Origin of the sequence: Pseudomonas sp. PGPPP1, assembly GCF_002255865.1 — a bacterium.
Taxonomy (GTDB): domain Bacteria; phylum Pseudomonadota; class Gammaproteobacteria; order Pseudomonadales; family Pseudomonadaceae; genus Aquipseudomonas; species Aquipseudomonas cremoris.
Genome location: NZ_NKIG01000001.1, coordinates 632,577 through 745,032 on the forward strand (window position 1 = coordinate 632,577; position 112,456 = coordinate 745,032).

111 protein-coding genes, 1 tRNA gene and 3 pseudogenes (2 of these 115 only partly in view) are annotated in these 112,456 nt (G+C 60.1%); 44 read left to right on the forward strand and 71 right to left on the reverse strand.

Translation table 11 applies throughout. The features are described from left to right. The 3 genes and pseudogenes from CFE47_RS02865 to CFE47_RS31655 form a co-directional block, all read right to left on the reverse strand. On the reverse strand, positions 1–75 hold the start of the coding sequence (locus CFE47_RS02865; protein ID WP_286835411.1) for an SOS response-associated peptidase family protein. Its footprint begins 618 nt before the window's first position; 75 of the gene's 693 nt are visible here — the first part of the coding sequence; it begins with the start codon at positions 73–75; its stop codon lies off the left edge, out of view. A 526-nt stretch (positions 76–601) separates the two neighbouring features. Next, positions 602–936: pseudogene (locus CFE47_RS02875) on the reverse strand (site-specific integrase); the annotation flags it as partial. Then, positions 936–1,091: pseudogene (locus tag CFE47_RS31655) on the reverse strand (phosphoadenosine phosphosulfate reductase domain-containing protein); the annotation flags it as partial. The pseudogenes CFE47_RS02875 and CFE47_RS31655, both read right to left, overlap by 1 nt. A 72-nt stretch (positions 1,092–1,163) precedes the next feature. Here CFE47_RS31655 and CFE47_RS02880 point away from each other — a divergent pair. Then, a complete protein-coding gene (locus CFE47_RS02880; protein ID WP_286835412.1) occupies positions 1,164–1,433 on the forward strand; it encodes a hypothetical protein in 270 nt (89 codons plus the stop codon). A gap of 356 nt (positions 1,434–1,789) precedes the next feature. On the opposite strand, the gene CFE47_RS02885 is transcribed toward CFE47_RS02880, so the two are convergent. Further along, positions 1,790–2,083, reverse strand: coding sequence for a hypothetical protein (locus CFE47_RS02885; RefSeq protein ID WP_286835413.1), 294 nt, complete (start codon positions 2,081–2,083; stop codon positions 1,790–1,792). Between the two features lie 336 nt (positions 2,084–2,419). Then, positions 2,420–3,337, reverse strand: coding sequence for a LysR family transcriptional regulator (locus tag CFE47_RS02890; RefSeq protein WP_286835414.1), 918 nt, complete (start codon positions 3,335–3,337; stop codon positions 2,420–2,422). A gap of 157 nt (positions 3,338–3,494) precedes the next feature. Between CFE47_RS02890 and CFE47_RS02895 the strand changes: the two genes are divergently transcribed. After that, positions 3,495–4,526 (forward strand): alcohol dehydrogenase catalytic domain-containing protein, encoded by a 1,032-nt coding sequence (locus tag CFE47_RS02895; protein ID WP_286835415.1) that lies wholly within the window; start codon positions 3,495–3,497, stop codon positions 4,524–4,526. Between the two features lie 368 nt (positions 4,527–4,894). Here the strand turns inward: CFE47_RS02895 and CFE47_RS02900 are convergent. Continuing rightward, positions 4,895–4,981, reverse strand: a tRNA-Leu gene (locus CFE47_RS02900). A gap of 225 nt (positions 4,982–5,206) precedes the next feature. Here CFE47_RS02900 and CFE47_RS02905 point away from each other — a divergent pair. Further along, positions 5,207–5,671, forward strand: a complete 465-nt coding sequence (locus CFE47_RS02905; protein ID WP_286835416.1) for a hypothetical protein — start codon at positions 5,207–5,209, stop codon at positions 5,669–5,671. Positions 5,672–5,708: 37 nt separating this feature from the next. Here the strand turns inward: CFE47_RS02905 and deoC are convergent, their stop codons facing one another. Further along, on the reverse strand, positions 5,709–6,389 hold the full coding sequence (gene deoC, locus CFE47_RS02910) for a deoxyribose-phosphate aldolase (protein ID WP_286835417.1): 681 nt from the start codon (positions 6,387–6,389) through the stop codon (positions 5,709–5,711). Between the two features lie 142 nt (positions 6,390–6,531). On the opposite strand from deoC, the gene deoR reads away from it, so the two are divergent. The 8 genes from deoR (at position 6,532) to CFE47_RS02950 (ending at position 15,273) form a co-directional block, all read left to right on the forward strand. Next, the gene (gene deoR, locus CFE47_RS02915; RefSeq protein WP_286835418.1) at positions 6,532–7,290 is read left to right on the forward strand and encodes a DNA-binding transcriptional repressor DeoR; all 759 of its coding nucleotides are present in this window, start codon (positions 6,532–6,534) and stop codon (positions 7,288–7,290) included. Positions 7,291–7,444: 154 nt separating this feature from the next. After that, the gene (locus CFE47_RS02920; RefSeq protein WP_185705935.1) at positions 7,445–8,419 is read left to right on the forward strand and encodes a substrate-binding domain-containing protein; all 975 of its coding nucleotides are present in this window, start codon (positions 7,445–7,447) and stop codon (positions 8,417–8,419) included. Between the two features lie 45 nt (positions 8,420–8,464). Next, positions 8,465–9,481: a galactitol-1-phosphate 5-dehydrogenase gene (locus CFE47_RS02925; RefSeq protein WP_286835419.1), complete on the forward strand. Its 1,017-nt coding sequence runs from the start codon at positions 8,465–8,467 to the stop codon at positions 9,479–9,481. Positions 9,482–9,581: 100 nt separating this feature from the next. Next, positions 9,582–11,102 (forward strand): FGGY-family carbohydrate kinase, encoded by a 1,521-nt coding sequence (locus tag CFE47_RS02930; protein ID WP_286835420.1) that lies wholly within the window; start codon positions 9,582–9,584, stop codon positions 11,100–11,102. After that, positions 11,099–12,073 (forward strand): sugar-binding transcriptional regulator, encoded by a 975-nt coding sequence (locus CFE47_RS02935; RefSeq protein WP_286835421.1) that lies wholly within the window; start codon positions 11,099–11,101, stop codon positions 12,071–12,073. The genes CFE47_RS02930 and CFE47_RS02935 overlap by 4 nt, the downstream gene beginning before the upstream one ends. Next, a complete protein-coding gene (locus tag CFE47_RS02940; RefSeq protein ID WP_286835422.1) occupies positions 12,066–13,553 on the forward strand; it encodes a sugar ABC transporter ATP-binding protein in 1,488 nt (495 codons plus the stop codon). The genes CFE47_RS02935 and CFE47_RS02940 overlap by 8 nt, the downstream gene beginning before the upstream one ends. Before the next feature lie 4 nt (positions 13,554–13,557). Then, complete coding sequence (locus CFE47_RS02945) at positions 13,558–14,586, forward strand: ABC transporter permease (protein ID WP_185705944.1); 1,029 nt, start codon at positions 13,558–13,560, stop codon at positions 14,584–14,586. 12 nt (positions 14,587–14,598) lie between these two features. After that, complete coding sequence (locus CFE47_RS02950) at positions 14,599–15,273, forward strand: HAD-IA family hydrolase (protein ID WP_286835423.1); 675 nt, start codon at positions 14,599–14,601, stop codon at positions 15,271–15,273. Between the two features lie 75 nt (positions 15,274–15,348). Here CFE47_RS02950 and CFE47_RS02955 read toward each other — a convergent pair whose 3' ends face one another. Together CFE47_RS02955 and CFE47_RS02960 are read right to left on the reverse strand one after the other, a co-directional pair. Continuing rightward, a complete protein-coding gene (locus tag CFE47_RS02955; protein WP_286835424.1) occupies positions 15,349–15,630 on the reverse strand; it encodes a hypothetical protein in 282 nt (93 codons plus the stop codon). A 110-nt stretch (positions 15,631–15,740) separates the two neighbouring features. Beyond that, positions 15,741–16,268: a DinB family protein gene (locus tag CFE47_RS02960; RefSeq protein WP_286835691.1), complete on the reverse strand. Its 528-nt coding sequence runs from the start codon at positions 16,266–16,268 to the stop codon at positions 15,741–15,743. A 124-nt stretch (positions 16,269–16,392) separates the two neighbouring features. Here CFE47_RS02960 and CFE47_RS02965 point away from each other — a divergent pair, with 124 nt between their 5' ends. Then, positions 16,393–17,079 (forward strand): tellurite resistance TerB family protein, encoded by a 687-nt coding sequence (locus CFE47_RS02965; RefSeq protein WP_286835425.1) that lies wholly within the window; start codon positions 16,393–16,395, stop codon positions 17,077–17,079. Here CFE47_RS02965 and CFE47_RS02970 read toward each other — a convergent pair. The 7 genes from CFE47_RS02970 to CFE47_RS03000 all read right to left on the reverse strand — a co-directional run bounded on the left by CFE47_RS02970 (position 17,076) and on the right by CFE47_RS03000 (position 24,678). Continuing rightward, positions 17,076–17,897, reverse strand: coding sequence for a PA4824 family protein (locus tag CFE47_RS02970; protein ID WP_286835426.1), 822 nt, complete (start codon positions 17,895–17,897; stop codon positions 17,076–17,078). The two genes, CFE47_RS02965 and CFE47_RS02970, sit on opposite strands and share 4 nt — an antisense overlap. 18 nt (positions 17,898–17,915) lie before the next feature. Beyond that, positions 17,916–18,263: a DUF2493 domain-containing protein gene (locus CFE47_RS02975; RefSeq protein WP_286835427.1), complete on the reverse strand. Its 348-nt coding sequence runs from the start codon at positions 18,261–18,263 to the stop codon at positions 17,916–17,918. Positions 18,264–18,326: 63 nt separating this feature from the next. Beyond that, entirely contained in the window at positions 18,327–21,044 is a 2,718-nt protein-coding gene (gene mgtA, locus CFE47_RS02980) for a magnesium-translocating P-type ATPase (RefSeq protein ID WP_286835428.1), read from the reverse strand. Positions 21,045–21,267: 223 nt separating this feature from the next. Next, a complete protein-coding gene (locus tag CFE47_RS02985; RefSeq protein ID WP_286835429.1) occupies positions 21,268–21,561 on the reverse strand; it encodes a hypothetical protein in 294 nt (97 codons plus the stop codon). Positions 21,562–21,879: 318 nt separating this feature from the next. Then, entirely contained in the window at positions 21,880–22,491 is a 612-nt protein-coding gene (locus CFE47_RS02990) for a LysE family transporter (protein WP_286835430.1), read from the reverse strand. A 74-nt stretch (positions 22,492–22,565) separates the two neighbouring features. Further along, complete coding sequence (locus tag CFE47_RS02995; RefSeq protein WP_286835431.1) at positions 22,566–23,357, reverse strand: helix-turn-helix transcriptional regulator; 792 nt, start codon at positions 23,355–23,357, stop codon at positions 22,566–22,568. 37 nt (positions 23,358–23,394) lie between these two features. After that, entirely contained in the window at positions 23,395–24,678 is a 1,284-nt protein-coding gene (locus CFE47_RS03000; RefSeq protein ID WP_286835432.1) for an arsenic transporter, read from the reverse strand. 139 nt (positions 24,679–24,817) lie between these two features. On the opposite strand from CFE47_RS03000, the gene CFE47_RS03005 reads away from it, so the two are divergent. From CFE47_RS03005 to CFE47_RS03015, 3 genes are all read left to right on the forward strand, one after another. Continuing rightward, complete coding sequence (locus CFE47_RS03005; RefSeq protein ID WP_043205333.1) at positions 24,818–25,033, forward strand: hypothetical protein; 216 nt, start codon at positions 24,818–24,820, stop codon at positions 25,031–25,033. A 71-nt stretch (positions 25,034–25,104) separates the two neighbouring features. Next, on the forward strand, positions 25,105–25,800 hold the full coding sequence (locus tag CFE47_RS03010; RefSeq protein WP_286835433.1) for an AzlC family ABC transporter permease: 696 nt from the start codon (positions 25,105–25,107) through the stop codon (positions 25,798–25,800). Further along, a complete protein-coding gene (locus CFE47_RS03015) occupies positions 25,797–26,111 on the forward strand; it encodes an AzlD domain-containing protein (protein ID WP_185705970.1) in 315 nt (104 codons plus the stop codon). The genes CFE47_RS03010 and CFE47_RS03015 overlap by 4 nt, the downstream gene beginning before the upstream one ends. 158 nt (positions 26,112–26,269) lie before the next feature. On the opposite strand, the gene CFE47_RS03020 is transcribed toward CFE47_RS03015, so the two are convergent. After that, positions 26,270–26,485 carry a hypothetical protein gene (locus CFE47_RS03020; protein WP_286835434.1) on the reverse strand — a complete coding sequence of 72 codons (216 nt, stop codon included), beginning with the start codon at positions 26,483–26,485 and terminating at the stop codon, positions 26,270–26,272. 164 nt (positions 26,486–26,649) lie between these two features. Here CFE47_RS03020 and CFE47_RS03025 point away from each other — a divergent pair, with 164 nt between their 5' ends. Then, positions 26,650–27,003 carry a hypothetical protein gene (locus tag CFE47_RS03025; RefSeq protein ID WP_286835435.1) on the forward strand — a complete coding sequence of 118 codons (354 nt, stop codon included), beginning with the start codon at positions 26,650–26,652 and terminating at the stop codon, positions 27,001–27,003. Between the two features lie 144 nt (positions 27,004–27,147). On the opposite strand, the gene CFE47_RS03030 is transcribed toward CFE47_RS03025, so the two are convergent. The 8 genes from CFE47_RS03030 to CFE47_RS03065 form a co-directional block, all read right to left on the reverse strand. Further along, positions 27,148–27,852 carry a YoaK family protein gene (locus CFE47_RS03030; RefSeq protein ID WP_286835436.1) on the reverse strand — a complete coding sequence of 235 codons (705 nt, stop codon included), beginning with the start codon at positions 27,850–27,852 and terminating at the stop codon, positions 27,148–27,150. 69 nt (positions 27,853–27,921) lie between these two features. Further along, positions 27,922–29,544: an ABC-F family ATP-binding cassette domain-containing protein gene (locus CFE47_RS03035; protein ID WP_286835437.1), complete on the reverse strand. Its 1,623-nt coding sequence runs from the start codon at positions 29,542–29,544 to the stop codon at positions 27,922–27,924. Between the two features lie 124 nt (positions 29,545–29,668). After that, positions 29,669–30,706, reverse strand: a complete 1,038-nt coding sequence (locus CFE47_RS03040; RefSeq protein WP_286835438.1) for a DNA topoisomerase IB — start codon at positions 30,704–30,706, stop codon at positions 29,669–29,671. 63 nt (positions 30,707–30,769) lie between these two features. Further along, entirely contained in the window at positions 30,770–31,849 is a 1,080-nt protein-coding gene (gene modC, locus CFE47_RS03045; RefSeq protein ID WP_286835439.1) for a molybdenum ABC transporter ATP-binding protein, read from the reverse strand. 5 nt (positions 31,850–31,854) lie between these two features. After that, positions 31,855–32,535, reverse strand: a complete 681-nt coding sequence (modB, locus tag CFE47_RS03050) for a molybdate ABC transporter permease subunit (RefSeq protein ID WP_286835440.1) — start codon at positions 32,533–32,535, stop codon at positions 31,855–31,857. Beyond that, a complete protein-coding gene (gene modA, locus CFE47_RS03055; protein WP_185705981.1) occupies positions 32,536–33,288 on the reverse strand; it encodes a molybdate ABC transporter substrate-binding protein in 753 nt (250 codons plus the stop codon). Positions 33,289–33,400: 112 nt separating this feature from the next. After that, on the reverse strand, positions 33,401–34,465 hold the full coding sequence (locus tag CFE47_RS03060; RefSeq protein ID WP_286835441.1) for an NAD(P)H-dependent flavin oxidoreductase: 1,065 nt from the start codon (positions 34,463–34,465) through the stop codon (positions 33,401–33,403). A gap of 108 nt (positions 34,466–34,573) precedes the next feature. Next, positions 34,574–35,452, reverse strand: coding sequence for an alpha/beta fold hydrolase (locus CFE47_RS03065; protein ID WP_286835442.1), 879 nt, complete (start codon positions 35,450–35,452; stop codon positions 34,574–34,576). 177 nt (positions 35,453–35,629) lie between these two features. Here CFE47_RS03065 and CFE47_RS03070 point away from each other — a divergent pair, with 177 nt between their 5' ends. After that, positions 35,630–36,223, forward strand: coding sequence for a CGNR zinc finger domain-containing protein (locus tag CFE47_RS03070; RefSeq protein WP_286835443.1), 594 nt, complete (start codon positions 35,630–35,632; stop codon positions 36,221–36,223). Between the two features lie 66 nt (positions 36,224–36,289). Here the strand turns inward: CFE47_RS03070 and ada are convergent, their stop codons facing one another. From ada to CFE47_RS03090, 4 genes are all read right to left on the reverse strand, one after another. After that, positions 36,290–37,342 carry a bifunctional DNA-binding transcriptional regulator/O6-methylguanine-DNA methyltransferase Ada gene (gene ada, locus CFE47_RS03075; RefSeq protein ID WP_286835444.1) on the reverse strand — a complete coding sequence of 351 codons (1,053 nt, stop codon included), beginning with the start codon at positions 37,340–37,342 and terminating at the stop codon, positions 36,290–36,292. Positions 37,343–37,417: 75 nt separating this feature from the next. Next, positions 37,418–38,083 carry a DNA oxidative demethylase AlkB gene (gene alkB / locus CFE47_RS03080; protein ID WP_286835445.1) on the reverse strand — a complete coding sequence of 222 codons (666 nt, stop codon included), beginning with the start codon at positions 38,081–38,083 and terminating at the stop codon, positions 37,418–37,420. Between the two features lie 4 nt (positions 38,084–38,087). Continuing rightward, positions 38,088–38,255 carry a hypothetical protein gene (locus CFE47_RS03085; protein ID WP_185705993.1) on the reverse strand — a complete coding sequence of 56 codons (168 nt, stop codon included), beginning with the start codon at positions 38,253–38,255 and terminating at the stop codon, positions 38,088–38,090. A 20-nt stretch (positions 38,256–38,275) separates the two neighbouring features. Continuing rightward, positions 38,276–38,578, reverse strand: a complete 303-nt coding sequence (locus tag CFE47_RS03090; protein WP_135290423.1) for a DUF1883 domain-containing protein — start codon at positions 38,576–38,578, stop codon at positions 38,276–38,278. A gap of 211 nt (positions 38,579–38,789) precedes the next feature. Here CFE47_RS03090 and CFE47_RS03095 point away from each other — a divergent pair, with 211 nt between their 5' ends. Then, positions 38,790–39,140 (forward strand): hypothetical protein, encoded by a 351-nt coding sequence (locus CFE47_RS03095; RefSeq protein ID WP_185705995.1) that lies wholly within the window; start codon positions 38,790–38,792, stop codon positions 39,138–39,140. Positions 39,141–39,162: 22 nt separating this feature from the next. Further along, the gene (locus CFE47_RS03100; protein ID WP_286835446.1) at positions 39,163–39,393 is read left to right on the forward strand and encodes a hypothetical protein; all 231 of its coding nucleotides are present in this window, start codon (positions 39,163–39,165) and stop codon (positions 39,391–39,393) included. A 7-nt stretch (positions 39,394–39,400) separates the two neighbouring features. Here CFE47_RS03100 and CFE47_RS03105 read toward each other — a convergent pair whose 3' ends face one another. Beyond that, the gene (locus tag CFE47_RS03105) at positions 39,401–39,682 is read right to left on the reverse strand and encodes a hypothetical protein (RefSeq protein ID WP_286835447.1); all 282 of its coding nucleotides are present in this window, start codon (positions 39,680–39,682) and stop codon (positions 39,401–39,403) included. 144 nt (positions 39,683–39,826) lie between these two features. Continuing rightward, complete coding sequence (locus CFE47_RS03110; RefSeq protein ID WP_012724166.1) at positions 39,827–40,012, reverse strand: hypothetical protein; 186 nt, start codon at positions 40,010–40,012, stop codon at positions 39,827–39,829. A 309-nt stretch (positions 40,013–40,321) separates the two neighbouring features. On the opposite strand from CFE47_RS03110, the gene galU reads away from it, so the two are divergent. Both galU and gorA read left to right on the forward strand, forming a co-directional pair. Further along, complete coding sequence (gene galU, locus CFE47_RS03115) at positions 40,322–41,161, forward strand: UTP--glucose-1-phosphate uridylyltransferase GalU (RefSeq protein ID WP_003212579.1); 840 nt, start codon at positions 40,322–40,324, stop codon at positions 41,159–41,161. A gap of 106 nt (positions 41,162–41,267) precedes the next feature. Beyond that, positions 41,268–42,626, forward strand: a complete 1,359-nt coding sequence (gene gorA / locus CFE47_RS03120) for a glutathione-disulfide reductase (protein ID WP_286835448.1) — start codon at positions 41,268–41,270, stop codon at positions 42,624–42,626. On the opposite strand, the gene CFE47_RS03125 is transcribed toward gorA, so the two are convergent. Next, positions 42,627–43,634: a DNA-binding protein gene (locus tag CFE47_RS03125; RefSeq protein ID WP_286835449.1), complete on the reverse strand. Its 1,008-nt coding sequence runs from the start codon at positions 43,632–43,634 to the stop codon at positions 42,627–42,629. It abuts the gene before it with no gap. A gap of 171 nt (positions 43,635–43,805) precedes the next feature. On the opposite strand from CFE47_RS03125, the gene CFE47_RS03130 reads away from it, so the two are divergent. From CFE47_RS03130 to ahpF, 3 genes are all read left to right on the forward strand, one after another. Next, a complete protein-coding gene (locus CFE47_RS03130; protein ID WP_286835450.1) occupies positions 43,806–44,732 on the forward strand; it encodes a site-specific integrase in 927 nt (308 codons plus the stop codon). Between the two features lie 143 nt (positions 44,733–44,875). Beyond that, on the forward strand, positions 44,876–45,439 hold the full coding sequence (ahpC, locus tag CFE47_RS03135; RefSeq protein WP_003173835.1) for an alkyl hydroperoxide reductase subunit C: 564 nt from the start codon (positions 44,876–44,878) through the stop codon (positions 45,437–45,439). 122 nt (positions 45,440–45,561) lie between these two features. Beyond that, positions 45,562–47,127 carry an alkyl hydroperoxide reductase subunit F gene (gene ahpF / locus CFE47_RS03140; RefSeq protein WP_185706007.1) on the forward strand — a complete coding sequence of 522 codons (1,566 nt, stop codon included), beginning with the start codon at positions 45,562–45,564 and terminating at the stop codon, positions 47,125–47,127. Between the two features lie 62 nt (positions 47,128–47,189). Here ahpF and gloA read toward each other — a convergent pair whose 3' ends face one another. Continuing rightward, positions 47,190–47,711: a lactoylglutathione lyase gene (gene gloA / locus CFE47_RS03145; RefSeq protein WP_012724171.1), complete on the reverse strand. Its 522-nt coding sequence runs from the start codon at positions 47,709–47,711 to the stop codon at positions 47,190–47,192. A 198-nt stretch (positions 47,712–47,909) separates the two neighbouring features. Between gloA and CFE47_RS03150 the strand changes: the two genes are divergently transcribed. Next, positions 47,910–48,446 (forward strand): DUF4946 domain-containing protein, encoded by a 537-nt coding sequence (locus tag CFE47_RS03150; RefSeq protein ID WP_286835451.1) that lies wholly within the window; start codon positions 47,910–47,912, stop codon positions 48,444–48,446. A 111-nt stretch (positions 48,447–48,557) separates the two neighbouring features. Here CFE47_RS03150 and CFE47_RS03155 read toward each other — a convergent pair whose 3' ends face one another. The 3 genes from CFE47_RS03155 to CFE47_RS03165 all read right to left on the reverse strand — a co-directional run bounded on the left by CFE47_RS03155 (position 48,558) and on the right by CFE47_RS03165 (position 51,678). Further along, positions 48,558–48,923, reverse strand: coding sequence for a histone-like nucleoid-structuring protein, MvaT/MvaU family (locus CFE47_RS03155; protein ID WP_286835452.1), 366 nt, complete (start codon positions 48,921–48,923; stop codon positions 48,558–48,560). A 198-nt stretch (positions 48,924–49,121) separates the two neighbouring features. Then, complete coding sequence (locus CFE47_RS03160; RefSeq protein ID WP_286835453.1) at positions 49,122–50,663, reverse strand: EAL domain-containing protein; 1,542 nt, start codon at positions 50,661–50,663, stop codon at positions 49,122–49,124. 136 nt (positions 50,664–50,799) lie between these two features. Then, entirely contained in the window at positions 50,800–51,678 is an 879-nt protein-coding gene (locus CFE47_RS03165; protein ID WP_286835454.1) for a LysR family transcriptional regulator, read from the reverse strand. A gap of 77 nt (positions 51,679–51,755) precedes the next feature. On the opposite strand from CFE47_RS03165, the gene CFE47_RS03170 reads away from it, so the two are divergent. Beyond that, positions 51,756–52,679, forward strand: a complete 924-nt coding sequence (locus tag CFE47_RS03170) for a DMT family transporter (RefSeq protein ID WP_286835455.1) — start codon at positions 51,756–51,758, stop codon at positions 52,677–52,679. 245 nt (positions 52,680–52,924) lie between these two features. After that, positions 52,925–54,001: a 4-hydroxyphenylpyruvate dioxygenase gene (gene hppD / locus CFE47_RS03175; RefSeq protein WP_185706021.1), complete on the forward strand. Its 1,077-nt coding sequence runs from the start codon at positions 52,925–52,927 to the stop codon at positions 53,999–54,001. Positions 54,002–54,056: 55 nt separating this feature from the next. Here hppD and rarD read toward each other — a convergent pair whose 3' ends face one another. Next, on the reverse strand, positions 54,057–54,938 hold the full coding sequence (gene rarD / locus CFE47_RS03180) for an EamA family transporter RarD (RefSeq protein ID WP_185706023.1): 882 nt from the start codon (positions 54,936–54,938) through the stop codon (positions 54,057–54,059). 289 nt (positions 54,939–55,227) lie between these two features. On the opposite strand from rarD, the gene CFE47_RS03185 reads away from it, so the two are divergent. Together CFE47_RS03185 and CFE47_RS03190 are read left to right on the forward strand one after the other, a co-directional pair. Continuing rightward, a complete protein-coding gene (locus CFE47_RS03185) occupies positions 55,228–55,956 on the forward strand; it encodes a dermonecrotic toxin domain-containing protein (RefSeq protein WP_286835456.1) in 729 nt (242 codons plus the stop codon). Further along, the gene (locus CFE47_RS03190; protein WP_286835457.1) at positions 55,899–56,594 is read left to right on the forward strand and encodes a hypothetical protein; all 696 of its coding nucleotides are present in this window, start codon (positions 55,899–55,901) and stop codon (positions 56,592–56,594) included. Before CFE47_RS03185 ends, CFE47_RS03190 begins: the two co-directional genes overlap by 58 nt. Positions 56,595–56,638: 44 nt before the next feature. On the opposite strand, the gene CFE47_RS03195 is transcribed toward CFE47_RS03190, so the two are convergent. Together CFE47_RS03195 and CFE47_RS03200 are read right to left on the reverse strand one after the other, a co-directional pair. Continuing rightward, entirely contained in the window at positions 56,639–57,649 is a 1,011-nt protein-coding gene (locus CFE47_RS03195; protein ID WP_286835458.1) for an aldo/keto reductase, read from the reverse strand. Between the two features lie 81 nt (positions 57,650–57,730). Then, on the reverse strand, positions 57,731–58,633 hold the full coding sequence (locus CFE47_RS03200) for a LysR family transcriptional regulator (RefSeq protein ID WP_286835459.1): 903 nt from the start codon (positions 58,631–58,633) through the stop codon (positions 57,731–57,733). Positions 58,634–58,735: 102 nt separating this feature from the next. Here CFE47_RS03200 and CFE47_RS03205 point away from each other — a divergent pair, with 102 nt between their 5' ends. Next, a complete protein-coding gene (locus CFE47_RS03205) occupies positions 58,736–59,440 on the forward strand; it encodes an SDR family oxidoreductase (protein WP_286835460.1) in 705 nt (234 codons plus the stop codon). A 95-nt stretch (positions 59,441–59,535) separates the two neighbouring features. On the opposite strand, the gene CFE47_RS03210 is transcribed toward CFE47_RS03205, so the two are convergent. Next, positions 59,536–60,846, reverse strand: a complete 1,311-nt coding sequence (locus CFE47_RS03210; RefSeq protein ID WP_286835461.1) for an MFS transporter — start codon at positions 60,844–60,846, stop codon at positions 59,536–59,538. Positions 60,847–61,004: 158 nt separating this feature from the next. Here CFE47_RS03210 and CFE47_RS03215 point away from each other — a divergent pair, with 158 nt between their 5' ends. From CFE47_RS03215 to CFE47_RS03225, 3 genes are all read left to right on the forward strand, one after another. Beyond that, a complete protein-coding gene (locus CFE47_RS03215; RefSeq protein ID WP_286835462.1) occupies positions 61,005–62,111 on the forward strand; it encodes a sugar diacid recognition domain-containing protein in 1,107 nt (368 codons plus the stop codon). Between the two features lie 91 nt (positions 62,112–62,202). Continuing rightward, the gene (locus tag CFE47_RS03220; RefSeq protein WP_286835463.1) at positions 62,203–63,348 is read left to right on the forward strand and encodes a glycerate kinase; all 1,146 of its coding nucleotides are present in this window, start codon (positions 62,203–62,205) and stop codon (positions 63,346–63,348) included. 49 nt (positions 63,349–63,397) lie between these two features. Beyond that, the gene (locus tag CFE47_RS03225) at positions 63,398–63,910 is read left to right on the forward strand and encodes a GNAT family N-acetyltransferase (protein ID WP_185706037.1); all 513 of its coding nucleotides are present in this window, start codon (positions 63,398–63,400) and stop codon (positions 63,908–63,910) included. On the opposite strand, the gene CFE47_RS03230 is transcribed toward CFE47_RS03225, so the two are convergent. From CFE47_RS03230 to ccoN, 3 genes are all read right to left on the reverse strand, one after another. Then, complete coding sequence (locus CFE47_RS03230; protein ID WP_286835464.1) at positions 63,907–64,599, reverse strand: aspartate/glutamate racemase family protein; 693 nt, start codon at positions 64,597–64,599, stop codon at positions 63,907–63,909. The genes CFE47_RS03225 and CFE47_RS03230 overlap by 4 nt on opposite strands. Before the next feature lie 90 nt (positions 64,600–64,689). After that, positions 64,690–64,899 carry a cbb3-type cytochrome c oxidase subunit 3 gene (locus CFE47_RS03235; RefSeq protein WP_286835465.1) on the reverse strand — a complete coding sequence of 70 codons (210 nt, stop codon included), beginning with the start codon at positions 64,897–64,899 and terminating at the stop codon, positions 64,690–64,692. A 1-nt stretch (position 64,900) separates the two neighbouring features. Then, positions 64,901–66,328 carry a cytochrome-c oxidase, cbb3-type subunit I gene (gene ccoN / locus CFE47_RS03240; RefSeq protein ID WP_286835466.1) on the reverse strand — a complete coding sequence of 476 codons (1,428 nt, stop codon included), beginning with the start codon at positions 66,326–66,328 and terminating at the stop codon, positions 64,901–64,903. A 293-nt stretch (positions 66,329–66,621) separates the two neighbouring features. Between ccoN and CFE47_RS03245 the strand changes: the two genes are divergently transcribed. Next, positions 66,622–67,116 carry a hypothetical protein gene (locus tag CFE47_RS03245; protein WP_286835467.1) on the forward strand — a complete coding sequence of 165 codons (495 nt, stop codon included), beginning with the start codon at positions 66,622–66,624 and terminating at the stop codon, positions 67,114–67,116. 187 nt (positions 67,117–67,303) lie between these two features. On the opposite strand, the gene CFE47_RS03250 is transcribed toward CFE47_RS03245, so the two are convergent. Next, on the reverse strand, positions 67,304–69,496 hold the full coding sequence (locus CFE47_RS03250; RefSeq protein WP_286835468.1) for a tetratricopeptide repeat protein: 2,193 nt from the start codon (positions 69,494–69,496) through the stop codon (positions 67,304–67,306). Positions 69,497–69,670: 174 nt separating this feature from the next. Between CFE47_RS03250 and CFE47_RS03255 the strand changes: the two genes are divergently transcribed. Then, on the forward strand, positions 69,671–70,342 hold the full coding sequence (locus CFE47_RS03255; RefSeq protein WP_286835469.1) for a DUF3313 domain-containing protein: 672 nt from the start codon (positions 69,671–69,673) through the stop codon (positions 70,340–70,342). On the opposite strand, the gene CFE47_RS03260 is transcribed toward CFE47_RS03255, so the two are convergent. From CFE47_RS03260 to CFE47_RS03340, 17 genes and pseudogenes are all read right to left on the reverse strand, one after another. Further along, a complete protein-coding gene (locus CFE47_RS03260; RefSeq protein WP_286835470.1) occupies positions 70,339–71,325 on the reverse strand; it encodes a DUF3829 domain-containing protein in 987 nt (328 codons plus the stop codon). The genes CFE47_RS03255 and CFE47_RS03260 overlap by 4 nt on opposite strands. Then, positions 71,322–72,848 carry a J domain-containing protein gene (locus CFE47_RS03265; protein WP_286835471.1) on the reverse strand — a complete coding sequence of 509 codons (1,527 nt, stop codon included), beginning with the start codon at positions 72,846–72,848 and terminating at the stop codon, positions 71,322–71,324. Before CFE47_RS03265 ends, CFE47_RS03260 begins: the two co-directional genes overlap by 4 nt. Positions 72,849–72,891: 43 nt before the next feature. Then, positions 72,892–75,384, reverse strand: a complete 2,493-nt coding sequence (locus CFE47_RS03270; RefSeq protein ID WP_286835472.1) for a spermidine synthase — start codon at positions 75,382–75,384, stop codon at positions 72,892–72,894. Positions 75,385–75,523: 139 nt separating this feature from the next. Next, the gene (locus CFE47_RS03275; protein WP_286835473.1) at positions 75,524–77,110 is read right to left on the reverse strand and encodes an arylsulfatase; all 1,587 of its coding nucleotides are present in this window, start codon (positions 77,108–77,110) and stop codon (positions 75,524–75,526) included. A 75-nt stretch (positions 77,111–77,185) separates the two neighbouring features. Further along, positions 77,186–78,187 (reverse strand): HAD family hydrolase, encoded by a 1,002-nt coding sequence (locus tag CFE47_RS03280; protein ID WP_286835474.1) that lies wholly within the window; start codon positions 78,185–78,187, stop codon positions 77,186–77,188. Beyond that, a complete protein-coding gene (locus CFE47_RS03285) occupies positions 78,184–79,209 on the reverse strand; it encodes a hypothetical protein (protein ID WP_286835475.1) in 1,026 nt (341 codons plus the stop codon). The genes CFE47_RS03280 and CFE47_RS03285 overlap by 4 nt, the downstream gene beginning before the upstream one ends. Beyond that, positions 79,206–80,660, reverse strand: a complete 1,455-nt coding sequence (locus tag CFE47_RS03290; protein WP_286835476.1) for a VWA domain-containing protein — start codon at positions 80,658–80,660, stop codon at positions 79,206–79,208. The genes CFE47_RS03285 and CFE47_RS03290 overlap by 4 nt, the downstream gene beginning before the upstream one ends. Then, a complete protein-coding gene (locus CFE47_RS03295) occupies positions 80,647–81,618 on the reverse strand; it encodes a vWA domain-containing protein (RefSeq protein ID WP_286835477.1) in 972 nt (323 codons plus the stop codon). The genes CFE47_RS03290 and CFE47_RS03295 overlap by 14 nt, the downstream gene beginning before the upstream one ends. Then, positions 81,618–82,076 (reverse strand): annotated as a pseudogene (locus CFE47_RS03300) (DUF4381 domain-containing protein); the annotation flags it as partial. The gene CFE47_RS03295 and the pseudogene CFE47_RS03300, both read right to left, overlap by 1 nt. Next, positions 82,073–82,996: a DUF58 domain-containing protein gene (locus CFE47_RS03305; protein ID WP_286835478.1), complete on the reverse strand. Its 924-nt coding sequence runs from the start codon at positions 82,994–82,996 to the stop codon at positions 82,073–82,075. The gene CFE47_RS03305 and the pseudogene CFE47_RS03300, both read right to left, overlap by 4 nt. Beyond that, a complete protein-coding gene (locus tag CFE47_RS03310; RefSeq protein ID WP_286835479.1) occupies positions 82,993–83,967 on the reverse strand; it encodes an AAA family ATPase in 975 nt (324 codons plus the stop codon). Before CFE47_RS03310 ends, CFE47_RS03305 begins: the two co-directional genes overlap by 4 nt. A 24-nt stretch (positions 83,968–83,991) precedes the next feature. Next, positions 83,992–84,528, reverse strand: a complete 537-nt coding sequence (locus CFE47_RS03315; protein ID WP_286835480.1) for a hypothetical protein — start codon at positions 84,526–84,528, stop codon at positions 83,992–83,994. Next, positions 84,525–85,265 (reverse strand): DUF2092 domain-containing protein, encoded by a 741-nt coding sequence (locus tag CFE47_RS03320; RefSeq protein ID WP_286835481.1) that lies wholly within the window; start codon positions 85,263–85,265, stop codon positions 84,525–84,527. The genes CFE47_RS03315 and CFE47_RS03320 overlap by 4 nt, the downstream gene beginning before the upstream one ends. Positions 85,266–85,277: 12 nt before the next feature. Then, the gene (locus CFE47_RS03325; protein ID WP_286835482.1) at positions 85,278–86,324 is read right to left on the reverse strand and encodes a transporter family protein; all 1,047 of its coding nucleotides are present in this window, start codon (positions 86,322–86,324) and stop codon (positions 85,278–85,280) included. An 80-nt stretch (positions 86,325–86,404) separates the two neighbouring features. Beyond that, positions 86,405–87,805 carry a DUF1254 domain-containing protein gene (locus tag CFE47_RS03330; RefSeq protein WP_286835483.1) on the reverse strand — a complete coding sequence of 467 codons (1,401 nt, stop codon included), beginning with the start codon at positions 87,803–87,805 and terminating at the stop codon, positions 86,405–86,407. Between the two features lie 63 nt (positions 87,806–87,868). Next, on the reverse strand, positions 87,869–88,633 hold the full coding sequence (locus tag CFE47_RS03335; RefSeq protein WP_286835692.1) for a hypothetical protein: 765 nt from the start codon (positions 88,631–88,633) through the stop codon (positions 87,869–87,871). A 218-nt stretch (positions 88,634–88,851) separates the two neighbouring features. Further along, positions 88,852–89,217 (reverse strand): response regulator, encoded by a 366-nt coding sequence (locus tag CFE47_RS03340; RefSeq protein WP_286835484.1) that lies wholly within the window; start codon positions 89,215–89,217, stop codon positions 88,852–88,854. Positions 89,218–89,456: 239 nt separating this feature from the next. On the opposite strand from CFE47_RS03340, the gene CFE47_RS03345 reads away from it, so the two are divergent. The 5 genes from CFE47_RS03345 (at position 89,457) to CFE47_RS03365 (ending at position 96,030) form a co-directional block, all read left to right on the forward strand. Beyond that, positions 89,457–92,954, forward strand: coding sequence for a response regulator (locus CFE47_RS03345; protein WP_286835485.1), 3,498 nt, complete (start codon positions 89,457–89,459; stop codon positions 92,952–92,954). Beyond that, a complete protein-coding gene (locus CFE47_RS03350) occupies positions 92,955–93,785 on the forward strand; it encodes a CheR family methyltransferase (protein ID WP_012724198.1) in 831 nt (276 codons plus the stop codon). Next, the gene (locus tag CFE47_RS03355; RefSeq protein WP_286835486.1) at positions 93,782–94,387 is read left to right on the forward strand and encodes a chemotaxis protein CheB; all 606 of its coding nucleotides are present in this window, start codon (positions 93,782–93,784) and stop codon (positions 94,385–94,387) included. Before CFE47_RS03350 ends, CFE47_RS03355 begins: the two co-directional genes overlap by 4 nt. Next, positions 94,381–95,574 (forward strand): hybrid sensor histidine kinase/response regulator, encoded by a 1,194-nt coding sequence (locus CFE47_RS03360; RefSeq protein ID WP_286835487.1) that lies wholly within the window; start codon positions 94,381–94,383, stop codon positions 95,572–95,574. Before CFE47_RS03355 ends, CFE47_RS03360 begins: the two co-directional genes overlap by 7 nt. 78 nt (positions 95,575–95,652) lie before the next feature. Next, positions 95,653–96,030, forward strand: coding sequence for a response regulator (locus CFE47_RS03365; RefSeq protein ID WP_003217591.1), 378 nt, complete (start codon positions 95,653–95,655; stop codon positions 96,028–96,030). Between the two features lie 155 nt (positions 96,031–96,185). On the opposite strand, the gene CFE47_RS03370 is transcribed toward CFE47_RS03365, so the two are convergent. From CFE47_RS03370 to CFE47_RS03390, 5 genes are all read right to left on the reverse strand, one after another. Further along, entirely contained in the window at positions 96,186–97,337 is a 1,152-nt protein-coding gene (locus CFE47_RS03370; protein WP_502695428.1) for a DDE-type integrase/transposase/recombinase, read from the reverse strand. A gap of 99 nt (positions 97,338–97,436) precedes the next feature. Continuing rightward, complete coding sequence (locus tag CFE47_RS03375; RefSeq protein ID WP_286835489.1) at positions 97,437–99,110, reverse strand: ATP-binding protein; 1,674 nt, start codon at positions 99,108–99,110, stop codon at positions 97,437–97,439. Next, entirely contained in the window at positions 99,110–100,609 is a 1,500-nt protein-coding gene (locus CFE47_RS03380; protein ID WP_286835490.1) for an ATPase domain-containing protein, read from the reverse strand. The genes CFE47_RS03375 and CFE47_RS03380 overlap by 1 nt, the downstream gene beginning before the upstream one ends. 152 nt (positions 100,610–100,761) lie before the next feature. Further along, on the reverse strand, positions 100,762–101,820 hold the full coding sequence (locus CFE47_RS03385) for a HEAT repeat domain-containing protein (RefSeq protein WP_286835491.1): 1,059 nt from the start codon (positions 101,818–101,820) through the stop codon (positions 100,762–100,764). A 65-nt stretch (positions 101,821–101,885) separates the two neighbouring features. Then, a complete protein-coding gene (locus CFE47_RS03390) occupies positions 101,886–102,776 on the reverse strand; it encodes a bestrophin family protein (RefSeq protein ID WP_286835492.1) in 891 nt (296 codons plus the stop codon). A 202-nt stretch (positions 102,777–102,978) separates the two neighbouring features. Here CFE47_RS03390 and CFE47_RS03395 point away from each other — a divergent pair, with 202 nt between their 5' ends. From CFE47_RS03395 to CFE47_RS03410, 4 genes are read left to right on the forward strand one after another with little or no spacing between them, the layout of a single operon-like run. After that, the gene (locus CFE47_RS03395) at positions 102,979–103,746 is read left to right on the forward strand and encodes an SDR family NAD(P)-dependent oxidoreductase (protein ID WP_286835493.1); all 768 of its coding nucleotides are present in this window, start codon (positions 102,979–102,981) and stop codon (positions 103,744–103,746) included. A gap of 12 nt (positions 103,747–103,758) precedes the next feature. Continuing rightward, a complete protein-coding gene (locus CFE47_RS03400) occupies positions 103,759–104,943 on the forward strand; it encodes an acetyl-CoA C-acyltransferase (RefSeq protein WP_286835494.1) in 1,185 nt (394 codons plus the stop codon). A 12-nt stretch (positions 104,944–104,955) separates the two neighbouring features. After that, positions 104,956–106,083, forward strand: a complete 1,128-nt coding sequence (locus CFE47_RS03405; protein WP_286835495.1) for an acyl-CoA dehydrogenase — start codon at positions 104,956–104,958, stop codon at positions 106,081–106,083. Positions 106,084–106,094: 11 nt separating this feature from the next. After that, the gene (locus tag CFE47_RS03410; RefSeq protein ID WP_286835496.1) at positions 106,095–106,868 is read left to right on the forward strand and encodes an enoyl-CoA hydratase; all 774 of its coding nucleotides are present in this window, start codon (positions 106,095–106,097) and stop codon (positions 106,866–106,868) included. 74 nt (positions 106,869–106,942) lie between these two features. Here CFE47_RS03410 and CFE47_RS03415 read toward each other — a convergent pair whose 3' ends face one another. From CFE47_RS03415 to CFE47_RS03435, 5 genes are all read right to left on the reverse strand, one after another. Then, positions 106,943–108,094, reverse strand: a complete 1,152-nt coding sequence (locus CFE47_RS03415; RefSeq protein ID WP_286835497.1) for an acyl-CoA dehydrogenase family protein — start codon at positions 108,092–108,094, stop codon at positions 106,943–106,945. A 3-nt stretch (positions 108,095–108,097) separates the two neighbouring features. Then, positions 108,098–109,201, reverse strand: coding sequence for an enoyl-CoA hydratase/isomerase family protein (locus CFE47_RS03420; protein ID WP_286835498.1), 1,104 nt, complete (start codon positions 109,199–109,201; stop codon positions 108,098–108,100). Between the two features lie 117 nt (positions 109,202–109,318). After that, a complete protein-coding gene (locus CFE47_RS03425) occupies positions 109,319–110,029 on the reverse strand; it encodes an HPP family protein (protein WP_286835499.1) in 711 nt (236 codons plus the stop codon). Between the two features lie 203 nt (positions 110,030–110,232). Beyond that, the gene (locus CFE47_RS03430; protein WP_286835500.1) at positions 110,233–111,855 is read right to left on the reverse strand and encodes an ArnT family glycosyltransferase; all 1,623 of its coding nucleotides are present in this window, start codon (positions 111,853–111,855) and stop codon (positions 110,233–110,235) included. Positions 111,856–111,858: 3 nt separating this feature from the next. Continuing rightward, positions 111,859–112,456: the end of a UDP-glucose dehydrogenase family protein gene (locus CFE47_RS03435; RefSeq protein ID WP_286835501.1), read on the reverse strand. Its footprint extends 794 nt past the window's final position; the window shows 598 of its 1,392 coding nt (coding positions 795–1,392); the start codon falls outside the window, past its right edge; its stop codon occupies positions 111,859–111,861.

Here is a 112,456-nt window from a genome sequence, read left to right on the forward strand (position 1 = left end):
GACCAGCGCATTCGGCATGCTCAGCGCTGCAACGAAATCGTGGATGCCTCGATATTGCGAAAGTCTTCCGCACATGGCCAAGCCCTCTGTTTGCGTATGAGCTTAGACAATCGTGGTCGGCTGACGCCTCCTATCGCAGGTAGTAAAAGGCCCGCTCGATGGCGGGCGTCACGTGAATACGGTGAGCGGCGGCTACCCCGCCAAGTACAAATCTCCACGATGAGCGATATGCACCTTGTTGCCATCTGGATCACGCAGGTACGCACCGTAGTAACCGTCACCATAGTGAGAGCGTCGGCCTGGCTCACCTTCATCACACCCACCCGCAAGAAGCCCAGCTTGGCAGTCGATGTTCTTTGGAAGATTTGTGTAGGTCGGCATGACGCCGGAGCTGGGCATTGCGGAACAAGCTTGGAAATGGCGGAGCGGAAAAGATAAAAGCCTACATGAAGTTCATCATGCAAGCCCTTGATATCTGTGGTGCCCGAACCCGGAATCGAACCGGGACGCCCTTACGAGCGGGGATTTTAAGTCCGATCAATAGCTTAGAGTTGTTTTCGGTCCGCAATAGTTCTGCGATGACTCGTTTGGAGGCCTTTGTTTACAAGGGGGCTATTTTAATTGCGGAACGGAATTTTACTTGGTTGGGAGCACTTTCAGCCCCCTTACGGCGCCGGATGTACTGCTCTGTCATGCCGACAGTTGTGTGGCCCAACTGGTCACGCGCGTCACGAATACTCCCTGTCGACTCCTCTTTGTCCGTTGCAGCTTTTGCGCGCAGGTCGCGCATTTGGTTCCGGCCTTTAGCCCGGCCGCGTCAAATCTCCCCCTCAGCATGCTTGCTGTCATCGGCTGGCCGTTGTCCATTACGACGAGTCTGGTTGACCGAATCTTGTGCCCCTTTTTCCTTTCCATGATCCGGCCGATTACGACCTTTCCCGAGCAAACTCCAGGGTGGCTGGGTGCTCCTTCCCAGTATTAGCGAAGGTGACGACCAGATCGCTCAGGTCCTCGTTGTTGTCCTACACTTGGCGCAGCATGTAAGCGCTGGTGCGGCCGCCGGAAAAGCTGACGACCGTCGTCCCGGACAATTTGTAGGGAGACTTAGGGGATCCTTGCCGGCTGGCGTGATTCGTTGATATGGGGTAATACGGATAACTGGCATGGAGCCAATTCAAGGAGCGAAGATGTTTGCGAAAATAGTTGTGGGGGTACTGATCGGTTTTGTCGCAGGTTTCGTTGATTCTAAAGGACCATTTTTGGCAAAGAGAGCTGAGACTATTTTGCAGGTGCTTATTTTCCTGATTGGTCTAGCCTTCCTCGCTTCGTCCTTTGCGGGTGGCGTGATGTACGGCGTGATGGCAATTGCCGAGATCGGTCTTGGCTTCTGCGCATACGGAATAGTATTTAGGCCGACAAGCGTGTACTCCTAAGCCGTTTCAGGCAGGCGCTGCCCTCCGTGACCGGTGTTGGCAATTTGGTTTGTGTTGGGGTGTTGCGGGTGACCGGCAATATCGATTTAATCATCGCCGAGGTTAGAAAACTCTTAAGTTCCGAATAGCTGGCAACCGTTCAAAACAATATGAATCACCCTGGGTTTCATAGATATCCGTGGTATCCGTTTTGGGATGACAGAACTCACTCATGAACTGCCGCTTCGGGTTGATTGCGGTCAGCCTCGAGAGGCAACAACCGGCCAGGAGCAGCCTCTCACAAGCGACCGTTTTCGACCCAAAGTAGACATCCGTGACGAGTAGCTTTCAGCTCGAAGTAGCCACCCGCACGGTAGTTACGTAAGTTTTTCAATCGAAATCGAGTTGGCTTTAATCGTTATATCTCCAAAATCGCCTTCAAGGAATAGAACATTATCAACGATGTTTATCCCTTCAAGCTCTCCGAGTTCGCTAGAGTTTTTAACGTTCAGAGCACCTAGTTTGATAGTTAGCTCAGTGCCGTCCGCGTTCCATGCCATCAGCTTTTTTCTGGTTCCGTCATCCAGTCTGACAACCATCTCGAAATAGCGATGGGCTTGGTCCACTGTGATCGATGAGACACTGCTTTCTTCAAGTGCGCGAACATCCATGATGAAGCTTCTTTTGTTTAAACCCGCATCCTACTACAAGCCACTATTGGCAAATGCATGCGTCTGAAGTGAAGGTCCGCTTTTGGCCGATTGCTGCCTGTCTCGAAGAGCTGCAGCCGGCCAGAAGCGGACGGATTGCAAGCAGAGAAAAGGGGACTGATATAATTTCTGAGAAATAAATCAGTCCCCTTTTCCCTAAGACCGCGGACGCGTCCGAGACGCTTGGCCAACGATCAGCCGCAGACAGCTGCAATGGCAAGTCGCTGACGATGCTGGTCGTCAAATTGTGCCAGGCGGTGTTACCGCGGGCCCGCCGGCTCCTAGGCGCAAGGTCGTCTAATTGCCGGACCGCCTATCAGTCAGCATATTGATCAACGCCCTGAGGCCGGATGGTACATGGCGATTCGCCGAGTAATAGAGGCACAGCCCCAGATACGCGGGACACCACTCTTCCAGAACTCGTTTGAGTCGGCCCTCCTTGAGCGCATGTGCTGCAAGATGGTCGGGCACGAAGGCGATCCCTATTCCCTCGATTGCTGCCTCCACCATCAACGATTGATCAGTCAACGTGAGAGGGCCGGGAGCGTTGATCCTTTCGACAGCGCCATGGCGCTCAAACTCCCATCTGTAGATTGCACCACTTTCAAACCGGAAGCGGATGCAATGATGGTCATACAGATCTTGCGGCACTACTGGATATCCGCGTTGCTCGAAGTACTCGGGCGACGCCACTACCGCAAAGCGGACCTCTCCCATAACTGGGATGGCCACCATATCTTTGGGTACTGCTTCCGCTAATCGGATACCCGCATCAAAACCATCGGCAACGATATCGCTCAGCTTGCCATCACTGAATATATCGAGATGGACGCGAGGATTCTCGCGCAAAAAGCGCGCAAGCACTGGCCACAGTACCAACCGGATGGCACCCTCACTGGCATTGATTCGCACCGTTCCGCTGGGAGCGTGGTCATTGCCCTCCAGCTCCCGAACGGCTTCTTCAACTGAGGCCATTGCCGGTCTTAGTTTTATGGCCAGGCGCTCTCCCGCCTCGGTCAAGGAGACGCTTCGAGTCGTCCGGTTGAAAAGGCGGACGTTTAACCGTTGTTCGAGAGCCTTGATCGAGTGACTGATCGCCGAGGGCGTCATGTCGAGATCGATTGCGGCGCTGCGGAAACTTCGGTGGGCTGCGACCGCTAAGAATGCGGCAAAGGCCGACAGGTCATTGCCCTTGGATTGGTGAATTACTTTCATCATTGAATCAAGTATTGACCAGATTGTCGCGACAGTCAACGACCCATAGACTCGAATGAAGCTGCAGCATCGTGGGTCCAAAAGGGCCGGTGTAGCTCTCAGAGCATCTCGTTCGCAGCCCTAACAGTAATGACCACCTGATCGAAAGGAACATGCGATGAAGATGAAGGCAGTTGTGATGACCGGCGCGAACAAACCTTGGGAGGTTCATGAGGTTCCCATGCCCAAGGCAGAGCCAGGGCTGGTCCTGGTGAAAGTTCACGCCTCCGGCATGTGCTACACGGACGTGTGGGCAACTCAGGGGGCTGGCGGTGACATTTATCCTCAGACTCCGGGTCACGAAGTGGTTGGTGAAATCGTCGAAGTCGGTGCGGGTGTCCACACGCGCAAGGTTGGAGACCGAGTCGGTACCACCTGGGTACAGTCCTCGTGCGGTCGATGCCCTTACTGCCGCCAGAACCGCCCGTTGACCGGCCAGACTGCCATGAACTGCGTTTCGCCCAGAACGACCGGCTTCGCGTCGCAGGGCGGGCACGCAGAGTACATCGCAATTTCTGCGGAAGGCACCGTATTGTTGCCCGATGGGCTGTCCTACACGGACGCCGCGCCCATGATGTGCGCGGGCTATACCACCTGGAGCGGCCTGCGAGACGCGGAGCCGAAACCGGGTGACAGGGTCGCTGTGCTGGGGATCGGCGGGTTGGGCCACGTCGCCTTGCAGTTCTCAAAGGCATGCGGATTCGAGACCATCGCGATCACGCATTCTCCAGACAAGCACAAGCTTGCGACCGACTTGGGTGCCGACCATGTCGTCACCAATGCCGAGGAGCTATTGGCAGTCGGTGGTGCCGACGTGCTGCTGATCACCACCAACGACTTCGAAACCGCCGAAAAGGCGCTCGCGGGAGTCAATCCTGACGGTCGCATCGTCCTTTGCGGGCTCGACTTCAGCAAGCCGTTCTCGATTCCGTCCGATGGCAAGCCATTCCATATGATGCGCCAACGGGTGGTTGGCTCCACGCATGGGGGACAGCACTACCTCGCCGAAATTCTCGAATTGGCCGCGAAGGGTAAGGTCAAGCCTATAGTCGAAACCTTCTCTCTTGACCAAGCAACGGAGGCTTATGAACGCCTGTCCTCCGGGAAGATGCGATTCCGTGGTGTGTTCCTGCCTCACGGCGGAAATTGATTCCCAGAGCGGTTCCGGCGACCGCGCGGTCGCCGGCTTCGACTCCAACACATGTAGATGCCTGTTTGCGACTGACAAATATCGGCTTCCGCTTCCAGAGCGATGCATCGCATCTTGGGCGGGTGCGTGAATAGGTATAGCTGTTCTAGAAACCTCGGTACCTCAAAGCGAGCCCACTGATCCGTGTGGGGCGGTCTGCTAATGGCCGAACGTGGCCATACGATTCGTCTCACGAGTCGCGGGGTATTGGTGGTTTTTGTTCGGTTGGCAGAACGCCAGATAGGGGAGTTGCGGAACAGATCCAGAAATTGCGAAACACAAAAGATAAGGGCCTGCATGAAGTTCATCATGCAAGCCCTTGATATCTGTGGTGCCCGAACCCGGAATCGAACCGGGACGCCCTTACGAGCGGGGGATTTTAAGTCCCATGCGTCTACCAGTTTCGCCATTCGGGCGGTAGCGCGTTGTTGCAGGGTTGGGAATATATAGGCCCAGACGCTTCGGTGCAAGGCCGAAGGGCAGCTTTCTTGTACAAACATGCAGGCGAAAAAGCTCGATAGATCAGTGATCTACGTAGGCTTTTAGAGAAAGGGCTGAGGCTTGCGACTGCGCGGGAACAAGATTCATAAATGACAGTCATAGCGATATGCCATCCCGGCAGTCTGGAAAGGAATCAGTTGATGCTCAGTGTTCGCAAGCGTTCTTGGATGATTGCTGCAAGCGTCGTGGGGTTGTTGGCCGGTACGGCTCAGGCGAGAGAGACGGTGCAGTGGGGGGATTTTAGTCCGTCAGGCAGTGACAGGCTGACTGGCGCCTCGCTGGAGGCGGGGAACCTGTACGTATTGAAGACCACCAGTATCACGGTGAATGATATCGACGGGTTGAAGTCCAGCCAGAAGCGAAACGACAGCGAACTGCAAAGCCTGAAGAGCCAATTGGACGCTCAAGACCGAGCCTTCGATGAGCTCAAGCGCAATAACGGTTCCAGCTCCAGCGCCAGCGACAGTCAGCTATCAGACCTCAAGCGCACGGTAGCCGACCAGAAAAGCACCATTGAACGCCAGAAGAGCGATATAGACGATTTGAAGCGCAGCCTGGACGATCTTAAACGCAGCGTTGATAGCCTGAGCAGCAAGGTGAAGTAAACCGTGCGGGAGCGAGCGTGCTCGCTCCACGCCAGCCCTAGTAGGCACCCGCCACCGCAGCAGCACCGCTGACAATTGCAATCCCGGAACTGCTGCCCAACCGTGTGGCGCCGGCCTCAATCATCGCCAGGGCAGTCGCTACGTCCCGAACGCCGCCAGAGGCTTTCACGCCGATCACCGGGCCGACCACTTCACGCATCAAGCGCACATCGGCCAGGGTTGCGCCGCCATGGCCGAAGCCCGTTGAAGTCTTGACGAAGGCGACGTTCAACTCCCGACAAATCACGCAGGCCTGGGTCTTCTGTTCATCATTGAGCAGGCCGGTCTCGAGGATCACTTTCAGCGGCACCGCGCCGCAGGCTTTGAGGACTTGGGCGATGTCGTTGCGGACCAAGTCCAGTAAGCCGTCCTTTAGCCACCCGATGTTCAGCACCATGTCGATTTCCCGCGCGCCGGCCTGGATCGCCAATTGAGCTTCATGGGCCTTGGCAGCGCTGAGGCCTGCGCCCAGGGGGAAGCCGACCACGGCGCACACCAACGATGGCGCTCCCGCCAGGCACTCGACCGCCAGCGGTACATTGGCGCTGTTCACACAGACCGACTTGAAGCCATACGTACGGGCCTCATCGCACAATTGGCGAATGCTTGCCTGGGAGGCATCGGCCGCCAAAAGCGTGTGGTCGATATAGGCGGCGAGGGACGAGGTGTCTTGGGGCATGGCAGAAGTCCTGTGGGAGAGGGTGCTGGCAAAAGCCGGTTTGTGTTAAGTTGGATGCATTAAATGTGAAATAAATAACATTGTAAATGGATTTTGTGAGCCGTTCTGTCACTCGGCCGCATTCAATCAGGGTGAAAGCGCAGTGGATTCAAAGAAAACCGAACGATTCAAAGCCATGCACCGAGCCTTGCAAGGCGAGGCGGCGGTGCATCTGCGGGACATGGCAGCGTTGCTTGGGGTGTCGGAAATGACCCTGCGCCGCGACCTGGTGAACAACGCCCAAGGCCTGCGCCTGCTGGGCGGGCATGTCACCCGCAGCGGCGCACCAGAGCCGGACTATCAAGTGGCTGAGCAAGACCTGCGCAACATCGCCGAGAAGCGCCTGATCGGCCAGCGTGCTGCCAGCCTGGTGCGTCCCGGCGATACGATCTTCATCGATTGTGGGACCACCACGCCGTTTATTGTCGATGCACTGCCCGACGATCTGGAGTTCACCGCGCTGTGCAATTCCCTCAACGTGCTGCTCAAACTCCAGCAAAAGCCGCTGTGCACGGTGATTCTGTGTGGCGGCATGCTCGACCGTCGCAACCTCGTGTTCGAAAGTCGCGCCGAGGTTGGGATTATCGATGGCATCCGCGTCGCCTGGGCGTTTATCTCCGCCGCAGGGGTCAGCGCAGCCCATGGCGTGACCTGCTACAACCTCAACGAAGTGGACGTGAAACAGCGCGTCATGGCGCGAGCGCAGACCTGCGTGCTGGTGGCCGACCACAGCAAATTCGAGCAGGTACGCGCCGCGCATTTTGCCGAGCTGGCGGATTTCCAGCGGGTGATTAGTGATCCAGCCCTGTCCAAGGCCCAGCAGCAAATGATCGAGGAGGGCGGCGCTGTACTGATCTTGTGATTTTTATATCGTATGTTTGGATTCTAACAAAATAGCCTTGACACCCTCGGGAACAAGGCATAGTTTTTCAAATGTGATCGCGGTTCACATTTGTGAGCACGGCCTCCCTGAAGGTCGCGCCCGAATCCAGACAACAATAAAAATAGGAATCACCATGCTACAGATAGCCCGTAAACCTGTTCATGTGCTGTCCCTTGCTCTGGCTGTCGCGGCCTCGGTTCTGGCACTGAACGCCCAGGCCAAGGACCTGAAGATCGGTTTCAGCCAGGTCACCCTCCAATCCCCCTTCTATGTGCAGCTGCGTGACGGCGCCAAGGCCGCTGCGGCCAAGGACGGCGACGAGCTGATTTTCCTTGATGCCAATGGCGACATCAGCAAGCAGAACAACGATATCCAGGACCTGCTGACCCGCAAGGTTGACGTGCTGATCATCAATGCCGTGAACCCGGATGCGGTCGGCGCCTCCCTCGATGCCGCCAAGCGCGCCAAGGTCCCGGTGATTGCCGTGGACCGTGCCATCAATGCCCCGGTGGCGGCGACCATCGGCCGTAACAACGCCAAGATGGGCGAGTTGTCCGGCCAGGCGCTGGTGGCAGCGCTCAAGCAAAAAGGCGTGGTCACCGGCAAGATCATCGAGATCCAGGGCGACGCCGGCGGCACCGTGATGCAAGAGCGGCGCAAAGGCTTCCACACGGCGCTGGCCGGTACCGACTTCAAGATCATCGAAGGCCCCTACAGCGAATACATGCGCGCCAATGCGGTAACGGCGATGCAGGACCTGCTGCAAGCCCACCCCGACCTCAAGGCCGTGATCGCCCACAACGACGACATGGCCATGGGCGCCCTCCAAGTGCTTAACGAAAGTGGCAAGAAAAACGTACTGGTTGCCGGTGTGGATGGGCTGTCCGAAGCCATCAACGCTATCCAGAACGGTGACCAGTATGTTGCCACGGCCCTCAACGACCCGCGCTACCTGGGCGAAGTCGCGATTGAAGCGGCGCGCGGCCTGGTGAGCGGCAAGACCATCCCGGCGTTTGTCGATGCCGGCACCAAGGTCGTGACCAAGGCCGATGCGGCTGAGATCAAGCACGACGCCACCTTCGGCGAATACCGTCCCGGCGCGCTCTGATACGCGCTGAACACTTGCATTGCCTATCCAACAGGGGATTTCACTGTGAAAGCTGCCGTCATGTACAAACCGGGTGATATCCGGGTCGAAGATGTTCCAAAGCCTGCTGTAAAACCTGGCCATGCGTTGGTACGCGTTGCCGCGTGCGGGGTGTGCGGTTCGGATATTCCACGGATGCTGAGCAAGGGCGCCCACGTGATGCCGTTGATCTGTGGCCATGAGTTCGCCGGGTTCATCGAAGAGATCGGCAGCGGCGTCGAAGGTTATTCCATTGGTGAACTGGTCACCGTGCCGCCGATGATCCCGGATGTCACCAGCGACCAATACGCCCGTGGTTTTCCGTCGCGCTCCGAGCAATACGACTACTTTGGCAGCCGCCGCGATGGCGCCTACGCCGAGTTCGTCAATGTGCCGCTGAGCAACTTGATCAAGGTGCCTGCGGGCATGGACCCGATTGCCGCGTCGCTGGTGGACCCTGCGGCGATTGCCCTGCACGCCATCTGGAAGGCCGAGTTCAAGGCCGGGCAGAGCGGGGCGGTGGTGGGCTGTGGGCCGATTGGCCTGTTTGTGATCCAGTGGCTGCGCATCATGGGCGCCAAGGACATCGTGGCCATCGACATCGCCGAAGAAAAACTCGCCATGGCGCGCCAGGCCGGTGCTACCCACACGTTGCTCAGCGGCGCCTCCGATGCCGACTTGCCGCGCTGCCAACTGGTGATTGAAGCGGCGGGCCACCCAAGCTCGATCAGCCAGGCCGTGCAGTTGACCAAGGCCGGTGGGCATGTGGTGTTTATCGGCATCCCGACCGGCGAAGTGCCGATCAGCACCGCCACGTTCTCGCACTTCCTGCGTCAGGAAATCTCCCTGCACGGCGCTTGGAACTCGTTCTCCGCGCCGTTCCCGGGAGATGAATGGACGGCCTCCATCGACAAACTGGCCTCGGGTGAATTGCAGTGGAAATTCATGATCACCCACGACCTGCCGCTGGATGAATTGCCATCGATGTTCCAGCGTTACGCGGACCGCAGTGAAGTGGCCGCCAAGGTCATTTTCCGTCCGTGATCCAAAGCCTTAGGCTGTGATTCGCCCAGCCCTGCAATGCACGCCGTTGCAGGGCTAAAAACAAAAAGCGTCGGCAACCCAAGACGCAGGAGGACTACCGATGACCTTGTTGTTGGGACTGGATTTCGGAACAGGTGGAGTGCGGGCGGGGTTATACGACCTGCACAGCCACAAACTGGTGCAGGTAGCCGAGGCGCCCTACACCACGCAATACCCGCAGTTGGGCTGGGCCGAGCAAGCGCCTGCCGACTGGTGGTCGGCACTGGGCAAGGCGTGCCGGCAACTGATGAGTCAGGCCGGGCACCCGCCCGTGGCTGCCGTGAGTGTTGCAACCACGGCCTCCACGGTGGTGGCGGCCCAGGCAGACGGCCAACCCCTGACCCCGGCGTTGTTATGGATGGACTGCCGCGCCGCTGTCGAGTCGGCGCGTACTGCGCATATCAGCCACCCGATGATGAACCAGGGCGGCGACGCAGTGGAGTGGTTGGTGCCCAAGGCCATGTGGCTGGCCGAGCACGAGCCAGAGGTGTATCGCCGCGCCGCACGTATTTGTGAGGCGGTGGATTGGATCAACTTCCAGCTCACCGGCCGCTGGGTGGCGTCCCAGCTCAACGCCAGCTGCAAATGGAACTACGACACCCTGCAACAACGTTTCCCTGTCGAGTTGTATGCCGAGCTTGGCATCCCGGAATTGGCGGAAAAACTGCCGCCGGACGTGATCAAGGTGGGCGGGCGCATCGGGCCGCTGACTGCCGAGGCTGCCAGTCACCTGGGCCTGAGCCGCGACACGCTGGTGGCGCAGGGCGGCATCGACGCCCACATGGCGATGCTCAGCGCCGGCACCACGGGCGCTGGAGAATTACTGTTTATCGGCGGTACCTCGGTGGTGCAGCTGATGCACACCCCCAAGCGTATCGACGTGCCGGGCATCTGGGGGCCTTACCCCGATGCATTGCTCGACGGCCAGTGGTTGATGGAGGGCGGGCAGGTCTCGGCCGGTTCGATCCTCAACTGGCTGGCGCAGAAGATGTTTGGCCTGGACGATGCCGGCCACCAGCAACTGATTCGCAAGGCCGCTGCGCTGCAACCGGGTTCCACCGGCTTGTTGGTGCTGGATTACTGGATGGGCAACCGCACACCGTATCGCTCGCCGGATATGCGCGGTGCAATCATGGGCCTGTCGCTCAACCATGACCGCCACGACCTCTACCGCGCCTCGGTGGAAGCTATTGCACTGGGCTCGGCGAATATCTTTCATACCTGGCGCAGTGAAGGCATCGAGATCACCCGCGTGGTCGCTGCCGGCGGGTTCCAGAAAAACCCACTGTGGTTGCAGGCCACCGTTGACGCCACCGGCGTCCCCTTTGAAATGGTGCCCCACGACAACCTCACCCTGATCGGCACCGCCGCCGCTGCCGCCTGTGCCCTTGGCGAGTTCAGCGATTTGCAACAGGCCGCCACCGACTTCACCACGGTCGGCCGCCTGATCGAACCCGACCCCTACGCCCACGAGCAATACATCGAGCTGCTCGGCCGTTACCGCGCCGCCACCGACAGTGTTGCGCCTATCAGTTGCAAGCCGCCGGCGAACCGTGTGCTCGGCGTAAGGCCAGCAGCATGAGCGCCGAATCGCTGTCACCCAAGCTCACCGGGGACGCCCAGCGAGACGACCTGATGGTGCAGGTTGCCAAGCTGTACTTCGACCTGGAAAAGACCCAAAGCGAAATCTCCAAGGAAACCGGCCTGACCCGCTGGCAAGTCAGCCGTTTACTGCGCGAGGCGCGCGATTGCGGGGTGGTGCGCATCGATATCGTCGCCCATTCTGCCCGCGTGCCCGCGCTGGAAGTTGCCCTGCAACGCCGTTTCGGCCTGCGTGAAGCGCTGGTGCTGGACGTCGAAGACGAAGACGCCCTTAACGTAGTGACCCAAGCCGCAGCGCGCTACTTGTGCAACCTGCAACCGATGCCTGCGCTGATCGGTGTGTCCTGGGGCCGTACCTTGACCAAGATGGCCCAATGGCTGACGCCGCGTTGGAACGAAGGGGTCAATGTGGTGCTGCTCAATGGCGCGATCAATACGCGCTCGACCGGCGAACCCAACCATAACGTTGCTGAACGTTTTGCCCAGGCGGCCCGTGGCCAGGCTACCTTGCTGCCGGTACCGGCCATTTTGGGGCACGCCCATACGCGTGAGGCGCTGGAGCAAGATCCGGTGATCGCCCAGGTCATGCAGCTTGGGGAACAGGCGCCAGTCGCATGTTTCAGCCTGGGAGAGCTGTCTGATCATTCGGTGCTGATGGAGTCCGGCTATATCGACCGTCCCCTGCTGGCCGAGCTTGAACGTCTCGGCGCAGTGGGCGACATCATGGGCCGATTTATCGGCATGGACGGCGAGCCGGTGCTGCCGGAGCTGGATGCGCGCACCCTCGGCCTGCGCCTGTCGGCCCTGCGTGAAAAGCCCTGGTCGATTGCCGTGTGCGTCGGCACCCACAAGCACCGCATCGTGCACGCCAGCGTCAAGGCCGGTTACGTGAATGTGCTGGCCACCGACGCGGCGACCGCCCGCTACTTGCTGGAGCAGGATCATGAATGAGTTGGCCCTGGAGATTCGCCACGTCAGCAAGCGCTTTCCGCCGAATGTGATTGCACTCACCGACGCCTCACTCGATGTACGGCCCGGCGAAGTGCATTGCCTGCTGGGCGCCAATGGCGCTGGCAAAAGTACGCTGTTGAAAATCGTCGCCGGTGCCCATCGCCCGGATGGCGGTGACATGTCGATTGCCGGCAATCCGGTGGAGTTGAAGAACCCGCAACAGGCGCGCCAGGCTGGGATCGCCATGATCTACCAGGAGCTGGACCTGATCCCGCAGATGACCGTCGAAGAGAACCTGATGCTCGGCTATGCACCACGGCGTTTCGGCATGATCGACCGGCGCAAGCGCAGCGCCATGGCCAAGGCTGCCTTGTTGCGCGTGGGCGCAAATTTCGCCAGTACCGACCGCGTTGGCAGCCTGTCGATTGCCAACCAACAATTGGCGGCGATTGCCCGTGCGTTGACTTGCGAGGCCAAGGTGGTGGTGATGGATGAGCCCTCCGCCGCGTTGAATGAAACCGAGCTCAAGCAGGTGTTCCAAGTGATTCGCGAGATCACCGCTGCAGGCGTTGCGGTGTTGTATGTGAGCCACCGGCTCAATGAAATTCGCGAGATCGGCGACCGCGTCACCGTGCTGCGCGCCGGGCGCACCTTGCAAACCCACGAACTGGCGCAGATCGATGACCAGGCGTTGATCGCGGCGGTGGTTGGCGAGCACCGCGATTTGCTGGAACGCAGCCCGCGCCAAGCGCCGCGCGATGAATTGGCCTTGAATGTGCGCCGCCTGCAAGGCGCCCAAGGCCTGGACGTGCGTGATTTACAAGTGCGCCAGGGGGAAATTGTCGGCCTGGCCGGGCTCAACGGCGCAGGCCGTAGCACCTTGCTCAAGGCGTTGTTCGGCGTGGGGCGCAACGACAGCGATGTGGAGTTGTTCGGCGAACCCTATCGCCCGCTGACCTCACGCCAGGCGATCCGCCAGGGCGTCGGCCTGGTCCCGGAAAACCGCAAGACCGAAGGCCTGCTGCTGGACGCGCCGATTTATCGCAATGCGTGCCTGGTGCATGCGCGGCACCTGCGCTGGTTCTCTCATCGCCAGGCCAAGGACCGCGCTGGCCCGGTGCTGCAACGCCTGCAAACCAAGCTCGACAACCTGGAGCAACCGGTGCGCCAACTCTCGGGCGGCAACCAGCAGAAAGTGGTGATGGCCAAGTGGGTGATCGACGGTGCGCGCTTGTTGTTGCTCGACGAGCCCAGCCGTGGCCTCGATGTGGGCGCCAAGGCTGACCTTTATGCCCTGGCGCGTAGCCTGGCGCAGGAAGGCGCGGGCGTGCTGGTGGCCAGCAGTGAGCTGGATGAGTTGTACGTCAATTGTGACCGCATCTGGGTCATGCACGAGGGGCGCAACGCCGTGTGTTTCGACCCATTGAGTGCCAGTCGCGACCAGATCGACCAGGCCATCCTTATTGGTAAAAGAGTGTAGAGCCATGACTATCGCCAGTAACCCGACACCCGTGTTCGACAAGCCCGTCGCCCTTGCCGCCAGCCGCCGCAGCGCGGTACTGGAATGGGTGATGCGCTACAACTTCGTGTTTATCTTCCTGTTCGCCGTCGTCGTGGCGACGTTCCTGTCGGATGACTTCCTGACCTTTGGCAATATTGCCAACCTGTTCCAGCAAGGGGCCATCGTCGGGATTGTCGCCATCGGCATGACCTTTGTGATTCTCACCGCCAACATCGATCTGTCGGTCGGCAGCCTGTGCGCGTTCGGCGGCATCCTGGTAGCCGTGTTGTTGCAGAACCAGGTCAGCGGCTGGCTGGCAGTACCGGCCACCTTGCTGGTGGGGTTGGCGATTGGCACGCTGATGGGCAGCCTCACGGTGTTCGGCAAGGTGCCGAGTTTTATCATCACCCTCGCTGGGTTGGTGTCGTTGCGTGGGGCGACGTTCCTCGCCTCCGACGGCGCACCGATTGGTGGTTTGCCCGCGAGCTTTACCGGTTTCGGTTCGTCGATGATCGATATCCTGCCGAGTGCCGGCATTGCGTTCCCGGTGCTGGGGCTGATCTTTATCCTGATCACCGTGGTTGCCTGGCTCGTGCTGCGCTACACCGTGTTTGGCGAGTACGTGCTGGCCACCGGCGGCAACCTGGAGGCCGCCCGCTTGTCCGGTGTACCGGTCCGTGCGGTGACCATCGGGGTGTTTGCGATCTGCGGCGGGCTGGCGGCGTTTGCCGGGCTGTTGATGACCTCGCGCTTGCACGTTGGCCAACCCACCGCTGCCCAAGGCCTTGAACTGGACGCGATTGCTGCCGTGGTACTCGGTGGCACCAGCCTGTTCGGCGGGCGCGGCAGCGTAGTGGGCACCGCAGTGGCGGTGATGCTGCTGCAAGTACTGCGCAATATCTTCAATTTGCTGGGGCTGGGTTCGTTTTATCAGATGGCAATTACCGGCGTGATCATCGTGTTGGCGATTTTGCTCAACCGTTTGATCGATCATTACGCTGGCCGTACCTGAGGATAAAAGCGGATGAATGCACCACAGATCAAGGCCGTGATCTTCGATATGGATGGCCTGTTGCTGGACACCGAGGGCGTTTATACCGAGGTCACTCAAATCATCTCCGACCGTTATGGGGGGCGGGCGTTTGACTGGCAGTTCAAGCAGAACACCATTGGCCTGGGCGCGTATGACCTGGCGAGCTACATCGTGGGCGCGCTGGAATTGCCGATCAGCCCCGAGACGTTTCTGGAGCTGCGTACGCCGCTGATGAACGAGCGTTTTCCCCACGCCAGCGCCATGGCCGGTGCGCAACGGTTGGTACGGCACCTCTCGGCCAAGGGGGTGCCGATTGCGGTCGGCACCAGTTCTTCACGGCATTACTTTGACTTGAAGATAAGCCGCCACCGCGAGTGGTTTGCCCTGTTTGACGCGATTGTCACGGCGGATGACCCGCAGGTAGGCGCAGCCAAGCCAGCGCCGGATATTTTCCTGGTGGCGGCTGAGCGTTTGGGTATCGCCCCGGTGGACTGCCTGGTGTTTGAAGATTCACCGTTCGGTATTACGGCGGCGAAGGCGGCGGGGATGTTTGCGGTGGCTGTTCCTGATCCGGCGATGCCGGATGAGAAGTTCCGGCATGCAGACCGTCGCTTGCCGAGCCTCGAAGCCTTCGAGCCGCAAGCCTGGGGCTTGCCTAGATATTAAAAACTCAGCAAATCCAATGTGGGAGCGAGCAAGCCCGCTCCCACACAAGCCCGCTGTCACTGGAATTGGGGGTCTTCAGACAAACGGCTGCCCACTGAACCCACGCGGCAAGCGCTGCAACCCTGGCAGGTCGGTGAGTCGTTGCGTCCAGGCGCTGCGCCAATCGACGGCGGTAGGGGTCTTGGTTTTGCGGTTGGCTCGGCGGGCGGCATTACGCTGTACGCGGCGCGCTTCCTTGTAGGCATCGGTGTTGCGGCAGGTGCGGCACTTGACCCGGTTCAGCTCGGTGCTGGAGGGGAGGTTGGTGCCGTGGTGACCACAGGCCAAGTGGCCGGCGACCTTGAAGTGAATGACCATCTGAGCATCTCCTTCTTATGGGGGAGGGCGGAACGGTTTTTTCCGACACCTCACGGTTTGTGACCCCATCGGCTCAGCCGCGTTCGCTTTTGTTCGTTGCCCTGTTGCGTTCAGTCGATAAGCGCCAACAGGTCAGTGTCACCCACATCCACCCCCGCCTGGGTCAGCAGGGTTGTCGCCTGGCCGCGGTGGTGGGTCTGGTGGTTGAAGAAATGCACCAGCAGGCTGAAAAACGGCTTGTCCGCCGCCATGCCGCGCATGTTGTGGTAGTGCAAGCGGTGATCCAGGTCGGCCTCCTGCACAGTCGGCACCCAAGTGAGGATCAGTTGATCCAGCCAGGCGCGGCGGGCGCTGAGTTCACGGATGTCGCCAAAGGCCAGTCGCTTCAAGTCAGTCGGGGTGGCGATGGCATCCAGCGGCACCAGCGCCGAATACCCTGCAGGGTGCAGAGCAAAGCGCTTGAGCCAGACGGTATCGCCTAACGCCAGATGATTCAGGGTGCCGAGGATCGAGCCGAAAAACGCGTTACGGTCCATGCCTAGCTCTGCATCGCTCAGCGTGCCAGCCGCGTCGTAGAGCTTGCGGTTCATCCATTGGTTGTAGCTCGCCATCAGGGCGATATGCTCGATCCGATTCACCTGGTCCTTCCTCGAAGACGCGATGCCTCCATGATAGGCCGTGCCCGCCCGGCGGTCATGGTGTTCCGGCAGGCGCGGGCTATGGTTGTTAGACGCCAACATTGCGCCCTCGGAGGGTGACACCATGAACACCAGTGATCTACTCGAACAACTGCTGCGCACCGGGCAACCGGGCGGTGCGGCCTCAGGTGGTGGCCTGGGCGGGCTGCTTGGCGGTTTATTGAAAGGCACCAGCAATGCCCCGGCCGGTGGTGGTCTGGGCGGTTTGTTAGGTGGGCTAGGCGGTTTGCTGGGCGGTGGGGCGGCGGCACGCCCTGCGCAAGGGCGTTCCGGCGGTATGAATTACGCGGCGCTGGCCTCCTTGGGAATGATGGCCTTTCAGGCGTATCAAGCCTGGCAAAGCCAACAGGCAACCCAGCCGCAGGGCGCCTTCCAGACCGCCGACCAGCTCGACGGCCCGGAAGCCGAGGCCCATAGCCACGCGGTGTTGCGCGCGTTGATCGCCGCCGCCAAGGCGGATGGGCGCATCGATGAAAAAGAACAGCAAATGATCTCGGACGAGTTGACCAAGCACACTGACGACCCGCAGTTGCAACAGTGGCTCGACGCCGAAGTCGCCAGGCCATTGAATGCTGCGGATTTTGCCGAGTACGCCCACGACCCGGCCCTGGCGTCGGAGATTTACCTGGCCAGCGTCCTGTTGGTCGACGATCAACAGGACGCGGAACGCAACTACCTGGATGAACTGGCAGCGCAATTGCAAATCGACCCGCAGCTGCAACTGCACCTGGAGCAACAGGCCAAGGGCTAGAACCGCAGAGTGGCGCCCGTGGTCAGCCATTGCTTGCGATCTCCACTCAGGCTCTGCCCGACCACTAGGTCCACGTCGACAAATTTACCGACATGCAAACGCGGCCCGGCCTGCCAAGCCTGGTCGCCACCTTCCTGGCCGTAGCGTTCACCGATCAGCGTGAGCGCATCGATCAGTTGGTATTCGAACCCCGTGCCCCAGGTCAGGCGATGATTCTGCTCACCGCCGTTGTAGGCGTGGGTCCAGCCGCCATTGAAGTTCAGGCGCAGCGCCTCAACGGGTTGCCAGGTCAGTGGCACGTTGAAGTCGGCGCCATCAAACGCATGCTCGCGGTCCAGCGCAAAGTGGCTCGTAGCGGAAAGCGCCAGTTGCAATCCAAAGTCTTGCTGCGACCACACCTGCGCTTTGATTTGCGGGCTGACCTGGGTCTCGGCATCCCCGGCATTGCTGGCGCGGGACAGCGCCGCACTCCACTGCACCGACGGCAATGCGCTAAAGGTGCAGGCCGGGTTCAGGGTTTGGCTGTTGATGTTGCCTTGGTGCCGGTTGGCGGTATACCAGGCGTCGACATTGCACTCTCCTGGATCGTTGACCGCACCATCGTCCACGACATAAGCGCCGCCGGCGGCGTACGCCTTGGACAGCAACGCCGTGACCAATACAAGCGCCAGGGTCAGCCCGATGAAAATCAGGTTGCGCCGCAGCGCTCGACGTTTTGCCGGTGGTAGCAGCAACAGGGTGTGGTGTGCGCCGCGATAGTGACGCGCACGGTATTTGGCAAACCCATCTATAGGTTTCTGGGTATGTTTTTTGTGCATGATGCACCTCGCTTGAATTCAGCTTTCTACGGTCAGCACGGAAATGCCGCTGGCTTTGGCCTGACACACCAGCTCCGAAGTGTCGTCACCACCCGGCAGGGCGATGACCACGTCAGGGCGGCTGTCGGTCAGCATGAAATGGTTGCGCTGGCGTTCGGCTTGCTTGCCGTGGCGTTGCCAGTTCGGCGGGTAGCGCACCACATCAATGCCCAGTTCCCGTGCCCAGTCCTCGACATCGCTGCCCAGGAACTGGTTGCCGCCATGGATCAATACCTGCACCGGGCGCAGGCGGTGGTAAGCGTCCAGCACTTGGCGGGACTTTTTGGTGTCGGCGTAATGACGACCTGCACAGATCAAGACGCGCATATTCGAATCCTTGTGATGCACGGTGACGGCCGGGCGACCGCCACCGTTTGAACGGCGGGAAAATCAGTACCACTGCTTGAAGCGGCGGATGTAGATCGTCTTCATCAGTTGGGCGACGCAGCAGTAAGCGAGCAAGGTGCCCACCAGCCAAGGGAAGTACGCCAGCGGCAACGGCTCCAGGCCAACCAGGGTGCCCAGCGGCGAGAACGGTACGTAGATCCCCAGCACAATCACCACGGCTGTCATCATCAACACCGGCCATGCCGCCGTGCTCTGGAAGAACGGGATCTTGCGAGTGCGCAGCATGTGCACGACCAGGGTTTGCGAGAGCAGCCCTTCGATAAACCAGCCGGACTGGAACAGGGTCTGCATTTCCACGCTGTTGGCGGAGAACACGTACCACATCAACGCAAAGGTGGTGATGTCGAAGATCGACGAGGTCGGTCCGATCCAGATCATGAAGCGGCCGATGTTTTTCGCATCCCACTTGCGTGGCTTGGCCAGGTATTCCTTGTCCATCTTGTCCCACGGCAAGGCTAGTTGGGAGATGTCGTACATCAGGTTTTGCAGCAGCAGGTGGATCGACAGCATCGGCAGGAACGGAATGAACGCACTGGCCACCAGCACCGAGAACACGTTGCCGAAGTTGGAACTGGCGGTCATGTTCAGGTACTTCATGATATTGCCGAAGGTTTCACGGCCCTTGAGCACGCCTTCTTCCAGCACCATCAAGCTCTTTTCCAACAGGATGATGTCGGCCGATTCCTTGGCAATGTCAGTGCCGCTGTCCACCGAGATGCCCACGTCGGCGTCGCGCAGCGCCGGGGCGTCGTTGATCCCGTCACCGAGGAACCCAACGGTATGCCCGTTGGCTTGCAGGGCCTTGAGCACGCGGGACTTCTGCAGTGGCGTGAGTTTGGCGAACACCGTGCGTTCTTCTACGCGGCGCAGCAGGGTGGCGTCGTCCATCGCTTCAATTTCCACACCCAGCAGCGGCTGGCCTGGGTCCAGGCCGACCTGGCGGCAGATCTTGCTGGTGACCACAGCGTTGTCACCGGTGAGTACCTTCACCGCCACGCCAATCTGTTGCAGCGCGGCAATTGCCGGGCCGGCGGTTTCCTTCGGCGGATCGAGGAACGTCAGGAAGCCCTGGATCACCAGGTTGCGCTCATCGGCGGTGGTGTACTGCTGGCGCGCCAACGCCTTGGGAATGTTGCGGGTAGCCACCACGAGTACGCGGAAACCGTCTTCGTTGTAGTCGTTGGCCAGTGCCAGCAACTCATTGCGCCGACGCTCATCCAGCGGCACGGCTTCGCCATTTTCCATGACATGGGTGGAAATGCTCAGCATCTCCTCCACGGCGCCCTTGCACACCAGCAACTGGTCGTCGGCAGCATCCTTGACCACGATCGACAGGCGACGGCGTACAAAGTCGAAAGGCAATTCATCGACCTTGCTGTAGGCAAACGGCACCTTAAACTTGGGGTTTTGCTCCGAGAACTGCACCACGGCCTGGTCCATCAGGTTTTTCATGCCGCTTTGGTGAAAGCTGTTCAGCCAGGCCAGGGACAGCACCGCGTCATCTCGCTGGCCGAAGGCGTTGACGTGATGCTCAAGGATGATCTTGTCCTGGGTCAGGGTGCCGGTCTTGTCGGTGCACAACACGTCCATCGAACCGAAGTTCTGGATTGCGTTGAGGCGCTTGACCACCACCTTGCGCTTGGCCATGACCGTGGCGCCCTTGGCCAGGTTGGCGCTGACGATCATCGGCAGCATTTCCGGGGTGAGGCCTACGGCAACCGCCAGGGCAAACAGGAAGGCATCGCCCCAGTCACCCTTGGAGAAACCGTTGAGGAAGAACACGATCGGCACCATCACCAGCATGAAGCGAATCAGCAACCAGCTGACGCTGTTCACGCCACGGTCAAAGGCGGTTTGCACCCGTGAACCGACAATCGCCTTGGCCAACGAGCCAAAGTAGGTACGCGGGCCGGTGGCGACGACCACGGCTTTGGCACGCCCGCTGACGACGTTGGTGCCCATGAAGCAGATGTTGGGCAAGTCCAGCAAGTTGCCTTGATCGGCAGCAAAGGCTGGAGTGGCGGACTTTTGCGTGACGTCGCCGAGGGTGTCGTACTTTTCTACCGGCAAGGCTTCGCCAGTCAGCACCGCCTGGCTGATAAACAGGTCACGGGACTCGATCAGGCGAATATCTGCCGGGATCATGTCGCCGGCGGACAGCTGCACGATGTCGCCGGCCACCAGGTCGCGCATCGGCACTTCGCGCAGAGTGGGCTGGGCGCCGACTTGCTCACGGCGCAATACGGTCGCGGTGGTGCGCACCATGGCTTTCAAGGCTTCGGCGGATTTGGCCGAACGGTGCTCCTGCCAAAAACGCAGCAGGCTGCTGAGCAGCACCATGGTCATGATGATGATGACTTTGGTGGGGTCGGCTTCTTCGCCGGCGCGCATCGGCAGCCAGCAATCGGTGACGAAGCTGATACCGCCCAAGGTCAACAACACGTAGATGAAGGGGTTGTTCAGTGCCTGCAGGAACTGGACGACGGCGTGAGGCGGCTTGTCGTGGGCCACTTCGTTGTAGCCTTCGCGTTGCAGGCGGGCGGCGGCGTCCAGTTCGGTCAAACCGTCCTGGGTGGCACGTACGTTGGCCAGGGTGGCCGAAAGGCCGTTCTGGGCTTCCCGGGCGGCACGCATCGACAGCTTGGTATCGGCGTCGGTTGCGGTTTTTTTGTGCAGTGGCGTGTTTTTTACGGCGCTCATTGTGTGTACTCCTGTCGCCAATTTTCGACAAAACATACCCGGTACTTACCTGTTTTCAGGCGAGCGAAAGCATGCCGAGCCGCTAACTTCGCGATCGGTTTAAATAAGGTGCTGATATAACTTTTGCGGGCGCGCTAGTTAACTTGCGCGCAGCACGCTACAACTGGAAGTGTTCATAGGGAACTCCAGGGTGTTTAATGGAAAGTTGCTGTTTCCAGCAGGATTAAGAGGCGCGCGCGCTCAAGTAAAGACCGAGCAGCAAGCCGGCTTGCACCAGGCTGGAAACCTTCGGTCTCTGTGGGTCCTGAGGGTCGGCGTGATCCCATTGCTGGACCAGTTGGCCGCTTTCGGGGCAGACACGCCAGTGCGCCAGCGGGGGCGCCGGACGCACTTGGGGGGAGGGTGTGGCAAAGGCCGAGCGGGTAGGGGAAAAGCCTACGGGCTCGCGGCACAGCTTGGCGCGCAAGGCTGCGGCTAGCTGGCGAACATCTGATAAAACAAAGGCTTGGAAGGTCATAACACACCTCGGGACCGGACGAGCGACCGGCGAGGCAGTTACGGTGGAGCATCGAGCTCTAGCGCAGCTTACCGGACCTGGAAGGCGAGTCCTGTCATATTCTGGGTTTGGCGCCCGATGCCCGCAAACGCGGTGCTCGGACAGCGACTAGATACTGTGTCCATTGGCTTCTTTTGTGAGGTTTAAAAAAGGCCCCAGTTGCGGGCACGGGCAATCTACTCAGCCAGTTACAAAATGTCAACGCTTGATTGATTAAAGTGTCTGGCGTTCAGAGTTCATTCAGACAAACAGCGTCGGAAAGTTATGGGATATATAACTTCATATACCGTTGGCGGCGAGCACGGCGAGGTAGATCAATACCAGCCCGCAAGTACCGTAACTGATGCGTTGCCAGAACGGCGATGCGTTCTTGCGCAGCAGATTCACCAGCGCGGCGATCAGGAAGCACGACAACACGGAGGCCACCATGAAACCTGCGAAAAACATCAGGGTTTGCCCGTGGCTCGGCGTAGCGCCGACGATACCCGACAGCGCGCTGCCCAACGCCCCCCAGTAAACAATGTTCTTCGGGTTGGCGAGGGAGATCGCTGCCCCGACTGCGAGTGCGTTTTTACCGGAACTGGCTGGCGCGTCCTCGGCTTGAGGCAAGCGCCAGGCATCGCGCAGGCTTTGCACACCAAGCCAGGCCAAGTAGAGCGCGCAAACAATGGTCAGCGGCACGCGCACGGCGTCGTGCTGGATCAACAGGGCGATGCCGGTAAGGCCAATCACCGCCCATACCGCATCGCCCACCAGCGAGCCGATTTGCACCAACAGTGCCGGGGTGAAGCCGTGGAGCAAGCCACGGCGCAGAGTCTCCGCCAGCACGGCGCCAGGGGAGAGGCAAAACACAAAACCGAATACCAGTGCGTAAAAGAAGATCGTCAGCATGCCCGCGTTCCTTCAGGAGATGGCGGGCATTGTGATGACCCGAAGGCCCTGCGTCTTGAACCAGATTGCGCTGTTCAGCGCTTCACCACGCTTTGATAGCGCCCCGGGGTGATGCCGTAGGCGGCGCGAAAGTGTCGGTTGAGGTGGCTTTGGTCGGCAAAACCGAGGTCGTGGGCCACCTCGCCAGCTGCCCTGCCTTGGCGCAGCAGGCCTTTGGCGCGCCGCGTACGCAACTGCATGGCCCACTGCCGGGGGCTCAGCCCGGTTTCTTTCTGGAAGGCCCGCAGCAAATGGAATTTGGACAACCCCAGTTCATCGCCCAACTGATCCAGCGGCAAGGACTGATGCAACTGTTGGGCAAGTAACTCCTGGGCGCGGCTGATCAGGCTTTTACCGACCGCGGCGCTACCCGGCAAACGCACGCCGCTAAGGCTGACGACTTCGCCTAGCAGCACGACCAACGCATCTTCGTTCAATTCACGGATCCGAGCGTCAGCGCTCAATGAGCCAGTGACGGCAGCGGCCAGGCGTTGGGCGAGGTCGGGCTGAAAACAGAGCGAGCGGTCGAACTCCAGGTGCACCAAGCCAAGGTCGGCGGCCAGTTGGTCTGCCGTCACATACAGGCTGACAAACTGCCATGGCGCGCCATCTGCCGCGCCACCGCCCTGAATCTGCCCGGGGTTGTACAAGGTGATAGATCCCGGGCCTGCCTGGAATTCTCGCCGGTCCAGCCACACCTTTTCCTCGCCCAGCAGGTTAACCCCAATCACGCACTCGTCGTGGCTATGGCGCGCAAAATTGAGGCCGGTGCAGGTGGTGCTGCTCAGCTCGTAGTTGCCCAGCCAGGCGTGTTGCATGGCGCTCATCGAATGGGCTCATGGCAAAGGAGAGCGCCGAGCATAACTAAATACTCAGGCGCAAGGCGAGGGCGGCCAGGGTGATTAACAGCACCGGCAGCGTCAGCACAATCCCAACCTTGAAGTAATAACCCCACGTAATTGTGATGCCCTTGCGCGCCAGGATATGCAGCCACAACAACGTTGCCAGGCTGCCGATCGGCGTGATTTTCGGGCCCAGGTCGCTGCCGATCACGTTGGCGTAGATCATCGCGTCCTTGATCACGCCCACTGCGTGGCTGGATTCGATGGACAGCGCGCCAATCAACACCGTCGGCAGGTTGTTCATCACCGATGACAACAGCGCCGTCAGCACACCGGTGCCCATGGCTGCGCCCCACACGCCGTAAGTGGCGAAGGTGTCGAGCCAGGTGGCCAGGTACGTGGTGAGCCCGGCATTGCGCAAGCCGTATACCACCAGGTACATGCCCAGGGAGAAAATCACGATCTGCCACGGCGCTTCCTTCAATACCTTGCGCGTGGAAATCTTGTGGCCCTTGGCGGCGATGACCAGCAGGAGCAGGGCGCACGCCGCAGAAATCGCGCTGATGGGGATGCCCAGCGGTTCAAGAGCGAAACAGCCGACCAGCAGGATACCCAGCACCCACCAGCCGGCGCGGAATGTGGCGCGGTCGTGAATAGCGTTGGCGGGATCGTCCAGATCGGCCGGATCGTACGTTTGCAGAATGTCACGGCGGAAAAACCACATCAGCACCGCGAGCGTGGCTGCGATGCTGACAAAATTGACCGGCACCATGACGGCGGCGTATTCGTTGAAACCGATCTTGAAGTAGTCGGCCGAGACGATGTTCACCAGGTTCGACACCACCAGCGGCAGGCTGGCGGTATCGGCGATAAAACCGGCCCCCATCACAAAGGCCAGAGTGGCCGCCGGCGAAAAGCGCAGGGCAAGCAGCATCGACATCACGATCGGCGTAAGAATCAGCGCCGCGCCGTCATTGGCAAACAGTGCCGACACCAACGCGCCAAGCAGCACCATATAGGCAAACAACCTACGGCCGCGCCCACGCCCCCAGCGCGCAACATGCAGTGCGGCCCACGCGAAGAACCCGGCTTCATCCAACAGCAGGCTGATGATGATCAACGCGACAAAGGTGCCGGTGGCATTCCAGATGATGTGCCACACCACCGGGATGTCCGCCAGGCTGATTACGCCACAGGCCAGGGCCAGGATTGCCCCCACTGTAGCGCTCCAACCCACGCCCAGCCCCTTGGGCTGCCAAATGACGAGAACGATAGTGAACAGAAAAATGCCAGCGGCAATAAGCATGGATGTCCCCGGTAAGGCAAAAAGAGCCTAAAGATTGACCTGCGGCAACGTCTATTAATTCAGCCACAAGTGACTGAAATTAAAATGAAACACGAGTGTCCTAAAGTGCCCGACCATTGGTGATAAAGGAAGTAACCGCGTGACCCGTGCCACTCGCAACCTGCGCAAGACCCTCGATTCCGTCGCGGACAATAACGAAACCGCTGCGTTTGATCTAATGCGCGCCGTCGAAAAGCTCGGCGATGAAGTGCTGCGCCAGCGTTTGCTCAATACCATTCACCGGCTGAACCAGGATGCCCATGAACTGCGCGAAGCGCGGGACTCGGTGGAGCAGGTGTCTGTAAGGCTCGCCTGAGCAAGATCGTTCAAGACAAGCCCCTTATTGCACTGGCATGCTTGTCGACTGTCTGTCGATGAGCCGTCTCCATGTCTACTGCCGTACCTCATTACGCGTTCGCTCGCGGCGCAATCGCCGTCATTCCCTTGTCCCTGGCCTGCGCGCCGTGGGGCCTGCTGGCCGGCTCCATGGCCATCGATGCGCAGTTTACACCGCTGCAAGCCCAGGGCTTGTCCGCCATTGTGTTCGCCGGCGCGGCGCAATTGGTGGCGATTGGCATGGTCAAGAGTGGCGCCAGCCTGATCTCCATTGTGTTGACCACCTTATTGCTGACTTCCCAGCATTTGCTCTACGGCATGCACATGCGTCCAACGCTGTCGGCGCTGAATACCCGATGGCGCATGAGCCTGGGCTTTTTGCTCACCGACGAATTCTTCGCGCTGGTCAGCCACTACGACCGCGAGACGTTTAACCGCTGGTACGCCCTGGGCGTCGGGCTGACGTTCTATATCGCCTGGAACCTGTTCACGCTGGCGGGCATCGTGCTGGGTAAAAGTATTCCGGGGCTGGACCAACTGGGCCTGGAGTTTTCCATCGCGGCGACCTTCATTGCGCTGATCACACCGGTGGTGCGCGATATCCCGACGGTGGTCTGCGTGGCCGTGTCGCTGCTGTTTTCCGTGTGGCTGAGCTTCCTGCATTGGGAGTCGGCGGTGGTGGTGTCCGGCGTGCTGGGCATGAGTGCAGGGTATGCCTGCAAACGACTGGGGGTAGGGCAGCAATGATCTACATCATGATTGTGGTGATGGGCCTGGCAGTGTTTCTCAACCGTTACCTGTTTATCGAGCCGCGCCTGCCGGTGCGCCTCAATCGTGGCGCGCGAGAGTTTCTTGGGTTTGCAGTGCCGGGGATGCTCACCGCGATTTGCGGGCCGATCATTTTTCTGGCTGACCACCAGCACCTTAACCTCAGCCCGGCCAACCCTTATTTGCTGGCCGGAATCAGCGCCGTGGCCTTGATGTACTGGACGCGCAACGTATTGCTCACCGTGTTGTTGAGCATGGCGGTGTTTTATCTGTTCCGTTGGCTGCTGTGAACGCCAGGCAAAAAAAAAGCCCGCGGGAGGGCGGGCATCAAGGGAGACTTCATTAAAAATGAGCCTGCCCACTATAGGCGGCGCATTCTCCCTTTACAGTGAAACTAAATTCATCCAACGCACAGCAAGGCAGCCCCAATAGGGGCTGCCTTGTCGTATCAGCTTTTTGCGTTGAGCTTGCGCAGTTCTTCGTAGGTGGCCGACTGGACGAACCAGAAACCGGAAATGATGCACCACGTCAACGTACCGCCCACCAGCACCGCCAGGCCCGACAGGAAGCTTGCGCTGAACATCGTGACCAGGCCAATCAGCCATACGAAGGCCAGGGCGATGTAGAGCACGGAGTTGTTGACGCTGATGACGAAATCTTTCATGACGCTTCCTTGTAGAGAATATCCCGTGGCCTCCTCAGTGAGACCAGCGGCGCCATCATAATGCCATGCCTGCCGCCCGCGCCACCCTGAATGCTCCTTGTGTATTGCGCGATGGCCAGGGCCGGCAAATGGTAAAGTCGCGTTTTTTCCAACGGAGCAATGGCATGCACAAGGTGGTAATTGGCGCATTGGTACTGGCCGCACTGGCCGGTTGCGCAGGTTCGAAGATGAAAGACGCGCGGGCAGGCACGCCTTACAAAACCCTGGCTTCGGACAAGGCCACCCTGGTGGTTGCCCAATGCATCCAGTTTGGTTGGCAGGACGAAACCGTGTTTGGCGTAGACGCCGGCGGCTTCAAGGAGCCTACCGAGGCGGGCGGTTTTACGGTGTACACCACGGGCGGGGATTACTTTGTCGATGTGCAAAGCACCGGTGCGGGTTCAACCGTCAAGTACTACGCCGTCGAAGACAATATGCCGGCCAAACGCCGTTTGGCGGCGCTGGCGACCTGTCTGTAATCCAATGCCTTAGTGCTTTTAGGAAATGCCCGGCACGACAGGCGCTGGACATTCGCTTATGATTCACATCGCTCGCCCGACATGATGGCTCTTTACCAGTACACGGATGTCGAGGCTGGACAGTCGGGCGAGCATCCTTTTCCCTTAGCGGGGCATGAATCCCAAATGCCAGCGCCTTGGAATACTCAGTGACACCACACCCAGCACTCCCGCCAATACGCCGCTGACCGCCAGCGCCATGAGGCCCAGATGCTGCTCCAGCAGCGCGCCCAACACTGCGCCCACGAACATTCCTGCCCACGGTACCAGTTGCACCCGCCAGCCGTTGCGGCGTTCTCCCAAGACCCAGCGTCCAAGGCCTCGGCCAAAGCGTGATAACGCACCCGTGACGTAGGTAAGCCCCACCGGCAAACCGTTGACCTCTTCCACGGCCGCATTGAGCATGCCCATTGCGATGATCGCGGCGAGCAACGCTGGCAATGCATCGGTTACGGGCAACAACGCGCCGCCACACAGCAAGGCTGCAATGCACAGCAGCAAGGGCAGGGCATGCCGTCGACCGAGCCGGCTGACCACCACGCCCAGTGCATTGCCGACGACAAACGTGGCGACCAGCAACGACAACCGCCCCGTCAGCCCCAGATCGCCCGCGCTGATCGCCACCGCGAGCCGTGTGGTGTTGCCGCTCATAAAGGACACAAAATCACCACTGGCCATAAAGCCGATAGCGTCGGTCATGCCCGCCAACACCGAAAGGCTGGCCACCAGCATCATGCCCACTCGGCCACGCCAGCGCTGGCGGTGGGCGAGTACGGCGTTGGCAAACGGTTTGCGGGGCAAAGGCAGCATGGCGCCGGCGTCCTCGGTGAGATTATCCGGCCACTACCGTAGGACGCTTTGCTGGCCTGCGCAATGACCTCAGACACCCTCCAAGTGCCACTGCGCGTTATCCCAGCTCAACACATGCGTCGGTTTGACCGCCCGGATGAACGCTTCATCGTGGGACACGAGCATCATCGCCCCGGTAAAGCCTTGCAGTGCGCGTTCAAACGCGATCACCGACTCCAGGTCCAGGTGGTTGGTGGGTTCGTCCAGTAGCAGCAATTGCGCAGGGGTTTGGCGCCATAGGGCAACGGCCATCGCCGCTTTAAGGCGCTCGCCGCCGCTGAGTTGCCCCGCAGGCTGGGTCACCCGCACAGCGTCCAGTTGCAGCAAGGCCAGGCGCGTACGCAGTTCGGCTTCGGCCAGCGGCGTGTCGAGCAGGTTGAGCTGTTCGACGATGGAACGCTGATTGTCGAGCAAGCCAAGGTGTTGATCGATATAGGCGCAGGGCACATGGACACAGCAGTCGCCACTCACCGGCTGCGATTGCCCTGCCAGCAACTTGAGCAGTGTGGATTTGCCGCAACCGTTAGGTCCACGCACCGCGATGCGCACGGGGCCAGCAAGGTGCAGGTTGAGGTGGGACGCGGGCAGCCACGGTAATTGCACATCCGCCAACGTGAGCACTTGGCGCCCGTTGGGCACTGCCGAGGCTGGCAAGGCCAATAGCGTTGGGGTTTCATCCTGTATGCGCTCGTAGGCCTGGCGAACCTGGGTGTCGAGGGTGTGCTTGTGCTCCCGGTGAGCACTGCGCATGGTGCTGACGATTTCGGTGGCGGCGCCTTTCCAGCGTGCCTTGGTAAAGCGATCGACGTTCGCGGTTTGTGTATGTTTACGCGAGCGGGCGGCATTGCGTTGCAGGCTGTCATGATCTTTTTGCAGGCGCCGATGTTCGCGGCTGCGCTCCAGGCGAGCGTGCTCCAAGGCGTTGACCGCTGCCTGTTGTTCGGCGTCACGATGGATGCGGTAGGTATCGTAGTTGCCGCCGTAGACCTGAGCGCCCTGGGGTGTGAGTTCAATGATGCGGCCGAGGGTGTTGAGCAGTTGCCGGTCGTGGCTCACCACCAGCAGGCCGCCCTGCCAATTCGCCAGCACCTGCAGCAGCCAAGTACGACCGCTGCTGTCGAGGTGGTTGGTGGGCTCATCCAGCACCAGCAACTGAGGCGCCGCCAACAGTGCGCCGATCACCGTGACGCGAGCCAGTTGGCCGCCGCTGAGTTGGTCGGCCGGGGTGTCAGCCTTCAGGTGATCCAGCCCTGCGCTATCCAGGGCGTTGCGCAAGCGCTCGGCCAGGTCCCAGCGGTCGTCAATCAGTTCAAGGTCGTCCTGTTGTGCAGTGCCGTTGGCCATGCGTTCAAGCGCGGCCAGGGTCGGGGCTGTCCCGGTGATGTCGGCGACGGTGTCTTGCGGCATTACCTCGACACGTTGGGCGACGTAAGCCACGTTGCCTGTTCGCGTCAGTGACCCCGAAAAGGGTAAAAGCAAGCCCGCGATCAATTGAGCAAGGATCGTTTTACCGCGACCATTGCGGCCCACTATGCCGGTGGGGGTGTGGTCGATAGACAGGGTGAGGTTGTCCAGCAGGGTTTCGCCATTGGCGAACTGGAAACACACGTGTTGCAGGGAAACGAGTACGGGCAGCCGGTTGACGTCAGTCATCAGCACCTCCAAAAAAATGTCGAACAGGCCAACAAGCGCGCCAGGCGGCTCGTTGCAGATACATTTTGGAAGGCTTAGTTGTTCACGTCGGCGGTCGTCCCGAAAGTCAGAAGGGACGCAAAGCCTAACGCGCCTTGGCTTTCTTCGGCAAGCCTGTTGCCAATTGTTCCAGAAACATCGCCAGCGCCACCTCTTCCGCCTTGAGTCCCTTGCGTACTCTTGGCTTGGGCAATTTCGACAGTTCCCCCAGGCTGAAATGCTCCAGTACGGCGGGGTGGATGTAGCACTTGCGGCACACCGCCGGGGTATTGCCCAACTGCCGGGCGACGTCCTTGACCATCGCCACCACATGCCGCTTGGCATCGGATTCGGGCTGCCATTCCAATTCACGCAACACCGCAAGTGCCAAGGCGGTACCGGCCCACGTGCGGTAGTCCTTGGCGGTGAAGTCGGCGCCCGTGAGGCTGTGCAAGTAGGCGTTCACATCGTGAGAGCTGACGGTATGCCGCTCGCCGTCCTCGTCCAGGTACTGGAACAGGTTCTGTCCCGGCAACTCCAGGCAGCGCCTCACCACCGTGGCCAGGCGTCGGTCCTTGACGCTGACCTGGTGCTCGACGCCGCTCTTGCCGCGAAATTGGAACTGGATCTCGCTGCCCTTGATGTCCACGTGGCGGTTGCGCAGCGTCGTCAGCCCATAGGATTTATTATCCCGTGCGTACTGAGTGTTGCCGACACGGATCAGCGTGGCGTCCAGCAGCATCACCACGGTCGCCAACACTTTTTCACGGGTAAACCCTGGTTCGGCGATTTGCGCTTCCAGCTGCCTGCGCAGCTTTGGCAGGGCGTCGCCAAAGGCCTGCAGGCGCGAGTACTTGTCGCTGTCGCGCACTTCACGCCAGCGTGCGTGATAGCGGTATTGCTTGCGCCCCCGTGCATCACGGCCAGTGGCCTGTAGATGGCCACGTGGGTCAGCGCAGATCCACACATCGGTGTAGGCGGGCGGCACGGCCAGGGCGTTAAGGCGCTGGACTTCATCGGGGTCCTGGATGCGTTCGCCCTTGGCATCGAAGTACTGGAACTTGCCACGCAGCGTCTTGCGGCGGATGCCGGGCTGGGTGTCGTCTACGTAATGCAGGTCACGGGGCAGATCGGCGTCGGGCATGGCACAAGCTCCTTGGGGCATGTTTGATTGACCGCAGCGCTGTGCGGTCGTGCCAAAAGGTTTTTACGCCAGTACCGCCACCGCCTTGATCTGCGCCCACAGTGTTTGGCCGGGGTGCAGTTGCAACTGATCACGAGAGAAACGGGTGATGCGCGCCAACAGCGGCGTACCCCCGGCATCCAGGCGTACCAGCACGTGTGCGTTGTTGTCTGCGCAAATCTCCTGGGTGACGGTCACCGGCAGGCGGTTGAGGATGCTGCTGTGCTCCTCGGCCTGCAGGCTGAGGCTGACGTCCCGCGCCTGCACCTTGATGCGCAACGCCTTGCCCACTGCCAGCGGTGCATGGGCCACGCGCATGTGCAGGGCACTGTCGGGCAATTGCAACGTCAGCAACTGGTAATGCTCGTCGTAGGCGCTGACGCTGCCGTTGATCACCACGCCGGCATCGTCGCCCAACGCCATGGGCAGGTCGAGCCGCGCCAGGGTCTCACCGATAGGGCCGCTGGCCAGGGCCTTGCCGTCGCTGAGCAGCACGATGTGATCGGCCAGCCGCGCCACTTCATCCTGGGCATGGCTGACGTACAGCACCGGGATGTCCAACTCGTCGTGCAGGCGTTCCAGGTAGGGCAAGATCTCGCTTTTGCGCTTGCTGTCCAGGGCGGCGAGCGGCTCATCCATCAGCAACAGCTTAGGGCTGGTGAGCAGGGCACGGGCGATACCAATACGTTGGCGCTCACCACCGGAAAGGTGCTGCGGATGGCGGTCGAGCAGATGGCCGATACCCAGCAGTTCGGTGGCCTGCGCCATGTCGACCCGGCGTTGCTCACGGGGAATGCGCTTGAGGCCGAATTCCAGGTTGGCGCGCACCGACAAGTGCGGGAACAGGCTGGCTTCCTGGAACACATACCCCAGCGCACGTTTATGCGGCGGCACGAACAGCCCTTTGCGGCTGTCTTGCCAGACCTCATCGTTGATCTGGATAAACCCATGCTCGGCGCGCTCAAGCCCGGCAATGCAGCGCAGGCAAGTGGTCTTGCCGGAGCCTGAATGCCCATACAGCGCGGTGACGCCACGGCCGGGCAGGTGCAGGTCTACATCCAGCTCGAACCCTGAATACGTGAGTTGCAGGCGTACATCGATCATCGACATCAGCTCCAGCCCATCTTGGTTTTACGGCTGGAGTACAGCGCCAGCAACACGAGGAACGCGAACACCACCATGGAGCCTGCCAGCCAGTGGGCCTGGGCGTATTCCATGGCTTCTACATGGTCGTAGATCTGCACCGAAACCACGCGGGTCTTGTCTGGGATGTTGCCGCCGATCATCAGCACCACGCCAAACTCACCGACGGTGTGGGCAAAGCCGAGAATCGACGCGGTGATAAAACCCGGGCGTGCCAGGGGCAGGATCACTGTGAAAAACGTGTCCCAAGGATTGGCGCGCAAGGTGGCAGCCACTTCCAGGGGGCGCGTGCCGATGGCGGAGAAGGCGTTTTGCAACGGCTGCACCACAAACGGCATGGAATAGATCACCGAGCCGATGACCAGCCCGGCGAAACTGAAGGTGAGGGCGCCCAGGCCCAGCCATTGGGTGAACTGGCCGAAGTAGCCGTTGGGGCCCATGGTCAACAGCAAGTAGAAGCCGATTACCGTGGGTGGCAACACCAACGGCAAGGCGACGACGGCGCCAATGGGGCCGCGCCACCACGAACGGGTGCGCGACAGCCACAGGGCAATCGGAGTGCCGATGACCAGCAGGATCACGGTGGTCAGTGACGCCAGTTTGATGGTCAACCAGATAGCGGAAAAATCGGCACTCGATAGCGGCATTTAGAGCTCGTAACCGTAGGACTTGATAACGGCAGCGGCTTTTGGCCCCTTCAGGTATTCAACCAGTGCCTTGGCAGCCGCGCTGTCCTTGCCTTTGTTGAGGATCACCGCGTCCTGTTTGATCGGGTCGTGCATCGACGACGGGACGATCCATGCCGAACCGCTGGTGACTTTGCCGTCTTTGTAGATCTGCGACAAGGCGACGAAGCCCAGTTCGGCATTGCCGGTGGACACAAATTGATAGGCTTGGGTGATGTTCTGGCCTTCGACGATCTTGTCCTTGACCTTGTCGGTCAGGCCTTCTTTGGCCAGCACTTGGGTGGCGGCCAGGCCGTAAGGCGCGGCTTTCGGGTTGGCGATGGAGAGGTGCTTGAACTCGTTTTTCTTCAACACGTCGCCCTTGGCATCCACGTAGCCTTCTTTGGCCGACCACAGTGCCAGGGTGCCCACGGCGTAGGTGAAGCGCGAGCCTTTGACGGTGTCGCCTTCGCTCTCGAGTTTTTGCGGGGTGGTGTCGTCGGCGCTGAGGAACACTTCGAACGGCGCGCCGTTCTTGATCTGGGTGTAGAACTGGCCGGTGGCGCCATAGGCCGCGACCAGCTTGTGGCCGGTGTCTTTTTCGAAGTCAGCGGCAATCGCCTGAATCGGTGCGGTGAAGTTGGCAGCCACCGCTACCTGGACTTCATCGGCGTGGGCCGAACCAAAAGCGAGGGCGGCGACCAGTGCGGCCAGGCGTGAGACACGAATCATCATGAAGCAGCTCCTTAGGGGTGTACGGCTTGTTATAGGTAGAAGGCTTAACCGCTATCTACGGGAATATATAGCGGTTGGCCATTGCCGGTACAGTGCAAAGTTGCCCCAGGTGTCAGTTCTTGTGCAGCTTGGCCAACGCCTGCTCGGCCAAATGGCGGGTCAGGTCATACGTGGACAGCTCTTTACCCAGGCGCAGCGCCTGGCCCGACCAGAGGTTGCTGAACCCCGCTTCATCTTTAGCCTTGAGTGGCATTAACGCGCCGCCGGAGGTGGGGAATGCCGGAGCTGCCGCGTTGATGGGGCCTAGCTCACGCATGACCCGGTTGACGATGCCCCGTGCCGGACGGCCTGTGAACAGATTGGTCAGCGCGGTTTGGCTGGCTTGGGCGTGGCGCAGTGCGTGATGGTGAGAGGGGGTCACGTTGGCCTCGGGAGTGAACAGATACGCCGTGCCAATCTGCACCGCCGAAGCCCCCAAGGCAAAGGCTGCGACGATCCCGCGCGCGTCGCCAATACCACCGGCGGCAATGACCGGCACGCTGACCGCGTCGACAATTTGCGGCACCAACGCGAACAAACCGATTTGTGTGTTCAGGTCGTCGCTCAAAAACAACCCGCGATGCCCACCCGCCTCAATGCCCATGGCGATGATTGCGTCGCAGCCATGCTGCTCCAGCCAGATGGCTTCTTCCACCGTCGTTGCCGACGACAGCACTTTCGCACCCGTAGCCTTTACTCGGTCGAGCAAGGCCTTTTCGGGCAAGCCAAAGTGGAAACTGACCACCTCTGGGCGAAACTCTTCAATCACCTGGCACGCGGCCTCGTTGAACGGCGCACGGTTGGAAACGGGTGTAGGCGCATCGTAGTCAGCACCCAATTCCCGGTAGTAGGGTTGCAGCAGTTCCTTCCAGCGACGGTCGCGCGCTGCATCGGGCTCAGGGGGTTGGTGGCAGAAGAAGTTGACATTGACCGGGCCTGTGCTGGCCTGACGAATGCTGACCAATGCTTCGCGCAATTGTTCGATGCTCAATGCCGCCGCCGGCAGTGACCCTAGCGCGCCGGCATTGTTGGCCGCAATAACCATGGCGGTAGTCGTGCCCACCGCCATGGGCGCTTGAATGATGGGAACTTCGATGTTCAGCAGATCAAGCAGACGGGTGTCTGGCCAGGTGCTCATGGGATGCGTCTCCAGCGTTAGTCAGTCTTTTCGCTGTTTTAGCAGGGCCGTTGGCACCCGGCCAGTCTGTTTTATTCACTGGACGGGACGATTGATTCGTGCGCGTTTTCAGTCAATCGCCTGTCCCAGCACCTCGTGAATACGCTGGGCGATATGCGCCGCATGGGTTTCCAGGGCGAAGTGACCGGTGTCCAGCAACTCCACCACGGCGTTGGCGTTGTGAGTCTTGTAGGCGTGCGCGCCCGGCGGAATGAAGAACGGATCGTTCTGGCCCCAGATCACCAGTGTTGGCACCTGCGTGGCCTTGAAGAACGCCTGGAATGCTGGGTACTGCGCGAGGTTGTTGCGGTAGTCGAGGAACAAGTCCAGCTGGATCTCTTCGTTGCCCGGCCGTTGCATCAGTAATACGTCGAGCATGTAGGACTCCGGTGCTACCAAGTCCGGCTGGTTCACGCCATGCAGGTATTGGTAACGCGTGCCTTCGAGGCCAAGTACGCCGCGCCGAACCACGTCGCGATTGGCGGCGGTAGGGTCTGCCCAGTAGGTACGGATCGGCGCCCAGGAATCCCCAAGCCCTTCCAGGTATGCGTTGCCGTTCTGCGAGACCAGCGCGCTGACTCGTTCTGGATGGGCGACGGCCAGGCGCAGGCCCACCGGCGCACCATAATCGAAGACATACAGCGCATAACGGCTCAATTCCAGCACATCGACAAAATGCCCCACGGTGATCGCCAGGTTATCGAAGCTGTAGTGGTAATCGCGTTCTGCAGGTACCTCGGTGAATCCGAAGCCCGGCAGGTCCGGTGCGATCACACGAAAGCGGGTCGCGAGCAGAGGGATGAGGTCGCGGTACATATGGGAAGAGCTGGGAAAGCCGTGCAGAAGCAGCATCACCGGAGCGGTGGGGTCGCCGGCTTCACGGTAGAACACGCGCACGCCATCGGCATCGATATGGCGGTAGTGAACTGCGGGAGCTTGGAGGGTCATGGTTGAAATCGCCTTTTATGTAACTTGATAAAATATTTATACGGGTTACCGTTATCGAAAGCTGCGCTCAATTTAGTAACCTGTCAAATGTTTTATATCGGTTAGCATTTTGTCGGCTGTAACTACCATTTCGATTGATTGGCGGTTACGATGCCAACGCATTCAAGAGGACTGACCATGACTATTTCCGCGCCGCCCGCTACACCTCTGGAGCCCTACGTCCTGGCCGACGACCCGGTACTGGACATGCTCAACACCTTGGCGAATATCGACGGTGTGCCGTGGGATTTCTGGCAGGCGGACGCCGACGTGCAAGCGTGGCTGGTGCGCCTGAGTTGGATGCCGAGTGATAGTCTTCCGGCGCTTGAAGAAGGCGCACTGCTCAACGCTGCACGCGAGCTGCGCGAGGTGATCCGTGAGTTGGTAGCCGCGCGCAAGGCCGGCAGACCTGGCAATCCAGCAGCGCTCAACAGCTTTTTACGCAAAGCCGTCAGCCATCCGCAGTTGGCGTGGCCGCCAAACGAGGTGCCACGGCTGGAGCGCTTGCGCAAGGTACAGACCGCCGAGCAATTCCTGGCACCGATTGCCGAAGCCGCCGCGAGCTTGTTGGTGGACGGCGATTTCAGCTTGATTCGCCGCTGCGAGCATCCAGAATGCATCCTGTGGTTTTATGATCGCACCAAGGCCCACAAGCGCCGTTGGTGCAGCATGGCGTTGTGCGGCAACCGGCATAAGGTCGCCGAATTTCGTAAACGCAAACTGAAGCCTTAAAGGCGATGGCTTTGCAGTCGAAGCCAGCCAGGCCGATGACCTGGCATTGATCGATATCGGTATTCGTTAATCGCTGAGGGTGTGCTCGCGGGCGAGTAACTGGCGCTTGCGTTCCACGCCCCAGCGGTAGCCTGACAAGTCGCCATCGCTGCGCACCACACGGTGACACGGAATGGCCACCGCCAGACAGTTGGCGCCACAGGCCTGAGCCACCGCGCGAAAGGCCTTGGGCGCCCCGATGCGTTCGGCGATTTGCCCGTAGCTGACGGTGCTGCCCAATGGAATATCACGCAATGCTTGCCAGACGCGCTCCTGAAAGGCCGTGCCTCGCAAGTCCAATGGCAGGTCCAGGCCCAAGGCAGGCGCCTCGATAAACCCGACGACCTGGGCCACCAATTGTTCAAAGCTGTGATCGGCGCCTACCAGGCTGGCCTTGGGAAATTGGTCCTGCAGGTCGCGCACCAGTTTCTCCGGATCATCCCCCAGCAAAATCGCACACACGCCGCGCGCGCTCTGCGCCACCAGTATTGCCCCCAGCGAGCATTGCCCGACGGCAAACAGGATTTTATTGTTGGTGCCGCCTGCCCGGTAGTCACTGGGTTTCATGCCGAGTAGCTGGTTGGCCGATTCGTAGAAGCGGCTATTGGAATTGAAGCCTGCGTCATACAGTGCGTCGGTGACTGAATGCTGCTCCTTGAGCCCGTCACGCACCTTGCGTGAGCGGTGTGCGCTGGCGTAGCCCTTGGGTGTCAGGCCGGTGACTGCCTTGAATACGCGGTGGAAGTGAAAGGGGCTGAGGCCGGCTTGCGCGGCAAGTACTTCCAGGCTGGGTGGAGATTCGGCCTGCTCGATATGCCGGCAGGCGTTGGCGACCAATTGCGCGTGGTGGGCTGCGACTTGCGTGCGGTCGCCAGCCGCGCGTTTGCTCGCACGATAGCCGGCGGCTTCGGCTTGGGCCGGTGTGTCGAAGAATTCAATGTTCTGCGGGCGCGGCAGGCGCGAGGCGCTGCTGGGGCGGCAATACACGCCGGTGGTTTTTACGCCATAGACAAACAACGCGTCGGCCTTGGGGTCGCGAGCCAGGATCGCAGCCCAGCGGGGGTCTTGTTCGATAGTCATGGTCGGCACTCTTTACAGGTCCTGTGCAGACTAGCGGTGTTGCAGGCGCCTGACACTCCGAAGCTTGCGGTCAAATCAGCCGGCGGTGCGGAAGGTGAGGTTGATGCGCTGTGGGCCCATGATCGGGTGCACGCCTTCCTTGATGGGCATCACGCCGTGAAAGCGCAGGCGATCCACGCCGCCCCAGACCACCACGTCGCCATGAAACAGCGAAACTTTTTGGGCTTTGTCGCTGCGTTCATGGCCACCAAACAGAAAAACTGCCGGCAAGCCCAAGGACACCGACACTACGGGCGCATTGTAACGGCGCTCATTCTTGTCCTGGTGCAGTGACATCTTTGCGCCCGGTACGTAACGGTTGATCAGGCAGGCGTCGGGCGCAAAGCCGATGAAGCCAGCTGCTGTCGCTGCCTCGACGGCCAGTAGGCGCAGCCCGTCGGGCATGTCTGGCCAGGGCTGTTGGCTGCGCGGATCCAAGGGGCTGTAGCGATAGCCGCCGGCATCGGTGGTCCAGCCCAAATCGCCGCAACTGCTCAGTGCGGCCGACATGGTAAAGCCGCCGGGAGTGACCATTTGTCGAAACGGCGATTGCACCAACACCTGCCGGAGTTCTGGAAGAAGGCGATCAATCCAGGGCAGGGCGTAGCCCCTCAGTACGTACGACTCTTCGCCGATTTGTTCACGCCCTGCGGGTTGTTGCAGGGCGTCATCGGCGAACAGGTCGGCAGTGGGGCCGTGCATGGGCTTACAGTGCCTTGCTCACGTTGATGTCAGTGATTTCATCGGTGGCATCGTGAATTTTCGCCAGCGCTTGCTTGGCTTCTTCTACGCTGTTGCTCTGCAACTGGGCAAATTCGAAGCGGCGTTCGCCGTTGAGCTTGTACTTGATGACGTATTTGGTAGTGGAGGTCACGGCTATGTCCTGTTGGGTGTTCAGCTCAGTTTGGAGCTGGTACGGCGCACGATACGGATCTTGTGGGACAGCGTCGGCTTTTTGGTCACGCTGATCGCGCGCCGGGTGACCACGTCCAAGGTGATGTTCCAGAACCCGGTGCTGGGTGCGGTGATCTTGGCCGGGAATTTGTCGAACGCGCCGCCGTGGTAGGTATGGCGACCGCCGTTCTTGAAGCTGCGAAAGTTCGCATCGCTCATCAGGCGGATGTTGCACGTTTGCGAGCATTCGATGACGACAATGTCTCCCTCGTTGAGGTGCTCGCGCTGGTGGATGAATTTCATGGGGTGTCTCCAGAAGGGCTTTTTCTGAAAAATCAGAACGATACGTAGGTTAAGATGGAGTTTATCAGCCCCAGCGCGTTTATTATCGGGTCGTCTTCACTGACGTCGACAATTTAAAACAGTTATTTACCGAGATATCAGGGATAAATCCTACGTGGGCGGGAGAAAAATACCATCCCCGCTGTCGTAGGGTCTTTATCGGAGGTTTTGTATGAAGTGGAGTGTGTTGGTTCTGGCCTTGGCGATAGGTGGGTGTGCTTCGGTTGCAGATATCAAGCAGACCCCGCCGACACTGGCGGTCATTTCCGGGAAAAAACCCCAAGAGTACGCGGCATGCGTGGTGCGCAAGCTGTCGACAACCCGTCGCCCGCCGCAGATCGAGCCGCATAAAGATGGCGTGCAGGTGATCGTGCCGCAGAAGTTCTCGGCTGACCCTTCAGCTATCTTCGAAATTGAAGAGCGCTCCAGCGGCAGCAGCATCAAGCTCTACGAGAGCATGTCCAACGTGCCAATCCGTCCGGGTGATGTGAAGAAGGCCGGGGAAGACTGCATTTCCGGCTGATGCCGTGATGGAACAATCAGATATGAAGCGCGAACACGTCAAGGCCCGCCATGCCGAGGGCCAGATCTCGGCCACCCATGTCATCCAGAATCCCGCCGACCTTGGCGAGTGGATCGTCTTTTTCAAGAAAAGCGGCGGCCGCAGCTTTTTCCTGGTGGACGATCATGACGAAGTCGAATCCTTTTCAAGTCTTGATGAGCTGACCGAGACACTGCGCGGGCTGGGGATCAAGTTCGCCGAGATCCACCTGTAGCCTTGGGCTACTTGCAGACCACCACCACGCTGCGACTTTTGTAGTTGCCAACGTCTTTGCCCAGGGTCTTGTCGGCTTCCTTAAGCGACGGCGTACCCTCAGTCCCCACTATTCGATAGCCGGTGCCTGCGCAGGACGCATCGGCCTTCTCGTAGCAACTGGCCCAGGAATTGGCTTCGCCCGAGCAGTCGATGGTCAAGCCTTGCTCACCGTTTTTCAGGTAAACGTCAGAAGTGGTGGTGCAGCCGGCAAGCGCCAGTACCGCAGTCAGTGCCAGGATTTTGTTCATGGATAGTTCGTCGTCGAGGGTGTAGGAGGAGGGCGCTGACACTGTCGTGGGGCGTCTGCGGGAGATTATAGCGAACCGCCATCTAGGTACAGACAAACACAAAAAAGCCCCGTTCAACGGGGCTTTTTACGAAGCCTTCGAGGCTTACTTGCCTTTAGGCCGCTTGCTCGATGCGTGGCCTGCCTCATCCACAAAGACTTCAGCGACGGCGATCGCTTGGCTTTCGCTCGCAAATGCCCCGGCAACGCTGTCGCCGTGGAAGTTGATCAAGTGCCAGCCGTCCGCTCGCTTGGTGATCAGGTAGCCGTTCACGCCTTTTGGTTCCGACATCTATTAAGAATCTCGTGGTCTGGTTCAAGGGAGTAATGATAGCGCCAAATGTCGCGCAGACGCGCAAGTTATTCTAGGTCAGTGTTCTGGCGGCGAAAGCATGCTAAAAAGGTTGCAGCCCTTTGAAGCTGGGAGGTGCAGGCTTTTTTGCCGTGCCGGCGAGGCTGCTCTTCGTAAGATCAGCGGAACTTACGCCGACATTTTTTCTCTATGATGACATCGCAACGCCAGCAGGACCCATTGTAAGGTGACTGCGGCCTGATTAGACTGCGCCGAATTTCGTACGCACAGCCCTTTGTAAGGACTTATATGATCAAGAAATGCTTGTTCCCAGCAGCCGGTTACGGCACTCGCTTCCTGCCAGCGACCAAAGCCATGCCTAAAGAGATGCTGCCGGTGGTGAACAAGCCACTGATTCAGTACGGCGTCGAAGAGGCACTGGATGCCGGCCTGAACGAGATCTCCATCGTGACTGGCCGTGGTAAGCGCGCGCTGGAAGACCACTTCGACATCAGCTACGAGCTGGAAAACCAGATCAAGGGCACCGACAAGGAAAAATACCTGGTCGGCATCCGTAAGCTGCTGGACGAGTGCTCGTTCTCCTACACCCGTCAGACTCAAATGAAAGGCTTGGGCCACGCTATCCTGACCGGTCGCCCGCTGATCGGTGACGAACCGTTCGCCGTGGTGCTGGCGGACGACCTGTGCGTCAACCTGGAAGGCGACGGCGTACTGACCCAGATGGTCAAGCTTTACCAGAAATACCGCTGCACCATCGTTGCCGTTCAAGAGGTTGATCCTCAGGAAACCAACAAGTACGGCGTGATTGCTGGTGATGACATCGGTGATGGCCTGATTCGCGTGCGCGACATGGTTGAAAAACCAGCGCCGGAAGATGCTCCATCGAACCTGGCGATCATCGGTCGTTACATCCTGACCCCGGATATCTTCAAGCTGATCGAAGAAACCGAGCCAGGTAAAGGCGGCGAGATCCAGATTACCGACGCCCTGTTGAAGCAAGCCAAAGACGGTTGCGTGATTGCCTACAAATTCAAAGGTCGTCGTTTCGACTGCGGCGGCGCTGAAGGCTACATCGAAGCCACCAACTTCTGCTACGAGCACTTCTACAAGACTGGCAAGGCTTACTGATCCACGGTAGCCAAACCTGTTTTAAGAGAAAGCCACCTTCGGGTGGCTTTTTCGTTTTTCAGTCCCATGTAAGTCGGTATGCTGATGGCCTGCCGAGGAGAGTGAAATGGCCTACGATTTTGACTTGTATGTAATTGGCGCCGGTTCTGGCGGTGTTCGCGCAGCACGCTTTGCTGCGGGCTTTGGCGCCAAAGTGGCGGTGGCGGAAAGTCGCTACCTGGGGGGCACCTGCGTGAACGTGGGGTGCGTGCCTAAAAAGCTGCTGGTGTACGGCGCACACTTTGCCGAGGACTTCGAGCAAGCCAGTGGTTTTGGCTGGTCGCTGGGTGAAGCGAACTTCGATTGGGCGACCTTGATCGCCAACAAGGACCGCGAGATCAACCGTCTCAACGGCATCTACCGCAACCTGCTGGTCAATAGCGGTGTCACCCTGCACGAGGGTCACGCGCGCGTAGTTGACCCGCATCAGGTAGAAATCAATGGCGAACGCTTCACCGCCAAGCACATCCTGATCGCGACCGGTGGCTGGCCACAGATCCCGGAGATTCCAGGACGCGAGCACGCCATTGGCTCCAATGAGGCGTTCTTCCTCAAGCAATTGCCCAAGCGTGTGTTGGTGGTGGGCGGTGGTTACATTGCCGTCGAATTTGCTGGCATCTTCCACGGGCTGGGTGCACAGACCACGTTGCTGTATCGCGGTGACCTGTTCCTACGCGGTTTCGACGGCTCGGTGCGCACGCACCTGAAAGAAGAGCTGACCAAGCGCGGCCTGGACCTGCAATTCAATGCCGATATCGAACGCATCGACAAGCAAGCCGATGGCAGCCTCAAGGCCACCCTGAAAGACGGTCGTGTACTCGAAGCCGATTGTGTGTTCTACGCCACCGGTCGCCGCCCGATGCTCGACAACCTGGGCCTGGAAAACACCGGGGTCAAACTCGACAAGCGCGGTTTTGTTGAAGTGGACGACCTGTACCAGACCGCCGAGTCGTCGATCCTGGCTATTGGTGATGTGATCGGTCGGGTGCAACTGACGCCGGTCGCGCTGGCCGAAGGCATGGCCGTGGCGCGTCGCCTGTTCAAGCCTGAGCAATATCGTCCGGTGGATTACGCGATGATCCCGACCGCAGTGTTCAGCTTGCCGAACATCGGCACGGTGGGCCTGACCGAAGAAGAAGCGAAAGAGAAGGGCCACAGCGTACAGGTCTTCGAAAGCCGTTTCCGGCCGATGAAGCTGACCCTGACGGAGTGCCAAGAGAAAACCCTGATGAAGCTGGTGGTCGACGCCGACACCGACAAAGTGTTGGGTTGCCACATGGTCGGCCCGGACGCCGGCGAGATCGTCCAGGGCTTGGCGATCGCGCTCAAGGCGGGCGCGACCAAGCGGCATTTCGATGAAACCATCGGCGTGCACCCTACGGCGGCGGAAGAGTTCGTCACCATGCGCACGCCTGTGGCGGGCTGATCAGCCCTGTGGTGTTGCCTCTGGCGCCGTTGCAATGACGGCCGCCAGGCGCAACGCCTCGATACTGGCCTGGGCCTTGATCAGGTCCTGTTCCAGGGTTTTGTTGGTGTGCTGGTGTTCAGTCAGTGCCGCTTGGCGTGACTGACCTTCCAGCACGGCTACCCGCAGCCGCTCCTGAAGCAAGGTGCGCTCGCTGTCTATCTGGCTCACCTGTTCGCTGAGCTTGAGCTGCTGAGCCTGGTCTTTGCGGGCTTGCTCCTGCAGTGCCGCCAATTCCTTCATCGTTACCCGATGTTCAATCAATAGCCGTTCGTTGTCGCGATGCAGTTGGGTGATTTCATCCTGGCGCACCAGTGCGCTTTGCTGGGCTTGGCGAAGCTCGGCCTGGACTTGCTGCAGTTGACCTTCGTGGCGGCGCTGCTCCTGCTCACGCTGATCCTTGATTGCATTGCGGTAATGCTCCAGCGCATCGCGGGCGTGCAGGTGCTTCTCTTCCAGTGAGCGAATCTGTTCGTCCTTGTCGTTGATGCGCAGCTCGTAATCGCTACAGGCCTGGCTGAGCCCCGCATTGCGGGTTTGTTCGGTTTGCAGGCTGGTGCTGGCTGTTTGCAGTGCGGCACTTTCATCTGCCAGCGCGGCGGCCTGGATATCAAATTGCTGTTTTAGCTGCCCGTGAGCCTCTTCCAGGGTTTCCAGCTGCGTGAGGAGGGCTGCCTTCTGTTGTTCGAATTGCGCCAAGGCCAGGTCGATAGGCTCTTGGGCTTTCTCTTTCAGTCGTTGGGCCAGTCGTGAGACCAGCTCGCCAAGCTCGTCGTCAATGGGCGCTTCGGTGATGGTTAGCCGGGTCTCGCTGTCGTCCAACTCTTTTAAGTAGCGGTGAATCGTGGTTTTCGAGCCGGTATTGCCCATTTCGATGCGTACGGCATCGATGCTGGGGTTTTCGCCGCGGGCGAGGATCGCCAGGCGGGCCGTTTGAACTACTGCTTTATTGATGCCGCCGCGAGCCATGGGGTCTCCGTCGATTTAGTGCTGTGGTACGTAGTATGTATGTACGTACTATATCACAAATAAAAATCCATTAAAAATCATGATTTAACAGATGGGATATTGGCGTATTATCCCGTGTCATCAGCGTTTTGACCGTGCATATACCCGCCAGCAGTACGAATAGGCCCACCCATGAGCGATCTGGACCGATACCTGAATGCCGCCACCCGCGATAACACGCGGCGCAGTTACCGTGCGGCGATCGAGCACTTCGAAGTGAGCTGGGGAGGGTTCCTGCCCGCGACCAGCGACAGCGTGGCGCGTTATCTGGTGGCGCACGCCGGCGTGTTGGCGGTCAACACCTTGAAGCTGCGGCTCTCGGCATTGGCGCAATGGCATACGAGCCAGGGCTTTCCCGATCCCACCAAGGCGCCGGTGGTGCGCAAGGTGCTCAAGGGGATCCGCGCCGTGCATCCGGCACAAGAGAAACAGGCCGAACCGCTGCAGCTCAAGCATCTGGAGCAGGTGGTAGCGTCCCTTGAGGCTGAGATGAATGACACGCCTCACGACCCAACTCGATTGTTGCGCGCCAAGCGCGACAAAGCCCTGATCCTGCTGGGCTTCTGGCGTGGCTTTCGCAGTGATGAGCTCTGCCGCTTGGAAATCGAGCATGTGCAGGCCACGCCCGGCACCGGCATCAGCCTCTATCTGCCGCGCAGCAAAAGCGATCGTGACAACCTCGGCAAGACCTACCACACCCCGGCGCTGCTGCGCCTGTGCCCGGTGCAGGCTTATAGCGAATGGCTCAGCGCCTCGGCGTTGGTGCGGGGGCCGGTGTTCCGCGGGATTGATCGCTGGGGCAACTTGGGGGAGGAGGGGTTGCACGCCAACAGTGTCATCCCGCTATTGCGTCAGGCGATTGAGCGCGCAGGCATCCCCGCTGAGCAATACACCAGTCACTCACTGCGGCGGGGCTTTGCCACCTGGGCTCATCGCAGCGGCTGGGACTTGAAGTCGTTGATGAGTTACGTCGGCTGGAACGACATGAAATCTGCCATGCGCTATGTTGAAGCGACGCCCTTTCTCGGCATGACATTGGCAACGCAACCGCTGCTTTGAGATTTCTTCTATTAATACAGTCACCTGATAGGGAAAACCAATCGTCAGCATCAGGTTTGCCAATGAGCCATCGACGCGAAGAGTGGGTAGGATTCACTTCATCAACTTGTAACCCTTTCTACAAACCTGACGGAGAGTCAACGATGCCTATCATCAACAGCCAAGTAAAACCGTTCAAAGCTACCGCCTACAAAAACGGCAATTTCGTAGATGTGACCGACGCTGACCTGAAAGGCAAGTGGTCCGTAGTGTTCTTCTACCCAGCCGACTTCACCTTCGTTTGCCCAACCGAGCTGGAAGACCTGGCTGACAACTACGCCGAATTCCAGAAACTGGGCGTCGAAATCTACAGCGTTTCCACCGACACCCACTTTGCCCACGCTGCCTGGCACAACACTTCGCCAGCCATCGGCAAAATCCAGTACACCATGATCGGCGACCCAACCCTGACCATCTCCCGCAACTTCGACGTGCTGATCGAAGAAGCTGGCCTGGCAGACCGCGGTACTTTCGTGATCAACCCAGAAGGTCAGATCAAGATCGTTGAACTGAACGACGGCGGTGTTGGCCGTGACGCTTCCGAGCTGCTGCGCAAAATCAAGGCCGCTCAGTACGTAGCTGCCCACCCAGGTGAAGTGTGCCCAGCCAAGTGGAAAGAAGGCGAGGCTACTCTGGCTCCGTCCCTGGACCTGGTTGGCAAGATCTAAGTCTGTGAGTACCTCAGGGCGGAATACACCGCACCTTAAGTAAGCTGCATCCGCCCTCAAAAACGCCCGGGCGAGGTTCGCTCGGGCGTTTTTTTTTACCGAATTAAAAAGGAATCGCCCGTATGTTGGACGCCAATCTTAAAGCTCAGTTGAAGTCATACCTGGAACGGGTCACCCAGCCGATCGAGATCGTCGCCTCCCTTGACGACGGTGCGAAATCCCAGGAAATGCTTGCTCTTTTGCAGGATGTGGTCAGCCTCACCACGCTGATTACCCTGAAAACCGATGGCAATGATGCGCGCAAGCCTTCGTTCTCCATCAACCGCCCAGGTGCCGAGATCAGCCTGCGTTTTGCCGGCATCCCCATGGGCCATGAATTCACTTCGTTGGTGTTGGCCCTGCTGCAAGTCGGTGGCCACCCGTCGAAGGCCAGTGTCGAAGTGATTGAACAAATTCGCGCCCTGAAAGGCGAGTTCAACTTCGAGACGTACTTCTCGCTGTCTTGCCAGAACTGCCCGGACGTGGTCCAGGCGCTGAACCTGATGGCCGTGCTCAACCCGAACATCCGCCACGTCGCGATCGACGGCGCGCTGTTCCAGGCTGAAGTGGATGAGCGCCAGATCATGGCGGTGCCTAGTGTGTACCTCAACGGTGTGAACTTCGGCCAGGGTCGCATGGGCCTGGAAGAAATCCTCGCCAAGCTCGACACCAGCGGTATTGAAAAAGCCGCCGAGAAAATCAGCGCCAAAGAGGCGTTCGATGTACTCGTTGTCGGCGGTGGCCCAGCCGGTTCGGCAGCCGCCATCTACGCAGCGCGTAAAGGCATCCGTACCGGTGTAGCCGCGGAGCGTTTTGGTGGGCAAGTGTTGGACACCATGTCCATCGAGAACTTCATTTCTGTACAGGAAACCGAAGGGCCGAAACTGGCCAGCGCCCTTGAGGCCCATGTGCGTCAATACGACGTGGACATCATGAACCTGCAGCGCGCCAGTAGCCTGATCCCGGCGAAAAACCCGGGTGACCTGCACGAAATTCGCTTTGAAAGCGGTGCGACCCTCAAGTCCAAGACTGTGATCCTGGCCACCGGTGCCCGCTGGCGCGAAATGGGTGTGCCGGGCGAGCAGGAATACAAGGCCAAGGGCGTGTGCTTCTGCCCGCACTGCGACGGTCCATTGTTCAAAGGCAAGCGTGTGGCGGTGATCGGCGGCGGTAACTCCGGCGTTGAAGCGGCCATCGACCTGGCGGGTATCGTCAGCCACGTAACCTTGCTTGAGTTCGACAGCAAGCTGCGCGCCGACGCTGTACTGCAACGCAAGCTGTACAGCCTGCCAAACGTGGATGTGATCACCAGCGCACTCACCAGCGAAGTCAAAGGTGATGGCCAGAAAGTCACTGGTCTTGCCTACAAGGACCGTGACAGCGGCGAGTTCAAGACCGTCGACCTGGAAGGCATCTTTGTGCAGATCGGTTTGTTGCCCAACACTGATTGGCTCAAAGGCACCGTGGAGCTGACGCCTCGTGGCGAGATCATCGTTGATGCCCGTGGCGAGACTTCACTGCCAGGCATTTTCGCCGCCGGCGACGTGACGACCGTGCCGTACAAGCAGATCGTGATCGCCGTAGGCGAGGGCGCCAAGGCTTCCCTGAGTGCTTTCGATCACCTGATCCGCACTTCCGCCCCGGCGTAAATTCAGGAGCAGAAACGAAAAACCCCATGAGTGATCATGGGGTTTTTTATTGCGTGAGACTTTTACAGCGGCGCTGGCTGAATGATCTCAACCCAGTACGCATCCGGGTCCTTGATGAACGCCAGGCTTTTCATGCGGCCATCGCTCAAGCGCTTCTGGAAGTCGCAGCCCAACGCTTCGAAACGCTCGCATGCCGCGACAATATCCGGCACCGAGATGCAGATATGGCCAAAGCCACGAGGGTCGGTATTGCCGTTGTGGTAGGCGAAGTCGGCATCGTTTTCGGTGCCGTGGTTATGGGTCAGTTCCAGGATGCCCGGGATGGATTTCATCCACTGGGTACGCTCGGCGGCGTCGGCCGGGATCTGGGATTTGTCCACCAGGGCCAGGAAGTACAGGCTGAATTCAGCTTCCGGGAAGTCGCGCTTCTCAACCAGGGAGAAACCCAGGACGCGGGTGTAGAAATCCAGGGATTTGGTGATGTCCTTGACCCGCAACATGGTGTGGTTGAACACGAAGTTAGCGGTAGCGGTGTCAGGTTGGGCGGTAACGCCCGGGAAGGTGTTCAGTTCGTGCAGGCTCATGGGCCCTCCAGAAAAAAATGGGGCAAACGCAGCTCTAGATGAAATGAGCGGTCCCTTGGCTTGCGGCCGGCATCCGTGCAGCCCGGCCATGATACGCAAGGGCTGCGCGCGGCGCCAAATGAAAAAGGTCACGCAGGCCTTGCGACCAGCGGGGTCGGGCCTCAGACTTTGTGACTTGAACCTTGAGTGTTTTTCGCAATGATCGAATTTCGTAAACCGCTGTTGACCTCTGTGTGTTTGCTGCTGGCCAGCCCGATTCTGTTGGCGGCTGACCCGCAAATCCATTGGCCCAGTGGCTGGCAAGTCGAGGAAGTTGTCCCTGATGGTGACGCGCCCGCAAAACCTCAGGCCGTGTCTCGTCAGCGGGCAATCAAGAATGATGAAAACGGCGCAACCTTGATGGTGATGGAGTTGACCGGCACGCCGATCGAAGCCGGGCACACGGTTAATCTTCAAGGCGTATTGCTGGAGATGCGCAAGTCTATTCAGAAAGATTTTGCCCAAAGCGGGTATCAAAGTGTGTGCAGCAAGATGCGCCCTACAACATTGAGCCGCCTTGATGCGTTGGAAACTACTTGTGTGATTACCGAAAACGGCCGGCACGTGCTTTCGCAAACATTGGTGGGGGCTGTTGATACCGATAAAGCGTATGTTTTCTCATACGCCGGCCAGCCCGATGCGTACGAATCGAGCAAGGATGAAGTCAGCTCGGTGCGCGACAGCCTGAAACTTTAAATGCATTGCTCGCGTAGATTCTGAATGAAGTGAAATGTTATTTAAGTTCGATGTCGAACACGCCAATAAAAAAGCCCCGCGAATGCGGGGCTCTTTATTAGTGCAGTGTGATCACTTACGCAGCCAGGAATCTACAGTGGCCGCGCCGTGCTGTTCTTTCCACGCTTTGAGGCCACGGTGGTTGCCACCTTTGGTTTCGATCAGCTCGCCAGTGTGTGGGTTTTGGTAAACCTTGACCACGCGGGCACGGCGTTGTTTTGGTGCGACGGTGGCCGCTGCGCTGGACTTGCCCGGGTTGGGGTCAAGGATCGAGATGATGTCCCGCAGGCCTTTGCCGTAGGTTTTCATCAGCGCTTGAAGCTTTTCTTCGAATTCGATTTCTTTCTTCAGGCCGGCGTCGTTCTTCAAGGATTCCAGCTGGGCAAGCTGCTCTTGAAGGGCTTTTTCTGCTGCGCGAAATTCGGCGAGTCTGGACAAAATCTGTACTCCAATAGTGTATTTGGCTGATATCAACTGCAGACAAAGCTATAAGCCAAAAGCTTTAGGCGACTCAAAAAAAGAAGTCGTCCTGCGAGTTCTGCACAGGCAGGAAAAATTGTAGTAGTTAATCCGCCACGAGTAAATCATGTCTTTAATCTAAATAATCCGATTTCAAGCGCCCTAGTGCATGGCTAATCAATGGCTGGCCAGCGATTTAATGAATTCATCGACGGGCAATGGCCGCCCAAACAGGTAGCCTTGCAAAAAGTCTACGCCTTGCGCCGCCAGGTATTCGCATTGCTCTACGGTTTCAACGCCTTCAGCAACGACGCCCAGATCCAGCTTGCCCGACAGTTCAATGATGCTGTCCAGGATATGTCGCGAGAGCGCATCGGCACCGATCATGGCGACAAAACTTTGATCAATCTTCAAGTAGTCGACATTGAAGTTACGCAAGTAACCCAGGCTGGAGTGGCCGGTGCCAAAGTCGTCTATGGCGATCATCACTCCCAGTTCATGCAGGGCGTCGAACAAGCGACGCGTGATGTCGGTGGGCTCGATCAACTCACGCTCGGTCAACTCCAGCACCAGCGTTACCTGGCCGGGTGCAAAGGCGGCGAGGAATTCCCGGCAATCCTCCACCAACGCCAAATCCTGACAATGGCGCGCGGTAATGTTCACGCCAATATGAAACCCCGGATGGAAGCGGTCCGAGTGGGGTGCTAATTGAGCGGCGGTCTGGCGTAGCAACGCGCGCGTCATCGGCACGATCAGTCCGGAATGTTCGGCCAGCGGTATAAACAGGTCAGGTCGCACCAGGCCCTCCTTGGGGTGCTGCCAGCGCATCAACACCTCGCAACCGGCCCATTCGCGCGTATCGCCACGCACCACGGGTTGGAAGTACGGGACGAACTCGTTGGCGCCCAGCGCCCGCCGCAATTCATGAGTCGGTGCTGAGGAACGTTTCTGGAGCCAGTGCGCAAGGACGCCGGCCAGCACGCCAAAAAACACCAGCAGACTGAACAGCGCTGGGTAGCGGGCTTCCATGTACCGCCACACTTCACCGGCCGGCATGCCGGCTTCGACGCTGTAGTCATAACGTTCGGAGGCCAAATGATGATGCGCCACGGCAAACGTCGGCACGGCAGAGTTTTGCACCTTGCCGTCGTCACTCATCCAATTTGGGCCTACTTGCAGGACCAGCTCCGCGTATCGGCTGATCAGGCGCAAGGCGTTGGCCAGGTGGTAGCCGTCAATCGAGGCGAACGCCGCCTTGTCGCCGTCGACCAGTCGATAAACCAGCAGTGCGGTGTCGGGGGTAACCGGGTTGCCGTTCATCAGCCACAGGCGGCCATCAACGTAGTCGTCCGGGTTGACCTTCGACTCGTATTCACCGCCGAACAATGAGCTGCAATAGATGTTTCTTTGCCAGGACAACGTGGTCGCCCGCACAAACGGTCGGCGGGTGACCTGCTCGCGCAGTGCCAGTTGTGCACCGTTATCACACGGTTGACCCGCCAGCGGTATCAGCGCCTGGGCGGCGAGGGCGGTGTTGTCGAGCATCAGGTCGACCTGGCGCACCGCTTCCTGGGCAGTTTGGGCGGTACTTTGCTCAAGGGAGCGCTCGGCCTGCCAGTAAAGGATGGCAACGCCTAATACGATAGGCAGCAACGCGCTAAGCGAAGTGATCAAGTAACGTGTGGCGCGTTTTCGCGGGCCATTAACGGTCAGGGGCATTGGAAACGGCCTGGTGCGATGTGGGAAAAGCGCCGGAGGGCAAATCAAAGTTAGTTCGATGATAGATGGCTCGGCTGGTTTTAGCTCGTTGCACCTGGCTGTTCGGCCATTAGTCCCGTCAGACCATTACGCAGGGTCACGAGGAGCGGTTATGAACACTCTGTGCCAGTTGGACAAAGGCCAGGGTAGCGGGGGATGCCTGCCGGCGGTCCAGCACCGCCAACCCAATGGTGCGCGCAACGGCCGGTGCCAGGGGGCGCTGCACGTAGCGTGTGTCCGCCACTTGCGGCAGCGAAGCCTGGGCCACCAGGCTCACGCCATCACCTCGGCTCACGGCTTCTAGGGTGCTGAGCAGTTGGGCGCAGCGAAAGCGTACTTTCGGGCTTAGCCGTGCGCTGTGGAATAACCGCGTCACCAGCTCCGAAGAGCCCGCCTCAGTGAGGATGAAAGGATCGTCGCACAGCGCTTCAAGGCCAATGGCGGGGTGAGACGCCAGAGGGTGATTGGCCGGCAGCAGCGCCACCAGTTGATCTTCAAAAAGTGCAAAGGTGTCGAAGCGTTCTTGCTCCAATACCACAAAGCCCACGTCGATACGCCGCTCGTCCAGCCATTGCAGCACCTGGCGATCCGGGCCCTCATCGATATGCACCTCGATCCCCGGATACGCCAGGCGAAAGCGCTCGAGAATGGGTGGTAAAAGCCGATTGGACGAGGTCGGCCCAAACGAGCCAATGCGCAGCGTGCCGCGTTTCATGCCACGGGCATCGGCGGCCTCTTGTTGCAAGGTGTTGGCCAGGCCGAGCATCGCACGCGCGCGCAACAGCAGCTGTTGGCCGATGTCGCTGAGTTCCACTTGGGACTGATGGCGCCGGAACAGTTCTACCCCCAGTTCCTGCTCCAGTGCCTTGATGGCATGTGACACCGCTGATTGGCTGATACCCAGGCGGTGGGCTGCACTGGTAAAACCCTGCAGTTCGGCGACCAGGGAAAAGAGTTCAAGTTGGGTCAGTGTCATGAGCAATTACTCATTTTACGATGATCAAGTATTAGCAGAAGAATACGCCAATCCATCTTCTTGCAGAGTGCTCACTGATGAATTTAACCGCAGACCAGCGTACGTACCTGAAAATGGTGGCCGTGACCATGATCTGGGGCGGTACCTTCGTCGCGGGCCGCTATGTGGCGGCGAGCGTCGACCCGTTGCTGGCAGCCAGCTTGCGCTTTGTGCTGGCCAGCCTGGCGTTGGTGTTGTTCATGGCGTTTACGCGTACACCGCTGGTGCGCCCCAGTGTCACGCAACTGGCGCAGTTGGCCGCGTTGGGTGCTTGCGGCATTTATGCCTACAACCTGTGCTTCTTTTATGGCCTGCAGTACATCAATGCATCGCGCGCCTCTCTGATCGTCGTCTTGAACCCGGCGGTGATCGGGCTGGCGTCCTGGCTGTTGTTTCGCGAGCGCCTTGGAAGGGTCAAGCTTTTGGGCATTGCCCTATGCCTGGGCGGTGCGGCGACCGTTATCGTCAGCCGTAACCCGCAACTGCTGCAAGGCACCGCCAATGCCTGGCGTGGTGACCTGTTGATTTTTGGCTGTGTGGTGGGGTGGGGCGTGTACTCGCTGTTTTCACACAGGCTGAACCAACGTCTGGGTTCATTGCAGACGGTCACGTGGTCGATCTTGCTGGGTACGTTGATGTTGGTGATTACCACGCTCGCTAACGGTCGATTCACGATGGCAGGATTGGAGGTCATTCATAGGCCGCAAATCTTCAGCCTGCTTTATCTCGGGGTTTTAGGGTCGGCCCTGGCGTACATCGGCTATTACGATGGCCTGCGTCAAATCGGTGCCACCCGTGCCGGGGTGTTTATCGCGCTCAACCCGCTGACGGCGGTGGTCTGCGGTGCGCTGTTGCTGGACGAGCCATTGACTTGGCCAATGCTCTGCGGTGGCGGGGTGATCCTGCTGGGCATCTACCGGTGCAACAAACCCCTTGCGCCGGCCAAGGCATTGGGGATTTGATAAGAGTACGGACAAACCTGGTTACGCTGTGTAGAATCGATTTACGCATACAAGAATATGGACTTGCGCTCACGCAAGCCTAGGCCGTCAGAGACTGATGACACCATGAAGCTACTCGGCTCCCCCCTCATCTTTGGTGACTTTCTCGCCCGCAGTGTGCGAGGTCTTTCCTGTGCGCCGCCCTGCAACCTCATCCTTGCTCGCAACTGACACTGTGTCTATTACAAGAATGATGAGGTGCCACCATGGCAGATCTATACGAAAACCCAATGGGCCTGATGGGCTTTGAATTTATCGAATTCGCGTCGCCGACGCCGGGCACCCTGGAGCCGATCTTCGAGATCATGGGCTTCACCAAAGTCGCGACTCACCGCTCCAAAAACGTACACCTGTATCGCCAGGGCGAGATCAACCTGATCCTCAACAACGAGCCCCATAGCATCGCCTCCTATTTCGCGGCCGAGCATGGCCCGTCGGTGTGTGGCATGGCGTTCCGCGTAAAGGACTCCCAAAAGGCCTACAACCGTGCCCTGGAACTCGGCGCCCAGCCGATCCATATCGAAACCGGCCCTATGGAACTGAACCTGCCGGCGATCAAAGGCATCGGTGGCGCGCCGCTGTACCTGATCGACCGTTTTGGCGAAGGCAGCTCGATCTATGACATCGACTTCGTGTTCATCGACGGCGTGGAGCGCAACCCACAAGGCGCGGGCCTCAAGGTCATCGACCATCTGACCCATAACGTCTATCGCGGGCGCATGGTGTACTGGGCCAATTTCTACGAAAAGCTGTTCAACTTCCGTGAAGCGCGCTACTTCGACATCAAGGGCGAATACACCGGCCTGACCTCCAAGGCCATGAGCGCGCCGGATGGCATGATCCGCATCCCGCTCAACGAAGAGTCGTCCAAGGGCGCAGGGCAAATCGAAGAGTTCCTGATGCAGTTCAACGGCGAGGGCATCCAGCACGTGGCGTTCCTCACCGACGACCTGATCAAGACCTGGGACGCGTTGAAGAAGATCGGCATGCGCTTCATGACGGCGCCACCGGACACTTACTACGAAATGCTCGAAGGCCGCCTGCCAAACCACGGCGAGCCGGTGGACCAACTGCAAGCACGCGGCATCCTGCTGGATGGCTCGTCTATCGAGGGCGACAAACGCCTGTTGCTGCAGATCTTCTCGGAAACCCTGATGGGCCCGGTGTTCTTCGAATTCATCCAGCGCAAGGGCGATGATGGGTTTGGCGAGGGCAACTTCAAGGCGCTGTTCGAATCCATCGAACGCGACCAGGTGCGTCGTGGCGTGTTGACCACCGAATAAGCAATAAAAAGCCCGGCCGAGGTTAACCCCGGCCGGGCTTTTTATTGCCCGTGAATCAGGCTTTACGCTGGCGCACCAAATGCTTGAAACCTTCATACACGAGCACCATCACCGCCAGCCAGATCGGGATGTAGGTCAGCCATTCACCGCCCTTGATCCCTTCACCCAATATCAGTGCGACGCCCAGCAACAGCACCGGCTCAACGTAGCTGAGCAGCCCGAACAGGCTGAACGCCAACAGACGGCTCGCGATGATGTAGCTCACCAGCGCCGACGCGCTGATCAGGCCCAGCAGTGGAATCAACGCGTACAGCTTTGGGTGGGCATCCATCACGGCAAAGCCTTGTTCGCCGCTTTGCACAAACCACCAGGCCACTGGCAGCATCAGCGCCATGTCCAGCCAGAGTCCGCCCAGGTGATCGGTCTTGAGGTATTTGCGCACGATGAAATAGATCGGGTAGCCGATGATGACCACCAGCGTCGCCCAGGAGAACCCGCCGGCCTGATACAACTCGTTCAGCACACCGAGGGCGGCAAACACCACCGCGATCTGTTGCAGACGCGATAACCGCTCGCCGTACACCAGGCGACCGGTCAGCACCATGGTCAATGGCAGCAGGAAATACCCCACCGACACATCCAGGCTGCGCCCATTGAGCGGCGCCCACATGAACAGCCACAACTGCACACCGAGCAAAGCCGAAGACAACACCACCCCGCCAATAAACGCAGGCTTGATCGCCAGCATTCGCAGCAATTCCCACACCCGCCGCCATTCACCGCTGACGATCATGAACACCGTCATGCACGGCACGGTCAGCAGCATGCGCCAGCCGAAGATCTCCAGGCCGCTCAATGGCGTGAGCAACGATGTGAAGTAATACATCACGGCAAACAACACCGAGGCCAATACCGATAACACAACACCTTTAGACACGCTGTCCTCGCGAAAATCAATTTATACAAAAGAAAGAGGGGAATATAGGGCTCGCGACATTCCTTGTCACGTCGATTAAGGCGTTTTGACGGAACATATGCCCACTTCGGCGCCACCTATGAATGACAGCATTTGGTTATTTCGACTGCGCGCCGTTTACGGAAGGTGTTGTACTAGTGATGGATATCAGGCGAAAACTGTAACTAATGAAGTGGGGGAGTAGGAAGCGACGCCGATAAGGGAGGATTCAGAACGTTTTATGCTAAGACATTAGATAAGGGGTTGTTTTATGAGCATTGTTTCAATGAAGTCTTTCCTATGGCCTCAATATAAACCCAGAGATAGACCTGTTTCACCTAAAGGCTCAAGCCAAAGTTCTTCGTCAGTCCAGCATGCTTTGCCCTCTTGGAAAAAGTTGGGTACCTATACGAAATTCACTGAGTTATTGGCCAGAGATACCGACCGTGGCGCATTAACGCCGTCCGGGAAAGAATTGCTCGATACCCTTACATCTCCGGGCTTGTCAAACGCCCCCAAGGTGAATGTACTGAGTTTTGGCGTGGGCGGTGTGAGCGCTAACGATATGTTTATTCTCAGGCGTGACCCCGCCATGCCCGGTAGTACTAACATTGTACTGTACATGCCGGAGAGTGATTTTAAATCATTCTATGAGTTTACAAGCACCAGGGACATGCGGGCGTTTTTGAAAACCCTGCCCAAAACCCCGGCTGCCTTCAACGCATTCCTTGCCCATTTCGGTAGTGATGTAAATTCCGATGCGGTCAGAAGTGTCGTGAAGTCCATGAACGAGTGGGCAGCGGCGCCGGAGAACTCCAAGCCAAAAATGGCGATGGGGGGATCAAGCTACATCTTCGGCAATGTGTTCGAGCGTCAGGCAAGGCTGAGCCAAGAAGCCGTCACCCCGATTTCCGTCAATGGCCTTACGGATCTGCAGCATGTATGGGTAAGTCCCGAGGGTTTGCCGTTTACTCCGGAAAGCGGCCTGATGGTGAGTTAGTACTCTATAAATACGACACCGCAGGAAACCTGACGGGGCTGGGTGACAAAGGAAATTATTACGTTGTGGAAGATGGCTTGCGGCGTAAGGCACCTCTCATTCCATTGACAGCTGAACAGTACTCTGCGGCGCTGGAAAAAGAAATTTTGAAAAGCCTTGATGATGGTGGGTTAGAGGGGTTGTTAGACGTTTTACGCCCCTTTGTACCTCCGACAACTGAGGCGCGCACGGTATCCGTAAAAACACAGGGTTGGAATTATAAAAATGGCGCATTGGGTTTGTTAAAGCAGGGAGTGGGGGAGTTTTTGGAAAATCCTTTTTTCTGGACTTCAGAGTTTTTGGAGCTATTGGGTGTCAGCAAAGATAAAGCAGGCTTTGTAGAGCGAACCCTGGATAATCCGGTGACTTCACTTATGAAGTATGCGAATAAATACAACGATCTTGGTAAACGTTTTGGAAAGACAAAGGCCGAGATGGACAGTGCATTTGAAGATATTGGCAACTTGCTGCAAGGCGCTATACCTGTTTACGGTCAGGTGAGAGGAGCAGGCAGTTGGGGTGCAAAAGCAATTAAAAATGCCCCCGCAACAGATAAACACTTGAATGATGCTGCCGGCGAGTTTCGAAACAGACCTTAAGTAGTGGGCGAGCAGGCCCGCCCCTACTGACTATCTGGGTGGGCTCAGGACCGTTGAATGCGCCCTGAAACAAAATGGCCCACATCATTAAATCCCGGGGTGGACGAATGCCCCGGCGTCACCAATGAATCGATAAACGCCTCGTCTTCTGTCGTGATCTTCACCTCAAGCGCACCGGTATAGGCATCCCACTGCGCTTCGGTACGTGGCCCGACAATCGCCGAACTCACCGCGCCGTTGTTCAACACCCAGGCAATCGCGAATTCGACAATCCCCACGCCACGCCCTTGGGTGTACTGCTGGATCTGCTGTGCGATGCGCAGCGATTCCACGCGCCACTCGGTTTCAAGGATGCGCTTGTCCTGGCGCGCGGCGCGGCTGCCGGCCTCAGGCGTGACGTCCGGCGCATATTTGCCACTGAGCACGCCGCGAGCCAGCGGGCTGTAGGGCACCACGCCCAACCCGTAGTTGGCAGCAGCGGTGATTTGTTCCACTTCGGCCTGACGGTTGACGATGTTGTACAGCGGTTGGCTGATCACTGGTTTGTCCACGCCCAGGCGCTCAGCCACGCGAATCACTTCGGCAATGCGCCAGCCCCGGTAGTTGGACAGGCCCCAGTAACGGATCTTGCCCTGGCGGATCAAGTCACCAATCGCCGACACCGTGACCTCCAGCGGGGTGTCGTGGTCTTCGCGGTGCAGGTAGTAGATGTCGAGGTAGTCGGTATCCAGACGCGTGAGGCTGGCCTCCAGCGCGTTGAAAATACGTTTGCGGCTCAGGCCGCTGCGGTTGGGGATGCCGTCGGCAGGGCCGATGGCGACTTTGGACGCCAGCACCCAATCCGAACGGTGACGGGCGATGGCTTCGCCGACAATCTCCTCCGAACGCCCGCCGGTGTACACGTCCGCCGTGTCGATAAAATTGATGCCCTGGTCCCAGGCCTTGTCGATGATGCGCAGCGAGTCCTCGGTGTTGGTCTGTTCGCCAAACATCATGGTGCCCAGGGTCAAGGCGCTGACCTTCAACCCGGATTGGCCCAATGTGCGGTAAATCATGGATAACTCCTCAAGGCTGGGAAACGTGAGTCATGCAATACCAGACTCGAAGGCTCTGGAACAAGCCCTTGGCGCATTTCTTCATGGATCGAGCAAGGCCTGGCAGCGCGCCTGCACAAATCGATGCAGCACTTTCACTCGCTCCGACACTTGCAGACGGTGCGGGCACATGAGGTTGAACGGCGTGGGTTCGCCTTGCCACTCAGGCAACAACGGCACCAGGCGTCCGGCCTTGAAGTCGCGGGCCACGTCCAGGTTGGCTTTATAGGCGATGCCATGCCCGGCCAGTGCCCAGCGGCGCACGATTTCGCCGTCATCGCTCAGGTAATCCCCGGTCACTTCGACCTCCTGGCGCAACCCGCTCTGGTAGAAATTCCACGTGCTGTTGGCTTGACCCCGGCGCATGTAGCGCAACGTGCTGTGCTGCGACAGTTCTGCCGGCGTGCGCGGCGTACCGTACCGCGCCAGGTAGTCGGGGCTGGCGCAGGGAATGCGATGGTGGCCAGGCACCACCGGCAGCGCGACCAGGCTAGAGTCCCTGGGCACCCCAAAACGCAGGGCGATGTCGACGGTGTCGCGGAACAGGTCGGCGTTGCTGTCATTGAGCAATAGTTGAATGCGGATGTCGGGGTGTTCCTGCTTGAACTCATCCAGCCAGCCCAGCAGCACATTGCGCCCAAAATCCGAGGGCGCCGACAGCTGCAGCAGCCCGCTGAGGCTCTGCCCCTGCTGCTTGATTGCTCGCTCACCTTCGGACAACGTCTCCAAAGCCAACCGTACGCTGCCCAGGTAACGTGCGCCTTCTTCGGTCAGGCGCATGCTGCGGGTCGAGCGGGCCAGCAGACGGATGCCCAATCGGGTTTCCAGGCGCTTAAGGGCGATACTCGCCGCTGCCGGCGTCAGGTTGAGGCCACGAGCCGCTGCGGAAAGGCTGCCCGTGTCGGCGGTGCGCACGAAGACTTCAAGGTCGAGTGTCGAGCTCATTTGTAAAAATCCTTTAAAGATCTTGTCGTTTTACCGGGATTTTTCGCCGATTGCCAAGCTGGGAGGATAAACGCTCACTTTCTCACCCAGGAATACTCACCCATGACTTCTTCCCTCAATGGCAAAACCGTCATCGTGATTGGCGGCAGCAGCGGTATCGGCGCCGCCGTGGCCAAGGCCGCAACCGACCGTGGCGCCCATGTGGTATTGGCCGGGCGGCGCCTGGCGTCGGGTACCGATAATGGCCTGCGTAGCGAGCCGGTGGACGTGACCGATGCCGCCTCGTTGCAACGCCTGTTCGAAACGGTTGGGCGTTTCGATCACCTCGTCTACACCTCCGGCCCGTCGGTGCGCGCAAAAAACCTGATCGAGACGGACCTGGATGAAGCCCAGGAAAACTTCAACGTGAAGCTGTGGGGCTCGCTACGGGCGATCCAGCTTGCGCTGCCTTACCTTGACGAGCGCGGCAGCATCAGCCTCACGTCCGGGCAGTTGGGGCGCAAGTTGGCGGCTGGCCAGTTCATCAAGACCGGTATCAACGCGGCGACCGAAGCACTCGGCAAGCAATTGGCCAAGGAACTGGCGCCGCGACGGGTCAATGTGATCAGCCCCGGCGTGATCGATACGCCAGCGTATGCCGGGCTGGCTGAGGAGCAGCGCCAAGCGATGTTCACCAAGGCAAGCGGGCTGTTGCCAGTTGGGCGGGTAGGGCAGGCAGAGGAAGTGGCGGCGGGGTATGTGTTGGCGATGGAGAATGGCTTTATGACCGGCGCGGTCATCGATATCGACGGCGGCGGCCTGCTGTAAACACCGGAAAGTCATGTGGGAGCTGGCTTGCCTGCGATAGTGCTGGTGAATTCACCACCGCTATCGCAGGCAAGCCAGCTCCCACACTGATCGCGTCAGACCTTAAGAGTACGGGTCATGCGCAGAGCCAGAACGCTACCCGCCACAATCACCGTTGCCAGCAGGTACAACGCGATATCCGTTGACCCCGTGGCATCTTTCACAAACCCGACGATATACGGGCTGAGGAAACCGGCCATCTGGCCCATCGAGTTGATCAATGCCAAGCCACCTGCCGCCGCACCCGCGCTGAGCATGGCGGTCGGCACCGGCCAGAACATCGGCAGACCGGTGAGGGCGCCCATGGTGGCAATCGTCAGGCCGAGAATTGCAATTGCTGGAGTGGTGGCGAAGTTCACCGCAATCACCAGGCCAATCGCGCCCATCAACATCGGCACCACCAAGTGCCAGCGACGCTCCTTGCGCAAGTCCGCCGAGCGACCCACCAGCAACATGAACACCGCCGCCAGCAGGTATGGGATCGCACTCAGCCAGCCAATCACCATGTTATCGCTGAACCCCAGGTTCTTGATGATCGACGGCAGCCAGAAGTTAATGGCGTAGACGCCACTCTGGATGCAGAAGTAGATCAGGCCGAACGCCCAGATCGCTGGGTTCTTGAACACTTCGGCGAGGGAGTCGGTGGTGGTTTTCGGCTTGTTGGCCAGGTCCGTCGCCTGGTCGGCTTCCAGCACCGCACGCTCGTGGGGCTTGAGCCACTTGGCGTTGGCGAAGCTGTCACTCAGCAGGAAGTAGGCGAGGAAGCCCAGGATTACAGTCGGGATGCCTTGCAGCAGGAACATCCATTGCCAGCCCGCGAGGCCACCTTGCCCAGCGGCGAAGTGGTTGAGGATCCAGCCGGAGAACGGGCTGCCGAGCAAACCGGACACCGGGATCGCCGACATGAACAGCGCCATGATTCGCCCACGGCGGAACGTCGGGAACCACTGCGAGAGGTACAACACCACGCCCGGGAAAAACCCGGCTTCGGCCGCACCGGTAAACAAGCGCAGGGTGTAGAAGTGGGTGGGCGTGGTAACGAACAGCAGGCAGGTGGACAAGGTGCCCCAGACGATCATCATCAACGCAATCCAGCGTCGTGGACCGAACTTGGTCAACGCCAGGTTGCTCGGCACGCCGCACAGCACGTAGCCGATGAAGAAAATCCCGGCACCCAGGCCGTACACGGTTTCGCTGAACTTCAATGCATCGAGCATCTGCAACTTGGCAAAGCCAACGTTTACCCGGTCGAGGTAGTTGAACAGATAGCAGATAAAAATGAAGGGGATCAGGCGCAGGGTAATGCGCTTGTAGATGGCGTTTTTATCGTCATCGGTGGCCAGTGTGGCAGCGGCGCTCTGTGACATGGCGGTCTCTCTTTATTATGATTTTTCGCGATGCGAGGGTAACGTTGATCGCCCAAACAGTCTCGGCGACGCGATGGGGTACTGTCTTTGTGCTCGCGCACAGTGAAGCACTCTTTGCGCTGTGCTGGTGAACAACCACCTTTTAGGAACTTAGCCCCATGTTCGAGCTGGATCATGACCTGGCGCAGGATATTGTCGATCGCACCATGGCGATCCTGCCCTACAACGTCAATGTCATGGACAGCCAGGGGTTGATTCTTGGCAGCGGCGAACCGGAACGCATCAACACCCGCCACGAAGGCGCGCAACTGGTACTGGCCAACGGGCGCGTGGTGGAAATCGACGGCCAGACCGCCAAGCACCTCAAGGGCGTGCAACCCGGCATCAACCTGCCGCTGCTGCACGACGGGCGCCTGATCGGTGTGCTGGGTATTACCGGCGAACCAGAAGGCCTGCGCACTTATGCGGAACTGGTGCGCATGACCGCCGAAATGCTGGTGAGCCATCGCCACCAGCAAGCCGAGCAGCAATGGCGTCGGCAACGCTGCGACGATCTGCTGGCCCTGCTGCTGGCCGAAACGGGAGACTCGCCGCGCCTGGTGGACGAAGCCCAACAACTGGGGCTCAAACCGCAGATGGCACGTACGCCGTATCTGTTCGAACTGGGTGCGGGTCAGTCGGCGGAGGCGTTGAGTGCCTGGTTGACCTCGCGTTACCCGGACAGTTGGTGTGTCAGCTCGGCGCAATTCTCGTTGTTGTGGTGTCGCCCGGCGGCAGTGCAAGTGGACAATCCACGCCTGTTGGAAAAGCTCGACGGCTTGGGCTGGAACATCCTGCGGGTAGCGGTGGGCGGGCAGGCCGATGGCTTGGCCGGGTTGCGCCGCTGTTATCGCCGCGTCGGTGACCTGCTGGCCTACGGGCGGGACATCCTGCCGCACGCCAGGCTGCTGACCCTCAACCGCTATCGCCTGCCAGTGATGCTCTGGCGTCATCGCAACGACGATGCCCTCGATGAGTTGCTCAACCCCTTGCGCAAAGTGCTGGCAAAAGACGGCAACGGCCAACTGCTGGCTACGTTGCGCAGTTGGTGCGAGCACGACGGGCAAAGCCAGGCGTGTGCCGACGCGCTGGGCATTCACCGCAACAGCCTGCGCTATCGCATGGAGCGCATTGCTGAACTCAGTGGTGTCGACCCGCTGAGGCTGGACGGCATGCTCGCGCTGTATCTCGGTGTGCAGCTATTGCCCCAGGCTTTGTCGGAATGAACAACAAACCTTTCCCGCACTTGTGCATCGGACCGGCGTCAATGTCGGTACCAACTGGCAGCATGGGCGTTATAAAAACCGGAGAAAGCCCATGAAAATCATCATCGCCCCCGACTCATTCAAGGACAGCCTGAGCGCTGAAGGCGTCGCCCAGGCCATTGCCGAGGGGCTACGCCAGGTCTGGCCAGATGCCGAGTTGGTGCAATGCCCCATGGCGGATGGTGGTGAGGGCACGGTTGAGTCAGTACTTGCCGCGTGCAACGGCGAATTGCGCAGCCAGTCGGTGCGCGGGCCACTGGGGGCAACCGTTGAAGCCCATTGGGGCTGGTTGGCCGACAGTCACACCGCAATCATCGAGATGGCCGAAGCCAGCGGCCTGCAACTGGTGCCGCCTGGGCAGCGCGACGCCTGTTCCAGCAGCACCTACGGCACGGGCGAATTGATCCGCGCCGCCTTGGACCTCGGTGCCCAGCGCATCATCCTGGCCATTGGCGGCAGCGCCACCAACGACGGCGGCGCGGGCGCGATGCAGGCCCTTGGCGTGCAGTTGTTCGACACTCAAGAGCAAGCGTTGCCACCGGGCGGCCTGGCCTTGGCTCGCCTGGCCCATATCGACCTTGAACAACTCGACCCACGCCTAGCCCAAGTCCGCTTCGAAATCGCCGCTGACGTGAACAACCCGCTCTGCGGCCCGCACGGCGCCTCGGCGATTTTCGGCCCGCAAAAAGGTGCCAACCCAGAGCAAGTCCAACAACTGGACGCCGCCCTCGGGCACTTCGCCGACCACTGCGCCAAGGTGCTGCCCAAGGACGTGCGCGAAGAACCCGGCAGCGGTGCCGCCGGTGGCCTTGGCTTTGCCGCCAAAGCCTTCCTCGGGGCGCAGTTCCGCGCCGGTGTAGAGGTGGTGGCTGAACTGGTCGGCCTGGATGCAGCCGTACGTGGCGCCGACCTGGTGATCACCGGCGAAGGCCGCTTTGATGCCCAGACCTTGCGCGGCAAAACCCCCTTCGGCGTGGCACGTATCGCCCAGCAGCACGGCGTGCCGGTGATTGTCATCGCTGGCACCCTGGGCGACGGCTACGAGCAGATGTACGCCCATGGGGTAGACGCCGCATTTGCCTTGCCCGCCGGGCCGATGAGCCTGGAGCAAGCCTGCAGTGAAGCGCCGCGCTTGTTGCGCGAGCGGGCGGCAGATGTCGCGCGGGTGTGGCGAGTGGCGGCGTTGCGCGCGCAATAGGCGCGCCCCTACACTGGGCGGCCACGTGTCTTTCAAAGGATGAAACACAATGCACACGCCTGAACCCCATATCGTCATCCAGCGCTTCACCGAGGCCCACCTTGAAGGTGTCGCGGCGCTCTATAACGAACCGGCCGTCTGCCGTCAGGTGCTACAGATGCCGTTCCAGTCCGTTGAGGCCTGGCGCAACAAGCTGGTGCTGGACAACGAACGGCGCCTGCAGCTGGTGGCGGTGCATGGTGGGGAAGTGATCGGGCAACTCGGCCTGGAGCAACAACTGCGCGTACGTCGCAGCCATGTTGGGTCGTTCGGCATGGGCGTGGCGACTGCCTGGCAGGGCAAAGGCGTAGGTTCCCGGCTACTGGCCGCCGCGCTGGACGTGGCCGACAACTGGATGAACCTGCACCGGGTTGAACTCACGGTGTATGCCGACAACGAAGCCGCGCAGAAGCTGTACCGCAAGTTCGGCTTTGAGGTCGAAGGCCTGATGCGCGATTACGCCGTGCGCGATGGTCAGTTTGTCGACACGGTGAGCATGGCCCGCCTTCGCACCTCGGTTTAGTCTTGCAGGGCAAATGCCACCGCAGCTTGCGCATGCAGCTCGGTGGTATCCAACAGCGGCAGGTCGCTGTGTTCCGGCTTGATCAGCAAGCTGATTTCCGTACACCCGAGGATGATCGCCTGGGCGCCGCGCGCCGCCAGCGACTCGATAACCCGTTGGTAAACCTGGCGTGACGCATCGCTGATCACGCCAACACATAATTCCTCATAGATAATTCGGTGCACGGCTTGACGTTCATCGGTGTCGGGCACCAGCACGTTCAGGCCGTGGCCCGCGAGACGCGCTTTGAGAAAATCCTGTTCCATGGTGAACGCAGTACCCAGCAAGCCCACCGTCAGCGTGCCGGCTTCAACCGCTGCCAGTCCTGCGGCATCAGCAATATGCAGGAACGGAATCGACACCGCCGCCTCGATACGTGGCGCCACCAGATGCATGGTATTGGTACACAGCACCACACACTCGGCACCCCCGGCTTGCAGGCGGCGGGCGGCATCTTCCAGGATCAGCGCCGTATCATCCCAACGCCCGGCATGCTGGGCTTGCTCCACCGGCCCGAAGTCCACGCTGTACATCAACAGTTGCGCCGAGCGCAGCGGACCGAGTTGGTCGCGCACGCGCTGGTTGATGATGCGGTAATACTCGGCGCTGGACTCCCAGCTCATGCCGCCGATTAGGCCGATGGTGCGCATGCGATGCTCCTGACAAGGAATGTCGCGTCACCTTACCCATCGGCGGTGGATTAGTCATACGCAGTTAGCCGCCAAATGACCGGTGCAGTTTCACATATCCAGCTTCACCCAGCCCGGCTCTGCCTCTTGCGGTGCCACTGCGTCGATGCGCTTGCCGGTCGCCAACTCCACGCGTTTCGCTACGTCCGGATCGTCGGCAAAAGGGATCAAGCTGGCATCGTCCAGGCTTTTGTCAGACTGCCCCTGCAAGCAATACTCCACCGCGCCGTACAGGCACACCACCATCAGCACGCCCCACATTTCAAACGATCCGAGCGTCAAGCTGGGCCAGTTTCATGTCGGCTACCCGTACCGTACGCCACGTGTTGTAGGCCATCAGCACCATCCCGGTAAGAAAGAACACACCACCGGCAAAGCGCACCACAAACCCCGGATGGCTTGCCTGCAAGGCCTCGACAAAGGAATAGGTGAGGGTGCCGTCATCGTTCACGGCCCGCCACATCAGGCCTTGGGTAATGCCGTTGACCCACATCGAGGCGATGTACAGCACCGTGCCGATCGTCGCCAGCCAAAAGTGCAGGTTGATCAGCGGCACGCTGTGCATCTGCTCGCGGCCAAACACCTTGGGAATCATGTGATACAGCGAGCCGAATGTGATCATCGCCACCCAGCCCAAGGCGCCGGCGTGTACGTGGCCGATGGTCCAGTCGGTGTAGTGGGATAGCGCGTTGACGGTCTTGATCGCCATCATCGGGCCTTCAAAGGTCGACATGCCGTAGAACGCCAACGACAGCACCAGAAAACGCAGGATCGGGTCGGTGCGCAACTGATGCCAGCCGCCGGACAAGGTCATCATGCCGTTGATCATCCCGCCCCAGCTTGGCGCCAGCAGGATCAACGACATCGCCATGCCCAGTGATTGTGCCCAGTCCGGCAGCGCGGTGTAGTGCAAGTGGTGAGGGCCGGCCCAGATGTACAGGGTGATCAGCGCCCAGAAGTGCACGATGGACAGGCGATAGGAATACACCGGCCGTCCGACTTGTTTCGGCACGAAGTAGTACATCATCCCCAGGAAGCCGGTGGTCAGGAAAAAGCCCACGGCGTTGTGCCCGTACCACCACTGCACCATCGCATCGGTCGCGCCGGAATACACCGGGTATGACTTGAACCAATCCACGGGAATCGCCAGGTGATTGACCACATGCAACATGGCGATCACCAGGATAAACGCACCAAAAAACCAGTTGCCCACGTAGATATGCTGGGTCTTGCGGCGCACCACGGTGGTGAAGAACACCACGGCATAGGCCACCCACACGACGGTCATCCACACCGCTCCGGAGAACTCGATCTCGGCGTATTCCTTGGTGGTGGTGTAGCCCAGCGGCAGGCTGACCAGCATGATCACGATCACCGACTGCCAGCCCCAAAAGGTAAAGGCTGCCAGGGTGTCGGAAAACAGCCGGACCTGGCAGGTACGCTGTACCGCGTAATAGCTGGCGGCAAATTGTGCGCTGCCGGCAAAGCCGAAAATCACCAGGCTGGTGTGCAACGGTCGCAAACGGCCAAAGGTGGTCCAGGGTAGATCAAGGTTCATTTCGGGCCACACCAATTGCGATGCGATCCACACGCCCATGGCCATGCCTACCACGCCCCAGACGAGGGTGGCGATAACGAATTGCCGCACGACTTTATAGTTATAGGCCTGCTCGATTGTTGCTTTGCTCATGCTCAGTCCTCCCACGGTTCCAAGTGGCGGCACTGTAGGAAGCGTGGGCAAAACAAAACAGGCTCAGAAAAAACTCATTCATGCGGATCAGTTTTATCGGCCTGAAATAGCGACGTTTAGGCGCTCTGATCTGCTTTTTAACGCCATACCTGAATCTTCAACGTGCTGCGCCGTAGCTGCATAGTGGGCCCGTAGAAGACGCGCCCGCTGTCGCGCAGGCGTTAATTACACGCCACCCCCGTGCATCTGCCATGATCGAGCTTCGCAACCTGGCTCACCCAAGGAACGCCGCAATGGACGATGTACAGCAACTGGGCGAGATGCTTCGTCATTACGCCGATAGCGAAGCGCACAAGAAACAGCAATTCGATGTGCAGTCGGCGCGCTGGGCACAAAAACTCGGTGAACTGTTCGGGCAGATCGAGCAATGGCTGGAACCGGTCAAGTCGGTGGGCTTGCTCGAAGTTCATCGTGAAGCCTATGTGGCCAGCGGCCCAAGCGTGCCGGTGGAGACCTCGACGTTCAAGACCGAGAAGCTGACCGTGCACATCACCGGTAAGCCCGTGGAATTCGTCCCGGATGTGATGGGGGTGGGCGGTTTTATTTCAGTGGCGGTGATGGGCCTGACCGCCGCACGTCATGGCAGCGTCTCGCTGGTGCTACCGGCGGATAAAAACGATTGGCTATGGAAGAAAACCAATGGCCTCAAGGACCCCGACACCTTCAGCTTTGACGCCAACTTCCTCGCCTCTCAGCTCCAAGGCCTGATTCCCCGCGAGCGTAGTTAACCGGTTTGCCCGAAACGGGCAGGTCTGAAAGGCCGCCTTCGCAGGCAAGCCAGCTCCCACATTCGACCGCATTTCAAAGGATGGACTCGGTCACCTGTAGGAGCTGTCGAGCTTTAGCGAGGCTGCGAAGACGGCGGCATTGGCGATAAAAATGTTGTGCCAAGCCGCCGTCATCGCAGGCAAGTGCTTATTTCAAGGCAGGGTCACCTGGGTTGAGCTTTTTCCAGCTTTGCATCACCGCCTGCGCCTTGGGCTCCTGGCCGTTCTCCAGGTAATACTGGATCAGCGACAGCCGCGCGTTACGGTTGTAAGGCTGGCGCTGCAACAGGCTTTCCAGTTGCTGGGTGGCTTCATCGACCTTGCCGCCGTCGTGCAAGGCGACGGCGAGTACAAACGCGTACTGCGCGTTGGCGGGGTCCAATCGCACAGCGTTGTGTAAGTAGGGCATGGCATTGGCCGTATCGCCTGCACGAATCAGCATCAGCCCTTGGGTGTGCTGCAACAGCGCCGCATCCGGATGTTGTGCCAACTGCTCGGTGATCAGGCTGCGCGCCTCCTGCGCGCGGCCGTTGGCTTCAAGCCACTGCGCGAGGGTGACCAGCGCAGGAAAAAAGTCCGGGTCACGCAGCAACGCCGTGCGCAACTGACCTTCCACTTTGTCGCCACGGCCACTGGCCTGGTACAGCATGGCCAGGTTGAGGTTGGCTTCGGCGCGCTCCAGCAGGCTCATCTGCACCTGTTCGTACTCGGCGATGGCGCTGTTCCAGGCCGGGCCTTGGCCGGGCACGCTCAACAGGTCCCGCGCGGCGATGATGCGCACGGCCCGCACCGGGTCTTTGAGCAACGTACCGTAAAGCGCCACGCGTTCTGGGGGTGGCAGCAGGGTGCTGACCGCACGCACGGCGCTTTCCCGTACTTGCGGGGCAGGGTGGGAGAGGTCCTTGGTCGCCAAAGCCAGTGCCTGCTGGCTCGGGTAGTTGGGCAACTCCACCAGCAACGTCGCACGCTGGATCGCCGGAAGGTTGCCGCGCGCCAACTGGTCATAGAGCGCCTGGGCTGCGCCCGGTTCTGCGCCGCGAATCAACGCCATGCTCTCGGCGTAAGAGGGCGCCTTGAGCACGTCACGCGCTGCCGCTGGGATGCTAAAGCTGTGGTCATGGCGCAAGTCGTTGCCCATGTAGACCTTGCCTGGCATGTGGCAATCGACACAGAACGCACCGGCCTTGCCCATGTGGTCGGCGGAGTCGTACTGCTTGGCCTGCAACCCCCGCCCATCCACCGTGGTGTACGGGGTTTTGCCCGCCGGGTTATGACATTGCGCGCAAACGGCATTGCCGGGTGCCTTGAGCTCATTGCTGTGGGGGTTGTGGCAGTTGCTGCAGCGCACGCCTTTTTCGGCCATTTTGCTTTGCGCGAAGGAGCCGTGCTCGAACACTTCGTCCTTGATCTTGCCGTCCAGGGCGTACAGCTCGCGGGTCAATACGCTGGGCAGGTAGTCGTCCATCAGGCGTTTGCCCACGGTGAAACCATCGCCCAAGGGGGCGCGGCGCGCATGACAGCGCGCACAGGTTTCCAGCTCGACGGTGGCGTCTTTGTCTTTGAGGTCTACGGCGAAGCCGGCATGCAGCAGGTCACCCTTTTTTGCCGCCCATTGCAGGTGGTTGGACGCCGGGCCATGACAGGCCTGGCAGCCGACGCCGAGACTGTTCCACTGGCTGTCGAAGCTGTTTTTGACCGCGTCGAAATTGCGCTTGTAGCCGGTGGTGTGGCACTCCACGCACATGAAGTTGGCGTTCTGGCTGGGTTTGCTCCAGTGCAGTGGGTTCTTGAAATTCACACCTTGGCCGGGGTAAAGGTGAAACCAGCGGTGCAGCTGCGTATCCCAGGCCAAGCCGAGGGCTTGCAGGCGTCCCTCGCCAACCTCGATCAGGTATTGCTGCAACGGGGCGATGCCAAAGGTGTAGGCCACCTTGAAGTCGGCCGCCTGGCCGTCGCTGCCAGGGGTATTGACCCAATACTCGGCGCCCCGGCGAAAAAAACGCGTGGTTTCGCCTTCGCCGGTAAAGCTTGCGTCATTGAAGTCTGCCGGCACCGTCTGCGCGTTGGCCGCCTGCATCGCCAACTGATGGTGGGAACCTTGCCAGTCCTTGACTTGCGCCTGGTGGCAACCCTGGCATTGCTGTTCATCGACCATCTGCGCGGGGGCGATGGGCGCCGGTTTTACGGCCGCCACAGGTACCGGCAAGCGAGGTGTACCGGCCTGCAGGAAAAACCAGATCCCGGCCATGCCCAACAACAGCAACACAATCAATACGGGGTAGAGGTAACGTCGGAGTGAATCACGGTGGGGTACGGCTGGTTCTTTTTTGGGCCTGGGCATTCCGACTTCCGTTGTCTTGATGCATGGACGCTCTACGGCGTGCTTAAGCTTCGTGCAGCTTTGACGCTGTGCTCAAGTCTGTCAAACGCACGGCGCGAAATAGCGGCTATTTCCCCAGAGTTGGCTATACCTACAAGCTCAATGTTTCAGTGATGACCGCCAGGGAGTTCAATGATGAAACTAAGGCTAACGATCAGCGCGCTGTGCATCGCCTCAATCGCAATGGCAGGTTGTGCCAGCAAGGTCACCCAACCCGAGGAATACTCCGGGTTTCTCTCCGACTACAGCCAACTCAAGGAAGCCAAGTCCCCGTCGGGTGCCGAGGTGATGCGTTGGGTTGATCCCAAGCTGGACCTGAGCCGCTACACCGCGGTGTACGTCGAACCGACCCAGTTCTATCCCAAGCCCCAGGCCACCGCCAAGATCCCGGAAAGCACCCTCAACGGCATCAACACCTACTACAACCAGGCGCTCAAGCGTGAGCTGGAAAAATCCCTGCCCTTGGCCAACGCGCCTGGCCCCGGGGTGATTGTGGTGCGTGCGGCGATCACTGCTGTCAGCAGCAAGACCGAAGCCCTCGCGCCGTACGAATACATCCCCGTTGCGCTGGTCGTGGCGGCCGCCAGTACGGCGACGGGCCACCGTGACCAGGAAACCACCCTGGGCACCGAGGCGCAGTTCCTCGACGGTGCCAGCGGCAAGGTGCTGGCCCAAGTGGTGCGCAAGGGCACCGGCAAGCCGCTGTCCAACGACGCCCAAGTGATGAAGGCCGACGATGTGAAAAGCGTCATCGACGGTTGGGCGTCAGACCTGCATCAGTCGTACGTGAAGCTCAAAAAGCACTAGAACGTATTACGCGCCTGCCGGTTGTAATAGCTGAGCAGGGCGTCGTAGCGGCGGGTGACGAGGTAATAGTCGTCACTCAGCTGCTGCGGCAGCGCGCGGGCCTGCCAGTCTTTTTCCAATGTGTGTAACGCCGCCAGGTAAGCCTCGGCGGGCGAGGTGATGATGTACCACATGTACTCGGCGTCCTCATCCCGCTCCGGGCTGGTGGGCGTGCGGATGTAAGCCTTGGTGCCATCGGCGGCTTGTTGCACCGCTGCGGCCAGGGTGGCGACCGCCTGCGGTGTGAGGCTCGCATCACGCATGCCGAGTTCGATCTGGTTCACCGCCTCACGCGCCGCGATCATGTAGTTGAGGATGTGCCAATGCACGTCGCGACCGAACCGCGCCTCCAGCAACGCCAGTTGCGCAGGCCGCATGCGCAGGTCCTCCACTTCCAAATCGTTACGCAGCTCGGCAGATACCCGCCAGTAGTCCTCGCCTTTTTTCTCCAGCTCTTGCGCCAGGTGCTTGTTCATCACCTGCGCGACCATTTGCTGTGTGCTCGGCGGTATACCGTTGGCGCGATAGGCCGGTATGACGGTGTCAGACAGTGAGGTGAATTTATTCAACTGGTAGGCGTACACGCTGGCCAGCCCAACCATGCGACTGCCAGGGTCCTGGCGCTCCAGCTTCAGGGTGTAGAGCTGCGAGCAGACTGCCGCCTGGATCAGGCGCGGTTCGGGCTCGTTACGGTCGCCATAGTTATCCGTGTCACGCGCTTCTGGCTGGGTTGAGTGCTTGCGGTAATAGGCCAGGCGCGTATCCCGGTCGATGCGGTTCACGCAATCAATGATCGGCGCCAGGGCGCTGGCGGCTGCAGTGTGGGGGCTGTCGTGCTGGTCCAGCCACAACTGCACCTGTTGCAGGGGCTTGGTGGCGCCGGCCATGCCGAGCAATCCCAAGGCCAGGAAAATGCCGATGGGGAATAGCAGATTCGGATTCATCTCTTGGCCTCCTGGCCGTACCACTGCGCTTCGGTGGCGGGTGCCTGGCATTCGGGAGCAGTGCGCGGCATGCGGCTGCACAGGCGTTCGGTCCACTGTTGCAGACCCTGGTTGCGGGTGACCAAGTACTGCCTGTCGAGCAGCAACAGGCCGGCATAGAGCGCAATCACCACGAGGACGGCCAGCACCATGCCCCCTGTGGTCCAGCGGGGGTGACGGACAGTCCAGGGGGTGTGGTGGTTGTTGAACGGTCGCTTGACCAGGCCGATCAGTGCCAGAGCGCCCACCAGCGTCAGGCTGGCGACGGGGCTGAAGACATACCCCAGCGCGCCCGCCAGCACCACCCCAGGCACCAGGTCGCGTATTGGCAGTAGCTTCAGGGGCATGCGCTCGCTGAGTCGTTCATCCAGCACACGGTATTGGTGGGCCAGTGGGCGCCACACTTGCCAGGCCAGCCCGGCACCGATCACGGCGGCCAATGCCCACAGGATCCCGTAGCCCATTGTCGGTATCACGTGACCGGCCAGGCGCTCGGCCTTGACCAGCGCGCCCACCAGGCAACCCAGCACCAGCGCGACGATCCACGGCCAAGTGTCGGTAGCCGTGTCCCAGCCTTGCCAGAAATACACGGTGCCGCCGGGCATCGCTTCGGCGAGGGCCACGTGGTCGGCATAGATATCGGCGCTGAGGGCCTGGCAGGCTTTCCAGTCGTCTTGATCCAGGCGCTCGGCGAACGCACGGCGCTGACTCAGGCTCATCGGCGCCAGCAACAGGCGTGCAGCGCGTTGTTGCGGGGTGAAGGGCGGCTCGGCGGCCAATGCCCGTTGGCGTGCGATAAAAAGTGGCCCTTGCTGGCGTCGCAACAACAGCGCCCAGTCGCCGGGCGGGCACGTGTGGTCGGCGCCACCGTGCCAGTCCTGGCCAGCACACACCGCGTCGAACACGGCGCAGGACCAGTAATGACTCTGGGCCAACAGCCTGGCCAGCCATTGGTTGAACCACTCGGCATGCGGGTGGTTGTGCACCCACGCGTGTTGATCACGCGCCGCGTAGGCGGCCAGGAATGCCGCCTCGTCCTTGTGCTCAAGGGCCTCGCGTAACGGTTGCTGCAGAGCGGTACGGTGTTGGCGTTCGAGTTTCTCGACCAGCTCGGCGGGCAGCTCGAGGCGTTGCCAGGCCGTAAGCCAGTTGAACGTTTCGAAGGCCCAGCGCGTGTCTTCGGCGCTGAGTTCGCCTTCGATGCTGCGATGCAGCAGGTGCACTTCGAAGAACAGCGCTGTGCCGTCCTGCATTGCGGCTTGATAGCGTTGGTCGAGGGTTTCACCCCGGTGTTCAACCACGACTTCGACGGTTTCCTGCGGAGCTTGGCTCCACTCCAGCGCAGCCTCGTAGGCTTCGCGCAGGCGCTGGAAACCCTCGGGGTCTTCGTCCGGCCGGGTCTTCTTCAACAGCGCGGCGTATTGGCGCTTGATCGTGCGGCTATCGGCATCCGGCGTAAGGCCAAGGACATTCCAGCAAGTCATGTGCGGTGCAACTCCCTAAACAATCGGGCGCACATTACCTGTTTTAGGGGGTGATAAACCAGCGGTAGTACGGGTTGGCGCTGTCCTGCTGCAACACCTCCCGAATATCCCGCCCCCATGCATCACGGTCGCCGTCGTAGGCATGCAGGCTGGCGCGGTAGAACTGCATCAGCCGTTGCTGCTCGGCGCTGAGGGTGCGGGTGAACGTTGCGTCTGCATTGACCAGCGGCACCGGCGTGCGCAGGTCGAGCAAGGCCGGCAGCACTCGGGTGATTTCCTTGGCGCGCACCCACGGTGCGTATTCGATGTGCGGCTGGTCATCGGTGACGGCGGGCGCGTCGGCGGCAAAACGCTCCAGGCCCTGGCGATCGGTGACCCAGGTGGCTAGCAGCGTCGCGGCTGAATCGATACCGACGTCGAACAGCGCACTGCGCACGCCGGGCTGCTCGAAGCGCTGGCGGATGCGCTCTGCGTCCAGATTGATCGGTTCAAGGGAACCCACCAGCAGCATCTCGTGAAACTCACTGGTCCACAGCGATGCGTAGGGGAATACGTCAAGAAAGCTGCGCACCAGCGCGCGGGAGTCGTCGATGTTTTGCGTCGGCAACGGCAGCCATTGGGCGAGCAGGCCGTTTTTCTCCAGGCGTGTGGCGGCCAGCCTGTAGAAGTCCTGGGAATAGAGGTTAACCACACCGGCGGCGGAGGGCGGCGGGGGCTCCAGGGTGATCAGGTCGTAGGCTTGTGGATTGCGCAGCAGTTCCTGGCGACCGTCGCGCAGGCGCACTTCTACGCCAGGGTCGCTGGCAGCGTTGTAATTGCCTTTGAACAACGTTGCTGCCTGCACCACCGACGGCAGCAATTCGGCAACAACGCGGTGTTCCAGGCCTGGGTAACGCAACAAGGCGCCGGCGGTTATGCCGGTGCCAAAACCGATCACCAGCGCCGACTTGGGCTCGCCGTTGTGGATCAGCAGCGGCAATAACGCCTGGATACGCATGTAGCGCAGCGACGGCATGGCGTCGCCAGTGTTCGATACGCCTTGGATATACAGGCGCTGGAAAGCCCGTGCGCCCTGGCCTTGAGTGACCACGGCCACCGTCGCCCCACGTCCTTCCTGATAAAACGCCAAGCTGGCATTGCGTGCGCCCGGCAGTAATTTGGCCAGGCGATCCACTGGAGTCAGCAGTGCCACGGCCACCGATACCAGCCCCAGCGCCACCACGGCCTGGCGCCGACCTTTTTTAACGCCATGGCCACGCCGCACGGCCAGGTAGCCCACCACGCTCGCGATCACAGCCAGCAGGCCCAAGGTCCGTACCAATCCCAGCCACGGGATCAGCACAAACCCGCAGAGCATCACACCGACAATCCCACCCAGGGTGTTGAACGCCACCACAGCGCCCACGTCGCGGCCGACATGGCGGTTTCCCACGCTCAGGCGCAAGGCCACGGGAAACGCAGCGCCCAGCAACAGTGTCGGCACAAACACGATGCACAGTGCCGCCACTGCAAACCGTGCACTCATACCGGGCAGTTCACTGCCGCCCAGGCTCAGCACCAGCGACTCGGCCTGGGTTTGCAACAGCACCAGCCAACGGCCCAGCAGGGCGATTTCCAGCAGGGCCACCAGCCCGGCACCCGCGATCAACAGGCCGAATATGCCCCAAGGGTCACGCAGGCGCTCCACGCGGCGGGACATCCATTGGCTGCCCACATACAAGCCGGTCAGGTAGGTGGCGAGTACCACTGCAAACGCATAGGTGCGTGTGCTCATGAACTGCACGATGGATTGTGACCACACCACCTCGTAGCCCAGCGCCACACCCCCTGCGATGGCGTAGAGCACCAGCGCCAATCGAGCGGGTTGTACCGCATGAGCCGGAGCCACAATGGCGGGCGGTCGATGACGCACCGCCAGCATTGCGCCCGCCGCAGCGACCAGGTTCAACAGCGCCGCGACCAACGCACTGCCGCGCACGCCAAATTGCGCGATCAAAACGAATGCCGTCAGCAACGTACCGGCAATTGCCCCGGCGGTGTTGGCGGCATACAAGCGCCCGCCAGCCTGGCTCAAGCCTTTGGCGTCGATGTTCAGCGAGCGCACCAGCACCGGCAACGTGCCGCCCATTAGCAACGCTGGCAGCCCCACCAGGGCAAACGGCAGCGCCCAGGCCAGCAGCCCAATGCGTGCCTCCAGCCAAGCGAAGGGTTCGGCGGCGGTGCCCAGCGCCAGCGTGGCGCCGACGCCGAAAACGGCCACCAGTAATTCCAGGCCCGCGTACAACAGCAATGGCCGCGAGAAGCGGTCCGCCAAGCGTCCAAACAACAGCCCACCCAGGGCCAGTCCAGCGAAAAAAGCACTGATGCCGGTGGTGATTGCATACACCTCCACGCCGACCACCAAGGACAACTGCTTGATCCACAGCACCTGATACACCAACGCTGCGCCGCCGGAGATGAACAGGAGGAGGGCGGGGAGCAGGATTGAGGTACGGGTGGCGATCTCCAGGGGCTTGCTGGCAGTGCGTGCGGTCATTACAGAATTCCAGAGCTTGCGAAGAACTCTGTGGGAGCGGGCTTGCTCGCGAAAGCGGTATGTCAGTCGCCGAATAGGTTGGCTGATCTACCGCTTTCGCGAGCAAGCCCGCTCCCACATTTTTGTTGTGTTGTGTCAGTTATGAGGCGGGCGCGGCCTTCATCTTCGCCTCAATTTTCTTGTCCACCGCTTCACGAATCTGGTCGATGCTGAAGCTCGGCGGTTTCTGGCTCGGTGGGTATTCGACAAAGGTTTCCAGGAACTTCGCCGCTTTGGTCACCGCTACCGCTCCCAGGTAAACGTTCTTGGTGGTCCAGTCGTAATACTGGTCTGAAACCACGTCCGCACGTTCATACGGGTCCATCCTCAGGTTGAAGATCTTCGGCACCCGCAACTGCACGAACGGCTCGCTCCAGACCCTGAACCCACCGGGCTGGCGCTGCTCGGCGAACACCACTTTCCAGTTGTCGAAGCGTATCGACACCAGCATGCCGTCATCATTGAAGTAGAAGAACTCGTTGCGCGCGCCTTTAGGCTGTTGGCCAGTGAGGTAGGGCAGTTGGTTGTAGCCGTCCAGGTGCACCTTGAAGTTGGTGCCACCGGCCGTCGGTGCCCAGCCTTTGAGCAGCTTGTCCTTCACGTCGGCATCACCGGCGGCGGCGAGCAGGGTCGGGAACCAGTCCATGCCCGAGACCATCTCGTTGGACACTTCGCCCCCCTTGATCTTGCCCGGCCAACGGATGATCGCCGGCACCCGATAGGCGCCTTCCCAGTTGGAGTCTTTCTCGTTACGGAACGGCGTGGTCGCCGCGTCCGGCCAAGAGAACTGGTTCGGCCCGTTGTCGGTGGTGTAGACCACGATGGTGTTGTCGGCGATTTTCAGGTCATCGAGGGTTTGCAGGAGTTTGCCCACATCGCCGTCATGTTCCAGCATGCCGTCGGCGTACTCGTTGCCGGGCATGCCGCTCTGGCCCTTCATCGAGTCTCGCACGTGGGTAAACACGTGCATGCGCGTGGTGTTCATCCACACGAAGAACGGCTTGTTGGCTTCGGCTTGTTTTTTGATGAAGGCTTGTGCCGCAGCCGTGGTTTCGTCATCGATGGTTTCCATGCGCTTGGTGGTCAACGCGCCGGTGTCTTCGATCTTGCCGTCGGCAAAGCTGTGGATCACCCCGCGTGGGGTGTTGGCCTTGACGAATTCTGCATCGTCCTTGGGCCAATAAGGGCGTTCGGGTTCTTCCTCGGCATTAAGGTGGTACAGGTTGCCGAAGAACTCGTCGAAGCCGTGGTTGGTCGGCAGGTACTCATCCCGGTCGCCCAGGTGGTTCTTGCCAAATTGCCCGGTGGAATAACCCAGCGACTTGAGCGCCTGGGCAATGGTGATATCGCGTTTTTGCAGCCCCACTGGAGCTCCCGGAATACCCACCTTCGACAGCCCAGTGCGCAACGGCGTCTGGCCGGTGATGAAGGACGAGCGCCCAGCCGTGCAGCTGTTCTCCGCGTAGTAGTCGGTGAACATCATGCCTTCTTTGGCGATCCGGTCGATATTGGGCGTCTTGTACCCCACAACGCCCATGGAATAGGCGCTGATGTTGGTTTGCCCGATGTCATCGCCGAAGATCACCAGGATATTCGGCTTCTCGGCAGCCAGGGCGGATGCCGAGGCGCCGAGCACCGAAGCCGCCACCAGGGCGAGCTTCGGCAGCCACTTGCGTATGCGAGTCATAAGACTTGCTCCTTTTAGGGCTCTGGTCGCATTGGCTGCGACCTACGTTTATTACAGTCCGTCGTGACGTTTTTCTTATTGCACCTGCGCTTGCACAGCCGGCTCGAAGGGGTAGATGCGGCGCCATTCGCGTGCCATATCCACCACGGTCCAGCCGTTTGCCTTGGCCAGGTCAAGCGCCTTGTCCAGGCGTCCCACCTGCGATTCTCGGTCGTAGGCCCACTCGCGCTTGGCATCGGTGTGGTGCACCAGGCCCATCAAGCGCTTGCCGCTGCCAGCGGCGGTCCATTGCAGCATTTGCAGGTCGCCGTCGGAGTTGCCGAACGCCAGGATTGGACGCCGCCCGATCACCGCGTCGATGCTTTCCGGCTTGCCGGGGCCGTCGTCGTTATGCGCCAGTTTGGCGGTGCGCAGCACCTGGGGTTGGCCGCCGTTTAGCTGGAACTGAGTGACGAAATTCGAGCCGATGACCTGCTCTGGCGGTATGCCGTACACCTCTTCGGCAAAGGCGCGCATGAAGGCGGTGTCACCACCGGAGACGATGTAGGTTTTGAATTGCTGGCTGCGCAGGTAATCGAGCATTTCCAGCATGGGCTGATAGATCATCTGGTCGAACGGCTTGCCGGTTTTGGGGTGACGAGCCTGTTTCAGCCAGTGCCGGGCATTGTCGATGAAGGCTTGCGTGCTGATACCGGTGTGGGTGGCGCCGATGATTTTCAGCAGGCCCTGCATGCCGGAGGCGGCGAGGGCCTGGTGGTCGCCTTCCAGCACGGCCTGGAACGGTTGGGTGGTTTTCCATTCAGGATGCTGGGGCGCCAGGCGCTTGACCTCGTCAAAGGCAAACAGCACTTCGAAGTACGCCGGTTGTTCGGTCCACAAGGTGCCGTCGTTATCGAAGACGGCGATGCGTTCGGCAGGCTTGACGTAGTCCTTGGAGCCTTCGACGGTCACGGCCTGCACGAAGTCGATGATCTGCTGCTTGCTCGGGCCTTCGTTCCATGAGGGCAGCGGGTCGGCGGCCAGTGCAGGCAGGGTCAGCAGCAGAAGAAGAGGCAGGGCAGAACGCAGCGACGTCATGGGAAGTCCTTTTCGTGACGAGGGTTCAGTGCAACCAAGCGTAGTTGACGACACGCCCAACGCAATGCAGCCCACGTTTTTCGCCACAGGGGCGGGATACGCGGCCACAGCGCATGCAACAGGTAACCCGCCAGGACCAGCGCGATAACCGCGGCGAGCCAGGCGAGCAGATGCTGCGAAAGCTGCCTGCGGCCGTGTTCGATGGAGAAGGTGGGGGAGTAGGCGCTGACTGCCTGTGCGTCCACGGTGAGTGGCGGCAACTGCGCGAATTGGAGGCGATGATTGCGGCTGTCCCACCACTTCACGCTAATGGCTGGCAGCGTGAAGTGGCCGCCTTGCTGCACGCGGTACACCAACGCGTCGATGCGCTGGCCGCCAGTGATGGCGCCACGGCCATCGTCCAGGTTGCTGATAATGGGGGCCTGCGGATAAAGGCGCAGGCCTTTGATCTGAGCGGCGGCGGGCGGTGGCAGCGACAAGCCGGGCGTGTCGTCGGCCTGCAGTGTGAGCGTGCGGGTCAGGCTGTCACCGACCTTGAGGTCCGTGGCCGTGAGGGTTTGGCTCAAACGTAAACCACTGGCGACCAAAACCGGTTCGTCCGCAGCAAACCCCGGCGGCGGGCTTGCCTCGAAGGATAACGGTGCACTTTGCGCCGTCAGCGGTGCGCTGGCCTGGCCCGGTTGCGCGCTGATCGTCAGTGCCGGCACCGTAAAGTGTTGCGCGGCATTCGGCGTGATGCGGTAGGCGTAGCGCATGCCGTAGAAGGTCTGGCCGTCGATCACCTGTGTGGTGTGCTCGGCTTCACCACCGGGGGGCTGCACGCGTGCGCCTGGCAACTTCAAGTCTGGCAGTGTTGCGCCGGAGGTGAACCAGGTATCGGTCAGCACATCGACCTGCACCAGCAACTGCTCGCCTACCACCACCGACGCACCGGGTACCAACTGCGCCTGTACGCGCAACTGGGGCTCGGCGGCCCACACGGGGGCAGTGATCAGCAAGAGAACGCCACAATAGCGCTTCATGGTTTCGCCTCCTGATCCTGCAGGCTGAATTTACGTCGCAGGAAAGTGGCAGGCGAGGTGGTCAGGTTTTGTAGCCACAGCGCGTCGTTGTTGGCTTGCTGGGTCTGGATCGCCTTGCTCTGGCCCTTGCCGGGGGCCTTGTCGAACTTGACTTCATCGGGCTTGACCTCGGGGGTGTTGTTCGCCGCGCTTTCGGTGTCTTTCCTCAAGGCAATCGCCAGGGCCAGGTTGGCGCTGGCTTCAGGAAAGTCCGGTTGGAGCTGCAAGGCATGCTGGTAGGCGCTGATGGCGTCGTCGAACTTGAAACGGCGTACGTGGATGTTGCCCAGGTAGAACGCGGCTTGCGGCGTGTTCATCGCACTGAACGTGGTTTGGGCCAAGTCGTAGTCCGCCGCGTTGTAGGCTGCAATGCCCTTCCAGTAGGGATCGACAAACCGCGCCGCCGCCTCGGGGTAGTGATGATGCTCAAAGGCCCAGCGGCCTTGTTGGTCTGGGGTCAGGAACGGATTGGCCTCAGCTGGCGTTGGCGGCAGCAGCAGGCCGAGCAGCAAGACGGCGGCCCAATTCAGGCTCCAGCCCCGACGCACGCTGACCAACGCCAATAGCAGCAGCGGCCAGCACAGCCAATACCCTGCGTCTTTCCATTGCAGCAGCCGCTGTTGCTCGTCGGCATTCTGGAAATGTTGCTGGGCGTGGCGTTCGACCCAGTCCAGGTCATCGTCATTCAACGTCAGGCTGCCCAGGGGCGCATCGAGTGCCGAGGCCAGTTGCTTGAGCGTGGGGCTGCTGCCCAAGGCTAGCACCAACACTTGCAGCGAGCCGTCCTTGAGCGTGGGCAGTTGAGTGACGTCCGCGCCGTCGGTGACCAGCAGCAAGGTGCCCGGCGACTGTTGCAGAAGGCGTTTGGCCTGTTCGATCACCCCGGCGACGTCCTTGCCAGGCTTGTCTATCAAGTCGGTGCCCAGCGCCTGGATGAAGGAGTCGAGCAGCGCAGGATCGTCGGTGGGCGGCAACACCAGATGGGCGCTGCCCGCATACACCAGCAATGCCGTACGCGTGCCTTTGCGGCGTTGCACCAGATCGTGCAACTTTTGCTTGGCGGCCTTCAGGCGGGTGGGCGGCACGTCAGCGGTGTCCATCGACGGCGACAGGTCCACGGCGATGATCAACGGCGCGCGGTTTTCCAGGAAGTCCGGACGATCCTGTTGCCAGGTCGGCCCGGCAGTCGCTATTGCGCCGAGCACTAACAGTGCGCTCACCAGATGCACCGGGCGCACGCGATGCGGGTCGGTGGGAGTCAGCAACAAGTGCGGCAACAGGTGCGGGGCGATAGTGCCGCGCAGGCGCCGTTGCAGGTCGCGGCTGCGTTGCCAGATCAGCGGCAGCAATGCGCCCATTAGGGCGAGCAGCAGCCAGGCTGGGCGCATGAAGTGGAAGTTACTGAAGTCCATCCGCTGCCTCCCGTTTCGGCCGATGCGGCCACAGCGCCGCAATCAAGTGATACGCCGCCAACAGCACCAACGCGGCGCCCAGCGGCCACCAGAACAGGTCGCGCTTGGGTTGGTGGCTGAGGGTTTTCACTTGATGTGGGGTGATCTTGTCAAGGGTGGCGTAGACCTGGTTGAGGCTGTTGCGGTCCTCTGCGCGAAAGTAGCGGCCGCCGGTTGCGTTGGCGATGTCCTGCAAGGCGTTCAGGTTGACCTTGGCTTCTCCGGTCGCCTGTGGGTCGCCAATGCCGATGGTGTGGATGATCACGCCTTTGGCAGCCGCCATGTCGGCGGCATGATCCGGGGTGATTGCGCTGCTGGTATCGTTACCGTCGGTGAGCAGGATCAGCACTTTTTCCGGCTCATGGGCCTGGTCGAGCAGCTTGAGGCCGAGGCCGATGGCATCGCCAATGGCGGTATTCGGCCCGGCCATGCCGATGCCGCTGTCGTCCAGCAGCAGCGACAGGCTGGCGTGATCGAGGGTCAACGGCGCCTGGGGATAAGCGCCGCTGCCAAACAGGATCAGGCCGATGCGGTCGTCTTTGCGCTGCTGGATAAAGCCATGCACCACCTGTTTGACGGCGGCCAGGCGGTCGATCTTGTGGCCGGCGGCATCGGTGAAGTCCTGGGTTTCCATGGACTGGGAGATGTCGATGGCCAGCATCAAGTCGCGCACCGGTTGTTGGCGTTCGATGGGCTTTTCCACCCATACCGGGCGGGCGATCGCCAGCACCAGCAACGCCCAGACCAGCAGATTGAGCAGTAACTGGCTGCGATTGCGGCGGGTGCCGCTGTTGGACGGGGATGTACCGATGGCCTGGCTCATGCCGCCGAAAAACGGCACCCGCACAGCGCTGCGTGCTTCGCGGTACGGCGGCAAATAGCGGTAGGCCAGCCACGGCAGCGGCAGCAGTAACAACATGCCACATGGTGTTGCTCCACCCAGGCAGTGCACTGGGCCAGTAATTGCGCGTGTTGTTCACTAGGCAAAGGCGGGCCGTAGGCCAATTGCGCCAACTGCTGGCTTAGATCCTCCGGTATCGGCGCGCCGGCGTGGTGCTGCAAAAAGGCCTGCCATTCGGCGCCGCGCAAGGTTGGAATGCGTTGGTGTCGCGCCTTTGACAGCGGCATGGACAAGGCGACGCGCTTGAGCAGCTCGGGTAACTCTCGCAGGTCTTTCAACTGTTTCAAGCGGGCCAAGGCCTCGCGCCGATAAGCATCGCGCTGCCAACGCAGCCATTTGCGAATGCCGAGGATCAGCAGTCCCACCACCAGCAGCCCCAGCAGCACGGCCCAACCCCAGGTCTGTGGCCAATAGCTGACCGACGCGGGCAAGCCCAACTCCTTGAGTTGCTCGATGCTCGGCACATGCGCGGTCACCGGCGCTTCCCCAGTTCCGTGCGCAGTTGCTCGGCGGCGGGCAATGCGGTGCTGACCATCAGCAGCGGCACTTGGCTGCGACGCAACAGGCTGGCGACGTCCTTGAGACGCCCTCCGAGAAAGTCGCCCAACGGCTGGCGCACCTTGCGTTGGTTGACGGCCAACTCCACTTGTAACTGCCCCTGGGTCACCAATAACTGGCCACGGCTGGGCACGTTGAGCGCCAAGGGGTCGTACACCTGCAACGCCACCACATCGTTATGGGCCGACAGTTGCTGCAGCAGTTGAGAGGTGCGTGGGCCGGCTCCCGCAAAATCGCTGACCAGGCAGATCAAATGGTCGTGACCCGCCAGCGCCACGCACTGCTGCAAGACCTTGTCCAATTGGCTGTCGCCTTCATGGTCGGCATTGCCAGCATTGAGTTCGCTGTTCTGCAAGGCGATGCGGCTGCACAACGCTTCTACCCGTTTACGGCTGCGCAACGGCGCAACGCTGTCGATGCGTGAGTCGTTGAACACCAGGCCGCCCACCCGGTCGCCGGCGTTGAACACCATCCAGGCGGCCAACGCCCCGAGTTCAGCGGCAACCGCAGACTTGAAGCTGCGCACCGAACCAAAAAACATCGACATGCGCTGGTCCACCACAATCAAGGCCGGGCGGTCGCGCTCTTCGGTGAAGGTGCGCACCACCGGTTTGCCGGTGCGTAACGACGCACGCCAATCCAGGTGCCGCAAATCGTCGCCTGGCTGGTAGCGCCGCAGCTCATCAAAGTTCAAGCCCCGACCGCGCAGCCGCGAAGCATGGTTGCCTGCCAGCAGGCTGCCCTGAGGCTGGCGCGCGAAAAAACTCAAGCCTTGCGCCTGGAACTGCAAGGCCATCAACTGCGCCAGGCTCACGTAGACCAAGCCATCGGCGTTCATGCGGGAATCGCCACTTTGCTGAGCAGGCGGTCGAGTACCTGGTCTGCTGTCACACCGTCCGCCACCGCGTCGTAGCTCAGTTGTATTCGATGGCGCAGCACCGGGTGCACCACGGCTTGCACGTTGTCCGGGGTGACAAAGGCCTGGCCCTGCAACCACGCATCCGCCCGCGCACAGCGGTCAAGGCCGATGCCGCCACGGGGGCTGGCCCCCAGGCTGATCCAGCGGGCGAGGTCGGGGTCGTAGTCGCCGGGGTGGCGGGTGGCGTTGATCAGGTCGATCAGGTAACGGTCGATGGCAGGGGAGACTTGGATCGCGCTGACCTCCTTGCGCGCGGCAAAGATCACTTCGGGCTCCAAGGTGAAGCCCTGGACCGCCTGGGTGGCGGCGGCCTGTTCCTCTGCCCTGAGCAGGCGCAGCACCTGGCTTTCATTTTCGGCGCTGGGGTAGTCGAGCAGCAGCTTCATCACAAAACGGTCCATTTGCGCTTCCGGCAAGGGATACGTGCCTTCCTGTTCGATGGGGTTTTGCGTGGCTACCACGATAAACAGCTCGGGCAGCGGATGGCTGGCACCCGCCACGGTGATTTGCCGTTCTTCCATGGCTTCGAGCAGCGCAGCCTGGACCTTGGCCGGTGCACGGTTGATCTCATCGGCCAGAATCAAGTTGCCGAACAAGGGCCCCGGCTGGAAGCGGATCTGGTTCTGACCGTCGACCTGGTGCAGCACCTCGGCACCGGTGATATCCGATGGCAGCAGGTCGGGCGTGAACTGGATACGGCTCATCTTTGCGTCCAAATGCCGAGCCAGGGCCTTGACCGTACGGGTCTTGGCCAGCCCCGGCAGGCTTTCCAGCAACAGATGACCGTTGGCCAGCAGGCCCAGCAATATCTGGCGGATCACTTGCTCCTGGCCCAGGACACTTTCGGCCATGCTGGCTTGCAAGGCGGTTAAATCGTTGAGTGCTGTCATGCCATTCCTCCTTGAAACCTTGGGTCACCAGGGTGAGGTGACCACGATGTATTGCACGGAGCTGCCGACGTAACGCGGCTGGTACCAGGTCGGCCCGCAATGCTGGTAGGCCACGCCATTGGCCACCACCGACACGCAATCGGCCGGCACGGCGCTGACCTGGGTGCCAATGGCGAGGATCGTTGCCGTGGTGGCACCGACTACCGTCGCTGCCGCCCAAGGGTGATACCAGTCATCCGGGTGCGGAGGCGGTGGCGGTGGAGGAGGCGGCGGCGGCATTGGGCCTGGATGTGGCCCGGGTCCCGGGTAAGGGTGCGGCCCTGGCTCCGGATGGGGTTGCGGGTGCGGCTGCGTGTGTGGCTCGGGATGTGGCGGCATTGGCCGAGGCGCAGGCATGGGACGCGGCATTGGCGGCGGTGGTCGATACCCACCGCTGCCACCATGGGGCACCACGAAGGTACGCGCGCCGCCACCGCCGCGCACTTGCCAGGCCTGGGCCACCAAGGGGTCGAACAGGCTCAGCAGCAAACTGGCTGTCAATACCGCCGCCGTGGCTCTCATGGCTGTTCTCCTTGAGGCTCCAATTGCTGCAAGGGCACCGCACGGGCGCCGGCGGGTGGGATGAACTCAAAGTCCTGGGGCTTGATCGCGCTGTTGAGTTGCCAGTGATAGTTGACGCTGTGCCGAGGCTGCTCAGCCGTGTCACGACGGCTGATCACAAGGCGACAGGGCAGGGGGCGGGGCCCTTGGCGCACCCACAGTTGCCAATCGATATCCGGCTGGCGATAGGCGTAATGGGTGCAGGTGTTGCCGTCGATGGTTTCATCGCCGATCAGCAACGCGCTGCTGATGCCCACGTCCTTGGCGGTGCCGGGGTACCAGCGAAACAGATCGGCCAGGGGCAATTCGATGCCGTAGCGTTCGCTCAACTGGTCGAGCAAGCCGCCAATGTTCGCAGGCGCGGCCTGGTTGGCGAAGTAGCCGCTGCGGCTGTCGTAAAGCGTGAAGCTCTTGCCGTTGTAAAACAGGCTGCGGCGTTTGCCGTCGCTTTCCAGTGACACGTGCAGCTTGTCTGGCTGACGGGCCAGCAAACGTGCCTGATGGCTGAACTCGATGACCTGGCCGTTCTCCAGCACTTGGTCGGTGAGGCTGTTGGCGTCGATGCGAAACTGCTGCAGGCTGCGCAAATAGGCGCCCATTTGGTCGAGGGCGGCCAGGGCCTTGGGTTCCAGTTCCTCGGCCGAGACCGTGTTGGCGGTCAGGGCCAGGCAAATCAACAAGCATTGAAAGCGGGACATGACGCACCTCGTTCAAAGCATGAAGGTTGGGATCACTGGGATAAACGACAGGCGAAAGTTCCAACGGGGGCTGATCAGGTCGTCGGCGTGGATCACCGAGTACTGCACCTCACCGGAGATGCGTACCGGCAACTTGCCGAAATTGACGATGCGTCCTGCGCCGATACCGATGGGAAAGTTGACCTTGTTGCCGCTCTCGGCCTTCCAGTTCACCGTGATATTGGGCGTCATGCCCACCCGCCACTGGCCGGGGCCGGGAATGGCACGCTGGATGAAGTACTGGATGTTGGTCAGGCTGACGTCCTTGCGCCGTGAGTCGCCGCCTACCGACCACCAATGCTGCGGGAAGAACCCCAGGGTCCAGTCTTCGCCCAGGTAAGCTGCGACAAACGCCGGGCCAAGGGCGTACTTGCCGGTGCCGAGCACGTCTTTTTCGGCCGTGGGGAACATGGCCGTGGGGCCGAACCCCCAGACCATCTTGCCGCCATTGGCAAACCGTATCGGCTGCTTGGGGGAAAACACCCCCACATAGGCCAGGTCGCCAAACCCCGAGGTGCGGTCGAACGGGTCGTTGACCACATCGGGAAAGTCGCGGTCAGTCAGCACACCATAGGGGCTCATGCCGATCAGGTTGCCCGCCTTGGCATTCACCGGCGCGCTGACATAGCTCAGCGGAATGCGGTTGATCAGGTTCCAGTCCTCGCCGATGGATATCGGGAAGGTCGGCATGAAGCTGTATTTGCCCAGGTAGCGGGTGCCGTTGCTGTGGGGGCCCTTGAGGGCGGTGTAGTCGAACTGATTGAACAGCAACACCAGGTTGCCCACGGGGTTGTCCATCAGCTTGGCGATTTGCTCGGTTGACGGGTCGCAACCGGCCTTGACCACTTGCTTGAGGTCGATATCGAAGTCTTGTTGCAGACGGTGGCAGGTTTCGGGGTCGGCTTTGGTGGCGGGCGCCGGGCTGCTGCCCAGTTCCGGCAGGCTGGCGGCGGATAGACCGCCACTGGAAAGCACGCCAAAAATCAGCGGGGCAGCACACAAGCGAGCACGTGAAATCATGGCGTTACGCATCCTTGTAAACGGCCTGATATCGGGGGTTACGTGCCCGGTCTATCCCCTGTATGACCGGGCACGTGGTGTTACTTGAGCGGCGTCAACGGTGGCAGTTTCCATTGACCACTACTTACCTCAGGCTTGGGCAGGTAGATCCGCAGCACGGCATAAAACGGGCCGGGTGGAGCCGGCAACCAATTGCTCTGTTCCGCTTTCGGCGGTTCGTGGTGCTGCAACGCCAGGGTCAGGCCGCCGTCGGCGTCCAGCTTGAGGTTGGGCAACATCCGCGAATTGATCAGGTAGCGCTTCTTGTGGTTGGGCACCAGCAGTTTGGTCTTGGCGTCGTACATGGTCAGCGACCAGAACGCATCAGCCGGCGGCAGTTGGTCCTTGGCGAAGTGCACGGTGTAGCTGTGACGTGCGCCGTTGGCGGGCTTGCCTTCGCTGTCGACGAAATAGCTCAGGTAGATGGCTTCGTCGGTGGAATTGCCGAAAATCCCCAGGTCCGCACCGGCATAGCGGTACAGGTAGTTGTTTTTCAAGCGGTCACGGCTGCCGAACAGTTCCCCGCTGGACACTTGATGGGTGTCGATCTTGTCTTTCTTGAACGCGGCAAACTCGGCGCGGGCATCGGCGATCCCGTCTTCCAGGGCCTTGCGTTGCTCGGCGGTCAGTTGGTGCACCTTGAACGGTGCGCCCGGGGCGATGCCGATCTTGGCAAAACGTGCCAGCAGGTCTTTTTCGCTGTCCTGGGGCGCGGCGAACGCCAGCATGAAGTTCAGGTAACGGAACAACTGCGGGCCTTCGGTCATGGTAGCCATGGGCTTGGGCCAGTCGATTTTCGGCGCAGCAGGTGGTGCCGGCTGCTTAACGTAGCTGCTCAGCGGCTGCACTTTATAGCCGTTCTGGATCTGCTTGACCTTGTTCAGGTCTTTCTCGTCAAACAACTGCGTGCGGTAGAGCGCATAGGCGATGTTGCTCTCGCTGTACACCACGCGGTCGATGTCGACCGGTTGCTGACCTTTCCAGTCAGGCCCGGCAATCATGTAGTGGCCGCCGTTGTTGCCGGTGCTGCGGGTGCCCAGGTAGGCGATGTTTTGCGTGTAGAGGTCGATCAACTGCACCGAGTAGTAGCGGTTGTCTTCGATCTTCGGCAAGGTCAGAACCAGCGGTTCCTTGCGCAAATCCATCCAGACGAACGAGTAGGGCGTGTCTGAATTGGGCGTGACAAACGCGTTGTCCTTGGGTGTGAACACCTGGGCGGTATTGCCGATATGGTTGAACGGCGCCTTGAAGTTCGCACCGCCCTTGTCAACGGCCTGGGTGTAGAGCGTCTTGTACATCGCTACCACCGGGTAGCCATATAGATAGGCTTCCTTGGCAATGGCACGTGCTTCGGCGGGAGTGGCCGTGAAATCGGCCAAAGCGCCAGTACTCATGAGTATCGAGAGGCTCGCCAACAGCAGGCGCGTCGGTTTTCCAATCATGTTGTTGCGTCCTTCCAGAGATCTTTTTAAAGGGCGTGGGATGAAAGCGCCGAGTTTCCTGTTTTATTTGCCGAACGTCACGTTAATCCCTGCGAACAAGGTGAACTGAGGCAAACCATCGCCTTTGCGTGCCACCGTCCATTGCGGCTCCACATAGGCATTAAGGATATTGCTGCCGGCTTTCCAGGCCTTGCCCATCCCCAAGCCAATGGGGATGTAGTGAGTGTCGTTCTTCAAATCGAAGGTCCAGGTGCCCGTGGAGCGCAGGTACCAACCCTTCGGCAGGTTATGAATGATGAAAGGCTGGAAAGTTGCACTTTCCACGTGTGCACGGTCGCGATCACCGGCAAATGAGCTTTGGTATTGCACCAGTGCGCCAAGCAGTCCTCTTGGCGACGCATCAATAGCAATTGCCGCCAGGCCCGCCTGCCACTTGCCGGTGCCCAGTTCGTCGTGCTCAGCGGTGGGGGCGGTGATTTGCGGGCCGATACCCAACTGCACGCCCTCAGTCTTGAGCAGGAAGATATCGAACAGGTTCAAGTCGCCGATACCGGTGCTGTAGCCGCTGTGGGGATCGGGACGGGTGCTGAGGGGCAGGGTGGCGCGCAACAATTGCGGCACACCGAGGAAGTCCGAAGGAGCAATGGGCAAGGTGCCGCGCAGCAACACATCATTGGTGTGGGCGTTACTGTCGAACAGGCGTGGGGTGTAGTAATCCTGCAGGTTGGCGCCCGGCGCGAGGTTGAGCGGGTTGTTACTCTTGTTGGCGGTCTCGGCGTTGTCGGACAACGCGGAAAAGCTGAGTAGTGTCAAAACGGCCAGCATCATTGCCGACGTGTACGTTGCCTTGAACATACGCGCTCCCCCATACCTGGGTGATTGTCCCTTGTGATTAATACGTGTAGGGCGTGTCGGTAGAAGCTAGCAGCTAAATCCAGCTGCGCTAGGCATCCGATCGAATTAGTTGGAGGCTGCGGGGCGTGTCACAGGACTTTAGAAAGGCGCAAAACGCCGCCTTGGCTAGGCGGCGAAGCGTAAAGAGGGGGTCAGGCTGTCGCAAGCATCGCTTTGACTTTGTCGCGTAATTGATCGATGGAGAACGGTTTGGCGATCACCTGCATGCCTGCAGGTACATCGATATTTTCAGCGTAGCCGCTGGCAAACAGGATTGGCAGGGTGGGCCGCAGTTCACGCACCTTGCTCGCCAGTTGCTTGCCGTCCATGTCCGGCAGGCCCACGTCGGTCATCATCAGGTCAATGACTTGCCCCGCCTGTTGGACCAATGCCAGTGCTTCCTCGGCATCGGCCGCTTCCAGCACACTGAATTCCAACTCCTCCAGAACATCGACGATGAGCATGCGCACGATGGCATCGTCTTCGACAACAAGGATGGTGGAGGTGACTGCGGACATAATATGGAATTCCCAAGAAAGACGAGATTTACAGGCGGCGGTTCAAGCCGGCCTCTTCCTTGAGTAAGCGCGGACTCCCGACAAGTTCCCGCTGGCCGTAAAAACGATGCAACACAAAAGAACAGGGAGAATAGCCTGTTCTGCTGTAGGAATCTGTACAAAACAGCTCTGGAAAAATGGTTTTGCCTGCCACTTTGGGGCAAACTCCCGGTTTTTCCATACTTGGCCAAGGCAAGCCCATGACTCCTGCGTCGTCCATCGATGAAAAGAGCTTTCGTAACCTACTGAGCCGAAACGTTGCGCTGCCCCTGGGTGTGGGCGTGCTCAGTGCGGTGTTTTTTGTCGTGCTGATCACCTATTTGTTGTCGGTGATCCAGTGGGTCGAACACACGGACCGGGTGATCAATAACCTCAATGAATCCTCGAAACTGACGGTCGACCTGGAAACCGGTATGCGCGGCTTCCTGATCACTGGCGACGAGCATTTCCTCGACCCGTACGAAGTGGCCAAGCCGCGGATCATTGCCGACCTGCGCAATTTGCAGGACCTGGTGGCGGACAATCCGCAGCAGGTAGACCGCCTCAAGCGGCTGGAAGCCCTGCAGATCGAGTGGAACAAATACGCCCAGTCGATGATTGATATGCAACGCGAAAGCGGTGATTACCGCAGTGCAGTCAAAGCCGGCCGAGGCAAGCGCCTGACCGACGAGATCCGCAAGGAGTACGACGACGCGGTGGCGATGGAGCAGCAGTTCCGTATCACCCGCAATGAAGAAGTCACACGTACTACTGTGATCAGCGTCACCTTGTACCTGATCTTCGTACTCGGGCTGAGTGGTTTCCTGGCGTACATCGGTCGTAAAAATTTAATTGCACTATCAGACAGTTACAACGCAAACCTCGCGTCCCAGCAGAGGATTGCAGGGCGATTGGAGCAACAAGCCTGGTTGCGCAACGGCCAGACCGAATTGGCTGAACAGGTGCTAGGCCAGCTCACCCTGAACATGTTGGGTCGCAACATCCTGCAGTTTTTCGCCCAGTACATGGGCTCAGCGGTGGCGGCGCTGTATGTGCGCGAAGAGCACGGCGGCCTCAAGCGCGTAGCTACCTACGGCTTCTCCCGCGAACAGGAACAACTGGAACAGTCGATCTACAACGACGAGGGTATTGTCGGCCAGGCTGCCCAGTTGGATCGCCTGATTCGCCTGGACGATGTGCCAGTGGACTACTTCAAAGTCAGCTCCGGCCTGGGTGAAGGCGCCACACGCAGTGTGCTGGTGATGCCGACCAGCGATGATGATCGGGTTAACGGTGTGATCGAGCTGGGCTTCCTGCGTGCGGTGGATGAGCGCGACGTGGAACTGCTGGAGCTGATCGCCGGCAATATTGGCACCTCGATTGAGGCCGCGCGCTACCGCCAGCGTCTGCAGGAAGTGCTCGCCGAGACCCAGCAGCTCAACGAAGAGTTGCAAGTGCAGCAAGAAGAGCTGAAGACCGCCAACGAAGAACTCGAAGAGCAGTCGCGCATCCTCAAGGAGTCCCAGGCCCACCTGGAAACCCAGCAAGCCGAACTTGAGCAGACCAACGAGCAGTTGGCCGAGCAGACCCAGACCCTGGCCGAGCAACGCGACGCCATGGACCGCAAGAACGTCGAGCTCAACCAGGCCCAACTGGAGCTGGAGGAGCGCGCTGAAGAGCTGCAACGCTCCAGCAAGTACAAATCCGAATTCCTTGCCAACATGTCCCACGAACTGCGCACGCCGCTGAACAGCTCGTTGATCCTGGCAAAATTGCTGGCGGAGAACCCGCAAGAGAATCTGAGCGCCGAACAGGTCAAGTTTGCCGAGTCGATCTATTCCGCCGGCAATGACCTGCTCAACCTGATCAACGACATCCTGGATATTTCCAAGGTGGAAGCCGGCAAGTTGGAAATGCGCCCGGAGAATTCCAGTGTGGCTCGCCTGGTCGACGGCCTGCGCGGCATGTTCGAACCGCTGGCCGCCGACCGCAAACTGGGCTTCCAGGTGGACGTGCAGGAAGGCGCGCCTGGCATGCTGTTTACCGACCGCCAGCGCCTGGAGCAGATCCTCAAGAACCTGTTGTCCAACGCGGTCAAGTTCACCGAACACGGCGAAGTCAGCCTGTCGGTGTCCCGTGCACCGGGGGAGGGTATTGCCTTCACCGTGCGTGACTCTGGTATCGGCATTGCGCCGGACCAGCAGGAAAGCATCTTCGAAGCCTTCCGCCAGGCCGACGGCACCACCAATCGCCGTTACGGCGGCACCGGCCTGGGTCTGTCGATTTCCCGTGACTTGGCCACTTTGCTTGGCGGCTACATCAGCGTGATCAGCGAACCGGGCAAGGGCAGTGTGTTTACCTTGGTATTGCCGGAGCAGTATGTAGAGCGTGAGGAAGACGCCGCACCGATCGAGCCGCCGCGCCAAGTTGTCGTCGCACCTGCCCCGGCGCCGGCCAGGGTTTCACCGCTGCCGGTGGCCGATGCTAGCCTGATCCCACGCTTTGCCGACGACCGTGACAAGGCCCCGTTCACCACGCGTTGCATCCTGGTGGTGGAAGACGAACCGAACTTTGCACGCATCCTCTTCGATCTGGCGCATGAACTGGGCTACAACTGCCTGGTGGCCCATGGTGCGGACGAAGGCTACAGCCTGGCCGAGGAATACGCGCCCGATGCGATACTGCTGGACATGCGCCTGCCGGACCATTCCGGGCTGACCGTGCTGCAGCGCCTTAAAGAGCACGCCAGCACGCGTCACATCCCGGTGCACGTGATTTCCGTGGAAGACCGTGTCGAAGCGGCCATGCACATGGGCGCCATCGGTTATGCGGTCAAGCCCACCACCCGCGAAGAACTCAAGGATGTGTTCGCACGCCTGGAAGCCAAGCTGACCCAGAAGGTCAAGCGTGTGCTGCTGGTGGAAGACGATGACCTGCAACGTGACAGCATTGCCCGCTTGATCGGCGACGATGACATTGAAATCACCGCCGTTGGCTTCGCTCAGGAAGCACTTGACCTGCTGCGCACCACTATTTACGACTGCATGATCATCGACTTGAAGCTGCCGGACATGCTTGGCAACGAGCTGCTCAAGCGCATGGCCACCGAGGACATCTGCTCGTTCCCACCCGTGATCGTCTACACCGGGCGCAACCTCACCCGTGATGAAGAGGCCGAGCTGCGCAAGTATTCGCGCTCGATCATCATCAAGGGTGCGCGCTCGCCGGAGCGGTTGCTGGATGAAGTCACACTCTTTCTGCACAAAGTCGAATCCCAGCTGTCCCATGAACGCCAGAAGATGCTCAAGACCGCTCGCAGCCGCGACAAAGTCTTCGAGGGGCGCAAGATCCTGCTGGTGGATGACGATGTACGCAACATTTTCGCCCTGACCAGCGCCCTGGAGCACAAAGGCGCTGTGGTGGTCATCGGGCGTAATGGCCGTGAAGCCATCGACAAACTCAATGAAGTCGACGATATCGACCTGGTACTGATGGACGTGATGATGCCGGAGATGGACGGATACGAGGCTACCGCCTTGATTCGCCAGGACCCGCGCTGGAAAAAGCTGCCGATCATCGCTGTGACGGCCAAGGCCATGAAGGACGATCAGGAGCGCTGCCTCGCGGCGGGTTCCAACGATTACCTGGCCAAGCCGATTGATCTGGACCGTCTGTTTTCACTGATTCGTGTCTGGCTACCGAAGATGGAACGCATTTAAGTGGAGCGAAGTTTTTTGGAGAAAAGCAGCGATATTGAGCTGCGCCTGTTGATCGAGGCGATTTACCTCAAGTACAGCTACGACTTTCGCGACTATTCCGGTGCGTCGGTCAAGCGCCGCGTGGCCCATGCCCTGCGCCAGTTTGACTGCGCGACCATCTCGGCGCTGCAGGAGCGCGTGCTGCACGATCCGGCGGCATTCATGCAGTTGCTGCAGTTCCTCACCATTCCAGTGAGCGAGATGTTCCGCGACCCGTCGCACTTCCTCGCGATCCGTCAGGAAGTCGTGCCGCTGCTCAAGACCTACCCGTCGATCAAGATCTGGATCGCCGGGTGCAGCACGGGCGAGGAGGTGTACTCCATGGCCATCCTGCTACGTGAAGAAGGCTTGCTGGAGCGCACCATCATCTACGCCACCGACATCAACCCGGCGTCGTTGGACAAGGCCAAGCAGGGCATCTTTTCCCTGGAAAACGTACGAGCCTACACCGCCAATTACCAGCAGGCCGGCGGCCAACGTTCATTTGCCGACTATTACACTGCGGCTTACGATTACGCGATCTTCGACAAGACGCTGCGCGAGAACGTGACCTTTGCCGATCACAGCCTGGCGACGGATAGCGTATTCTCAGAAACTCAATTAATTTCGTGCCGTAACGTACTGATTTATTTCAATAAAAAATTGCAAGATCGCGCGTTTGGGTTGTTTCATGAGTCGCTGTGTCATCGCGGCTTCCTGGTGCTGGGCAGCAAGGAAACCCTGGATTTCTCCGCATACGGCAAACAGTTCGAACCCTTGGTCAAACAGGAACGGATCTACCGAAAACTATGAATGAAGCGGCTGCCAACCCGGCATCGGTTCCGGGCATAGAGGCTATCGTGATCGGCGCATCCGCAGGCGGCGTTGAGGCCTTGTTGACGGTGTTTGGCGAGCTGCCCATGGGGTTCGGTTTGCCGATCGTTACGGTGCTGCATCTGCCCGATGAGCGCCGCAGCCAATTGGCGGAGGTGTTTGACCGCCGCGTGAACATGCCGGTGGTAGAGGCGCGCGACAAGGAAGTGATCACGCCTGGCACGCTGTACTTTGCCGGGCCCGGTTATCACCTGTCGGTGGAACAGGACCGTAGCCTGTCCCTGAGCCAGGAAGACCGGGTGCACCATTCGCGGCCTGCCATCGACTTCCTGTTTGCATCCGCCGCCGATACCTATGGCAAGGGCCTGCTGGCCATTTTGCTGACGGGCGCCAACCAGGATGGCGCGCGCGGCCTGGCCCATGTCAAACAACAAGGTGGAACCACCGTGGTGCAAGATCCCACAGAGGCCCGTGTGGCCGTCATGCCACGCGCAGCCCTGGCGCTGCAGACACCTGACCACATTCTTACGTTGAGCCGGATTGGCTCATTGCTGGCTTCCCTGGAATATTCCCCATGTTAAGTACTGTCCAGGCCAAACTGCTGATCGTCGACGATCTGCCGGAAAACCTGCTGGCCCTCGAAGCGCTGATCAAGCGCGAGGACCGCCAGGTGTTCAAGGCATTGAGCGCCGACGAAGCCTTGTCCCTGTTGCTGGAGCACGAGTTCGCCATGGCGATTCTCGACGTGCAGATGCCCGGCATGAATGGTTTCGAGTTGGCCGAATTGATGCGCGGTACCGAGAAAACCAAGAACATCCCGATTGTGTTCGTCAGCGCCGCGGGCCGTGAACTCAACTACGCCTTCAAAGGCTATGAAAGCGGCGCCGTCGACTTCCTGCACAAGCCGCTGGATATCCACGCGGTCAAGAGCAAGGTCAATGTGTTTGTCGACCTGTACCGCCAGAGCAAGGCGATGAAGCAGCAAGTCGAAGCGCTGGAGCGCAGCCGCCGAGAGCAAGAGCTGTTGCTGACGCGCCTGCAAGCGACCCAGGCCGAGCTGGAACAGGCCGTGCGCATGCGCGATGACTTCATGTCCATTGTCGCCCACGAAGTACGTACGCCCCTCAACGGGCTGATCCTGGAAACCCAATTGCGCAAGATGCACCTGGCCCGGGACAACGCCGCTGCGTTCACCCTGGACAAGATGCACGCCATGGTCGACCGCGATGAACGGCAGATCCAGAGCCTGATCCGCTTGATTGAAGACATGCTCGATGTGTCGCGTATCCGCACCGGCAAGTTGTCGATCCGCCCGGCGCGGTTTGACCTGGCCACGTTGGTCCGCAATCTGGTGGAGAACTTTGCTCCACAAGTGGCGGCGGCGGACTCTTCCATGCACCTGGTGGCCGAAGGCCCAGTGGAAGGTAACTGGGATGAGTTTCGCATTGAGCAGGTGGTCACCAATCTGCTGACCAACGCCTTGCGTTACGGGGCCAAGAGCCCGGTGGATGTGCGGGTGTATACCGAGCACGGAGAGGCGCGGGTCGAAGTACGTGACCGTGGCATCGGGATCAGCGAAGAGAACCAGAAGCGTATTTTCCAGCAGTTCGAGCGCGTCTCCGCCAGCCATGTAGCGGCTGGCCTGGGCCTTGGGCTGTTTATTTCCGAGCAGATCGTGGCGGCCCACGGCGGCACCATCGAGGTCGAGAGCCAGATAGGCGAGGGCGCCTTGTTCCGGGTGTGCCTGCCCCTTGAGGTGTCGGCATGAAATCAATCGTCACCTCGACGCAACCTCTGCGTGACCCCATGGTCGTAATTGCAGCAATTGACCGGACAAAGGCTTCCCATGAGTGAAGATGCACAAGATGTCGTTCTGATCGTCGAGGACGACGAATCCATTATGTTTGTGCTGGGTGAATACCTGGCAGGCCTGGGCTATCGGGTATTGAAGGCGATCGATGGGGAGCAGGCCTTCGAAATCCTCGCGACCAAGCCGCACCTGGACCTGATGGTCACGGATTACCGCTTGCCGGGTGGGATTTCCGGGGTACAGATTGCAGAACCTGCGATCAAGCTGCGCCCGGAACTGAAGGTTATTTTCATCAGCGGTTACCCGCAGGAAATTCTCGACTGCAACAGCCCGATCACGCGCAATGCGCCGATCCTGGCCAAGCCGTTTGACCTGGACACGCTCCAGGAGCACATCCAACGCCTACTGGCGTAGCGAGCGGGCTTGCCCGCGCTGGGCGGCGAAGCCGCCCTTAATCCAGGCTTCTCGGTCTTTCTGAAATAATGCAACAGCTCTATTGGGGGCGGCTTCGCCACCCAGCGCGGTGTAGAACCGTAGACATCCTTTACATCTGAAACCGGAGACATCGTTTACACATTTGAAGCTTGGACGCGGCTCATTCCTCGTCCAAGCCTCCCCAGGGGATAATCACACAGGTAAAGATCCCAAACATCTTCTTCAACTTCCTTGAGCGCGATCCGTTCTCCTGATAGCGCTTCGCTAACAAACACCAACTTTCCTTTCCACATGATCGAGCCGTTCTTCCTTACGCTTCGTACTTTCATTTCCGCCGCATATTCCACATCCGGCAAGCATCCTGGATAAGGTCGATTAGACGGCACATACAGCTCTCCTGGGCGCTTCATGCCGAGCGCCTCGTGGGGGCGTATGTAATTGAATTCATGTCGAAAGTGCTCTAGAAAAAGCTGCTGCTCAACCAGGTTTTTCCCGATCGGCAGCTCTAACTTCATACTGCGATGCATCCGTTCATGTCGGCCATTTTGGTCCGGTCTTCCTGGCATTGTTCGCTCCGGATATATACCCAAACGGATCCACCAAACGGCCAGTGTGGACATTCTTGCCAGGCCTGGAGACGCAAAAGGAACGCCGTTGTCAGACCGAATGACTTCAGGCATTCCGTACTCATGGAAAAGCCTCTCAAATGCTTGTTTTACAGGCTTGGTCATGATCCTGGAGTGAGCTCTGCACGCCAAAATCATACGAGAGGCATGGTCTGTAACGGTTAAGGGATAGCACATATGGGCGTTGAGCATCTTGAACTGCCCTTTGTAGTCAGCGCACCACGTATTGTTGGGCTCGTTGGCTTCGCGCATTTCCCTGTGACCGGTACTGTGCCGTCGTTTGAAGCGTCGTTTTTTGACCAGCCCAAGACGGTCAAGCCATTGGCCTGCCGTGCTTGGAGATGGCCAGGCGACCGACGAATCATCGATTCCTAATAGCCTGACAAGCTTCTTCGGCCCCCATTCATAGTGGGCTTCTTTCATCGCCACTATGCGAGCCAAGATCTCATCGTCAGTCTTGTTTGGGCTGTTATGGGGTCGTCGAGATAGCTCTGCCAACGACTTTAAATCTCCTTCAACGTGACGGGAGATCCATTTATCTACAGTCGGTCGACTGACGCCGAAGCGCCGAGCTAACTGGCTTTTGGTGAAGTCACCAGAAAGCCAGTCGATGACCAGTTTGATTCGTTGATCCATGGGAGACTCTTGGTTCCAGGGCATGATCAGTTACCTCCTGATCATGCGTAATAACCTGTAAACCATGTCCCCGGTTAGAAATGTAAACGATGTCCCCGGTCTGTACCCGGGCAAGCCCGCTCACTACACGTTGCGGATCATTTCGCGGACTTTGGCTGTGAGCAGGTCGAAGGTGAAGGGCTTGGTGATCAGTTGCATGCCCGGGTCCAGGAAACCACCGCGTACCGCCGCATGTTCGGCGTACCCGGTGATGAACAACACCTTCAGCTCCGGGCGAATCTGCCGCCCGATCTCCGCCAGTTGCCGACCGTTCATGCCTGGCAGGCCGACATCGCTGATCAACAGGTCGATACGTTGGTCGGACTCGATGATCGGTACCGCCGTATCGGCGTCACCGGCTTGTACGAAGGCATACCCCAATTCCTTGAGCACCGCACTGACCAGCACACGCACTGCGGGGTCGTCCTCGACGATCAGCACGGTTTCACCGGCATTGGCGAACGGCAACAGTGCGGGATCAGCGATTTCGTTTGCAGTGACTTCACCCATGAAGCGCGGCAGAAACAGGCTGACGGTGGTGCCTTTGCCCACTTCACTGTGCAGCGACACGTGCCCGTGTGACTGGCGCGCAAAGCCGTAGATCATCGACAGGCCCAAGCCGGTGCCCTGACCAATTGGTTTGGTGGTAAAGAACGGATCGAACACGCGGCTCATCACGCTTTCCGGGATACCGCACCCGGTGTCGCTGACGCTCAGCTCGACATAGTCACCCGGCTTCAGCGTGCCATACGCGGCAGTGAATACGCTGTCCAGATGACGGTTGGTGGTTTCCACCACCAGTTGCCCCCCGCTGGGCATGGCGTCGCGCGCGTTGATCACCAGGTTGAGCAGGGCGCTTTCCAGTTGATTGGGATCGGCCTCGGCGGTCCAGAGTTCGCCGCTCAGGCGCATCTCCAGCTTGATGCTTTCATTGATGCTGCGTTGCAGCAACTCCCCCATGGCCGTCACCAATTGGTTGATTTCCACGGGTTTGGAGTCGAGCGATTGCCGACGGGAAAACGCCAGCAATCGGTGAGTGAGGCCGGCCGCTCGGTTCGCCGAGGTGACGCCCAGGTCGATCAGGCTGTCGAGGTCGTCCAATTTGCCACGGGACACGCGCCTGCGTAGCAACTCCAGGCTGCCGATGATGCCGGTGAGCATGTTGTTGAAGTCGTGGGCGATGCCGCCAGTCAATTGGCCAACGGCTTCCATCTTCTGTGATTGACGCAGGGCATCTTCGTTATGGCGCAACTGCGCGGTGCGTTCCTCTACCTGTTGTTCGAGGGTTTCCAGCGTCCGCTGCAGGCGCAGCTCGCTCTCGCTCAGGTCGATCAAGCGGTCCCGTGCTTCGTATTGCCGGCGTCGGCCGCGCAGGGCGGCGCTGACCAGGCTGATCAGCGTTACCGGGTGGAAGGGCCGCTCCAGGAACGTCACGTTGCCCAGCAAGCCGCTCAGGTGGGACGAACCGTTTTGCTCACTGCCGCCGTGGTGGGTCATCAGCACGATAGGCAAGTCCGACCAGGCAGGTTGCTGGTGCAGGTGGTGGAGCAGGGGCTCCAAATCAACCCCGCGCAGCGCTTCGGCCGCAATGATCAGCAAGCCACAGCCGTATTCCACTGTGTCGCAGAGCATCTGCAAATCGGGCGTGACGACGCCGCTGTAGCCCGCCTCGTTAAGCATCATCAGCGCCAGCGAGCCGTCACGCCCCAGGGGCGCGAGAATGATCGCACGCTCGGAGACGGGAGTAAGCATGGTCACTATCCCAGGTCCTTGAGCAGTGGCGATCCCGCGCCCATGTAGGTGGGAATACCGCGCAGCACTCCCTGGAAATTGTTCAGCGGTTCACCGACGGTCATGCCGCGGCTGCCGATGCGGTATTCACGAATAGTCGATTCATGGGAGCCAGTGCGCTTCTTGATGATCGAAATGGCACGGCGAACTTCACCGATTGCTTCGAAGTAGCGCAGCAGGATGACCGTGTCAGCCAGGTAGGTAATGTCCACCGGCGCCTGCATATCGCCCACCAACCCATGCTGGGCGACCGTCATGAAGGTGGCTGCGCCTCGGCGGTTGAGGTACAGCAGCAGCTCGTGCATATGCAGGATCAGCGCGTTTTCTTCCGGCATCGCGGCCTGGTAGCCGTTCACACTGTCGATGACCACTGTCTTGATCCCACGCTCGTCAACGCAACGTCGTACGCGGTGGGAAAATTCACCGGGGGATAGTTCAGCGGCATCTACTTGTTCGATCAGCAGGTTGCCGGTGGCTTGCAAGGCTTCAAGGTCGATGCCCATGTTTTTCATGCGCTCGAACAATAAACCCAACTCTTCGTCGAAGATAAACAGTGCGGCCTTTTCGCCACGGGCCACGGCGGCGGCGGCGAAGATCATCGAGATCAGCGATTTGCCGGTGCCGGCAGGCCCCAGAATCAAGCTACTGGAGCCAGTCTCGATCCCGCCGCCCAGTAACGAGTCCAGCTCGGCAATACCGCTGGTCAACGTCTCACGGTTGTAGCCACCCCGGTGCTCGGCCGCCACCAGGCGCGGGAACACCTGCACGCCACCGTGAACAATGGTGAAGTCGTGGAAGCCGCCCCGGTATTTCTGGCCACGGTATTTCACAATCCGCACCCGGCGCCGCTCGGCGCCGTAGTTGGGGGTGAGTTCTTCCAGGCGGATCACACCGTGGGCCACGCTGTGCACGGTTTTATCGAGGGATTCGGTGGTGAGGTCGTCCAGCAGCAAGACGGTTGCGTCGTAGCGTACGAAGTAATGCTTGATCGCCAGGATCTGCCGACGGTAACGCAGGGAGCTTTGTGCCAGCAGGCGGATCTCGGAGAGGCTGTCGACCACCACACGCGTCGGTTTGACCCGTTCCACCACCTCAAAGATCTGCCGCGTCGCTTCGCCCAGCTCCAAGTCGGAGGAATACAGCAAACTTTGCTGGTGCTCGGCGTTGAGCAGGCTCTCCGGCGGGGTCAGCTCAAAGATGTGGATGTTCTCATCCAAGTCCCAACCGTGGGACTTGGCGCCTTGGCGCAACTCCTTTTCGGTTTCGGACAGGGTGATGTACAACGATGTTTCACCGTTTTTCGCTCCAGCCTGCAAGAAATGCAGCGCGACGGTGGTTTTACCGGTACCAGGTTCACCTTCCAGCAGGAACAGGTGGCTGCGTGATAGCCCGCCGGAAAGAATGTCATCAAGACCTTCGATGCCGGTTGCGGCCTTTTCATTGAACAGCTCATTGGATGTAGACAAGGAGTGCCCTCGGGTCACTTACAACAAATAGAGGAGCGCGCCGCCCTGGGCGCGCCATATTCACTTGACCGTGGCGCCTTGCGCCGGTTCAACGTTTTGTAAGATTTGTACAGCGAGGGCTTGAATTTACAAGTTTTTGTAGCGCAGATGCATCAAAGCCCCTGCTGCAATGCCGGGTCATCCGGGTTCTGTTGCTCCAGTTGCGCAAGCAGCACTTGGACGTTCTGCAACTGGCCACTTTCTGTCCAGTAATTGACCAGCAACACCCGCGCCTTGCGATTGGCCGGGTGGCGCTGAATGATCTCTTCCAACTGGCGCTGGGCCGCTTCCAGTTCCTGCTGGGCGTGCAAGGTGGTGGCCAGGTCGTAGCGGTAATCCTGATTGTCCGGTTCCAGCTCCACCGCTTTGGACAGACCCAGCAAGGCATAGGTGCGCTCGCCATGATGCAGCAGCCACATGCCCAGGGCATGTTGCAGGTAGGCCGATTCAGGATGGGCCGCCAATTGGCGCGCAAGCAATTGACGCGACTCCTCAGTCTTGCCTTGTTTATCCAGCAGCTCGATCTGCGCGACCACCGCCTGCAGGTTGTCCGGTTGCAGGCGCATCGCTTGTTCCAACGCGTTTTGCGCATCCGGCAGCAGAGCGCTGTGGATGTACAGGCGCGCCAGTTGAATCCAGTTTTCGGCGGTTTCGGGACCGGCCTTAAGCTTTTTCACAAATTCATCCAGCACCTGCTGCAACGGCCCGAAGTACAAGCCCAGGGTGTCCGGCGACAGGCCAAGCAGGGCGTTGGCGGCTGCAAACCGCACGCTTTGTTCGGGGTCGTCCAATACAGGGCCGAGCAACAACGTGCGTTGGCCGCTGGGGACCAGGCCCACAATGCTATGGATGGCGGCTTCGCGCACCAACGGCGACTCGTTGGCCAGGTCCTTGTCAGCCAGCTTCAGTGCTTGCGGGCTGGGGTAGTTGGGCAGTTCGGCATGCAGGGCGGCGCGACGCTCGGGCGAGAGGTCCGGTCGGCCCAATTGCTGGTACAGCACACGTGCTGCCCCAGGTTCACCGTTACGCGCTTGTTTCAGCGCTTTGGAGTAACCATGGGCAATCGCAGGAGGCACCACCACCGGCGTGGCACGGGAGAAGTACCAGGTGACCAACACAACCAACAACAGGGCGCACAGGCCGAAAAGGGCGTTACGGCGTGACTTTGACATGCAGGCGTCCGAGCTATCGCAAAGCCGCAAGCTTCGGTCAGACCACTGCGAGTGTCAAACCTGAGTCAGGTGAGTACGTATTCCACCGGTTCCAGGGCGGGCGGCAAAGGCTGGCCAAGCGCCGCGAGCACTTCCCGTTCCAGGGTGCGCACGATGGCATTGCAGGGCAGGTCGTTTTCGTCGAAGCCGAAGGGGTCTTCGAGGTCATCGCCAATTTCATCGAGGCCAAAGAACGTGTAGCTGACAATGGCGGTAAAGACTGGTGTAAGCCAACCCAGCGGCTCGGCCATGGCAAACGGCAACAGGATGCAGAACAGGTAAATGGTGCGGTGCAGCAGCAAGGTGTAGGGGAACGGCAGCGGCGTGGTTTTGATCCGCTCGCACGAGGCTTGCACCTGGCTCAAGCTCACCAGGCGTGCCTCCAACTGGGTGTAGCGCCATTCGCTGATCACGCCACGTTCCGCCAGCTCGGAAAACCGTGCCCCGACGCGTTGCAGCACATTGTCCGGAAGGTTCGGATGGTTGGCGTCCACTTCGATCCAGGGCTTTATGGCCTGGGCTTCATCTTCAACGCGCAAACGTGCGATCAAGCCATGGGCAAAACCACATAGGCCGCGCAGCAGGCCTGCGCGCTCTGCCGGATCGCTGAGCACCTGGGTTTCGCGGATCAGCGAGCGTACATCGATGATCATCTGCCCCAGTTGCTTACGACCCTCCCACCAACGGTCATAGCAGGCGTTGTTGCGAAAACTCATGAAGATCGACAGCGACAGCCCCAGCAGCGTGAACGGCGTGGCGTTGACCTTGGAGAAGTACGCGGGGTGGAGGGTTTCCACCAGCACGATCACCGAGGCCAACAGCGTAACCAACAGGCTGCGCAGGGCGATGCGCTTGGCGATCGACCCTTTGAGGGAAAACAGGATACCCAGGAGGTTGGGTTTGGGGCGGACAATCATCGCAGGAAGGGCTTCTTCGGTGGCGCAGGCCATCAGGTTAGAAGTATGCGCGCAGGGCGTCCAATCGCTTGGGCTGACTAACTGATCAGCGGGATCGATGACTGGCCAAAGCAGTCAGGCATATTGAAGGCTTTGACCATTGCTGCGCTGGCGTGCCGGGGCGACTATTTGGCGATTCGGACAGTCCAAGGACACAACAATAATGCAGATTGAAAACAAGGTCTTCCTGGTCAGCGGCGGCGCTTCGGGCCTCGGTGCGGCCACCGCTGAAATGCTCGTCGCGGCGGGTGCCAAGGTGATGCTGGTGGACTTGAATGCCGACGCAGTAACGGCCAAGGCCAAGCAGCTGGGGGATAACGCCCGCAGTGCGGTGGCGGATATCAGCCAGGAAGCTGCGGCCGAGGCAGCAGTACAAGCGACCGTCGCAGCCTTTGGAGGCCTGCATGGCCTGGTGAACTGCGCTGGCGTGGTGCGCGGCGAGAAGATCCTCGGCAAGAACGGCCCGCATGCATTGGCAAGCTTCGCCCAAGTCATCAACGTCAACCTGATCGGCAGCTTCAACCTGTTGCGCCTGGCGTCTGCGGCCATTGCCGAAACCGAAGCGAATGCCGACGGCGAACGTGGCGTGATCATCAATACCGCTTCGGTGGCAGCGTTTGACGGGCAGATCGGCCAGGCAGCGTATGCCGCCTCAAAAGGCGCAATTGCCAGCCTCACGTTGCCCGCTGCCCGTGAACTGGCGCGTTTCGGCATCCGCGTGATGACCATCGCTCCCGGCATTTTCGAAACCCCGATGATGGCGGGCATGACCCCGGAAGTCCGCGATTCCCTGGCCGCCGGCGTTCCGTTCCCGCCGCGCCTGGGCAAACCCGCCGAATACGCCGCACTGGTACGGCATATCATTGAAAACAGCATGCTCAATGGCGAGGTGATCCGTCTCGACGGCGCCTTGCGCATGGCGGCCAAGTAAGGAGTATTTGCCATGACTGATCCCATCGTTATTGTCAGCGCCGTGCGTACGCCCATGGGCGGATTCCAGGGCGACCTCAAGGGCCTGACGGCGCCACAGCTGGGCGCTGCCGCGATTCGTGCCGCTGTTGAGCGCGCCGGTATTGCCACCGATGCCGTGGATGAAGTGTTGTTTGGCTGCGTGCTGCCGGCCGGTCTCGGCCAGGCGCCAGCACGGCAGGCCGCCTTGGGCGCAGGGCTGGACAAGTCCACCCGTTGCACCACCCTCAACAAAATGTGCGGTTCGGGCATGGAAGCCGCGATTCTCGCGCATGACTCTCTGCTGGCCGGCAGCGCCGACGTGGTGATCGCTGGCGGCATGGAAAGCATGTCCAACGCGCCGTACCTGCTGGACCGCGCTCGCAGCGGTTACCGCATGGGCCATGGCCGTGTGCTCGATCACATGTTCCTCGACGGCCTTGAAGACGCCTACGACAAGGGTCGCCTCATGGGCACCTTTGCCGAGGATTGCGCCGAACACAACGGCTTTACCCGCGAGGCCCAGGACGCCTTCGCCATCGCCTCCCTGACCCGTGCGCAGGAAGCCATTGCCCACGGCAGCTTCGCCGCCGAGATTGTCCCGGTGCAGGTCACCGTGGGCAAAGAGCAGAAAACCATCCTGCACGACGAGCAGCCGCCTAAAGCCAAGCTAGACAAGATCGCCAGCCTGAAACCGGCGTTCCGCGAAGGGGGTACGGTCACTGCGGCCAACTCCAGCTCCATTTCCGACGGTGCGGCAGCGCTGCTGTTGATGCGCCAGTCCGAGGCCGCCAAGCGTGGGCTCAAGCCACTGGCGGTGATCCATGGCCACGCAGCGTTCGCCGATGAACCGGGACTGTTCCCAGTAGCGCCGGTGGGTGCGATCCGCAAGCTGATGACCAAGACCGGCTGGAACCTTGACCAAGTGGACTTGTTCGAGATCAATGAAGCCTTCGCTGTGGTGAGCCTGGTGACCATGAGCAAACTGGAGATCCCCCACGACAAGGTGAATATCCACGGCGGCGCTTGCGCCTTGGGCCATCCGATTGGCGCGTCAGGTGCGCGGATCCTGGTGACCTTGCTCTCGGCCCTGCGCCAGAAAGGCCTCACGCGTGGCGTTGCGGCCATCTGTATCGGCGGTGGTGAAGCCACGGCCATGGCTGTCGAATGCCTGTACTAAGGACTGATCACCATGCTGCCCAATGACGAACAGCTGCAAATCAGCGATGCCGCCCGGCAATTCGCCCAAGAGCGCCTGAAGCCTTTCGCTGCCGAATGGGATCGCGAGCATCGCTTTCCCAAGGAAGCCATCGGAGAAATGGCCGAACTGGGCTTTTTCGGCATGCTGGTGCCCGAACAGTGGGGCGGTTGCGACACCGGCTACCTGGCCTACGCCATGGCCTTGGAAGAAATCGCCGCCGGCGACGGCGCCTGCTCGACCATCATGAGCGTGCACAACTCGGTGGGTTGCGTGCCGATCCTCAAGTTCGGCAACGACCACCAGAAAGAACAGTTCCTCAAGCCCCTGGCCAGTGGCGCCATGCTCGGCGCCTTTGCCTTGACCGAACCCCAGGCCGGCTCCGACGCCAGCAGCCTGAAAACCCGCGCACGCCTGGAAGGCGACCACTACGTGCTCAATGGCTGCAAGCAGTTCATTACCTCCGGGCAAAACGCCGGGGTCGTGATTGTGTTTGCGGTGACCGACCCTGCGGCGGGCAAACGCGGGATCAGCGCATTCATCGTGCCGACCGATTTGCCGGGCTACACGGTGGCGCGGGTCGAGGACAAGCTCGGCCAGCACGCGTCGGATACTTGCCAGATCCTGTTTGAAGACGTGAAAGTGCCCGTGGCGAATCGGTTGGGTGAGGAGGGCGAAGGCTACAAGATCGCCCTGGCCAACCTGGAAGGTGGCCGCGTAGGTATCGCTTCGCAAGCGGTGGGCATGGCCCGCGCGGCCTTTGAAGCGGCGCGCGACTATGCGCGTGAGCGTGAAAGCTTCGGCAAGGCGATCATCGAACACCAGGCCGTGGCCTTTCGTTTGGCCGACATGGCTACGCAAATCGCCGTTGCCCGGCAGATGGTGCACTACGCTGCCGCGCTGCGTGACAGCGGCAAGCCGGCACTGGTAGAAGCGTCCATGGCCAAGCTGTTTGCCTCGGAAATGGCCGAGAAAGTCTGCTCGGCCGCCTTGCAAACCCTCGGTGGTTACGGTTACCTGAGCGACTTCCCCCTGGAGCGGATCTACCGCGATGTGCGGGTCTGCCAGATTTACGAAGGCACCAGCGATATTCAACGCATGGTCATCTCACGCAATCTCTAAGGAGCCGATACATGAGTTACGAAACCATTTTGCTCGAAGTTCAGGGCCGCGTCGGGCTGATTACCCTCAATCGCCCGCAAGCCCTGAACGCGTTGAACGCCCAACTGGTCAGCGAACTGAACCAGGCGCTGGATGGCCTGGAAGCCAACCCTGAGATTGGCTGCATCGTGCTGACTGGCTCGAAAAAGGCCTTCGCCGCCGGCGCCGATATCAAGGAAATGGCCGAGCTGACCTACCCGCAGATCTACCTCGACGACCTGTTCAGCGACAGCGACCGCGTGGCCAACCGCCGCAAGCCGATCATCGCCGCAGTCAATGGCTTTGCCCTTGGTGGCGGCTGTGAGCTGGCGTTGATGTGCGATTTCATCCTGGCGGGCGACACGGCCAAGTTCGGCCAACCGGAAATCAACCTCGGCGTACTGCCAGGCATGGGCGGCACCCAGCGCCTGACCCGCGCCGTGGGCAAGGCCAAGGCCATGGAAATGTGCCTGACCGGCCGTTTTATCGATGCGGTGGAGGCGGAGCGTTGCGGTATTGTCGCGCGTATCGTGCCGGCCGATGAACTGCTGGAAGAGGCCTTGAAAGTGGCCACGCTGATTGCCGGCAAGTCGGTGCCGATCAGCATGATGGTCAAGGAAAGTGTGAACCGCGCGTTTGAAGTGAGCCTGTCGGAAGGCGTGCGCTTTGAGCGTCGCGTATTCCATGCGGCGTTTGCGACGCTGGATCAGAAGGAAGGCATGGCGGCATTCGTAGCCAAGCGCACGCCCGCCTTCAAGGACAAGTAACCCGATCCCAACAACACCGGGATTCAAATGTGGGAGCAGGCAAGCCAGCTCCCACACTTTTTATGTGTAGCGGTTTAGAGTTGATAGTGCTTGAGCTCGCGAGCAATAACCATCCGCTGAATCTCACTGGTCCCTTCATAAATCTGCGTGATCCGCGCATCCCGGTAGTAGCGCTCCACCGGGTAATCCTCCAGATACCCATACCCGCCATGAATCTGCATCGCTGACGAGCAGACCTTCTCCGCCATTTCCGAAGCAAACAGCTTGGCCTGGGAGGCTTCCGACAGGCAGGGTTTACCGGCACTGCGCAGACGTGCCGCGTGCAGGATCAGCAGGCGGGCGGCATTCAGGCGGGTTTGCATGTCGGCCAGCAGGTTGGCCACGCTCTGGTGCTCGATGATGGCTTTGTCGAACTGCACACGGTCACGGGCGTAGGCCAGCGCCGCCTCGAATGCCGCACGGGCGATGCCCAAGGCCTGGGCGGCAATGCCAATGCGGCCGCCTTCCAGGTTCGACAGCGCGATCGCCAGGCCTTTACCGCGCTCACCGAGCAGGTTGGCTTCGGGCACTATGCATTGGTTGAGGGTCACGGCGCAGGTATCCGAGGCGCGGATGCCCATCTTGTGTTCGGTGCGGTCTACCACAAAGCCTGCAGTATTCGTCGGTACCAGAAACGCAGAAATACCCTTCTTGCCCAGTTCCGGGTCGGTCACGGCGAACACAATCGCCAACTTGGCGCGCTTGCCGTTGCTGACGAACTGCTTGGCGCCATTGATCACCCAGTGGCCGTCGCGCAGTTCGGCGCGGGTGCGCAGGTTGTGGGCTTCGGAGCCGGCTTGCGGTTCGGTCAGGCAGAAGCAGCCAATCGCCTGGCCGCTGGCGAGGTCGGCGAGCCAGGTCTGTTTCTGTTCGGGTGTGCCGTAGTTGAGGATCGGCCCGCAACCCACTGAATTATGGATACTCATCAGCGCGCCAGTGGCGCCATCCCCGGCGGAAATCTCTTCAACGGCGAGGGCATACGCTACATAGTCGACGTAGGTACCGCCCCATTCTTCGGGTACCACCATGCCCAGCAGGCCGAGCTCGCCCATTTTCGCGACCAGAGCGTCGTCAATCCAGCCGGCTTTCTCCCAGGCTTGGGCATGGGGGGCGATTTCGCCACGGGCAAAGTCGCGCGCCATGTCACGGATCATCACTTGTTCTTCAGTGTATTCAATGTCTTGCATGGCTTACTTCGCAACCTGCTCGAAGTGATGAAAGAAGCTCTCGACATGGCTGGCGTCCAGCCCGTCGAGGGTTGGAGGGTTCCAGCGCGGGGTCTTGTCCTTGTCGATGATCAGGGCGCGCACGCCTTCGATCAGGTCGCCGCGTTCGAACCATTGGCGGTCCAGGTACAGTTCGAGGGCAAAGCATTGCTCCAACGGCAAGCGCCGACCACGGCGCAGCATTTGAAGGGTCACGGCCATGGCCAGGGGCGAACGGGTTTGCATCAGGTTGGCGGTGGTCACGGCCCATTCATGGCTGTCGGCGACCGTGACGGCCTGCAACTGTTCGACGATGCTCGGCACATCCGGCAGGGCAAAGACGTGGTCGATGGCCGGGCGCAAGGCTGCCAGCGGCGCGTCTGGCAGTTGCTGCACCGCCAGTTTGGCAAGCAGGCCTTGCAGGTCTTTGAGCGGGGAATCGTGCCAGTGCAGGCGGTCGAGTTTCTGATTCAGGTCGTCAAGCTTGGCACTGTCGATGTACCAGTCCGCCAGCCCGCAATACAACGCATCCGCCGCACGAATTTGAACCCCGGTAACGCCCAGGTAAGTCCCCAGTTCGCCGGGGATGCGTGACAGGAAATAGCTGCCGCCCACGTCCGGGAAGTACCCGATGGCGGTTTCCGGCATGGCCAGGCGGCTGCGCTCGGTGACCACGCGTAAGTCGGCGCCTTGCACCAGCCCCATGCCGCCGCCCAGCACAAATCCGTCCATCAACGCGAGGACGGGCTTGCGGTAGTGGTGGATGAGCAGATCGAGTGCGTATTCCTCGACGAAGAAGTCTTGGTGGAGCGTGTCGCCGCTTTTAAAGCTGTCATACAGGGAACGGATGTCGCCGCCGGCGCAAAAGGCCTTCTCGCCAGCGCCGCGCAGGACGACGGCGTACACCGCCGGGTCATCGGCCCAGGCCTGCAGCTGACGGGTGAGGCTGCGAACCATGTCCAGGGTAATGGCGTTCAAGCCGGCGGGGCGATTGAGGGTGAGGTGGCCGATGTGGTTGCGGACGTCGGCCAGCACCTCTTCTGAACCTGTATCGATGCGGCGTGCCTCGGATGAAACCTGAGCAGTCATCTCTAACTCCCTGCTTTTATTGTTCTTTATCAAGAGGTTCGCGGACGAACCATCTCGTGATCGTACCAGTGCAAATTTGCCCAGTACAACCCGGAATCATGCAGGTCGTTTTTGCATTTATGCAGCGCGTTCGGCCAACACTTCACCGATGCTGCGGCGCCGTGCATGGGCTTCAGCGGTATGGATCAGCTGTTCGAGTTCAGTGGGCTCGATATCGTAGAACTGCTCCATATCGGCCAGCGCCAGCTTGAGGTCGGCGGCGGTGATTGCAGCGTCGACCGGAGTCGGCGTACTGCCAAGGGGTGTTGCCGGTGCCTCAATGGCGCCTTTGGGATAGCGGGTGCGCGTGGCGTTGTTATACGCCAGGGCGCAGGCCAACAGCGCGCCGGCACCGAGCATCACCGCCCCCAACTCGGACCAACCCAAGGCCGCAGACGCTGGATCGGCCAGTACCAGGCTCATGGCCAGGCCACCCGCTGGCGGGTGCAGGCAGCGTAGCCAGCAGATCAAGATCACCGTCATACCGGCTGCCAGGCAGGCACTGCCCAAGGTGCGTCCCAGCACGCGGGCTACCAATAAGGCCACCACGCCTGCGCACAGGTAACTGCCAATGATCGACCAAGGCTGCGCCAACGCGCCGGATGACACGGCAAACAACAGCACTGCCGAAGCCCCCAACGGGCCAAGCAGGTGCAGGGCGACGTCCATGCCGAAGACTTGTCCGCACAGCCAGACACTGAGCATTGTGCCCAGTGCCATGCCGATAGCGGCGCGGCTCCATTCAGTGGGACGGGTGTTGATAGCAGCGGGGAACCAGCGAGCGAGCATCGAGAGGGAATCCATAAACGGCAGGCAAAAAAAAGGCTCGTCTGGTCGCCCGGAAAAGCCCTTTGAAAGTTCCAACATTTGGGGGAGGAACCTGCGCAGTGTGCCGCGCTGAATAGCGCGACGCCAATGCATATTAATGAGGGTTAAATGCAAAAATAATGCAGTTATAGCGTACCACGCGCCGGCATTGCCGGCGCAAAGCGTCAAGGTTGTGCAGGTTTAGCCAAGTGCAGCAGCACATACGGGTCCTTGTCGAACTCGCCGGTGAGCGTCGGAGTAAGACCGCTAAAGCGCGGGTCTTTCAACAAGGCGAAGTCCGCAGCGCTCATCACCAGCCAGGCCGGCGCCACTATCGGGTTCAGGTCCGACGGTTGTTGCGTAAACAGCGGTACGCGGTCGCAATCGTAATTGACCATGAACTTGATCGCTTTGGCGTCCTTGCCCAGGCCATGCAGGATCACGGGGGCGCGATCTTGCTGAACCTGTGCTTTCACCGCCAGGCTGAACGTTCGGGTGTCGTAGAGACTGCGCTCCAACGGCTCGACAATCACGATATAGGTAGTCCAGATCGCCAACACCGCAATCAATGCAGGGCCTACAGGGCGCAGGCGCGGTTTGAACACCGTCAGCAACGCCAACACCTGCAGCACGACCAGCACGCTAAGAATCGGCGCAAGACTGCCCAATTGCTCGGCGTAGCGACGCCGTACCATCCACAACCCGACCGCCAGCAACGCGGGCAGCAGCACCCAGATACCGAGCATCAAGCCGCGCAACCAAGCGAACAGCCGGCCCTGTGCGACCTGGAACGGATACGCAGCAATAATCGCCGCCATCGGCAACATCGGCAGCACATAACGCGCCTTCTTCGCTTGCGGGATCGACAGGCCAAGCATTACCAACAGGCCTGCCGCTGCGCAGTACAGCACCAACTGCAACGCCGGGTCTGGTGTACGTCGCCCGCCGACTGCCACGCCAAGCAGTACCAGCAATGCCAGTGGGTAGGCGAGGGCGTAGTTGCCCAGCGAGCTGGTGAAGTAATACAACGCGCCGCTGGAGCCTTCGCTACCGTCCATGCGCCCCAGGAACTGCATGCGAATCACGTCTTGCATGAACGTGTCGCCGCCGCTGAGTTTGGCCAGCAGCAGCAGCAAGCCCACACAAGCGCCCAGCAACGCCAGGGCCAACAGCCCGAAGCTGAACAGCCGACTCCATTGACGGTTGATCAGGTAATAGCTGCACAACACGCCGGTAGGAATCACCAAGCCGATCGGCCCGCGAATCGCAAAGCCGAGGATCAGCAGCAGATACAGCCAGTGCAAACGCTTGCCGGCACCGAAGTGATCATGGCTATAACCGAGGTAGAACACCGCCAGGGCGACGGCCGCGAGCATTTGGTCGAGGGACACCGCGCGGGTTTCGCTGATGAAGGTGCTGCTGAGCAACAACATCAGTACGCTGAGCACTCCCCAGCGTGCCGAGTAGGGCGCGGTCAGGCGATACACCAGGATGACGATGATGGCCGACGCCATCGCCGTCGGTAACCAGGCCGTGAGGCTGGTGACCTGGTCAAACGGCAGCGACAGCAGCCAGGTCAGTATCGTCGAGGTCGCCAGGTAATCGGCATACGGCTGGCCGTACGTGGTCGGAAAGAAGCTCGGCCCATGGCGCAGCATCTCCTGGGCGAACACCACGAAACGCGAGTCGAAACCGATGATTGCCTGGTGCCAGTTACCGGCGATAAACAGCAACAGCGCCAACAAGCCCAAGCCGAGGGATTGCTGGCGAATGGTTGCATTCAGCAGGGGCGGTTGGGCTTTGTTCACGTCTCAGGCTTCCACGACCTGATCTGCCGATTGCGCCACCCACTGTTGCTGGGGAATCGGCAGCTGGCACGAATCGCCACGGCCAATCGGGTAGTACTGGAAGCCTTTACGGGCCAGGCGTTCGCCGTCGTACAGGTTGCGACCGTCGAAGATCACCGGGGTTTTCAAGCGCTGGTGGATCAAGTCGAAGTCCGGGGCCTTGAATTGCTGCCATTCGGTGCAGACGATGAGCGCATCGGCGCCGCTCAGTGCTGACTCAGGAGTGCCCAACAGGGTCAGGCGAGATTCGTCGCCGTAGATACGCTGGGTTTCCTGCATGGCTTCCGGGTCGAACGCGCGCACGTTGGCGCCGGCGGCCCAGAGGGATTCCATCAATACGCGGCTTGGTGCGTCGCGCATGTCATCGGTGTTGGGTTTGAACGCCAGGCCCCACAAGGCGAAGGTCTTGCCTTGGAGATCGCCCTTGAAGAACGCGTTGATTCGCTCAAACAGCTTGCTCTTCTGGCGTTGGTTGATGGCTTCCACCGCTTCCAGCAGGTCGCTGGAGCAGTTGGCTTCCTTGGCGCTGTGGATCAGGGCGCGCATGTCTTTGGGGAAGCAC

Coding starts and splice junctions, on each gene's coding strand:
- CFE47_RS02880 (WP_286835412.1), top strand. CDS start 1,164: ATGGAGCCAATTCAAGGAGCGAAGATGTTTGCGAAAATAGTTGTGGGG.
- CFE47_RS02885 (WP_286835413.1), bottom strand. CDS start 2,083: ATGGATGTTCGCGCACTTGAAGAAAGCAGTGTCTCATCGATCACAGTG.
- CFE47_RS02890 (WP_286835414.1), bottom strand. CDS start 3,337: ATGAAAGTAATTCACCAATCCAAGGGCAATGACCTGTCGGCCTTTGCC.
- CFE47_RS02895 (WP_286835415.1), top strand. CDS start 3,495: ATGAAGATGAAGGCAGTTGTGATGACCGGCGCGAACAAACCTTGGGAG.
- CFE47_RS02905 (WP_286835416.1), top strand. CDS start 5,207: ATGCTCAGTGTTCGCAAGCGTTCTTGGATGATTGCTGCAAGCGTCGTG.
- deoC (WP_286835417.1), bottom strand. CDS start 6,389: ATGCCCCAAGACACCTCGTCCCTCGCCGCCTATATCGACCACACGCTT.
- CFE47_RS02920 (WP_185705935.1), top strand. CDS start 7,445: ATGCTACAGATAGCCCGTAAACCTGTTCATGTGCTGTCCCTTGCTCTG.
- CFE47_RS02930 (WP_286835420.1), top strand. CDS start 9,582: ATGACCTTGTTGTTGGGACTGGATTTCGGAACAGGTGGAGTGCGGGCG.
- CFE47_RS02935 (WP_286835421.1), top strand. CDS start 11,099: ATGAGCGCCGAATCGCTGTCACCCAAGCTCACCGGGGACGCCCAGCGA.
- CFE47_RS02940 (WP_286835422.1), top strand. CDS start 12,066: ATGAATGAGTTGGCCCTGGAGATTCGCCACGTCAGCAAGCGCTTTCCG.
- CFE47_RS02945 (WP_185705944.1), top strand. CDS start 13,558: ATGACTATCGCCAGTAACCCGACACCCGTGTTCGACAAGCCCGTCGCC.
- CFE47_RS02950 (WP_286835423.1), top strand. CDS start 14,599: ATGAATGCACCACAGATCAAGGCCGTGATCTTCGATATGGATGGCCTG.
- CFE47_RS02955 (WP_286835424.1), bottom strand. CDS start 15,630: ATGGTCATTCACTTCAAGGTCGCCGGCCACTTGGCCTGTGGTCACCAC.
- CFE47_RS02965 (WP_286835425.1), top strand. CDS start 16,393: ATGAACACCAGTGATCTACTCGAACAACTGCTGCGCACCGGGCAACCG.
- CFE47_RS02970 (WP_286835426.1), bottom strand. CDS start 17,897: ATGCACAAAAAACATACCCAGAAACCTATAGATGGGTTTGCCAAATAC.
- CFE47_RS02975 (WP_286835427.1), bottom strand. CDS start 18,263: ATGCGCGTCTTGATCTGTGCAGGTCGTCATTACGCCGACACCAAAAAG.
- mgtA (WP_286835428.1), bottom strand. CDS start 21,044: ATGAGCGCCGTAAAAAACACGCCACTGCACAAAAAAACCGCAACCGAC.
- CFE47_RS02985 (WP_286835429.1), bottom strand. CDS start 21,561: ATGACCTTCCAAGCCTTTGTTTTATCAGATGTTCGCCAGCTAGCCGCA.
- CFE47_RS02990 (WP_286835430.1), bottom strand. CDS start 22,491: ATGCTGACGATCTTCTTTTACGCACTGGTATTCGGTTTTGTGTTTTGC.
- CFE47_RS02995 (WP_286835431.1), bottom strand. CDS start 23,357: ATGAGCGCCATGCAACACGCCTGGCTGGGCAACTACGAGCTGAGCAGC.
- CFE47_RS03000 (WP_286835432.1), bottom strand. CDS start 24,678: ATGCTTATTGCCGCTGGCATTTTTCTGTTCACTATCGTTCTCGTCATT.
- CFE47_RS03010 (WP_286835433.1), top strand. CDS start 25,105: ATGTCTACTGCCGTACCTCATTACGCGTTCGCTCGCGGCGCAATCGCC.
- CFE47_RS03015 (WP_185705970.1), top strand. CDS start 25,797: ATGATCTACATCATGATTGTGGTGATGGGCCTGGCAGTGTTTCTCAAC.
- CFE47_RS03020 (WP_286835434.1), bottom strand. CDS start 26,485: ATGAAAGATTTCGTCATCAGCGTCAACAACTCCGTGCTCTACATCGCC.
- CFE47_RS03025 (WP_286835435.1), top strand. CDS start 26,650: ATGCACAAGGTGGTAATTGGCGCATTGGTACTGGCCGCACTGGCCGGT.
- CFE47_RS03030 (WP_286835436.1), bottom strand. CDS start 27,852: ATGCTGCCTTTGCCCCGCAAACCGTTTGCCAACGCCGTACTCGCCCAC.
- CFE47_RS03035 (WP_286835437.1), bottom strand. CDS start 29,544: ATGACTGACGTCAACCGGCTGCCCGTACTCGTTTCCCTGCAACACGTG.
- CFE47_RS03040 (WP_286835438.1), bottom strand. CDS start 30,706: ATGCCCGACGCCGATCTGCCCCGTGACCTGCATTACGTAGACGACACC.
- modC (WP_286835439.1), bottom strand. CDS start 31,849: ATGATCGATGTACGCCTGCAACTCACGTATTCAGGGTTCGAGCTGGAT.
- modB (WP_286835440.1), bottom strand. CDS start 32,535: ATGCCGCTATCGAGTGCCGATTTTTCCGCTATCTGGTTGACCATCAAA.
- modA (WP_185705981.1), bottom strand. CDS start 33,288: ATGATGATTCGTGTCTCACGCCTGGCCGCACTGGTCGCCGCCCTCGCT.
- CFE47_RS03060 (WP_286835441.1), bottom strand. CDS start 34,465: ATGAGCACCTGGCCAGACACCCGTCTGCTTGATCTGCTGAACATCGAA.
- CFE47_RS03065 (WP_286835442.1), bottom strand. CDS start 35,452: ATGACCCTCCAAGCTCCCGCAGTTCACTACCGCCATATCGATGCCGAT.
- CFE47_RS03070 (WP_286835443.1), top strand. CDS start 35,630: ATGACTATTTCCGCGCCGCCCGCTACACCTCTGGAGCCCTACGTCCTG.
- ada (WP_286835444.1), bottom strand. CDS start 37,342: ATGACTATCGAACAAGACCCCCGCTGGGCTGCGATCCTGGCTCGCGAC.
- alkB (WP_286835445.1), bottom strand. CDS start 38,083: ATGCACGGCCCCACTGCCGACCTGTTCGCCGATGACGCCCTGCAACAA.
- CFE47_RS03090 (WP_135290423.1), bottom strand. CDS start 38,578: ATGAAATTCATCCACCAGCGCGAGCACCTCAACGAGGGAGACATTGTC.
- CFE47_RS03095 (WP_185705995.1), top strand. CDS start 38,790: ATGAAGTGGAGTGTGTTGGTTCTGGCCTTGGCGATAGGTGGGTGTGCT.
- CFE47_RS03100 (WP_286835446.1), top strand. CDS start 39,163: ATGAAGCGCGAACACGTCAAGGCCCGCCATGCCGAGGGCCAGATCTCG.
- CFE47_RS03105 (WP_286835447.1), bottom strand. CDS start 39,682: ATGAACAAAATCCTGGCACTGACTGCGGTACTGGCGCTTGCCGGCTGC.
- CFE47_RS03110 (WP_012724166.1), bottom strand. CDS start 40,012: ATGTCGGAACCAAAAGGCGTGAACGGCTACCTGATCACCAAGCGAGCG.
- galU (WP_003212579.1), top strand. CDS start 40,322: ATGATCAAGAAATGCTTGTTCCCAGCAGCCGGTTACGGCACTCGCTTC.
- gorA (WP_286835448.1), top strand. CDS start 41,268: ATGGCCTACGATTTTGACTTGTATGTAATTGGCGCCGGTTCTGGCGGT.
- CFE47_RS03125 (WP_286835449.1), bottom strand. CDS start 43,634: ATGGCTCGCGGCGGCATCAATAAAGCAGTAGTTCAAACGGCCCGCCTG.
- CFE47_RS03130 (WP_286835450.1), top strand. CDS start 43,806: ATGAGCGATCTGGACCGATACCTGAATGCCGCCACCCGCGATAACACG.
- ahpC (WP_003173835.1), top strand. CDS start 44,876: ATGCCTATCATCAACAGCCAAGTAAAACCGTTCAAAGCTACCGCCTAC.
- ahpF (WP_185706007.1), top strand. CDS start 45,562: ATGTTGGACGCCAATCTTAAAGCTCAGTTGAAGTCATACCTGGAACGG.
- gloA (WP_012724171.1), bottom strand. CDS start 47,711: ATGAGCCTGCACGAACTGAACACCTTCCCGGGCGTTACCGCCCAACCT.
- CFE47_RS03150 (WP_286835451.1), top strand. CDS start 47,910: ATGATCGAATTTCGTAAACCGCTGTTGACCTCTGTGTGTTTGCTGCTG.
- CFE47_RS03160 (WP_286835453.1), bottom strand. CDS start 50,663: ATGCCCCTGACCGTTAATGGCCCGCGAAAACGCGCCACACGTTACTTG.
- CFE47_RS03165 (WP_286835454.1), bottom strand. CDS start 51,678: ATGACACTGACCCAACTTGAACTCTTTTCCCTGGTCGCCGAACTGCAG.
- CFE47_RS03170 (WP_286835455.1), top strand. CDS start 51,756: ATGAATTTAACCGCAGACCAGCGTACGTACCTGAAAATGGTGGCCGTG.
- hppD (WP_185706021.1), top strand. CDS start 52,925: ATGGCAGATCTATACGAAAACCCAATGGGCCTGATGGGCTTTGAATTT.
- CFE47_RS03185 (WP_286835456.1), top strand. CDS start 55,228: ATGAGCATTGTTTCAATGAAGTCTTTCCTATGGCCTCAATATAAACCC.
- CFE47_RS03190 (WP_286835457.1), top strand. CDS start 55,899: ATGGGTAAGTCCCGAGGGTTTGCCGTTTACTCCGGAAAGCGGCCTGAT.
- CFE47_RS03195 (WP_286835458.1), bottom strand. CDS start 57,649: ATGATTTACCGCACATTGGGCCAATCCGGGTTGAAGGTCAGCGCCTTG.
- CFE47_RS03200 (WP_286835459.1), bottom strand. CDS start 58,633: ATGAGCTCGACACTCGACCTTGAAGTCTTCGTGCGCACCGCCGACACG.
- CFE47_RS03205 (WP_286835460.1), top strand. CDS start 58,736: ATGACTTCTTCCCTCAATGGCAAAACCGTCATCGTGATTGGCGGCAGC.
- CFE47_RS03210 (WP_286835461.1), bottom strand. CDS start 60,846: ATGTCACAGAGCGCCGCTGCCACACTGGCCACCGATGACGATAAAAAC.
- CFE47_RS03215 (WP_286835462.1), top strand. CDS start 61,005: ATGTTCGAGCTGGATCATGACCTGGCGCAGGATATTGTCGATCGCACC.
- CFE47_RS03220 (WP_286835463.1), top strand. CDS start 62,203: ATGAAAATCATCATCGCCCCCGACTCATTCAAGGACAGCCTGAGCGCT.
- CFE47_RS03225 (WP_185706037.1), top strand. CDS start 63,398: ATGCACACGCCTGAACCCCATATCGTCATCCAGCGCTTCACCGAGGCC.
- CFE47_RS03230 (WP_286835464.1), bottom strand. CDS start 64,599: ATGCGCACCATCGGCCTAATCGGCGGCATGAGCTGGGAGTCCAGCGCC.
- CFE47_RS03235 (WP_286835465.1), bottom strand. CDS start 64,899: ATGTGGGGCGTGCTGATGGTGGTGTGCCTGTACGGCGCGGTGGAGTAT.
- ccoN (WP_286835466.1), bottom strand. CDS start 66,328: ATGAGCAAAGCAACAATCGAGCAGGCCTATAACTATAAAGTCGTGCGG.
- CFE47_RS03245 (WP_286835467.1), top strand. CDS start 66,622: ATGGACGATGTACAGCAACTGGGCGAGATGCTTCGTCATTACGCCGAT.
- CFE47_RS03250 (WP_286835468.1), bottom strand. CDS start 69,496: ATGCCCAGGCCCAAAAAAGAACCAGCCGTACCCCACCGTGATTCACTC.
- CFE47_RS03255 (WP_286835469.1), top strand. CDS start 69,671: ATGAAACTAAGGCTAACGATCAGCGCGCTGTGCATCGCCTCAATCGCA.
- CFE47_RS03260 (WP_286835470.1), bottom strand. CDS start 71,325: ATGAATCCGAATCTGCTATTCCCCATCGGCATTTTCCTGGCCTTGGGA.
- CFE47_RS03265 (WP_286835471.1), bottom strand. CDS start 72,848: ATGACTTGCTGGAATGTCCTTGGCCTTACGCCGGATGCCGATAGCCGC.
- CFE47_RS03270 (WP_286835472.1), bottom strand. CDS start 75,384: ATGACCGCACGCACTGCCAGCAAGCCCCTGGAGATCGCCACCCGTACC.
- CFE47_RS03275 (WP_286835473.1), bottom strand. CDS start 77,110: ATGACTCGCATACGCAAGTGGCTGCCGAAGCTCGCCCTGGTGGCGGCT.
- CFE47_RS03280 (WP_286835474.1), bottom strand. CDS start 78,187: ATGACGTCGCTGCGTTCTGCCCTGCCTCTTCTTCTGCTGCTGACCCTG.
- CFE47_RS03285 (WP_286835475.1), bottom strand. CDS start 79,209: ATGAAGCGCTATTGTGGCGTTCTCTTGCTGATCACTGCCCCCGTGTGG.
- CFE47_RS03290 (WP_286835476.1), bottom strand. CDS start 80,660: ATGGACTTCAGTAACTTCCACTTCATGCGCCCAGCCTGGCTGCTGCTC.
- CFE47_RS03295 (WP_286835477.1), bottom strand. CDS start 81,618: ATGTTGTTACTGCTGCCGCTGCCGTGGCTGGCCTACCGCTATTTGCCG.
- CFE47_RS03305 (WP_286835478.1), bottom strand. CDS start 82,996: ATGAACGCCGATGGCTTGGTCTACGTGAGCCTGGCGCAGTTGATGGCC.
- CFE47_RS03310 (WP_286835479.1), bottom strand. CDS start 83,967: ATGACAGCACTCAACGATTTAACCGCCTTGCAAGCCAGCATGGCCGAA.
- CFE47_RS03315 (WP_286835480.1), bottom strand. CDS start 84,528: ATGAGAGCCACGGCGGCGGTATTGACAGCCAGTTTGCTGCTGAGCCTG.
- CFE47_RS03320 (WP_286835481.1), bottom strand. CDS start 85,265: ATGTCCCGCTTTCAATGCTTGTTGATTTGCCTGGCCCTGACCGCCAAC.
- CFE47_RS03325 (WP_286835482.1), bottom strand. CDS start 86,324: ATGATTTCACGTGCTCGCTTGTGTGCTGCCCCGCTGATTTTTGGCGTG.
- CFE47_RS03330 (WP_286835483.1), bottom strand. CDS start 87,805: ATGATTGGAAAACCGACGCGCCTGCTGTTGGCGAGCCTCTCGATACTC.
- CFE47_RS03335 (WP_286835692.1), bottom strand. CDS start 88,633: ATGATGCTGGCCGTTTTGACACTACTCAGCTTTTCCGCGTTGTCCGAC.
- CFE47_RS03340 (WP_286835484.1), bottom strand. CDS start 89,217: ATGTCCGCAGTCACCTCCACCATCCTTGTTGTCGAAGACGATGCCATC.
- CFE47_RS03345 (WP_286835485.1), top strand. CDS start 89,457: ATGACTCCTGCGTCGTCCATCGATGAAAAGAGCTTTCGTAACCTACTG.
- CFE47_RS03355 (WP_286835486.1), top strand. CDS start 93,782: ATGAATGAAGCGGCTGCCAACCCGGCATCGGTTCCGGGCATAGAGGCT.
- CFE47_RS03360 (WP_286835487.1), top strand. CDS start 94,381: ATGTTAAGTACTGTCCAGGCCAAACTGCTGATCGTCGACGATCTGCCG.
- CFE47_RS03365 (WP_003217591.1), top strand. CDS start 95,653: ATGAGTGAAGATGCACAAGATGTCGTTCTGATCGTCGAGGACGACGAA.
- CFE47_RS03370 (WP_502695428.1), bottom strand. CDS start 97,337: ATGCCCTGGAACCAAGAGTCTCCCATGGATCAACGAATCAAACTGGTC.
- CFE47_RS03385 (WP_286835491.1), bottom strand. CDS start 101,820: ATGTCAAAGTCACGCCGTAACGCCCTTTTCGGCCTGTGCGCCCTGTTG.
- CFE47_RS03390 (WP_286835492.1), bottom strand. CDS start 102,776: ATGATTGTCCGCCCCAAACCCAACCTCCTGGGTATCCTGTTTTCCCTC.
- CFE47_RS03395 (WP_286835493.1), top strand. CDS start 102,979: ATGCAGATTGAAAACAAGGTCTTCCTGGTCAGCGGCGGCGCTTCGGGC.
- CFE47_RS03400 (WP_286835494.1), top strand. CDS start 103,759: ATGACTGATCCCATCGTTATTGTCAGCGCCGTGCGTACGCCCATGGGC.
- CFE47_RS03405 (WP_286835495.1), top strand. CDS start 104,956: ATGCTGCCCAATGACGAACAGCTGCAAATCAGCGATGCCGCCCGGCAA.
- CFE47_RS03410 (WP_286835496.1), top strand. CDS start 106,095: ATGAGTTACGAAACCATTTTGCTCGAAGTTCAGGGCCGCGTCGGGCTG.
- CFE47_RS03415 (WP_286835497.1), bottom strand. CDS start 108,094: ATGCAAGACATTGAATACACTGAAGAACAAGTGATGATCCGTGACATG.
- CFE47_RS03420 (WP_286835498.1), bottom strand. CDS start 109,201: ATGACTGCTCAGGTTTCATCCGAGGCACGCCGCATCGATACAGGTTCA.
- CFE47_RS03425 (WP_286835499.1), bottom strand. CDS start 110,029: ATGCTCGCTCGCTGGTTCCCCGCTGCTATCAACACCCGTCCCACTGAA.